The 81,246-nt window shown below is 71.6% G+C and carries 79 protein-coding genes and 2 pseudogenes; 47 read left to right on the top strand and 34 right to left on the bottom strand.

Features of this window, described 5'->3' with window-relative positions; translation table 11 throughout:
• Positions 1–384: 384 nt before the first annotated feature.
• Positions 385–972, bottom strand: coding sequence for a TIGR03086 family metal-binding protein (locus tag I4J89_RS43990; protein ID WP_196420175.1), 588 nt, complete (start codon positions 970–972; stop codon positions 385–387).
• 63 nt (positions 973–1,035) lie between these two features.
• Positions 1,036–1,965 carry a polysaccharide deacetylase family protein gene (locus I4J89_RS43985; protein WP_196420174.1) on the bottom strand — a complete coding sequence of 310 codons (930 nt, stop codon included), beginning with the start codon at positions 1,963–1,965 and terminating at the stop codon, positions 1,036–1,038.
• A 1,273-nt stretch (positions 1,966–3,238) separates the two neighbouring features.
• On the opposite strand from I4J89_RS43985, the gene I4J89_RS43980 reads away from it, so the two are divergent.
• Complete coding sequence (locus I4J89_RS43980; RefSeq protein ID WP_196420173.1) at positions 3,239–3,391, top strand: hypothetical protein; 153 nt, start codon at positions 3,239–3,241, stop codon at positions 3,389–3,391.
• Positions 3,392–3,491: 100 nt separating this feature from the next.
• The gene (locus I4J89_RS43975; RefSeq protein WP_196420172.1) at positions 3,492–3,776 is read left to right on the top strand and encodes a putative quinol monooxygenase; all 285 of its coding nucleotides are present in this window, start codon (positions 3,492–3,494) and stop codon (positions 3,774–3,776) included.
• A gap of 113 nt (positions 3,777–3,889) precedes the next feature.
• Here I4J89_RS43975 and I4J89_RS43970 read toward each other — a convergent pair whose 3' ends face one another.
• Complete coding sequence (locus tag I4J89_RS43970) at positions 3,890–4,633, bottom strand: MBL fold metallo-hydrolase (protein WP_196420171.1); 744 nt, start codon at positions 4,631–4,633, stop codon at positions 3,890–3,892.
• Between the two features lie 84 nt (positions 4,634–4,717).
• Here I4J89_RS43970 and I4J89_RS43965 point away from each other — a divergent pair, with 84 nt between their 5' ends.
• Positions 4,718–5,296, top strand: coding sequence for a CGNR zinc finger domain-containing protein (locus tag I4J89_RS43965; protein WP_196420170.1), 579 nt, complete (start codon positions 4,718–4,720; stop codon positions 5,294–5,296).
• A gap of 33 nt (positions 5,297–5,329) precedes the next feature.
• The gene (locus tag I4J89_RS43960) at positions 5,330–6,307 is read left to right on the top strand and encodes a hypothetical protein (RefSeq protein ID WP_196420169.1); all 978 of its coding nucleotides are present in this window, start codon (positions 5,330–5,332) and stop codon (positions 6,305–6,307) included.
• A gap of 461 nt (positions 6,308–6,768) precedes the next feature.
• On the opposite strand, the gene I4J89_RS43955 is transcribed toward I4J89_RS43960, so the two are convergent.
• Entirely contained in the window at positions 6,769–7,527 is a 759-nt protein-coding gene (locus tag I4J89_RS43955; protein ID WP_196420168.1) for a S1 family peptidase, read from the bottom strand.
• 107 nt (positions 7,528–7,634) lie between these two features.
• Here I4J89_RS43955 and I4J89_RS43950 point away from each other — a divergent pair, with 107 nt between their 5' ends.
• A complete protein-coding gene (locus tag I4J89_RS43950) occupies positions 7,635–8,873 on the top strand; it encodes a hypothetical protein (protein WP_196420167.1) in 1,239 nt (412 codons plus the stop codon).
• On the opposite strand, the gene I4J89_RS43945 is transcribed toward I4J89_RS43950, so the two are convergent.
• The 3 genes from I4J89_RS43945 to I4J89_RS43935 form a co-directional block, all read right to left on the bottom strand.
• Positions 8,867–9,373 (bottom strand): hypothetical protein, encoded by a 507-nt coding sequence (locus I4J89_RS43945; RefSeq protein ID WP_309238750.1) that lies wholly within the window; start codon positions 9,371–9,373, stop codon positions 8,867–8,869. The genes I4J89_RS43950 and I4J89_RS43945 overlap by 7 nt on opposite strands.
• A 2-nt stretch (positions 9,374–9,375) precedes the next feature.
• Positions 9,376–9,939 (bottom strand): DUF1697 domain-containing protein, encoded by a 564-nt coding sequence (locus tag I4J89_RS43940; protein ID WP_309238749.1) that lies wholly within the window; start codon positions 9,937–9,939, stop codon positions 9,376–9,378.
• A gap of 200 nt (positions 9,940–10,139) precedes the next feature.
• On the bottom strand, positions 10,140–10,862 hold the full coding sequence (locus I4J89_RS43935) for an ATP-binding protein (protein WP_196420166.1): 723 nt from the start codon (positions 10,860–10,862) through the stop codon (positions 10,140–10,142).
• Positions 10,863–10,945: 83 nt separating this feature from the next.
• On the opposite strand from I4J89_RS43935, the gene I4J89_RS43930 reads away from it, so the two are divergent.
• Positions 10,946–12,133, top strand: coding sequence for an MFS transporter (locus I4J89_RS43930; protein WP_309238748.1), 1,188 nt, complete (start codon positions 10,946–10,948; stop codon positions 12,131–12,133).
• A gap of 3 nt (positions 12,134–12,136) precedes the next feature.
• Here the strand turns inward: I4J89_RS43930 and I4J89_RS43925 are convergent.
• The 3 genes and pseudogenes from I4J89_RS43925 to I4J89_RS43915 form a co-directional block, all read right to left on the bottom strand.
• A pseudogene (locus tag I4J89_RS43925) lies at positions 12,137–12,385 on the bottom strand (YbjN domain-containing protein); the annotation flags it as partial.
• A 321-nt stretch (positions 12,386–12,706) separates the two neighbouring features.
• Complete coding sequence (locus tag I4J89_RS43920) at positions 12,707–14,101, bottom strand: RICIN domain-containing protein (protein WP_196420165.1); 1,395 nt, start codon at positions 14,099–14,101, stop codon at positions 12,707–12,709.
• A complete protein-coding gene (locus I4J89_RS43915) occupies positions 14,098–15,516 on the bottom strand; it encodes a ricin-type beta-trefoil lectin domain protein (protein WP_196420164.1) in 1,419 nt (472 codons plus the stop codon). The genes I4J89_RS43920 and I4J89_RS43915 overlap by 4 nt, the downstream gene beginning before the upstream one ends.
• A gap of 111 nt (positions 15,517–15,627) precedes the next feature.
• Between I4J89_RS43915 and I4J89_RS43910 the strand changes: the two genes are divergently transcribed.
• Positions 15,628–17,487 carry a discoidin domain-containing protein gene (locus tag I4J89_RS43910; protein WP_196420163.1) on the top strand — a complete coding sequence of 620 codons (1,860 nt, stop codon included), beginning with the start codon at positions 15,628–15,630 and terminating at the stop codon, positions 17,485–17,487.
• Entirely contained in the window at positions 17,484–18,407 is a 924-nt protein-coding gene (locus tag I4J89_RS43905; protein ID WP_309238747.1) for a LacI family DNA-binding transcriptional regulator, read from the top strand. The genes I4J89_RS43910 and I4J89_RS43905 overlap by 4 nt, the downstream gene beginning before the upstream one ends.
• Before the next feature lie 138 nt (positions 18,408–18,545).
• Here I4J89_RS43905 and mraY read toward each other — a convergent pair whose 3' ends face one another.
• The gene (gene mraY / locus I4J89_RS43900) at positions 18,546–19,649 is read right to left on the bottom strand and encodes a phospho-N-acetylmuramoyl-pentapeptide-transferase (protein ID WP_196420161.1); all 1,104 of its coding nucleotides are present in this window, start codon (positions 19,647–19,649) and stop codon (positions 18,546–18,548) included.
• A 259-nt stretch (positions 19,650–19,908) separates the two neighbouring features.
• Here mraY and I4J89_RS43895 point away from each other — a divergent pair, with 259 nt between their 5' ends.
• The gene (locus I4J89_RS43895; RefSeq protein WP_196420160.1) at positions 19,909–20,811 is read left to right on the top strand and encodes a hypothetical protein; all 903 of its coding nucleotides are present in this window, start codon (positions 19,909–19,911) and stop codon (positions 20,809–20,811) included.
• Between the two features lie 130 nt (positions 20,812–20,941).
• Here the strand turns inward: I4J89_RS43895 and I4J89_RS43890 are convergent, their stop codons facing one another.
• The 5 genes and pseudogenes from I4J89_RS43890 to I4J89_RS43870 all read right to left on the bottom strand — a co-directional run bounded on the left by I4J89_RS43890 (position 20,942) and on the right by I4J89_RS43870 (position 24,611).
• A complete protein-coding gene (locus I4J89_RS43890) occupies positions 20,942–22,063 on the bottom strand; it encodes a 5-methyltetrahydropteroyltriglutamate--homocysteine S-methyltransferase (protein ID WP_196420159.1) in 1,122 nt (373 codons plus the stop codon).
• 71 nt (positions 22,064–22,134) lie between these two features.
• Positions 22,135–22,401, bottom strand: a complete 267-nt coding sequence (locus I4J89_RS43885; RefSeq protein WP_196420158.1) for a hypothetical protein — start codon at positions 22,399–22,401, stop codon at positions 22,135–22,137.
• A 23-nt stretch (positions 22,402–22,424) separates the two neighbouring features.
• On the bottom strand, positions 22,425–23,945 hold the full coding sequence (locus I4J89_RS43880; protein ID WP_309238746.1) for a serine/threonine-protein kinase: 1,521 nt from the start codon (positions 23,943–23,945) through the stop codon (positions 22,425–22,427).
• 63 nt (positions 23,946–24,008) lie between these two features.
• Positions 24,009–24,173 carry a hypothetical protein gene (locus I4J89_RS43875; RefSeq protein WP_196420157.1) on the bottom strand — a complete coding sequence of 55 codons (165 nt, stop codon included), beginning with the start codon at positions 24,171–24,173 and terminating at the stop codon, positions 24,009–24,011.
• A 29-nt stretch (positions 24,174–24,202) separates the two neighbouring features.
• Positions 24,203–24,611: pseudogene (locus I4J89_RS43870) on the bottom strand (RidA family protein).
• A 35-nt stretch (positions 24,612–24,646) separates the two neighbouring features.
• On the opposite strand from I4J89_RS43870, the gene I4J89_RS43865 reads away from it, so the two are divergent.
• The 3 genes from I4J89_RS43865 (at position 24,647) to I4J89_RS43855 (ending at position 26,212) form a co-directional block, all read left to right on the top strand.
• On the top strand, positions 24,647–25,255 hold the full coding sequence (locus tag I4J89_RS43865) for a TetR/AcrR family transcriptional regulator (protein ID WP_196420156.1): 609 nt from the start codon (positions 24,647–24,649) through the stop codon (positions 25,253–25,255).
• Between the two features lie 134 nt (positions 25,256–25,389).
• A complete protein-coding gene (locus I4J89_RS43860) occupies positions 25,390–25,800 on the top strand; it encodes a spore-associated protein A (RefSeq protein WP_196420155.1) in 411 nt (136 codons plus the stop codon).
• A 13-nt stretch (positions 25,801–25,813) separates the two neighbouring features.
• Entirely contained in the window at positions 25,814–26,212 is a 399-nt protein-coding gene (locus I4J89_RS43855; protein ID WP_196420154.1) for a spore-associated protein A, read from the top strand.
• Positions 26,213–26,242: 30 nt separating this feature from the next.
• Here I4J89_RS43855 and I4J89_RS43850 read toward each other — a convergent pair whose 3' ends face one another.
• Positions 26,243–27,130, bottom strand: coding sequence for an NBR1-Ig-like domain-containing protein (locus tag I4J89_RS43850; protein ID WP_196420153.1), 888 nt, complete (start codon positions 27,128–27,130; stop codon positions 26,243–26,245).
• Between the two features lie 68 nt (positions 27,131–27,198).
• Here I4J89_RS43850 and I4J89_RS43845 point away from each other — a divergent pair, with 68 nt between their 5' ends.
• From I4J89_RS43845 to I4J89_RS43835, 3 genes are read left to right on the top strand one after another with little or no spacing between them, the layout of a single operon-like run.
• A complete protein-coding gene (locus I4J89_RS43845; RefSeq protein ID WP_196420152.1) occupies positions 27,199–27,552 on the top strand; it encodes a GntR family transcriptional regulator in 354 nt (117 codons plus the stop codon).
• On the top strand, positions 27,549–28,487 hold the full coding sequence (locus I4J89_RS43840) for a DUF1648 domain-containing protein (RefSeq protein WP_196420151.1): 939 nt from the start codon (positions 27,549–27,551) through the stop codon (positions 28,485–28,487). Before I4J89_RS43845 ends, I4J89_RS43840 begins: the two co-directional genes overlap by 4 nt.
• A 52-nt stretch (positions 28,488–28,539) precedes the next feature.
• Entirely contained in the window at positions 28,540–28,713 is a 174-nt protein-coding gene (locus tag I4J89_RS43835) for a hypothetical protein (RefSeq protein ID WP_196420150.1), read from the top strand.
• Between the two features lie 24 nt (positions 28,714–28,737).
• Here the strand turns inward: I4J89_RS43835 and I4J89_RS51840 are convergent, their stop codons facing one another.
• Positions 28,738–31,791, bottom strand: a complete 3,054-nt coding sequence (locus I4J89_RS51840; protein ID WP_196420149.1) for a BTAD domain-containing putative transcriptional regulator — start codon at positions 31,789–31,791, stop codon at positions 28,738–28,740.
• A gap of 144 nt (positions 31,792–31,935) precedes the next feature.
• On the opposite strand from I4J89_RS51840, the gene I4J89_RS43825 reads away from it, so the two are divergent.
• Entirely contained in the window at positions 31,936–32,625 is a 690-nt protein-coding gene (locus I4J89_RS43825) for a hypothetical protein (RefSeq protein WP_196420148.1), read from the top strand.
• A 247-nt stretch (positions 32,626–32,872) separates the two neighbouring features.
• On the opposite strand, the gene I4J89_RS43820 is transcribed toward I4J89_RS43825, so the two are convergent.
• Positions 32,873–33,799, bottom strand: coding sequence for an N-acetylglucosamine kinase (locus I4J89_RS43820; protein WP_196420147.1), 927 nt, complete (start codon positions 33,797–33,799; stop codon positions 32,873–32,875).
• A gap of 163 nt (positions 33,800–33,962) precedes the next feature.
• Between I4J89_RS43820 and I4J89_RS43815 the strand changes: the two genes are divergently transcribed.
• From I4J89_RS43815 to I4J89_RS43790, 6 genes are all read left to right on the top strand, one after another.
• Positions 33,963–34,706 carry a sugar isomerase domain-containing protein gene (locus tag I4J89_RS43815; protein WP_196420146.1) on the top strand — a complete coding sequence of 248 codons (744 nt, stop codon included), beginning with the start codon at positions 33,963–33,965 and terminating at the stop codon, positions 34,704–34,706.
• A gap of 95 nt (positions 34,707–34,801) precedes the next feature.
• Positions 34,802–36,142: an N-acetylglucosamine/diacetylchitobiose ABC transporter substrate-binding protein gene (gene ngcE, locus I4J89_RS43810; protein ID WP_309238745.1), complete on the top strand. Its 1,341-nt coding sequence runs from the start codon at positions 34,802–34,804 to the stop codon at positions 36,140–36,142.
• Complete coding sequence (locus I4J89_RS43805) at positions 36,142–37,035, top strand: carbohydrate ABC transporter permease (protein ID WP_196420144.1); 894 nt, start codon at positions 36,142–36,144, stop codon at positions 37,033–37,035. The genes ngcE and I4J89_RS43805 overlap by 1 nt, the downstream gene beginning before the upstream one ends.
• 8 nt (positions 37,036–37,043) lie before the next feature.
• Positions 37,044–37,907 (top strand): carbohydrate ABC transporter permease, encoded by an 864-nt coding sequence (locus I4J89_RS43800; RefSeq protein WP_373688206.1) that lies wholly within the window; start codon positions 37,044–37,046, stop codon positions 37,905–37,907.
• A gap of 37 nt (positions 37,908–37,944) precedes the next feature.
• Complete coding sequence (locus I4J89_RS43795) at positions 37,945–39,108, top strand: glycosyl hydrolase (protein ID WP_309238744.1); 1,164 nt, start codon at positions 37,945–37,947, stop codon at positions 39,106–39,108.
• A 145-nt stretch (positions 39,109–39,253) separates the two neighbouring features.
• On the top strand, positions 39,254–39,526 hold the full coding sequence (locus tag I4J89_RS43790) for a SemiSWEET family sugar transporter (protein WP_196420142.1): 273 nt from the start codon (positions 39,254–39,256) through the stop codon (positions 39,524–39,526).
• Positions 39,527–39,530: 4 nt separating this feature from the next.
• Here the strand turns inward: I4J89_RS43790 and I4J89_RS43785 are convergent, their stop codons facing one another.
• Together I4J89_RS43785 and I4J89_RS43780 are read right to left on the bottom strand one after the other, a co-directional pair.
• Positions 39,531–40,715: a cytochrome P450 gene (locus tag I4J89_RS43785; protein ID WP_196420141.1), complete on the bottom strand. Its 1,185-nt coding sequence runs from the start codon at positions 40,713–40,715 to the stop codon at positions 39,531–39,533.
• A 47-nt stretch (positions 40,716–40,762) separates the two neighbouring features.
• Complete coding sequence (locus I4J89_RS43780; protein WP_196420140.1) at positions 40,763–41,524, bottom strand: class I SAM-dependent methyltransferase; 762 nt, start codon at positions 41,522–41,524, stop codon at positions 40,763–40,765.
• Between the two features lie 24 nt (positions 41,525–41,548).
• On the opposite strand from I4J89_RS43780, the gene I4J89_RS51835 reads away from it, so the two are divergent.
• Positions 41,549–42,499 (top strand): tetratricopeptide repeat protein, encoded by a 951-nt coding sequence (locus I4J89_RS51835; RefSeq protein ID WP_309238743.1) that lies wholly within the window; start codon positions 41,549–41,551, stop codon positions 42,497–42,499.
• Between the two features lie 923 nt (positions 42,500–43,422).
• Here the strand turns inward: I4J89_RS51835 and I4J89_RS43770 are convergent.
• Positions 43,423–44,217 carry a L,D-transpeptidase family protein gene (locus I4J89_RS43770; RefSeq protein WP_309238742.1) on the bottom strand — a complete coding sequence of 265 codons (795 nt, stop codon included), beginning with the start codon at positions 44,215–44,217 and terminating at the stop codon, positions 43,423–43,425.
• 144 nt (positions 44,218–44,361) lie between these two features.
• Between I4J89_RS43770 and I4J89_RS51830 the strand changes: the two genes are divergently transcribed.
• Positions 44,362–45,267, top strand: coding sequence for a helix-turn-helix transcriptional regulator (locus I4J89_RS51830; RefSeq protein WP_196420138.1), 906 nt, complete (start codon positions 44,362–44,364; stop codon positions 45,265–45,267).
• The gene (locus tag I4J89_RS43760; protein WP_196420137.1) at positions 45,264–46,013 is read left to right on the top strand and encodes an SDR family oxidoreductase; all 750 of its coding nucleotides are present in this window, start codon (positions 45,264–45,266) and stop codon (positions 46,011–46,013) included. Before I4J89_RS51830 ends, I4J89_RS43760 begins: the two co-directional genes overlap by 4 nt.
• Here the strand turns inward: I4J89_RS43760 and I4J89_RS43755 are convergent.
• From I4J89_RS43755 to I4J89_RS43735, 5 genes are all read right to left on the bottom strand, one after another.
• The gene (locus I4J89_RS43755) at positions 46,010–46,216 is read right to left on the bottom strand and encodes a hypothetical protein (protein WP_230860612.1); all 207 of its coding nucleotides are present in this window, start codon (positions 46,214–46,216) and stop codon (positions 46,010–46,012) included. The two genes, I4J89_RS43760 and I4J89_RS43755, sit on opposite strands and share 4 nt — an antisense overlap.
• Before the next feature lie 83 nt (positions 46,217–46,299).
• Positions 46,300–49,581 carry a TIM-barrel domain-containing protein gene (locus I4J89_RS43750; protein ID WP_309238741.1) on the bottom strand — a complete coding sequence of 1,094 codons (3,282 nt, stop codon included), beginning with the start codon at positions 49,579–49,581 and terminating at the stop codon, positions 46,300–46,302.
• 59 nt (positions 49,582–49,640) lie between these two features.
• Positions 49,641–50,987 (bottom strand): MFS transporter, encoded by a 1,347-nt coding sequence (locus I4J89_RS43745; protein ID WP_196420136.1) that lies wholly within the window; start codon positions 50,985–50,987, stop codon positions 49,641–49,643.
• Between the two features lie 101 nt (positions 50,988–51,088).
• Entirely contained in the window at positions 51,089–53,008 is a 1,920-nt protein-coding gene (locus I4J89_RS43740; RefSeq protein ID WP_196420135.1) for a helix-turn-helix domain-containing protein, read from the bottom strand.
• Between the two features lie 80 nt (positions 53,009–53,088).
• Positions 53,089–53,523 (bottom strand): MarR family winged helix-turn-helix transcriptional regulator, encoded by a 435-nt coding sequence (locus I4J89_RS43735; RefSeq protein ID WP_196420134.1) that lies wholly within the window; start codon positions 53,521–53,523, stop codon positions 53,089–53,091.
• A gap of 90 nt (positions 53,524–53,613) precedes the next feature.
• Here I4J89_RS43735 and I4J89_RS43730 point away from each other — a divergent pair, with 90 nt between their 5' ends.
• Entirely contained in the window at positions 53,614–54,246 is a 633-nt protein-coding gene (locus I4J89_RS43730; protein ID WP_196420133.1) for an FMN-dependent NADH-azoreductase, read from the top strand.
• A 53-nt stretch (positions 54,247–54,299) separates the two neighbouring features.
• Positions 54,300–54,962, top strand: coding sequence for a hypothetical protein (locus I4J89_RS43725; protein WP_196420132.1), 663 nt, complete (start codon positions 54,300–54,302; stop codon positions 54,960–54,962).
• 139 nt (positions 54,963–55,101) lie between these two features.
• On the opposite strand, the gene I4J89_RS43720 is transcribed toward I4J89_RS43725, so the two are convergent.
• Positions 55,102–55,593, bottom strand: coding sequence for a DUF3307 domain-containing protein (locus tag I4J89_RS43720; protein WP_196420131.1), 492 nt, complete (start codon positions 55,591–55,593; stop codon positions 55,102–55,104).
• A gap of 291 nt (positions 55,594–55,884) precedes the next feature.
• Positions 55,885–56,520, bottom strand: a complete 636-nt coding sequence (locus I4J89_RS43715; protein WP_196420130.1) for an FMN-dependent NADH-azoreductase — start codon at positions 56,518–56,520, stop codon at positions 55,885–55,887.
• Positions 56,521–56,617: 97 nt separating this feature from the next.
• Here I4J89_RS43715 and I4J89_RS43710 point away from each other — a divergent pair, with 97 nt between their 5' ends.
• The 3 genes from I4J89_RS43710 (at position 56,618) to I4J89_RS43700 (ending at position 58,996) form a co-directional block, all read left to right on the top strand.
• Positions 56,618–57,106 carry a MarR family winged helix-turn-helix transcriptional regulator gene (locus tag I4J89_RS43710; protein WP_309238740.1) on the top strand — a complete coding sequence of 163 codons (489 nt, stop codon included), beginning with the start codon at positions 56,618–56,620 and terminating at the stop codon, positions 57,104–57,106.
• A gap of 106 nt (positions 57,107–57,212) precedes the next feature.
• Positions 57,213–58,064, top strand: a complete 852-nt coding sequence (locus tag I4J89_RS43705; protein WP_196420128.1) for a hypothetical protein — start codon at positions 57,213–57,215, stop codon at positions 58,062–58,064.
• Complete coding sequence (locus tag I4J89_RS43700) at positions 58,061–58,996, top strand: hypothetical protein (protein WP_196420127.1); 936 nt, start codon at positions 58,061–58,063, stop codon at positions 58,994–58,996. Before I4J89_RS43705 ends, I4J89_RS43700 begins: the two co-directional genes overlap by 4 nt.
• 61 nt (positions 58,997–59,057) lie before the next feature.
• Here I4J89_RS43700 and I4J89_RS50500 read toward each other — a convergent pair whose 3' ends face one another.
• Complete coding sequence (locus I4J89_RS50500) at positions 59,058–59,336, bottom strand: hypothetical protein (RefSeq protein WP_230860611.1); 279 nt, start codon at positions 59,334–59,336, stop codon at positions 59,058–59,060.
• Between I4J89_RS50500 and I4J89_RS43695 the strand changes: the two genes are divergently transcribed.
• A complete protein-coding gene (locus I4J89_RS43695; protein WP_309238739.1) occupies positions 59,290–60,465 on the top strand; it encodes an MFS transporter in 1,176 nt (391 codons plus the stop codon). The two genes, I4J89_RS50500 and I4J89_RS43695, sit on opposite strands and share 47 nt — an antisense overlap.
• 71 nt (positions 60,466–60,536) lie before the next feature.
• Here I4J89_RS43695 and I4J89_RS43690 read toward each other — a convergent pair whose 3' ends face one another.
• Both I4J89_RS43690 and I4J89_RS43685 read right to left on the bottom strand, forming a co-directional pair.
• A complete protein-coding gene (locus I4J89_RS43690) occupies positions 60,537–61,520 on the bottom strand; it encodes an ornithine cyclodeaminase family protein (protein ID WP_196420126.1) in 984 nt (327 codons plus the stop codon).
• Positions 61,521–61,609: 89 nt separating this feature from the next.
• Entirely contained in the window at positions 61,610–62,836 is a 1,227-nt protein-coding gene (locus tag I4J89_RS43685) for an FAD-dependent oxidoreductase (RefSeq protein ID WP_196420125.1), read from the bottom strand.
• A 109-nt stretch (positions 62,837–62,945) separates the two neighbouring features.
• On the opposite strand from I4J89_RS43685, the gene I4J89_RS43680 reads away from it, so the two are divergent.
• From I4J89_RS43680 to I4J89_RS43670, 3 genes are all read left to right on the top strand, one after another.
• Entirely contained in the window at positions 62,946–63,593 is a 648-nt protein-coding gene (locus I4J89_RS43680; RefSeq protein ID WP_230860610.1) for a TetR/AcrR family transcriptional regulator, read from the top strand.
• Between the two features lie 67 nt (positions 63,594–63,660).
• On the top strand, positions 63,661–64,206 hold the full coding sequence (locus I4J89_RS43675; protein WP_196420123.1) for a hypothetical protein: 546 nt from the start codon (positions 63,661–63,663) through the stop codon (positions 64,204–64,206).
• A 58-nt stretch (positions 64,207–64,264) separates the two neighbouring features.
• On the top strand, positions 64,265–65,536 hold the full coding sequence (locus tag I4J89_RS43670) for a vanadium-dependent haloperoxidase (RefSeq protein WP_196420122.1): 1,272 nt from the start codon (positions 64,265–64,267) through the stop codon (positions 65,534–65,536).
• Positions 65,537–66,450: 914 nt separating this feature from the next.
• On the opposite strand, the gene I4J89_RS43665 is transcribed toward I4J89_RS43670, so the two are convergent.
• On the bottom strand, positions 66,451–67,080 hold the full coding sequence (locus I4J89_RS43665) for a LysE family translocator (protein ID WP_196420121.1): 630 nt from the start codon (positions 67,078–67,080) through the stop codon (positions 66,451–66,453).
• Between the two features lie 69 nt (positions 67,081–67,149).
• On the opposite strand from I4J89_RS43665, the gene I4J89_RS43660 reads away from it, so the two are divergent.
• From I4J89_RS43660 to I4J89_RS43620, 10 genes are all read left to right on the top strand, one after another.
• The gene (locus I4J89_RS43660) at positions 67,150–68,055 is read left to right on the top strand and encodes a LysR family transcriptional regulator (RefSeq protein ID WP_196420120.1); all 906 of its coding nucleotides are present in this window, start codon (positions 67,150–67,152) and stop codon (positions 68,053–68,055) included.
• Positions 68,056–68,117: 62 nt separating this feature from the next.
• Entirely contained in the window at positions 68,118–69,536 is a 1,419-nt protein-coding gene (locus I4J89_RS43655) for a GGDEF domain-containing protein (protein WP_196420119.1), read from the top strand.
• Between the two features lie 74 nt (positions 69,537–69,610).
• The gene (locus I4J89_RS43650) at positions 69,611–71,833 is read left to right on the top strand and encodes a putative bifunctional diguanylate cyclase/phosphodiesterase (RefSeq protein ID WP_196420118.1); all 2,223 of its coding nucleotides are present in this window, start codon (positions 69,611–69,613) and stop codon (positions 71,831–71,833) included.
• A gap of 61 nt (positions 71,834–71,894) precedes the next feature.
• Positions 71,895–71,987, top strand: a complete 93-nt coding sequence (locus tag I4J89_RS50495) for a DUF4175 domain-containing protein (protein ID WP_230860609.1) — start codon at positions 71,895–71,897, stop codon at positions 71,985–71,987.
• Between the two features lie 77 nt (positions 71,988–72,064).
• Positions 72,065–73,285: an acyl-CoA dehydrogenase family protein gene (locus I4J89_RS43645; RefSeq protein WP_196420117.1), complete on the top strand. Its 1,221-nt coding sequence runs from the start codon at positions 72,065–72,067 to the stop codon at positions 73,283–73,285.
• Positions 73,282–74,061 (top strand): SDR family NAD(P)-dependent oxidoreductase, encoded by a 780-nt coding sequence (locus I4J89_RS43640; RefSeq protein ID WP_196420116.1) that lies wholly within the window; start codon positions 73,282–73,284, stop codon positions 74,059–74,061. Before I4J89_RS43645 ends, I4J89_RS43640 begins: the two co-directional genes overlap by 4 nt.
• Positions 74,054–74,791: an SDR family oxidoreductase gene (locus I4J89_RS43635; protein WP_196420115.1), complete on the top strand. Its 738-nt coding sequence runs from the start codon at positions 74,054–74,056 to the stop codon at positions 74,789–74,791. The genes I4J89_RS43640 and I4J89_RS43635 overlap by 8 nt, the downstream gene beginning before the upstream one ends.
• On the top strand, positions 74,788–75,807 hold the full coding sequence (locus tag I4J89_RS43630) for a phosphotransferase family protein (RefSeq protein WP_196420114.1): 1,020 nt from the start codon (positions 74,788–74,790) through the stop codon (positions 75,805–75,807). Before I4J89_RS43635 ends, I4J89_RS43630 begins: the two co-directional genes overlap by 4 nt.
• A 3-nt stretch (positions 75,808–75,810) precedes the next feature.
• Positions 75,811–76,515 carry a histidine phosphatase family protein gene (locus I4J89_RS43625; protein ID WP_196420113.1) on the top strand — a complete coding sequence of 235 codons (705 nt, stop codon included), beginning with the start codon at positions 75,811–75,813 and terminating at the stop codon, positions 76,513–76,515.
• Positions 76,516–76,531: 16 nt separating this feature from the next.
• Positions 76,532–77,494, top strand: a complete 963-nt coding sequence (locus I4J89_RS43620; protein WP_196420112.1) for an SMP-30/gluconolactonase/LRE family protein — start codon at positions 76,532–76,534, stop codon at positions 77,492–77,494.
• Here the strand turns inward: I4J89_RS43620 and I4J89_RS43615 are convergent.
• Positions 77,489–79,654 carry a TerD family protein gene (locus I4J89_RS43615; RefSeq protein ID WP_196420111.1) on the bottom strand — a complete coding sequence of 722 codons (2,166 nt, stop codon included), beginning with the start codon at positions 79,652–79,654 and terminating at the stop codon, positions 77,489–77,491. The genes I4J89_RS43620 and I4J89_RS43615 overlap by 6 nt on opposite strands.
• Positions 79,655–79,889: 235 nt before the next feature.
• Here I4J89_RS43615 and I4J89_RS51825 point away from each other — a divergent pair, with 235 nt between their 5' ends.
• The 3 genes from I4J89_RS51825 to I4J89_RS52255 all read left to right on the top strand — a co-directional run.
• The gene (locus tag I4J89_RS51825; RefSeq protein ID WP_196420110.1) at positions 79,890–80,504 is read left to right on the top strand and encodes a permease-like cell division protein FtsX; all 615 of its coding nucleotides are present in this window, start codon (positions 79,890–79,892) and stop codon (positions 80,502–80,504) included.
• Positions 80,501–81,067, top strand: coding sequence for a SigE family RNA polymerase sigma factor (locus tag I4J89_RS43605; protein WP_196420109.1), 567 nt, complete (start codon positions 80,501–80,503; stop codon positions 81,065–81,067). Before I4J89_RS51825 ends, I4J89_RS43605 begins: the two co-directional genes overlap by 4 nt.
• 105 nt (positions 81,068–81,172) lie before the next feature.
• Positions 81,173–81,246 (top strand): leucine zipper domain-containing protein (locus I4J89_RS52255; protein ID WP_196417566.1); only part of this gene is annotated, 74 nt, incomplete at its 3' end.

Raw genomic sequence — 81,246 nt, 5'->3', positions numbered from 1 at the left:
CTCACCCCATGGCTGCTACTGCAACGCTGTTGGACAGCCTGGACCAACAAACCGCCACCCCGTGAACTCCAGCAACTCCTCAACGCCGTCGGAAACGGCCGCGCCCTCAACCTCTATCTACCACCATAAAGGCGACAAACTACCGCTAGAGGGCTTCCGTGGTCAGGGTCCCCAAGCGGTGATCTTGCTTGGCCCAACCTCAACGCTGTCTCAACGGCCGCCAGACAGCACCCACGTTGGCCCGGACAAGACCCTGACCACGAAGGGTCTCTAGTCCGGGCGGGGCTTCTGCTCCCGGTCTGAGCAGGGCTTCAGCTTCGGGCCTGGGCCGGGCTTCCCCTCGGGTCTGAGCTGGGCTTCTGCTCCGGAGGTCTGAGCTGGGCCTCACTCCGGGGCTGAGCCGGGCTGCCACTCGGGGTCGCGACCGATGAAGCCGAGCATGCGGGTCTGAGCGTCGGCGTCGGCGGGGACGGGCACCGCCGGACCGTACTGCCCGGAGCCGCGCATCGCCTCCTCGATCGGCTCCATCCCGGCCAGCAACACCGCGCACTCCTCCGGATCGAGCCGGTCGTCCTGACCGGTGGCGCGGGCCAGATCCCAGGTGTGCATGAACACGTCGGACGTGTAGAAGCGGTCGATGGCCTGGTCCAGCGGCACCTCGCCGAAGTGCCGGTTGGAGAGGGTCCGCCGCGCGGTCTCCGGGTCGTCCAGCAGTGCTTGCACCGCGGTCGACTGCACCCGCCAGGCCGCGGCCGGGTCCTCGTCCGCGCTCGGCCCCTTCGGCAGGTCACCGCCACCACCGGCGGCAAGGAAACCGGGCAGCCACTCGACGAGGTGGCGCACCACGTCACGGGCGGTCCACCCGGCCACCGGCGCCGGCACGTCCCACTTCTCGGTGCCGTCAACGCGGTCGGTGAACTTCGCGGCGATCTGCCGGTGCCGCTCGGCGGGAGACAGGTCGGACAGTTTCATGACTAGACATCCTTTCAACCGTACGGTTGAAAGCAACGTAGCACGCCAGCCGGCCTTCCGCACTCACGCCAGCACGAAGGTGTATCCCTTCCCCTTGAGCCTGCGGATGGTGTCGCCGAGAGAGGCGACCGTGTGACTACGGTCGCCGCCGCCATCGTGCATCAGAATGACCGCGCCCGGATGCGCGTTCCGCACGGCACGCCGGGTGATCGTCGACGCCGGCGGCCCCTGCCAGTCGCGGGTGTCGACCGTCCAGCCGAGGATGCGCAAGCCCTCACCACGCACGACAGCCCGGGTCGCGGCATTGCTCGCGCCGTACGGGAAACGAAACGCCCGCGGGCCCCGCCCGGCCACATTGCGAATCCTCGCCTGAGCCTGCCGCACGTTGGCCCGCGCAGCAGACCGCGACAGGCTGGTGAAATCGGCGTGGTCACGGCTGTGGTTGCAGAGGCGGTGACCTTCACGAACGATCCGCCTGGCGGTCTTGCGATACCCGCCGACGTTATTGCCGAGCAGGCAGAACGTGGCCTTGACGCGGTGGCGGCGCAAAATGTCAAGAATCCGCGGCGTGTACGGGGACGGGCCATCGTCGAAGGTGAGCGCGACGGTTTTGGAACGGCCCGGCTTCTTCGCCGCGACCTGCTTCCCGCCGGCCACCGGCTTGGTCTTCACCGCTGCCTTCCGGCCACTCGCCGGCTCGGTCTTCACGGCCGACTTTCTCCTCGCCGCCGGCTTCCTATCACCCGCCGGCTTCTTGTCGCCCGCCTGGTTCCCCTCGGCTGGCTGCTTCGGATCCACCCCACGCTTGCTGCCTACACGGGCCGATGCGCTCCTCCCCTCCTGCGGTTGGGCGCTGTCGTGATCCACCGTGGACGACGGCCGCGAGGCGGCGGCCGGCGGTTCGGCGGCCGTCCGATCCTCATGCCGGTTCGCCGCCACGACGATCAGCGATCCAACGAGCAGGGCGGTAACGAACTTGGCAGGGCCACGCATCGGCGATCAGCTCCTCAATCAGGCGTTGCGCCGGCATCCGCACTTCGCAGGGCGGGCACTGGGCGACAGCCTCAAGCGGCGTATACCGTTCTCACGGCCCGCCCTCTGGCCGTTAGCCCGGCCTCACGGCGGCCCTCCGGCAGTTGCTCTGGTCTCCCGACGGCCCCAGCCGTTCGCCCGGCCTCGCGGCGGCCCCTCCGGCAGTTGCTCTGGTCTCCCGACGGCCCCAGCCGTTCGCCCGGCCTCGCGGCGGCCCCTCCGGCAGTTACCCCGGTCTCTCGAGACGGCCCCCGGACCTTCGTTCCGCGTCCCGGCGGCCCCTCCGACAGTTGCCCGGGTCTCCCGAAACTGCCCCGGACCTTCGTTCCGCCTCCCGGCGGTCTCCGGCCACTCTTCCGGCCTCCGACGACCCTCCGGCCATCCCTCTGGTCTCCCGACGGCCCCCGCCGTTCGTTCGGCCCCGCCAGCCCTCTCCGGCCATTGCTCCGGCCTCCCAACGGCCCCTCCGGCCGTTGCTCCGGCCTCCGACAACCCTCCGACTGTCCTATGCCAACCCGCGCACTGGCCGGAGCAAAAACCAGCTGGCGGCGCGGCGACGTACCGGCGGAGGCCAGCAGCCCTGCGCGCGTGCCCCGTCCAGGCCTTCCTGCGAAGCCGCCGGTGATGGCGCGGCGAGAGCCAGGTCCGACACGGCTCGCGGCATGGCATGGCGAGTCAGGCGGCACGGCGAGCTGTTTGAACAGAGCCGTCGCCATCGCGAAGAACCCCCGTATGTTCGCCGAAAGGCCATCGTCACGAACGACCGTTTCATCGGTCAATACCAAAGGTGACAACGAAATCACCAGCACGTGATGTATCGCGCCAATATGGACGCGAGCCGACGCCAACATCGACGGGCGTTCCCGGCGCAACCCGGCCCGGCCACCAGCAGCAGCACACAGCCAACTGGGCACCCCGACACCAGCAACGCACAGCGAAACCCGGGGCATCCAGTCACAGCAGCGACGCCGACGTCCAGCCAGCGGCGACGCGCAGTCGCAAGGGGTCGCGATGGCCCAGGAGGGTTGGCGGCCCCGTCGAGCGTCGTCGCGGCGGCCGGCACGCAAGGAAGGTCAGCCGCAGGGGCCGGCACGCAAGGAAGGTCAGCCGCAGTGGCCGGCACGCGAGGAGGTCATCGCTAGCCTTTCGGAACCAGCCCCCGCGGAGCCAGCCTGGAAACGACACGCCGGGATCTCGCAGTGCCTGGTCGCACTAATCGGTCTAGCGTGGCGGTGTGGATCTCGTGAGTCCGACCAACCCCATATTCGGAACGGCTGGCATTCCGATCCTTAACGGTCCGCCGCCGGCCGAGTCGTTGACGCTGGCGGCCGAAGATGGGCTGCGGCTGACCTTCGGTGACTGCCCGCTCAGGGTGGGATTCGCCTAGATGGCGGTGCGCTGAGCAGCATGACCGGGCAGGGGACGGCATCCTGTTCAGGCCGCCTTGGGCGCATGTTCAATTCCTGTCAGAGCCTCCAGGAGGTTAAGTGATCATCATCGCGGGGATGTTGCAGGTCGATCCGGCTGAACGGGACCGTTATCTGACCGCGGTGGCCGACGTGTCTCGGCTGGCACGGCAGGCACCCGGCTGTTTCGACTTCTCGCAGGCGCCGGACGAGCTCGATGCCGGGCGGATCAACGTCTTCGAACGGTGGGAGTCCGACGAGCACCTGCACGCCTTCCGCGATTCCGGCGGCCCGGACATGGAACTTCCCCCGATCCTCGCGGCCGAGGTCCGTAAATACCGGATCGCAGCGGTGGAGGAGCCGTAGGTCTCAGGCCGGCAATCAGCCGCAGCCGGCTAGGACCCGCCCCGCCACCGCATGCGTGCACTGCCGCAACCGCCGGGCCGTGACCAGCACACGCGGGTGAGGGCGACTGTTGGTCACGGCCATTGCACCCGGCCGGCGAGGCCGGCGGCCGAGAATGCTTCCTCCAGCCTGTCCCGGCCCTCGGTGAAGTGCGCCCAGCTGTTGTAGTGCACCGGCACGATGTGCCGGGCTCCGAGGATGACCGCCGCCTCGGCGGCTTGGGCGCTGTCGAGAGTGAGCAGCGCATTCCCGACGAAGTCGCCGCGGACGGCGCCGGCGAACAGGATCGCCGTGTCGATCGGGCCGAAACGGTCGGCGATCTGCTTGACGCGGTCGAGTGAGGCGTTGTCGCCGCTGACGTAGACGGTGGGCAAGCCGTCGCCGGTCAGGACGAATCCGACGACCTCGCCCACGATGGGCTCCGAGCCCTCGGGACCGTGCAGCGCGGGCACCGCCGTCACAGTGACCGTGCCGCCGCCGGGACGCTCCAGCTCGGTGGAAGCCCAGGGCGCGAGACCCCGCGCGTTGCCGGCGAGTCGGCCCGCCCCGCTCTCGGTCGTCAGGGTCAGCGGCACACGGGACAGCAGCTCCCGCCCGGAGTCGTCGAGATTGTCGGGGTGCTGGTCGTGCGAGAGCAGCACCACGTCGACCGGGCCGAGCTCGGCGGGCGTGATCGCGGACGGCGCGGTCTTGGTCAGCACGCTGCCGCGCGGCAACGGATAGTCGCCGGGCTCGTCGAAGGTCGGATCGGTCAGGAAGCGCAGGCCACCGAACTCGAAGAGTGCTGTCGGGCCACCGTAGACACGAACATCCACCATCACGGACTCCTCACGGAAAAATCGGCTGTCATCCGTGACGTTATCCGCTTGTCACGGATGACGGCAAGCCCTAACGTGAGAAGCATGACCGAGGTCGTTCATCCGCCAGCCGCTCCGGGCGCCGAGCTCCACCCCGCTCTGGATCTGGCCGACAGCGTGCTGACCGGCACCGGCGGCCAGGTGCTGGATCTGATCGACACCCCGGCAGACGCCACCCGCTGGCTCGTGGACCGGGGTCTCGTTCCACCCGATGCGCGGCTGCACGAGATCTGCGCGACCCGGGTGCGCGCCCTGCGGCAGCACGTCCGGGCCTTGTTGACCGCCCGCATCGACCGCACCCTGCCACCCGCTGAGGCGGTGACCGCGGTCAACGACGCGCTCACCCGGGTGCCCACCGCAGCCCCGCTACGGTGGGTCAGCTCCGCCGGGCCCTACCGGGTGGCGCCGCACCCGACCGACCAGGTCGTCGACCATGCCCTCGGCGTTCTGGCCGCTGACGCCGCTGACCTGCTGACCGGCCCTGACGCCGACCGGCTGGCCGCCTGCGACTCGCCACCGTGCACCCGGTTCCTGTTGCGCAACGGCCGCCGGCACTGGTGTTCCATTCGCTGTGGCGACCGCGCACGGGCGGCCCGCGCCTACGCTCGCCGGACCCAGAGTTGATCACGCAGCGGCCTGATCCGTATTCTGCGGGTCATGGTCCAGCCCCGCCGCGTGAAAAAGATCGTCGGCCTCACGCTCGGCGCAGCGGTGCTCGGTGGCGCCGCCGTCACCGTGGCGACCCTCGCGTCCGGGGAGGCGGCACCGGACGGGCCGTACCGGCTGACCAGTTACAGCATCTGGGCGGGCCAGTCGACCACACTCCTGCGCTCGTCGGCTTCCGGCGACAGCACGCAGGTCATCGACTGGGGCGACGGGACGACCGAGACGGTTCCGGGCAGCACCACGCAGGTGCCGCACACCTATCAGAGCGTCGGCACGTTCACACCGACGGTGACCGTCTCCGGCGGGACCCGCGAGTCGGCCGGGCGTGTCACGGTGTCCACGGTCATCGGCGGCTATCAGGTCAAGCAGTCCACGACCTGGATCGGCGACGCGGTGACACTGGCCTACCAGACATATGAGGAGGCCGACAACATCAAAATCTCGTGGGGTGACGGCCAGACCAGCGTCGTCGAGGCCAGCGTGGCCGAGGCGACCACCACACATGCGTACGCTGCTCCGGGCACGTTCGAGGTCACGGTCGCGCCGGTCAATGAGAACGGCGCAGCCACGCCGCGCGCCGCCGGCACGGTCACCGCGAAGAAGGACGCCACCGGGCCGATCGTCACCCTGACCACACCGGCGAACCCGGCGAGCGGCAGGTCCTGGGCGACGCTGACGGGCAAGGCGTCCGACGACGGTGTCGGCGTGCGCAGTGTGACGCTGACCGCCGTGGTGAAGCGTGGCCAGACCTGGTTCGCCTACACCGGCGCCGGGTGGCGGAAGGTCGCGTCCAGGGCAGCCGCCACGCGAAGGACGAGGGCCATCACCGTGGCGCCGGATGCCTCCGGCGCGTGGCGCGCCCCGTTCCAGGCTCCGGCCAAGGGCACGATGCGCTTCACCTACACCGCGATCGACAAGGCGGGCAACCGCTCCGTCGCGAAGGCGGCGGTCCAGCGGATCACCGCGTGACGCCCGACGTTCAGCAAATCACCCGCTGACGCCCGTCGGCCCAGCGAACCACCCGGTGACGCCCGGCGTCCAGCAAATCACCCGCTGACGCCCGTCGGCCCAGCGAACCGCCCGGTGACGCCCGGCGTCCAGCAAATCACCCGCTGACGCCCGACGGCCCAGCGAACCACCCGGTGACGCCCGGCGGCCGAGCAAATCACCCACTGACGCCCCACGGCCCCAGCGAACCACCGCGCGACGCCCCACGACCCAGCAAATCACCGGGCGACGCCCAACGACCCAGCAAATCACCGGGCGACGCCCAACGACCCACCGGACGACACCCCCGGCTCAGCGGGCCCCTTAGTGACGCCCGACGGCCCCAGCAACCCACCGGGCGACGCCCGACGGCAGCGTCGCCCGGCTCGCCGTTGCGAGACCGCCGGCAGCGGCATCGGGCCCTAGTCCGGTCCTGCATGCCGTCATCCGGCGCGGATTGCGGCCCGGATCCAGTCGGCGATGTTGTCGGTCCGGGCGGCGCTCTCCACCCCGGTGTGCGGACAGCTCGGCCCGCCGCTCACCAGCGCGACGAGCGCCGGGCGGGCACGCTTTGACTCGGTGAAGAACGGGCCGCCCGAGTCGTACGGGCACGGCGTCGTGTCCGGCTGCGGCGCGAACCCGCTCAAGCCGACCACCGAGGAGGCTACCGACACCACGACCATCTGGCCGGTGCGCAGCCGCGTTACCGGTGCCGGGTTGACGCTGGTCGTCGACCCGTACCCGGTCACCCGCAGCACATCGCCGGGTTCCGGCGCGCGCTTGCCTAGCCTGATCGGGCGCACGTCGCGCACCGGCGTCGCCAGCCGGGCCAGGGCCACGTCCGCGGTCGGTGACTGCCGCACCGCGACCACCTCGACCTCGTGCCCGCCGGTCCCGGCCAGGTCGGTGCGCCCGACGGTAGCCGTCGTCAGGTCCGCCACCGGGTATTCGACCCGCACACCGTTCGCGTCACGGAAGCAGTGCCCCGCGGTGATCACCCATTCGGCGGCGACGAGAGCTCCTGAGCAGGCGCTGTTGCGGCGCCCGCCGGTGGCGGTCGGAATTCCGGTCATCGTCAGCTTCACCGAGAAGCGGTATCTGCCGTCCGGCACCGGCTCGCCGTTGGCGATCGCCGACGCCGAGCCCGGCACGCCAAGCACCACGCCGAGGACCAGGGACAAAAACGTGATCAAACGTCGCATCACGAGCACGTTAGTCGTATGTGGACATCGAAGCACGCCCCTGAATGCCATATGCGCACGTATGTCACTCTTGGACGGCCATGCGGCCACACGATCGGAGCGCGGACATGGGCAGGTTCGCCGCAATGCCGATGCTCGCCGGGCTGCTGGACCAATCGATCACCAGCATCGCGCAGCTCGCCGCGGACGGCCGCCACTTCGACCGCCGTGAGGTCGCGCGGATCGCCGACGTCTGGGACAACAACACGCGACCGCTGTTCCGCGCGGCGCTCACCCGCCCCGACTGGCTACGTGAACGACGCGCGCGAGCCGCCCTCGCCTGGATGGCGGACCTGGCACTGTCCCGCCGCGAATGGATGATCGAGATCGCCGGCCCGGAAATGCGGTCGCTGCTCGGCAAAGCGGCCGAGGAACCGGCGCACCACCGCGACTACCTCGGCCTGGTCATGCCCGCCCTGACCCCGCTCGACGAGATCGACCTGGGCCGTGACTACGACCTGGACCGCGCCGAGGTCGGCATGCTTCGGGTCGAGCGGGCCGGCAGCGACCTGTCCGGCTTCGTCGAGCTCTCCGCACCACGCCGGTACGCCGCCCCGGACAGCCCGCAGACCCCGGCCGTCCACCTGTACCTCGACGGCGTCGACCTGGTCCGGTTCGACAGTGACGATCGCTCCGGCGTACCCCTGATGACCGGCCCGGACATCCGCATCGGCGCCCGAGGCCGGCTGCGCGCGAAGGCCGCGACCGTCTACATCGAGGACTGGTCGTGGCACTTCTCGCACGCCGGCCGGGCCGCCGACGCCACCACTGCCCGGACGCGCCGGCGTGGACCGCGGCAGCCGACCCGCCCGCCGCTGGGCGTCGCCCGTCAGGCGGCCTTCGCCGTCTACCGGGCGATGGTGGCGATCCGCGCCGTCCGGTTCCCGCACGTCGTCGGCCGGATACCGGTACGCGAGTTGTGCGCCGCCCTCGCCGGAGCGGGCAGTGACGTGCTCGCCGCCGCAGGCGCCCCGGAGCGCGATGCGGCGTTCCGGGGCCTGGTCGAGAAGTGGACCGCCCGAAGCCCGTACCTCGCTGCCGAGCTGAACGACAGCCGGCCGAGGGTCAGACCCGCCTTCACCGGTCCGCCTGACCTCGCCCAGCTGACCCTGGTCAGCTGGCACACCGCCGCGACGATCAACCTCGCCGCCCCGTCCGATGACAGCACCTGGCGGCTACGCTCCGAGCAGTTCCCCGAGGTGGCCCGCCTGACGCTGGACACCACCGCGTTCGCCGCCCCGCACACCTTCGCCCGCACGCCACCGGGCACGCTCACCGTCGCCGACGGCGCCCTGACCATTCACTGACCGGAACGGGCACGCCCGCCATACAAATGGACCCGGTGGTCGACGGCGAAGTGCGGCTTGCCGTGCACGAACCGATCAGGTCGCGGCGACCCGTTGCTGACATGCACCAGCCAGTCCTCGTAGTACCAGCTGGGGTTGCAGCAACACCGGGTGATGAGAAAGCGGAAGTTCGCCCGATAACGACCGACCTGCCCCGGACCCAGCGTGAACAGCTTGGCCGGCCACTCCCGGCGCGGATAGACCGCCCACGGCAGCAGGGCCACGGTCAGCGCCGCCTCGTCCCCGCCGAACTGAAGGCCGAGCCCGGTGCTCTCACCGGTCAGCACCTCGCCCCGGCGGACATACCCGTTCGCCTCGTCGGCCAGGACCTCATGGACCACCACGTCGCCGTCGGGCAGCGCGTCAGGCAGCAGAACCGGCTTGCTCAGACCACGGCGAGCATCGGCGTGCCGCGCGCCCCGGCCGGCCGCGCTCCACCGGACCCGAACCCGTTGAACCACGATCACGCTCCAGGACGATCCAGCATCGCCAGGAGTTTCTCCACCGTATTCCAGTTCCGTACGGTCGCCGAAGGCCCGTTTTTGATCTTGCCAAGCGCCTTCATGAGCGGGCTGTTCTGTTGCCCGGCCGGCAGCCACAGATACATCTCCGAACCGGAGATCACATAGCGCTCGTCGCCGGCGTCGACACCCGCCAGCGGATCATCTCCGGTCGCCGGTGAGGCCAGAAACGCCACCACATACCGGGAGCCGTCGTCCGCCACGTTCCCGAGCGGGTTGCGCCGCACCACGGCCGCCAGCTCGTCACGGCTGCGCAGGATCACCTCGATCGGCATCCCGAACCGCTCCTGCAGAGTGCCTTCCAGCGCCTTTCGCAGCGTGGCGGGCGACATGTCCGACTCGAGGACGACGTTGCCACTCTGGAGCAGGGTCGCGACTCCCTCGTACCCCTCCTCGACGAGCAGCGCCCGAAGGTCGGCCATGCCGACCCGCCTGGATCGACCGAGATTGATGCCGCGCAGCAGGACCGCGTAGCGGGCCATCGCCTCCCCTTCCGGCGGAAACACGCACTTCAGGATGCACATTATCGGGGAGAAGAGATCGAGGGCGTCTCCGCGTCGCACGGCGACCGGGTGATGACGGCGCGTGCGCTGAATCCCGCCAACCGCAGCGGCCTGCCCGGCTTCGAGCGCCTCCGGTGGCGGCCTTGCCGCCGCCGCGCCGGCCTGCCCGTGTCTGACGAGGTGCCGCGCGGCTGCTCGGTGGCTCAGGTCCTGGCCAGCGTCGCCCAGACCACCTTCCCGCCCTCGGCGGGCATCGAGCCCCAGTGCATGGTCAGCGCGTCGACGAGGTGCAACCCGTGCGCCGACGCCGGGCCGTCCGGCGATCCGGGTGGCAGGCGCGGCGGAGCGCTCGACCCGTCCCGTACCGCGATCATGAGATAGCGGCGGCCCAGGTTCACGCGCAGGTCGATCATCGTCTCGGCGTGCATCACGGCGTTCGCCACCAGCTCGCTCACCACCAGGCTGGCCGGTGCGGCCAGTTCCGGCAGTTCCCAGCGGATGCACGCCTCGACGGTGACGTGCCGGGCCCGCTGGGCCGACCCGGCGAGCGGAAGCAGGAGGTCACTGACCGACGTGGTCAGACGGCGCGACTCGGCCGCCAGGGCGTCGTCGGCGGAGGGGAACGCCGCCAGCCGGCTGTGCCCGGCGACCAGCCACTCGGCGGTCTGGCGATCGGTCCCGGAGATCAGCAGCGGGGTGCCCGGCCAGAGAGCGGCCTGCCGGGCGACCGCGGCGAACACCGACAAGGCCGTCCGTTCGATCACCACCGTCCCGGCCAGGTCGGCGATCACCGCGTCCGGCTGCTCGACCAGGCACTTGATGAGCGCGGCCCGGACCTGCGGGACCGTCGCGACGCAGAGTTCGCCTCCGCACCTGACGAGCAGGCGCGTGCCGATCCGCTCCACGGAGCATCGAAGGTGATGCACCTACGCATTGTCCTGCGCGGGAGGGCTCCGTCGCCATCCCGCCCGGCTCATATCAATATGCGCCACCGGGTACGGTCGGTGACGTGGTGACCTTGAGCCGTGCCGGACGACGGCGTTCGATCATCACGCTGGTGGTCGTCTGCCAGAGCACTCAGGGGCTCATCTTCGGCGGGCTGGCCCTGTTCCTGCCGCTCATCCGCTCCGACCTGGGGCTCAGCTTCACCCAGGCGGGCACGCTCGCCGCGGTCACCAACCTGGTGTACGCCCTGATGCAGGTCCCCTCCGGTTACCTGGCCGACCGGTTCACCCCGCGCCGCCTGTTCCTGACCGGACTGCTCGGCACCAATCTGCTGGCCGCGCTGTTCACCGTGCTCACCTCCTACGAGGCGTTGCTGCTCAACCAGGCGCTGTCCGGGTTCTTCCGGGCGCTGGTGTTCGCGCCCGGGCTGCTGCTGATGACCCAGCAGTTCCCGTCCGGCCGGCGGGCCACCGCGATGGGCCTGTACGTGGTCGGCGGCTTCTCGTCGAACATCCTGCTCAGCTCGCTGGGCCCGCTGCTGGTCCGCCCGCTCGGCTGGCAACCGTTGTTCGTGCTGTTCGCCGCCGGCGGCCTGCTGGCGTGCGCGCTCTACTGGTGGGCCGGTGCCGGCGACAGCCCCGCCGCCCAGGGCGGGGTACGCGTCCGCGACCTGCCCGCCCTGCTCCGGCATCCGATCATGTGGCTGACCGGTGTCATCCAGTTCGCCCGGCTCGCCGTAGCGCAGGGCTTCACCTTCTGGCTCCCCACCTACCTGGTGGTCGACCGCGGCCAGTCGCTCGCCGCGGCCGGGCTGGTGGCCGCGCTCGGCTCGGCGGTCACCGCCCCGGCCAACTTCCTCGGCGGGTACGTGTCCGACCGGGTCGGCCGGCCGTTGCTGATCATCGGCGGCTCCCTGGCCGGCCTCACCGCCGGCCTGACCCTGCTCACGTACGTGCCCGGCATGCTCGGCGTGCTGCTCGTGGTCGCGCTCGTGTCGGTCTTCGTCCAGGTCTACTTCGGCCCGCTGTTCGCCGTACCCCTGGAGGTGCTCGGCGCGCAACGCGCCGGCCTGATCAGCGGTTTCGGCAATTTCTGCGCGAACCTGGGCAGCTTCGCGTTCGTGTACGCCCTGGGCGCGGTCAAGGACGCCACCGGCTCGTTCCGCATCGGCTTCCTGAGCCTGGCCGCCCTCTGCCTGGTGGCGCTGGCCGCGACCTGGCTCGCGCGCCCGCTGTTGCGCCACCCGGCCTGAGGGCTACAGCAGTCCCCCCTCCTCGTGCAGCCAGTCGACGAAGGACGTCGCCACCGCGGCCCCGCAGTCGATGAGCTCGACGAGATCCTCGTCATGGACCCGCATGACGAGGATCTCGTCGTCCGGGCCTTCCAGAGTGAGCAGCGTCGCGTGCCGCTCCCACATCGCCAGCAGGCTACCGCCGCCGTCGTTGAGGAACCGGATGTCCAGCACGTCGAGCGCCCGGCCGATCCGCGTCAGCGTGAGCGGCGAATGGGATCAGACGCCCTCGGCTTCCGGCTCCGGCGGCGAAGACTCCGGCTGAGACCCGCGGGTCCACCAGCCCTTCCGAGGGCGGACTTCGGTCGCCGGAATCGCGGGTCCGCCCGGCGCGGCCTCGTCTCGCATGTCAAGGGCCCCCGAGGACCGCCGCCAGTGTGGTCACCTCGAGGGAATCGGTGGCCAGGAAGACGGCGGTTACCCCCGGGAAGCGAGGTACTCAGGATCGAGAGCGGCGTGGAGTTCGGCTCGTTCGTCATGCCGATATGAGTGGCGGCACTGCCGATCCGTGCGAACGGCCGGCAGTGCCGCAGGTCACACCGCGGTGCGGGACCACTGCTGGTTGGTGCCGGAGTTGCAGGCGTACTGGCTGATGTCGGCGCCGTCGCCGGTGCCCCCGCTGACCACGTCCAGGCACTTGCCGCTGTGCCGGGCGACCAGCCGGAAGTAGCCACTGAACGACTGCCACTGCCACTGCTGATTGCTGCCGCCGCCGCACGCGTACTGGATCACGTTCGCGCCGTCGGCCGTGGACGACGAGGCGACGTCCAGACACTTGCCGCTGTTCTGGTTGACGACATTGAAATAGCCGCCGCCCACGTCGCGGAACTCCCAGCGCTGGTTGGCGCCGCCGTTCCAGCCCCACTGTTTGATCTCGGCGTTGTCGGCGACCGAGGAGCTGATCACGTCCATCACCCGGCCGCTGTTGCGGTTGGTCACCCGGTAGTAGGTGACCGGGGTGCCGGTGACCGTGCCGGCCGCCGTGTCGATCGTGATGGTCGGGTACCAGGTCAGGCTCATGCTGGTCGCCGACGGGAAGGTGATCGGCAGCCAGACGTACTGGGAGTCGTTGACCGGGCCGCTCCACGCTCCGGCCCAGCGGTCACCCATGTACAGGAAGCTGTTGCCGACCGGGAGCACGTAGGTGGGCTGGGAGCGGAAGGTGGTGCCGTCACCGACGTTGGTCCAGCCGGTCCACGGGCCGGTGATCGAGGACGCGGTCGCGTACTTGGCCTGGTTGGGGTTCCAGCCGGTGGCACCGGAGGTGAGCAGGAAGTACGTGCTGCCCCGCTTGAACATGGCCGGTGCTTCCCGGTGTGCGTCGTTCCAGAAGTTGCCGACCAGCGTGGCCACGTTCAGATAGTCGGCGGTGAGCCGGTAGATGTGCAGGTCGTAGTTCTCGTCCGCGGCGGAGATCATGTACGCGGTCCCACCGTCGTTGTAGAGCGTGATGTCCCGCGACATGTGGCCGAGCGGCCGGAAGCTGCCGTGATAGGTGTACGTGCCGTCGATCGTGGCCGACGAGGCCACCGCGGCCCGGGCCTCGCTGTAGTTCTGCCCGTTCTCCTTGTGCATCCACATCACGTACCGGCCGGTGGACGCGTTGTAGATGACCTTCGGCCGTTCGATGTTGGCGCCCTGCAGCTCGCCGGCGGCGGCCGGGGTCAGCACGTTGTTGCGGAACTCCCAGGTGCGCAGGTCGGTGGACCGGTAGACGGAGACGGCCCGGAACGTGTTGTCCGCGTTGCGGTTCTCCCCGAACCAGTAGTAGTAGTTGCCGTCCTTGAGGATGCCGCCGCCGTGGGCGTGCACCACGTTGCCGCCGGTGTCGATGAACTGCACGCCGTTGGTGACGGTGACCGGCGCAGCGTGTGCCGCCCCCGGGGTCACCAGCAGAAACACGGTCAAGAAGGCCAGGAGTCGCTTCATGACGCCACCAGCGTCCACTGCTGGTTGGTCCCGGAATGGCACGCATAGACGCTGACGTCCACCCCGTCGCCGGTTCCCGATCCCACTACATCAAGACATTTCCCGCTGTGCCGCGCGACGAGACGAGAGCCCTGCCACTGCCACTGCTGGTTGGTCCCGCCGCCGCAGGTGTACTGAACGACATTGGCTCCGTCGGCGGTGGAGGCCGACGCCACGTCCAGGCATTTCCCACTGAACCGGTTGACGATCCGCAGATACCCCGTACCGAGATCCTCAAGGGACCACTGCTGGTTCTGGCCTCCGTTCCACCCGTACTGCTTGACCTCGGCGCTGTTGGCGATCGACGAGCTGACCACGTCGAGGACCCGGTTGCTGTTGCGGTTCACCAGCCGGTAGTGCGGGAGCGCCACGTTGCCCCCGCCGTCCAGACCCCACGAGTACCGGAGCTGGTCACGACCCGAGGCGCTGGTCGTGGAGAGCGTCAGGTTCGTACCGCTGCCGTTGATCTGCTGGAGGCGGTACCAGTCGTTCGGGCGTACCCCCGGCCAGTAGACCGTGCCCAGCCCGAGCGATCGGGCCTCCGCGGCGGTGCCGCGGATGAAAGCCACGAAGCTGTCGGTCGCGGTAGGCGCGTTGTAGTTGCGGCCGTCGGTCATCGGCGCGCCGAACTCGGTGATCAGAACCCGACTCGCGTACGCGCCGACGCTGGTCCGCAGCGACTCCCGCCACGCGTCCTCGGTGAGCCGCCCGGTGTCGAAGAACTGGTAGGTGTGCCGGGAGATCAGCGTGCCGTCGAACCGGCTGTCGCTGCCGATCGTGGTGAGCCGCTGGTTGTACCCGGCGCCGCTGATGATGACCCGACCGCGGGGAACGCTCGGGTACCGGCTGAGCCACTCGGCTGCCAGGTTCTTCCAGTCGGCGTCGCTGTAGGCGTAGGGCTCGTTGAACGGCTCGAAGTGGATGTTCGCGTTCCCGGCGTACCGGTTCACGATGGTCTGCCACATCGACCAGAACTGGGGAAGATCGTCAACCGATCCGTCCCGGTCGGCGGAGCTCTCCCAGTAGCTGAGGATGACCTTCATGCCTTTGCTGCTCGCCATGTCGATGGCGCCGATGTACGAGTTCCAGTAGGCACCCGAGACCGTCGGATGGTTGACCGGCATCCGGACGGTGTTGGCACCCAGGTTGTTCTGGAAGCCGGTGAGGATGTCGTCCGCCTTGGCCTGCGTCGTGGCGTAGCTGTCCGAGGTGCTCAGCCCACCCAGGACCAGGATGTCGTTCACGAAGTTGTCACGTTCGTCGGCCCAGTTCACACCGCGGAACCCGTTCGTCGCCGCCTGCGCTGCCGGCGCGCCCGGTGCCACCAGGAGAGCGGCGACCAATAAGCCGCCGGCCCACAACCGCCCAAATTTCATGGCGCGGCCTTTCCGTTGGGGGATTTTGCGGCGATGTTAACGTAACCATCCATCCTTGACTATGTGTTACAGAAATGTTTCGCTCGTTACATCCGATAGTCAGGAGTGGCGATGCGTTTCTTGGCCCTGCTTCTGGTCGCCGCCGGCCTTCCCGCCGGGGCAGTCCCCTCAGCACCGGCACCCACCGCGCGAGTGTGGGTGACCACCGTGGATCGCGCCGAGTCGCTGCACGAACGAGAGCCGGTCTCGTGGCAGCGCGGTGAGAGCACGCATCCGACGATCACGGTCGATCCGAACCGGACCTATCAGAGCATGGACGGCTTCGGCGCCTCCATCACCGACTCCGCGGCGGCCGTGCTGTACCGGCTCGCCCCCGCCGAGCGGGACCGGGCGATGCGCTCGCTGTTCGACCCGCGCACCGGCATCGGCGTCAGCTTCCTGCGCCAGCCGATCGGCTCGTCGGACTTCACCGCCGCCGCCGAGCACTACACCTACGACGACGTGCCGGGCGATTTCGCCCTGCGGCACTTCAGCATCCGGCACGACGAGGCCCAGATCCTGCCGCTGCTGCGGCAGGCCAAACGCCTCAACCCCAACCTCAAGATCCTGGGTACGCCGTGGAGCCCACCGGCCTGGATGAAGACCAGCGACTCCCTGGTCGGCGGACGGCTGAAGGACGACCCGCGGGTGTACGACGCGTACGCCCGCTACCTGGTCAAGTTCGTCCAGGCGTACACCGCCGCCGGAGTCCCGATCGACTACCTGACCGTGCAGAACGAGCCGCAGAACCGGCGCCCGAGCGGCTACCCCGGCACCGACCTGCCGGTCCGCCAGGCGGCCGCGGTGATCTCCGCGCTCGGGCCGAAGCTGGCGAGAGCCGGCCTGCGCACCAAGATCCTCGGCTACGACCACAACTGGGCCACCCACCCCGGTGACATCGAGTCGACACCGCCGGGCGAGGACCCGGAGACCGACTACCCGTACCGTCTGCTCGACAGCCCGGCGGCCAAGTGGCTCGCCGGCACCGCCTTCCACTGCTACTACGGCGACCCGGCCGCCCAGAGCGCGCTGCACGAGGCGTACCCGGACAAGGGGATCTGGTTCACCGAGTGCTCCGGCTCGCACGGCCCGGACGACACGCCCGAGCAGATCTTCCGCGGCACGCTCACCTGGCACGCCCGCAACCTGGTCATCGGCACCACCCGCAACTGGGCCAAGTCGGTGGTCAACTGGAACATCGCCCTGGATCAGAACGGCGGCCCGCACCTGGGCGGCTGCGACACCTGCACCGGCCTGCTGACCGTGCTGCCCGGCGGCACGTTCCGGGCCGACGCGGAGTACTTCACCATCGGGCACCTGGCCAAGTTCGTGAAGCCCGGCGCGGTACGTATCGGCAGCACGTCGTTCGGCACCACCGGCTGGAACGGCCAGATCATGGACGTGGCGTTCCGCAACCCGGACGGTTCGACGGCCCTGATCGTGCACAACCAGAACGACGACCCGCGCACGTTCGCCGTCGCGCTCGGCTCGCGGATCTTCGAGTACACGCTGCCCGGCGGTGCCCTCGCCACCTTCACCTGGCCCCGGCTCCGCGGCCCGTCCCTGCGGCAACTCGATCTGGACGGCGCCACCGCCACCGGTGCGGGCGCGATCGACGACGACGCCTCCACCCGCTGGTCCAGCGGCGCCGCCCAGGCACCCGGCCAGTTCCTCCAGGTCGACCTCGGACGGGTCCGCGAGTTCCGCCGGGTGGCGATCGACAGCGGCGGCAACCTCGGCGACTACGCCCGCGGCTGGGAACTGTCCGTCAGCGTCGACGGCGTCCGATGGCGGACCGTCGCCGCCGGGCAGGGTAGCGGGCAGCTGACGAACGTCGACCTGCCCCTGACCCGGGCCCGCCATCTGCGGATCACCACGACCGCGGCGAGCGAGAACTGGTGGAGCGTCGCCGACCTGCGGCTCTACCGGTGAGCACGGTACGTGAGCTGGCCGCCGAGACCGGACTGTCGATCGCGACGATCTCCCGGGTGCTCAACGGTCACGCCAACGTCGCCCCGCACACCCGTGACCTGGTCCTGCGCGCGGCCGGCCGGCAGCCGCGCGCGGGCTCGGTCCACGTCCACTGCCCGTACCCGCTCGACGAGTACTTCGGCCCGATGGTTTCCTCGATCGTCGACACACTCGAACTGCACGGCCTGACCACCGTCCTCGGCGGCCGACCGGGCCGGTCAGGCATCGACGGTGGCATCCTGATCCTCCCGCCGGAGTCCGCGGCCGACCTGAGCCGGCTGCGTGACCAGGGCTTTCCGTTCGTGGTACTCGACCCGCGCACTCCCCCGCCGCCCGACATAGCGGCCGTCTCGGCCGCCCACCTCACCGGCGCCCGAGCCCTCATGACCCATCTCGTGCAGCACGGCCACCGGCGAGTCGGCATCATCGCCGGCCCCCGCGAATGGCTGGTCACCGACGCCCGGATGGCCGGCTACGCCGCCGCACTCGCCGAGGTCGGCGTCCTGCCCGCCCCGGACCTGCTGCGTTTCATCGAACCGACGGTCCAGCTCGGCTACCGCGCCGCCGCCGAACTCCTCGACCACCCGGCCCGGCCCACCGCGCTGGCCTGCTTCAACGACAAGATCGCGGTGGGCGCGTTGCGCGCCGCCCGGGAACGCGGCCTTCGCGTGCCGGCCGACCTCTCCATCGCGGGCTTCGACGACGCCGAGATAAGCCGGGCCACCGACCCGATGCTCACCACCGTGCGCCAGCCGCTCGCCGAACTCGGCCGAATGGCCGTCACGCTCCTGCTCCGCATGATCAACCTCCACGATCTCGACGCCCGGCACGTCGAGCTCGCCACCGACCTGATCATCCGCGATTCCACCGGCCCGGCATGAAACACCCTGTTACAACCATGCGAGGTACGAGTCCACGAACAGTCCCGCCGCTCCCCCGCGACCGGCTGCCCGGTCCCGGCCCCAGCGCGACCGCCGGGCCCGGGCAGCGGGGCACGCTCACCCCGCGACGCCGTGGCCCTATCCGACGGCCGCCAAGAAGTCCGAGTAGAACAGGCCCAGGCCGACCGCCACGCAGACACCGGCCACGGTCCAGAACCGGACCACGATGTTGACCTCGCTCCACCCGGCCAGCTCGAAGTGGTGGTGCAGCGGCACCATCCGGAAGACACGCCTGCCGGTGGTCCGGAACGACACGATCTGGATCACCCAGGTGACCGTGATGATGAAGAAGAGACCGCCGATCAGGATCGACAGCAGCGTGGTACGGGTTGCCACCGCGAGCCCGCCGATCAGGGCGCCGAGCCCGAGCGAGCCCACGTCGCCCATGAAGATCCGCGCCGGGGACGTGTTCCACCACAGGAAGCCCACGCAGGCGCCGGCGGCCGCCGCCGCGATCATGGCGATCTCGAGCGGATCACGGACCTGGTAGCAGTAGTCGCTGGCGCGGGCGTACGTGTCGTCGGCGCACCAGTGCCGGTATTGCCAGTACCCGATCAGCGCGTACGCGCCGAGCACCAGGGTCGACGCGCCGGTGGCCAGGCCGTCGAGGCCGTCGGTGAGGTTCACGCCGTTCGACATCGCCGTGATCACGAAGACGAACACGATCACCGAGCCGACCTTGCCGACGTTCAGCCAGCTGATGTCCTGGATGAACGAGATGTGCTCGCTGGCCACGGTCTGGCCGTTGGTGCTCGCCACATAGAGCGCGGCGATGCCGAACCCGGTGCCGATGATCGCCTGGCCGAGCAGCTTGCCCTTGGCGGACAGGCCGTCGGAGTTGCGCTTGCGGACCTTGAGGAAGTCGTCGACGAAGCCGACCGCGCCGCAGAAGACCAGGAGACCGAGCAGGACGAGGGCCGTCATGGTCGGCTGTTCCTGGGCGATCTGCCGCTCGGGCAGCGTGGTCAGCGCCACGTGCCCGGCGACGTAGGCGAAGAGGGTCGCCACGATGAACACGACGCCACCCATCGCGGGGGTGCCCCTCTTGCCCTCGTTCGAGGCGAGCCCGAGGGAACGGATCGGCTGCCCGGCCTTGAGCGCGGTGAAGACCCGGATCGCCACCGGCGTGCCGAACAGGGAGATGACGAACGCGACCGCCGCCGCGACGATGACCGCCCTCACGGACGAGCCTCCACGAGATCCGGACTACTCACGGCGTACCCACCACGCCATGCGTGCCGGACAATTCAAGATCAACGATCACGGGACCCGATCTTGCCATCCGACAGCACCGGAACAGCCCTGGACCCCACAGCTCGTGCACAATCCGTGTCCAAGCCGCGGACGGAGGCATTTCGCCGTCGCCCAGGAACCGGCGCGGCGGGGACGGCGTCCTACCGGCATCGGCTGAACGGCGGCCGAGCCGGACGGAGGTCTTCTCATGCGGTTGCGGGTGGTCGGCTTGGTACTGGCAGGGGCGTTCCTGGCCGGGTGCGGCGGTCAATCACCCGCCGTGCCACGGGCCGAGACGCCGCTTCCGCCGGGTGCGTCCGCGGTGGGGCCGTCGGCCTCGGTGCGGGCCGATCCGGTCGCCCTGGTCGGGCTCTGGAAACTGGCGGTCGACGGCGAGCCGGAGGACACCGTGCTGCGCGTCAGCGGCGAAGGCGACCTCGCGGTGTTCGGGCGGTGCACGTCGCTCACCGGTTCCTGGCAGGCGAACACGGAGGGCCAGTTCCTCGGAAATCTCAACGGGTTCAGCGTCAACGCCCGGATCCGCGAGTGCCCGCTCGCCGGGAAGCAGCCCACCGATGCCGACTTCATGCCCGCCTGGCTGGGACGCGTCGCCGGTTTCCGGGTCGACGGCAAGGAGCGCCTCCTGCTGGACCAGAGCGGTGCGACGGTCGCGCGGCTGATGCCGGGCGCTGTGCCGACGCCGCGGTCGGACCTGCTGCCCGAGATGACCGGGGTGCCGGTCGTCACCGACGAGATCCGCGAGCAGCTCCGCGCCGTCGCCGTACCACTGCCGTCGCCGCTGCAGCCGGCCACCACGGGGACGCTGCTGGGCCGGTGGCAGCCGGCGGGCAAGGACGTGGGCGCCTACGTCGAGTTCAAGGCGAACGGACAGTGGACCGGCAGCGACGGCTGCAACGGCGAAGGCGGCCGCTGGACCGCCGGCGCGGCCGGTTCGTTTCTCGCCCTCGCGGGCCCGACCACACTGATCGGGTGCGCCAACGTACCGGTCGGCGCCTGGCTGAGCGAGGCGAGCCGGGCCGGTCTCGACGGCGCGGAGCTGGTGCTGGTGGACGGCGGCGGCAAGGAACTCGGGCGGCTGAGCCGCCGGTGAGAGATCTCCCGGCACCCGGGCCCGGCGGCCGCGCTGGGGCCCCGGGTGCTGCCCGGTCGCGCGGCTCCCGGGGACGGTCCGGGTTTCTGGGGACGGCCGGTCACCCGTACGCCCGAAAGAGCGTTCGCGGTCAGCCCCAGATCTCCTCCGCGGTTTCGGCGATCAGCCGGAGTTTGGCGACCTCCTCCTCGTAGGTGAGGACGTTGCCCTCGACCGTCGAGGAGAAGCCGCACTGCGGGGAGAGGCAGATCTGGTCGAGCGGTACGTACTCGGCGGCCTCGTCGATGCGGCGCTTGAGGGTGTCCTTGGACTCCAGGGCGCCCTTCTTCGTGGTGACCAGGCCGAGGACGACCATCTTGCCGGGTGGCACGAACCGCAGCGGTGCGAAGCCGCCGGAACGCTCGTCGTCGTACTCGAGGAAGAAGCCGTCCACGGCGAGCTCGCTGAACAGTGCCTCGGCGACGAAGTCGTAGCCGCCCTCGGCGGCCCAGGACGAGCGGAAGTTGCCGCGGCACATGTGCGTGGTGACGGACAGGCCGGCTGGGCGGCCGGCTATCGCGGCGTTGATCTGCCGGATGTAACGCAGGTGCTGGTGCTCGGCGTCGTCGCCGCGCTCGTCGAGCAGGCGGCGCTGGGCGGGATCGTTCAGGTAGGCGAGGCTGGTGTCGTCGAGCTGGAGGTAACGGCAGCCGAGGTCGGCGACCCGGCGCACCTGCTCGGCGTAGGCGGCGCTGAGATCGGCCCAGAACTGCTCCTCGTCCGGGTAGACCCCGGGATCGATGGCCGCCCGGCCGCCCCGGTAGTGGACCATGCTGGGCGACGGGATGGTGAGTTTCGCGGTGACACCGTCGTCCACCTGGTCCGCCAGGAAGGCGAAGTCGTCGCCGAAGATCGTCTCCCGGAGCCGGATCGGCTCGTCGATGGCGAGGGCCGCCGCTTCGAAGTCGAGCTCGCCGTCGGCGTTGCGGAAGTGGACCTGGATCTTCTCGTCGGTGGGGTGCACACCACCGAGGCGGTAGATGAAGTCCATGTGCCACGAGGTGCGGCGGAACTCGCCGTCGGTGGCCGAGCGCAGGCCCACGTCACGCTGCATCCGGACCACCTCGCGGATGGCGTCGTCCTCGATCGCGCGCAGCTCGTCCGCGCTGATCTCGCCGGTGGCCTTCTGCTCACGCGCCTTGAGCAGGCGCGGCGGGCGGAGCAGGCTGCCGACGTGGTCGGCCCGGAACGGCGGGGTGTCACGAAGCGTCATCGTCGATCCTTCCGTGGGGATTCACCCTGCTGGATACGCTATCGCTTTTCGCCGGGATCGGGCGGCCGCCGTCAGGTGACGGCGGCTCGCAGGCCGTAGAGGGCGGCGTCGCCGAGCAGGATCAGCGCGGCGGCGAGCAGGAGGCGCCGTGCCGAGGTGTCCGGGTCGCGGGATCCCATGCCGACGGCGGCGAGGGCGGCACCGGCCGTGTTGATCGGGACGGCGACCAGTACCGGGAGCCAGGCGTCGTACACCATGGCGCTGCCGAGCACCGGAACGACGGCCAGGAAGATCAGGAAGAGTCCGACCGACCAGCGCAGTTCGCGCGTGGAGTCCACGTCGCCTCCCCCGGGCCGTGATGTCAGCTCAGCGCCGGCTCTCCGCCGGTGCAGGTCACCGTCATAGTGATCAGCGTCTTGCTGCGCTTGAACGTCACAGCCGGCGCCTCGGCCGGGCCCGGGACGGCCGACTGCACCTTGTACGGCTTGGTGGCCGTCCAGGAGAGGATCTCCGCCGTACCCGGGGAAGGGCACGTCGCCTCGACGGTGCCACCGGTGGAGGTGAAGGTCCGCCGTACCGGCTCGCCCGGGCCGGTCGTGGGTGCCGGCGTGGGTGTCGGTGTGGGCGTAGGTGTGGGTGTGGGCTCGCCGGCCGGGCTGGCCGTCGCCGGTACCGGCCCGGCGGTGCCGGGCTGGGTCTTCGGGGAGCCGGACGCGGCCGGCCGGGTGCCGGTCGGCGCCGGGCCCTCGCCGGGCTCGCCGGCCTGGGACCGGCTGAACGGCAGCGGCTCCCCGGGTGAGAGCGGCGGCGCCGGAGGGACCGCGGACGCGGCCGCGACGACCGCGTCCGCCGGCCCGCCGGTGCCCCGGTCGTCGTCGAGCAGCAGCCACCCGCCGGCGCCCGCGGCCAGCACCGCGGCGGCAGCGGCACCCACCCACAGCATCCGGCCGGCCGTCCGCCGCGGCTCGGGCGGTGCGGTGCGCTGCGGCTGCCGTACCAGGACGGTGGGCTCGTCCGGGACCGCCCCGGCCGGCGCCGGCTCGTCGTCCACCACGCGCAGCCCGGCACCGTGGGCCAGGACGGCGGCGGTCTCCTGGGCGCTCGGCCGCTGCACGGGGTCCTTGGCCAGGCACCGGTTGCACAGGCCGATCACGTAGTCCGGCACGCGCGGTATGGCGGGCAGCGGCGCCGGGTCGATGTAGACGTGCGCGTCCAGCATCTGCCGGGTGTTCTCGGCGGTCCACGGGGAACGGCCGGTGAGCAGCAGGTAGAGGACCACGCCGAGCGCGTACACGTCGGAGGCCGGCACGATCGGGTCACCGGCGAGCCGCTCGGGCGCCACGTACGCGGGAGTGCCGAGCACCTCGTCCTCCGGCTCGGCGCTGACCGCCGCGGCGATGCCGAAGTCGACCACCTTGGCGCCGGTGGGTGCGAGCATGACGTTGGCCGGCTTGATGTCGCGGTGGACGAGGCCAACGGCGTGGGCGGCGGCGAGCGCGGCGGCGATCTCCGCGGCCACCCGCATCGCGTACTGCGGAGCCAGCGGACCCGCGGCGAGGCGTTGCAGCAGGGTGCCGCCGGGGACGAGTTCCATCACAACGTACGGGAAGATCTGGCCGCCGGCGTCCATCTCACCGTAGTCGTGCACCTGAGCGATGTTCGGGTGCGACAGTGCCGCCGCGGCGCGGGCCTCGTGCCGGATCCGCTCGCGGGCCTGGTCGTCACCGGCCTGCTGCGGCGCCACCACCTTCACCGCGACGGTACGGGCGAGCACGTGGTCATGGGCCTGCCAGACGACCGCCATGCCGCCCTCGCCGAGAGGCGTGAGCAGCCGGTAGCGCTCGCCGAGCAGCAGGCCGGTGTGAGACCTCGCGAAATTCACTCACGGCAGTCTGCCGCGATTGTTGACATTCCGCATCCCCGGGATCTCACACCATGAACGAAATCAGGTCCGCGGCGGCGTGTCCGGCCCAGTGACGCGGCCGGGTATGTCGTTGTCGTCCGGATGGTGCTCCGGAATCGGTGCCGGCCGGCTCTTTCCGTCCGGCGTGTCGGTCAGATCGATCGGCCGCTCGTAGTCGGGCGGCTCCTTGGGCTGGTTAGCAGTCATGTAACGACGCGTACCCCCGGTGCAGCCGCCTATGCGAGGACGGCGACCGCTTCCACCTCGACGAGCAGGTCGGGCTCGCCGAGCGCGGCCACGCCGAGCAGCGTGATGGGCTTGACCGGGTCGACGCCCAGTCTCTCGGCGGCCCGGGCCACGCCCGCACCGAGCAGCGGGTATTTCTCCGGCGACCAGTCGACGACGTAGATCGTCAGCTTCGCCACGTCGTCGAACGATCCACCGGCGGCGGCCATCGCCGTCCCGATGTTGAGGTAGGCCTGCTCGACCTGCGCGGCCAGGTCTCCGGGGCCGACCGGCTTGCCGTCGGCGTCGCGGGCCACCTGGCCCCGCGAGGAACACCATCCGGGATCCGGTGGCGATCGACATCTGCCGGTACACATCCGGCTTGGGCAGTCCGTCCGGGTTCATCAGGGTCACAGCCATGGCCTATGTATAGCACTGCTATGTATAGTTGCGCCATGGCCAGAACGAAGGACCCGGCTGTTCGCACCCTGCTGATCGAGCGGGCCGCGCAGATGCTGCGGGCCCGGGAGCCGGTCACGCTGCGCGCCGTCGTGGCCGGCACCGGCGTGTCGACGATGGCGGTGTACACGTACTTCGGTGGCATGGACGGGCTGTGGCGGGCCATGCGCCAGGAGGGTTTCAGCCGCCTGGCGGCCCAGCTCGCCACCGTCCCGCTGTCCGCCGATCCGGTCCGCGACCTGGCCGCCCTCGGATCCGCCTACCTGGCCAACGCGGTGGCCAACCCGGACCTCTACCGGGTCATGTTCGACGCCGGCTTCGACCTGGAGGACCCGGCCGCCGCCGACGAGTCCCTGCACACGCTGGTCCGGGCGGCCGAGCGGGCGAAGGAGCGGGGCCGGTTCCGCGCCGACGTCGACCCGCTGACCCTGGCCACCCAGAGCTGGGCCATCGGTCACGGGCTCGCCTCGCTGGTCACCACCGGACCGCTGCCCCGCGCCGCGCTCGGCCACGGCGCGCCCATCCTCACCGCTCTGTACGTGAGCTGCGGGGACGACCCGTCCAGCTGCCGGCGCTCGGTCGAGTCCGGCTGGCGGCTCGCCTGACCAGCACCGGAGCGACCGGGATTTCTCCGAATTCTCCAGCGGACTTTCCATGGACGGCGATCTTCTGTCGCCGCGGGCCGGAGCGTGCCAGCGTCATCGCGGCAACGACCTCCGACAGAAAGGGAACTTCGCTCGTGCGAGTTTCACAGAAGATCGCCGCACTCGGGCTCACCGCCGCCGCCACCGCGGCCGGCGTGACCATGGGGGCGGCTCCCGCACAGGCCGCGCTCTACGGCGGGCAGTGCGGCTCCGGTTACGGCGTCGTCAACCTGATCGACCTTCCCGACCTGCGGGGCACGGTGTACCTCACCTACAACGCGTCCACCGGGAAGAACTGCGTCGTGACCCTCCGGGAGCGGCCGGGCACCGCGACCCTCATGGAGGCGTACCTGCGCCGCTCTGGTGCCTCGTCGTACGTGAAGGACAGCGGCAACTTCACCACGTACGCCGGTCCGGTCTACGTGTCGGCGGCCGGATCGTGCGTCGACTGGGGCGGCACGATCGGCACCGCGTCGAAGACCCGTTACAGCACCAACTGCGGCTGAGAGGAACCCGATCATGAAGAAGATCGCAGCAACGACCTTCGCGGTGACGGCGGCCGCGGTTCTCGCCTCCGCCACCCCGGCGCAGGCGGCCAGCTACGGCGGTGAGTGCGGGTCCGGCTACGGCGTCGTGAACTCGGCGGCCATCGGATCCAAGGGGACGGTGTTCCTGACGTACAACGCGTCGAACGGCTACAACTGCGTGGTGGCGAAGCGCAACAGCACCGGCTCGGCGGTCCTGGTCGAGGCCGGCCTGGCGATCCACCCGGTCGGCACTCACTGGCCCAAGTTCGACGGTGGCTACTACACCTCGTACGCCGGACCGCTCTACCTGTCCGCGGCCGACAAGTGCGTGGACTGGATGGGCCGGATCAGCGGCACCGAGGGCGGCAAGCGCGGCACCAACTGCGGCTGACCCCGGACTGAACGGTGGGGCCCGCGGGCCTCACCGTTCGCTCACCCGCACGTCGAGGAAGATCGGCCGCTTGGCCGGGAAGAACGTCCGCCCCTGCTCGTCGGCCATCTTCCAGTAGATCTTGCAGGCCGCCGGGCCGTCCGGCGTGCGCACCGGCACCGAGATGTCCACGCTCTCCCCCGGCCTGGTCTGCGGGATCGCGACCAGGACCGGCGCCTCGCAGGGTTGCTCGTTCGCCCGGGCCAGGAACCGGTTGGCCCAGACCACCGTGCCGGTGTTCCGCAGCCGCCAGGTCTTGGTGAACGACGAGTTCGGCGGCACGATCGTCCCGTCCGGGTAGGTGATGTCCCCTTCGAACAGCGAGTCGTCGTGCTCCGCCACCGGCCCGGCCGCCGGTTGCTCCGCGTCCCGGCCGTCGCGCGACCCGACCACCACCAGCCCGAGAGTCACGCCGACGACCGCGGCCGCCACCGCCACCACGATGGCGGTCAGCCGCCCGCGTGCCGCCTTCACCTGGTCGGCGCCCGCCGTGCCGGGCTCGGTCTCCGGTTCGTCCGCCGCTCCGGCCCGCGACCAGTGCTCCCGCCACTCCTGTTCAGTCTCCCGGGCGTCGCGCCCCAGCCGGTCCACGGCGAGCACCCGTACGAACTCCCAGGTGGTCTCCCAGCTGGGCAGGACACGTCCTTGCGCCGCCGCGGCCAGCGACGACTTCGAGGCGGCCGCGCCGAGCTTGGCCGCCATCTCCTCGTACGACGGATCGCCCGCCTCCTGCTTCAACCGCCACAGCCGGTCCGCGAAGGCACCCAGCGGCCCCGACTCGGGGTTCGGCCGCGCGGGCCGCCGCCCCCGCCGCGGGACCCGTACCTGGCCTGGGCTTTCCTTCTGCACCTGCGTCACCTCGCCGAGAGCCGTCCACATTGTCCGTGAATGCGACGGCCACCCTATCGGTCTGCGCGGGCTGGACATTGTTATAGTAGAATGCAAACATGTTGTTCCGGGTAGACGTGGCGGCGGCCGAGCCGCTCGCCGATCAGATCGCCGCACAGGTGCGCGGCGGCATCATGCGCGGTGACGTGACGCCGGGCGAGCGCCTGCCCTCGGCCCGGGAGCTGGCCGAGGTGCTCGACGTCAACCTGCACACCGTGCTGCGCGCGTACGCCCAGCTTCGTGACGAAGAGCTGATCGAGCTGCGCCGGGGCCGCGGCGCCGTGGTGCGCGGCGACGCCGACGCGACGCGGCTGCGGCTCGTCGAGCTGGCCCGGCAGTTCGTCCGCGAGGCCAGGCGGCAGGGCCTGGCCGAGGCGGAGATGATCGCGATCATGAAGGAGGCACAACCGTGAGAAGACTTCTGGCAGCCGCAGCCCTGGTCTGGCTGCCCGTGGCCGTCATCGCGGCCACCTGGGCGATGTGGTCCGGCGAGTTGCCGACCCGGGTGGCCACGCACTGGGGCACGTCGGGCGCACCCGACCGGTTCAGCTCCACCACCGGCTTCTGGGTGACCCTGCTGGCGATCGGGATCGTGGCCGGGTTGACCGCCCTCACCGCGGCCGTCGCCACGCTGCGCGCCGGCGCCCCGGCCGAAGCAGACGTGGCCAGGTTCCTGCTGATCGGGGCAGGCGCCGCCGCCGGCGCCGTGGCCGGGATGTGGGTGGCCACCGCGACCGCGGCCCTCGCGAACCCGGCCGATCCACGGCTGGGCTGGCGTTTCCTCTGGTTCGTGGCCGGCCTCGCCTGGGGCCTGGTGGTGCGCGCCGCAGCCGGCCGCTTCTCCCGGCCGGTGCTACCCGCCGCACCCGGTGTCGATCCGCTCGACCTGGGCCCGACGGAGCGCGCGGCCTACAGCACAACCTTGCGTTCCCCTCTCATCACCGGCGTGACGCTGGCCTCCGCCGCACTTGTCGCGGTGCTCGCCGCAACAGTCCAGCCCGGCCTGTGGCTGGTGGCCGCGATCCCCTTGCTGGCGGGCCTGACGTTCGGGCGGATCCGGGTCACCGCCGACCGGCGCGGCCTGCGGCTGGTGGCGGGACTGGTCGGCGTACCGCTGAAGCACATCCCGCTGACCGACATCGCCACCGCCGAAGCCGCCGACATCAACCCCCTGGAGTGGGGCGGCTGGGGCTACCGGGTGCTCCCCGGCCGCGCCGCCCTGGTGCTGCGCGGCGGCCCGGCTCTGGTCCTGCACCTGCGCGACGGCCACCGGTTCGCCGTGACCCTCGACCACCCACGAACCCCGGCCGCGCTGCTCACCGCCTTGCAGTCACGCATCCCCGACTGACCCACATCCCGAATCCACGTCGCATCGCGGCGGGCTGGACGACGATGGGGAGATGGCAGAACAACACATCCCAGCAGAGTCGAAGAAGATCCACGGCGACAAACTGGCCGAGGCGTTCGCGCACGCGGACCAGGGCCGGGACGAGGAGCCGGAGTCCGAGAGCCCCGACGTCCGCCTGCTGTCCCGCCACCCCGGCGCGAAGACCAGCCATGTAGTCCGCCGCTGAACGGTCGTCGCGGGCGGTACGGGTTCAGATGAACGAGCTCGCTGCGACGCGAACGCGTGTCAGATGGGCCTGCCGCAGCACGATCGCGGTGGCCGGCTCGGGCTTGGCGCCGAGCGCGGTCAGCGCCTCCCGGACCCGGCGGACCGCGCGTTCCAGGCCGCTCGGGTCCCGGCGCTGGGTCTCCACCGCCAGCAGCAGTCGCATGCCGCGCTCGGCGTACGGCTCGGCGGTGAGCGCCCGCCGGGCCAGTTCCCCGGCGGCCGCGGTGTCCCCCTGTGCCAGCCGGCGCTCGCCGAGCGTCAGGGCCGCCTCGGTGAGTTCCGCGCGCAACGCCGCCGCCGCGTTCTCCCGGTCCGGCAGGTCGGCGAGCGGTTCGCCGCGCCACAACCGGACCGCCCCGGCCAGGGCGGCATCGGCCGCCGCCGGGTCGCCCCGGGTGCGTGCCCGCCGCGCCTCGTCGAGCTGTTCGCGCAGCTCGGTGACGTCGACGGTGAGGCCCTTCGACCGGACCAGCCGCACCCGGCCACGGTCACTGCGCACGTGCCCGTCGAGGATCCGGCGCAGATAGGTGAGCGTGACCCGCAGGTTGCGTGCGGCGGCGTCCGGGTCGAGTTCTGGCCAGAGCAGGTCCATGAGCCGGGAACGGTCCATCTCGCCGTGCACCGCGAGCACGGTGAGCAGCTGGCGGACCCGGCGGCGGCGCAGGCCGGCCGGATGGGTCTCGGTGCCGTCGGCGAGCACCCGCAGCGGTCCGAGAACCTCGACGCGGATCCGGCCCTCCGGGGTGGCCGGTACCGCGCCGAGCAGGCGGCGCGCGCCGGCGGCCAGGGCGGCACGAGGATCCTTGGCCAGCCGGTGCAGCGCGTCGTGGGCGCGCCGGCCCAGCTGGTCGGCGAGCCATTGCAGCAGCTCGCGGCCGAACGGCAGGCCGGCGGCCTCGGCGTACGCCGCGAGCTCGACCGACCACGGCAGCGGGAAGGAGATCAGCACGGTTTCCGGGGTGACCTGGCCGGTGCCGGACAGGCGTCCCGCGCGGGCGGCCAGCAGCAGCCGGGCGGCCTCGCGGACCCGGTGCTGGGACGGGCCGAGCGGCTGGGTGTCCCAGAGTTCCCGCGCCTCGGGTGAGAGCACGTACCCGTACGCGAGGAACCGCCGCAGGTGGACGGCCGCGACCGGATCGCTCAGCGGATTCTCGGCCACGAACTCGCCGATCGCCGCCCGGGCGGCGCCCTCGTCGCCCAGCAGGACGGCTTTGGCGGCCGCCGCGACCACCAGCATGGCGGCGTCGCGGGTGTCGGCGCCCAGACCGCTGGCCTCCAGCTGCCCGGACACGTGACGCAGGGCCGCGTGGTCGCCCACGGAGGCGGCGACCACCGCGGCGAACGCCAGGAAGTTGAACCGGTAGCGGTCGTTGGCGTCGGATTCCGGCAGGTAGGGCGGTTTGTCAGCGTCGCGGGCATCAGGCAGGAAGTCGGCGGGGTGGCCGGCCATCCAGCGGGCGAACTGCGGCATCCGGCGCACGTGCGCGTACGGCGAGGAGTCCAGGTGCGCCCCGGCGACCGCGGCCGCCTCGTCCGCGCGGCCCGCCAGGAGCAGCAGATAGACGTGGAACCGGACGATGATCTTGCCCGGTTGCTGCTCGATGTCCTCCGGGGACAACGACTCCACGACCGCGAGGGCGTCCTCGATCGAGCCCATCAGCTCGAAGATGGCTCCGCGGACCCCGGCGAGCAACAGCCGCAGGGTCGGCTCCCGCTCGGCGCCGGGCAGCTCGAGCACCTGCTGGAACAGCTCGGCCAGGCGGCTCTCGTCGCCGCGGGCGTGCGCCGCGATGGTGGCCAGGCTGGCCGCCGTGCTCTCGGCCCGCAGATCACCGGCCTCGCGCGCGGCCCGCGCGGCGGTGTCCAGCATGGCGTCCACGCCGGGGTCGCCGGCGCGGTTCGCGTACCGGGTGGCGGCGGTGAGCAGCGACAGGCCGGGCCGGACGTGCTCGACCTCCGGCACGGCGGCCAGCCAGCGCACCCCGGTGTCGTGCGGGAACGTGGCCAGGGTCGAGGCGACCAGTTCCGTCGCGGCCCGGTCGAGCAGGGCCACGTCGCCGGCGGTGATCGCGATGGAGCCGGCTCGCAGCGGGTCGCCCCGGTCCAGCAGCAGGTCGGCAGCCCGGGCGCGTACGGCCGCGACCCGGTCGGCGGGCAGCAGCCGGACCAGCGCGTCGATCCACAACGGGTGTGCCCGGATCCCACCGTCGCCGAACCGCGCCACCAGCGGCACCCGCTGGGCGAGCCGGCCGACGTCGGCCGTCACCCCGGCCAGGGCCTGCAGGGTGGCGGCGTCCGCCGAGCCGAGGACGGCCAGGTGCAGCAGCACGTCCCGGTCGGCCTCGGGCAGCCGGGAGACGACCTCGTCCCACAGATAGTCGCGGGCGATGCCGTGCGGTGCGGCCAGGGTCAGCCGGACCAGGGCGGGCCAGCCGCCCAGGCCGGTCACGTCGGCGACCGGGCGGTCCGCGTTCGCCGCGGCCCGGTCCAGCTCACCACGGCCGAAGGCGAGGTCGCACTCGCCGAGGCAGCGGATCCGCTCGGCGGCGTGCAGCCGGGCCAGCGGCAACGGCGGCAGGGTACGGCCGGCCAGCACCAGGTGGGCACCGGCCGGCAGCCGCGGCACGAGCTCCGCGATCAGCCGGTGTCCCGAGGAGCCGCGGGCCACCTCGTGCACGTCGTCGAGGATCAGGCAGGACTCGATCGGTGAGCCGGCCCGCAACGCCTCCAGGACCGTGTCCAGCGGGGCGACCGCGGCGGGTTCGACGCCGAACGCCCGGCAGATCGCCTCGGCCAGGCGCTGGGCGTCCTCGTCACCGGGTTCGCAGGTCACCCACGCCTCCAGGCCCCGCGGGTCGGCGGCGTGCAGCCGGGTGGCCTGGGCCAGGGCGGTCGACTTACCGAAGCCCGCACCGGCCACCACGGTGATCACCGGCACGTCCCAGCGCGCCGCCAGACGGTCGATCAGGGAGGTCCGCAGGATCTCGCCGCCGATCGGCCGGGGTGGCCCGTCGAGCCGGCGGGCAAATGCTCGCACTCCCCCATCTGGGGCCTGGACGGGACCGGGAACAACCGCGCAGTCGCGTAGCGGACTGACGGCTTCGTGGCTAGCGGACGGCTAACGGCGGCTCACGAAGCTGGGCCCCAGCGGAACAATCCGCCGAACAGGGGGGAAAGAAACATGCCCGAGTCACGAGTCGCCAAGCACACCTTCGTCTACGGCGGCGAGCGGTACTTCCGGGACAAGGCCGAGGACGTACTGATGTGCTCGTACGGCGAGAAGGAGGACCCGCTGGGCACGAAGGCCAGCCTCAACGTCTTCCACCACGTCGACCGGTCGGACCTGAAGGGCCGGGTCCGCTACGTCACCACCGCGGACATCGACTGGTCCCGGCAGGCCAAGGCGGACGTCGAGGTCAACGGCGGGCTGAAGTACTTCGTGGCGAGCGCCGAGACGGCCGCGACCTTCTCGTACGAGAGGGCGAAGACCGCGAAGCTGAAGCTGGCCAAGTTCATGATCGACGAGGGTCCGCTGTTGAACATGGTGAACAACGAGGCCACCGCGGCCCGCAAGTTCCTCGCACAGGAGGGTCGCGACGGCCGGATCGTCTCGACGATCTGGGTCGTGGTGGAGGCCAAGGTCGCCGAGTCGTTCGCCGCGTCCGGCACCAAGGCCTCCGACATCGAGGCCGAGGTGCTCGGCGCCAAGCTGCGGATCAGCACGAAGGCGTCGGGCGGGGCGAAGGGGCGGACCACGATCGTGTGGGAGCCGGGTACCACCTTCGCGTACCTCATGCACCGGGTGGCCAAGTGGAACAAGGACAAGTCCCAGGTCGTGGAGTTCGACATCGACGCCAAGGGGCTCAACTGAGCGGTCCCGCGTCCGATTGACGCGGTAGGTCAGGTCAGCGGACACACACCGGGATGGTCATGCGCACTGTCCCGGTGTGCGTTCTGCTCGCGGACGGGGTACTGGCATGGGAACCGGCGGTTGCCTGGTTCGCCGTCGCCTCGTTCGCCTCCGCGATGACGTACTACTCGTTCCGGGCCGTCCGGCTGATGAGCCGCGACGACCCGGAACGCCGTGAGGCGCGGCAGCCGGATACGACGCGCTGCGGTCACCCGCCCGGGGCGCCGAGCAGAGCGCGGTGCAGGTCGGCCGGTGACGGGACTCCGGGCCGGGTGCGTGCGGCCAGCCAGGCGGCGGCCGCGGCCGGGTCACGGCTGATCAGGACCGTGGTGCCACGGGCGTCGAGGACCGCGAGCAGACCGTCGCGGACCGGGGAGTCCGAAGAAGTGAGCAGGCCACCGGCCAGGACCACCGGGCCGTCCGCGCCGAGGCTGTCCAGGGTGGCGGTGAGCTTGCGGACGGCGTCGGCGACGATCGCGGCGGCTTCCGGGTCGCCGGTCCGGGCCTGGGCGCAGACGATCGGGGCGAGCGCGGCGATGCGGGCGTGCGGCAGCCGCTGCGCCCAATGGATCAGCTGGTCGCGGCCGCCGACGCCGGCGTGGGCGGCGACCACCGCGGCGAACGGTGACGGCCAGGAGCGGACGGCCGCGCGCAGAGCACTGATGCCGAACCAGTGGCCGGATCCTTCGTCACCGAGTAGCCAGCCGAGACCGTCGGCCACCCGTACGATCTCATGATCCTTGATGGCCGCGGCGACCGCGCCGGTGCCCGCGATGAGGACCGCGCCGGTCGGTGCGCAGGTGCCGGCGGCGAAGGCGGTCACCGCGTCGCCGACGACGGTCCAGCCGCAGGTCAGGCCGGCCGCGGTCCATGCGGCGCCGAGCGACGCGCGGATCGCCGGATCGGCGCAGGCGGAATCCCCGGCCAGGCCGAGCACCCCGGCCTCGACGGCTTCCGGGCGCACTCCGGACAGCGCCTGCCGAAGGGCGGAACCGATGGCCTGAGCAGCGGCCGGTCCCGCCGCGAGTGGATTGCCGGGGCCGGCCCGCCCGCGACCCACGACGGTGCCGTCCACTGTGGCGACCACCGCCCGGGAGGCGGTGCCGCCGGCGTCGACGCCTACCACGAGGTTCATGGCGAGGATCGAAACACAGAAATTCATTGTTGACTAGCTCACTCGATGGTCGTAATTTTCATCGACAACAGCGTTTGATGAAAAGGATGACCACGCGCCGTGGCACACACCGATTGCCGGAAGAGGTGCCGACCCGCAAGCGGCGGCCGGAGAAAGGAACACCGTGACCGGGGACTACCTATCCAAGATCGAAGAGTTGGTGGCCCGGGTGGGCCGGGGCCAGCAGGAGGCGAAGTCCCGGGCGGCCGAGCTGCTGTTCGCCTCGATCAAGAACAGCGGCGTCATCCAGGCGTTCGGCTGCGGGCACTCCGAGGCGCTGGCCATGGAGATCGCCGGCCGGGCCGGCGGCCTGGTCCCGACCAACCGGATCGCCCTGCGCGACATCGTCCTCTACGGCGGCGAGCCCCTGGACGTGCTCGCCGACCCGGCCGTCGAACGCAACCCGGAGATCGCCCACCGGCTCTACCAGCTCGCCCCGGTCAAACCCGACGACGCCTTCGTGATCGCCTCCAACTCCGGCATCAACGGGGCGGTCGTGGAGATGGCCCTGCTGGTCAAGGAGCGCGGTCACCCGCTGGTCGCGGTCACCTCGGCGGAGCACTCGGCGGGCGTCGCCTCGCGCCACCCGAGCGGGCGCAAGCTCGGCGACATCGCCGACGTGGTGCTGGACAACGGAGCTCCGTACGGGGACGCGACGATCCCCCTGCCCGGTGGTGGCGCGGTCGGGGCCGTCTCCTCGATCACCGCCGCGCTGCTGGCTCAGCAGATCGTCACCGAGGTGGTCGCCCGTCTGCTCGCGGCCGGGATCACCCCGCCGGTCTATCTGTCGGACAACGTGCCCGGCGGCAAGGAACACAACGCGGAACTCGAGGCGCGGTACGCCGGGCGCATCCGGCGTACCGCATAGGAAGCGAGCCCACTGACATGAACCCGGAGAACCCGCACAGACCGTACCCCACCAGGCGAAGCCTGCTGAAAACGGCCGGAGCCGCGGCTGCCGGCGTGCCCCTGCTCGCAGCGTGCGTCACCAACTCCGGCGACGGTGACGAGCCGGCTGACACCGGCGGCGCCAAGAGCACCGAGAACCCCCTGGGCGTCAGGGCCGACGCACCCCTCGAGGTGGTCGTCTTCAAAGGGGGGTACGGCGACGAGTACGCGATCAAGGCCGAGGCGAAGTACACCGAGAAGTACCCGCAAGCCAAGATCGACCACAAGGGACTGCAGAAGGTCGGCGAGGCGATGCAGCCCCGCTTCGTCGCCGGGAACCCACCGGACGTCGTCGACAACACCGGTGCCGGACGCCTGGACATGGCCACCCTGGTCAGCGCGAAGCAGGTCACCGATCTCGCCGAGCTGCTCGACGCACCGGCCTTCGACCAGCCCGGCAAGAAGGTCCGCGACACCCTGCTGCCCGGCGTCGTCGACGACGGCACGTTCGGCGGCAGCCCGGTCGCGCTGAACTTCACCTACACGGTCTGGGGCGTCTGGTACTCGAAGTCCCTGTTCGCCGAGCGCGGCTGGATCTACCCGACGACGTGGGCCGACATGCTCGCCCTCTGCGAGACGATCAAGAAGGCCGGCATCGCGCCCTGGACCTACCAGGGCAAATACCCGGAGTACATCAACGACCCGCTGCTCACCATGGCCGCCAAGGCCGGCGGCCTGGACCTGGTCAAGGCGGTCGACAACCTGCAGCCGGACGCCTGGAAGCAGCCGGGCCTCACCCAGGCCGCCGAGGCGTTCGCCGAACTGGCCGGCAAGGGTTACCTGATGTCCGGCTCGGAGGCGCTGTCGCACACCGAGGCGCAGGCCGCCTGGTGCCAGAAGAAGGCCGCGTTCATCCCGTGCGGGTCGTGGCTGGAGAGCGAGCAGAAGGACGTCACCCCGGCCGGTTTCGACATGGTCCTGGGCACGGTGCCCGCACTTCCCGCCGCCAAGATGCCGGTCACCGCGGTGCAGGCGGCCAGCAGCGAGTCGTACCTGGTCCCGGCGAAGGCGAAGAACGTCGCCGGCGGCCAGGAGTACCTGCGGATCCTCTTCTCGCTCGCCTCCGCGAAGGACTTCGCCCAGGCCAACAGCACCCTGCCGGCGGTGGCCGGCGCCACCGAAGGGCTCACGCTCTCCAGTGGGCTGGGCTCGGTCCGCGACGCGGTCACGGCCGCCGGTCCGGACGCCTTCAACTACCGATTCCGTACGTGGTACGCGCCCCTCGCGAAGGCGATCGACGACGCCACGGGTGAACTGGTGAACCGGCGGATCAGCGTCGCCGACTGGTCCACCCGGATCCAGAAGGCGTCCGACGCCCTCGCGAAGGACTCCACCGTCGTCAAGTACACCCGCTGATGAAACACGGCCGGTGGCGGTTCCTGCTCGCCGCGCTCGTGCCGGCGCTGGTGCTGCACGTCGTCTTCGTGCTCTCGCCGTACGCCCAGGCGTTCTATCTGTCGCTGACGGACTGGACCGGGGTGGCCGGCGAGGCGCACTTCGTCGGGACGGACAACTTCGCCCGCCTCGGCGGCGACTCGCTGTTCCTCGACGCCGTACGCAACAACGCCGTGATGCTGGTGGTCGTACCGGTCGTGACGATCGCGATCGCGCTGTTCCTGGCGAGCATGCTGAACGGCCGCCGGCCGGTACGCGGCGCGTCGGCGTACCAGATCGTCTATTTCTTCCCGCAGATGCTCTCGCTGGTGATCATCGGGGTGCTCTGGGCGTTCGTCTACAGCCCCAACAACGGGCTGCTCAACTCCGGGCTGCGGGCGGCCGGGCTGTCGTCGCTGACGCAGAGCTGGCTCGGCGAGCCGTCATGGGCGCTGATCGCGGTGATGGCGGTGGTCATCTGGTCGTCGGTCGGGTTCTACGTGGTGCTGTTCAGCGCGGCGATCGACGGGATCCCTCGCGAACTCTTCGAAGCGGCGACGCTGGACGGTGCCGGACGGTGGGCGACGTTTCGGGGGGTGACGCTGCCGCTCGTGCGGGAGAGCGTGCAGGTCGCCTTCGTCTACCTGGGCATCGTGGCGCTCGACGGGTTCGTGCTGGTGCAGGTCATGACGGTCGGGCCGGGCGGGCCGGACGGGGCGACCGAGGTGGTCGGGTTGTCGCTCTATCGGACCGCGTTCACGTACGGGAAGTTCGGTTACGCCACGGCGATGGGGGTGGCGCTGTTCTTCGCCACGCTCACCCTCGCGGTGTTCGCCCTGCGATGGGGCCGGCGCAACCAGGTGGAGATGGCATGACGGCTCTCATGCAACGTCCCCCGGTTCGTGTCTCCGACGCGGCTCCGCCGGTCTCCCGGCCCAATCCGCTGCCGCACCTCGCGATGCTCGCGTGGGCCGTGGTGACGGCGTTGCCGCTGATCTGGGCGGTGATGAGCTCACTGAAGACGGACGAGGAGATCCTCAACCATCCGTGGTCGCCGCCGGCTTCGCCGCAGTTCGAGAACTGGGCGCGGGCTTGGACGACGGCCAGCATCGGGCGGTACTTCTTCAACAGCCTGATCGTGGTCGGCGGGGCGCTGCTGCTGACCATGCTGCTCGGGTCACTGGTGGCCTACGCCGTAGCGCGGTACCAGTTCCGGGGCAACCGGCTCGTCTACTACACCTTCGTCGCGGCCATGTTCTTCCCGGTGTTCCTGGCGCTCGTACCGCTGTTCTTCGTGGTGCGGCAACTCGGGCTGCTCGGCACGTACCCCGGGCTGATCCTGGTTTACACGGCTTACGCCGTACCCTTCACGGTCTTTTTCCTGCATTCCTTCTTCCGCACGCTGCCCACCGAGGTCGCGGAAGCGGCCTTCCTCGATGGGTGCTCGCACGGCGCGGTGTTCTTCCGCGTGATGCTGCCGCTCGCCCGGCCAGGGCTGGTCGCGGTCGGCGTCTTCAATTTTCTGGGGCTGTGGAACCAGTACCTGCTGCCGCTGGTGCTGAACCCCGACCCGGACCGATATGTCCTGGCGCAGGGATTGGCCGCCCTGTCGGTCAGCCAGGGCTACGACAGTGACTGGAGCGGCCTGTTCGCCGGCTTGACCATCGCCATGCTGCCGGTGCTCGTCGCCTACGTCGCGTTCCAGAGGCACATCCGCGCCGGGATGACCGCCGGCGCGGTCCGGTAACACCCCTATGTCCCCTTCCCCCGGGAGGAGTCCGTCCGTGAGACATCGATTTGCTTGGATCGGCGCGGCCATACTGGCCGTCGCCACCGGGACCGTTGCCCTGACATCGGGCCCAGCCTCGGCCGCCGACTGCGGCTACCTCTTCGACGACTTCCACTACACCTCGTCGTCGGACCCGTCCCTGAACGCCAACGGCTGGACCCCGCGCAGCTACCAGGGCGGACCCGGCGTGCCGGGTGCCAACTGGTCGCCGTCGGCCATCACGTTCCCCACCTCCGGCGGCCAGAAGGTCATGCAGCTGACCGCCTCCACCGACGGCACCGCCGCCGGGACCAGCCACGCCGAGCTCTACTCCACCCAGAAGCGCTACCTGGAAGGCACCTACGCCAGCCGGGTCCGGTTCACCGACGCACCGGTCAGCGGCAACGACGGCGACCACATCAACCAGACGTTCTTCACGATCAGCCCGCTCAACGGGGACATGGACCCCACCTACAGCGAGCTGGACATCTCCGAGTACCTGCCGAACGGCGGCTGGGGCGAGACCGGGCCGATCAACTACCAGACCACCTGGTACACGTACCGCGCCGACCCCTGGTACGCCGACAACCTGCACTCGTCGCAGCGGTCCAGCCTGGACGGCTGGCACGACCTGGTGGCCCAGGTCGCCAACGGGCACGTCGTCTACTACATCGACGGCGTGCAGGTGGGTGACCACGGCGGCAAGTACTTCCCGCGGCAGACAATGACCATCAACTGGAACCTCTGGTTCATCGACACCGCGACGCACACCGGCGGGCTGTCCACCTACATCGAGCAGGTCGACTGGGTGCTGTTCGCCAAGAACCAGGTGCTGTCGCCGGGACAGGTCTCGTCCCAGGCGGGTTCCTACCGGTCGTCGGGCACCGCGTTCCACGACTCGGTCGCCTCGTCGGGACCGTGCACGAACCCGACGCCGTCCTCGCCGTCACCGTCGGCGTCCTCCACCCCGCCACCGGCTGGTGACTGTTCCAGCGCGCCGGCCTGGCAGTTCGGGAGCGTCTACACCGGCGGCAGCGTCGTGAAGCACGAGAAGAGCAAGTACGGCGACCCGTCCGGGCCGAAGTCCGGCGACGGCGTCCGTCTGTGGAAGGCCAGGTACTGGACACAGGGTTCGGAACCCGGCTGGACCGAGCAGTGGCAGGACCTCGGCCGCTGCTGATCCTCGGGCGGCGGCGGGGCGTTCGCGTCCCGCCGCCGCGGGTTCACCGGATCCGCCGTAGAATCGCCAGTGGTCGCGTTCGCGCTCCCGACCTCAGGTCGACGCGGCCCGCCCGGCCGAGCGCCTCAATCTCGCGAGGTGATCGATGCTCGGTGTGGTGGCTTCCCTCTGGGGTGTGGTGATGGCACTCGCCCCGGTCCTCCAGATCCACCGGATGATCAAGAAGCGGTCCTCCGCCGATGTCTCCCTCGGCTACTTCGGCCTGCTGCTGCCCGGATTCGCGCTCTGGATCGCCTACGGCTGGACCCGCTCCGACTGGCCGCTGGTCGTCCCCAACATCCTGGCCTTCACGGTCAGCACCGTCACCCTCACGATCGGCCTGGTACTGCGTAAGCGCGACCGGGTCAAGGACTCGTGACCGGTCATCCGGTGGACACCGGCAGGCTGGCGTAACCGCGCAGCACCAGGCGGTCCCGCAGCACCGGCGGGCCGTCCAGCGCGAGCCGCGGCAACATGCTCAGCAGCAGCGGGAACGCGACCTGCGCCTCGAGCCGGGCCAGCGGGGCGCCGAGGCAGTAGTGCGCGCCGCCGCCGAACGACACCGGCTGGATGTTCGGCCGGTCCGGGTCGAATCGGTGCGGGTCCGGATAGCGTTCCGGGTCCCGGTTGGCGGAGCCGAGCAGCAGGTTCAGCGAGGCGCCGCCGGCCAGCCGTCGCCCGTCGCCGAGATCCAGCGGGACGCTGGTGTACCGGCTGGTCAGCTGCACCGGCGAGTCGTACCGCAGGATCTCCTCGACGAACGCCGGCGCGAGCTCCGGGGCGGCGCGAAGCCGGTCCGCCAGTTCCGGCCGGTCCAGCAGGATCCGCAGGCCGGTGCCGAGCAGGTTGGTGGTGGTCTCGAACCCGGCGACCAGCAGCAGCACCAGGTTGGCCAGCAGCTCGGCACCGGTGAGCCCGGAGTCGCCGGCAAGCGCGCTGGTCAGATCCTCCCGCGGCTCCCGCCGGCGCTCGGCCACCAGGCCGATGAAGTAGTCCTCCAGCTCGCGGCCGGCCACGTCGGCGCGCCCCATCTCCTCCTCGGTGCTGATCGGCTCCAGCACCACGGTCAGGTCCGCGGCCCGCTGCCGGAACCAGGGCCGGTCCGCGTCCGGCACGCCGAGCAGCGCGCAGATCACGGCGATCGGCAACGGGTACGCGAACGCGCTCACGAAGTCGGTGCGCTCCGGCATCGCCTTGATCAGTTCGGCGGACTGCTCGGCGATGACATCGCGCAGCGCGGCGACCCGGCGGGCGGTGAAGGTGGCCGCGGCCGCGCGGCGTACCCGGGTGTGGTCCGGCGCGTTGTTCTGCAACATGGACTGCACGATCGACGCGACCCCGCGGTTCTCCCGCCAGTCCGGCCAGAAGCCGTCGTAGTCGCCGGCGTCGGCGACGCGCAGGGTCGAGTCGCGCAGCAGCCGGTTGGTGAGCGCGTGGGTCGTGACGAACCAGCGGCCGTCGATCGCCTGGAAGATCGGCGCGTGCGCGCGGAGCACGTCATAGGCGGGGTACGGATCGAGGCGCCCCTCCGGCGAGAAGAGCGAACCCAGCGCAGTCTCGAAGTCCATCCCCGTGCCTCCCCATCGACGGCCGCGAAGCCTCCATCATGCCCGCCTCATCCCACGTGCGCGGGCCGGGAGGCGAGCAGGGCGTACGCGTTCGGCAGGCGGCCGTTCCAGGCCGCGGCGGTCACGCCGCCCATCCGCCAGAACGGTTCGGCGTACTCGTGCAGCTGGTGGATCCGCAGACCGGCCGCCGTCAGAGCGGTGACGATCCCGCCGAGGGTGTGCTGCACCTGGACCGCCCCGCCGGCCGGGAACGAGTCGTTGACGTGGCTCGCCGCGAAGTAGCTGCGATCGGCGCGGATCCGCGGCTCGTCCTCGTCCCACGTCCACAGTGGCGCCGCCGGGTGCTCCTCGTGGATGAACAGATGCCCGCCCGGGCGCAGCAACCGGACGACGTCGCGGGCCCAGGCCGGCAGATCGGGGATCCAGATCAGGGCGCCCTTGCCGGTGTAGACCAGATCAGCGCAGCCGTCGGCCAGCGGCGCGCCGGGCAGAGCACCGACGACGTAGCGGCAGGCCACCCCGATCGCGTCGGCACGGCGCTGCGCCGCGCGTACGGTCACCGCGCTGTAATCGACACCCACCACCGAGCGCGCACCGGCGCGCACGAGCGCGACATCGTCCGTGCCGTTGCCACTCTGCAGGTGCACCACCCGCGGTGACGTGCGCAGCACGGCGCCGAGGAGGTCGCGTTCGGTCGGCAGCAGCGACGCGCCGGAGGTCGCGACCGCCAGCATCTCCGCGTCCTCACGGACGTACTTCCGCGAGGCGCTCTCCCACGCGTCGCGGTTCACCCGGGTCGTCGGATCCATGGCCCGGACGGTACGGTGCCGGACGTGTCGAAGTCAGCCGATATCGCCCTGGCCCGGGTTCTGGCGCACTGCGGCGGCGCCCCCGAGGAGGCGATGCGGTACATCGCCAGAGCCGTCGCCGACGATCCCGCCGCCACCGAGCCGTACCAGCTGATCGAGCAACTCCGGCCGGACGTCACCGAGCCGGACTCGCCGTGGGCGTACATCATCGCGTCCTACGTCCGCTTCCTGGACGGTGACATGGACCGGGCCGCGACCGCCCTCGGAATGCTCACCGGATACCAGCCGGACGTCGCCTGGACGGCGGCACCCTGGTTCACCGATCCGCGGTTCCGGGCCGGCGTGACGCCGCAGGGCCTGGCCGGCGCGACCGCGAACATCGGCATGTACGGCCACGTCCACGACGACGACATCACCCGGGAACGGCTGCGCCCGTGGTTCGAGCTCATCGACGTGGTCTGTGCCCGCCAGCCGGACCCGCAGGCCATGGCCCACATGGCGATCCTGCTGCGAGCCTGTGGGCGCACGGCGGAATCGCTCACCCTGTGCGACCGCGCCGACGAGGTGGAGCGGGTCATGCTGACCGAGGTGGTGCGCGGCGGAACGTGGCGCAAGCTCGGTGACCGGTCGCAGGCCCGGGCCGCGTTCGAGCGGGCCCTCGCGCTCGACCCGGCGAACTGGTCGCTCTTCCTAGACCTGGCCGACCAGTCCGCCGAGGACGGAGAATTCGCGGAAGCGGCCGCCCTGGTCAGCCGGGGCCTGGAGCACGAGCCGCACGAGGCGAGCCTGCGGGCGGCCGGGGCCGCCTACCGAGCCCGGGCGACCGGTGCGGCCGAGGACCTCGATCTGCTGGTGTCGCTGGCGCCGGACCTGGACCCGGGATACCGCGACCACCTCATCGAGTGCGCCGTCGCCGGCCCGGGCCTGCCGGCCGAGTTGATCGCGGGGGCCCGCGCCTCCCAGAACAAGATCTAACCCTGCCGGTTCCGCTTCTTCGGGGTACGCGTAACCGGCGTCCCGCCGAAGCCGACCCTGTCCCCGCTCCCCCGGCGCGAGCCAGGCCTTCCCTCACGGCCCCAGTGCGACCGCCGGGAAACAGCGTCACCTGACGGTTACGGCGACGAACGCGAGCATTGGCGGCCTGCGGCGCGCCGTCTTCGGCCCGGCAGTCCGCGGCCCGGCCGTCCGCGGCCCGGCCGCGCGGCTCAGCAGTCCGCGGCTCAGCAGTCCGCGGCTCAGCAGTCCGCGGCTCAGCAGTCCGCGGCCCGGGACCCGAGGCGCTGGCAAGCAACCGCGACGAACCGCGCCCGACCCCGCAAACCCCTGGGCAGGTAGCCCGGCCGCGTGGCGAGCAGCTGCGGCCGAGCGTGGCGGGTGTGGTGTTGATCAGCGGAACAGCCGCTGCTGCTAGCTCGGTGATCGACAAGGCGGGGTTCTGCGGGCCGGCTGTGCGCTAGGGCTGCTTGGACGGCCTTGGGGGCAGCCCTGGTGCACAGCCGAGCGATCAAATAGGCCGAAAAAGGCGGGCCGGGCTGTGCCTGATGGCTGTCACCGCCTCCCGGGGCCGCCCCGAGCCGCGCCGCCCCGAGCCGCGCCCGGCCGTGTGACCAGCGACCACGACGAAACCGCACCCGGGCCCGCAACCCCCGCGCAGGCACGCCGGCCGCGTGACGAGCAACCACAACGAAACCGCCCCCGGCCCCGCAACCCCGAGCAAGCAGCCCAGCCGCGTGGCGAGCACCCACACCCGGTCAGCCCCGCAGCGCGACGGACTGGTGTTTCCCGGCGGTCGCGCGGGGGCGGTGACGGACAGCCGGGCTCGCGCCGGGAGAGCGGGCACGCGTCGGCTTCGGCGGGACGCCGGTCACGCGTACCTCGAAGAAGCCGGACCGGCTACTCTAGGTGCCGGGCCGGCGGCCGAAGGTGTGGACCTCGGTGCCGGTCTCCAGCTGGTCCCACATCGCGGCCGCGTCCGCGGGCAGCAGGTTCACGCAGCCATGCGAGCCGCGGGCCTTGTCGTGCAAATAGGTGGTCGTCTCGTGGAAGCCGATCCCACCGACGAAGCGCTGCCAGAACGGGAGCCAGACCTCGTACGGATTCGACCACTCCCGCTTCGCGCGCTTGTTGATCGTGTAGGTGCCGGCGGGTGTGGCGTGGCCGCGGTAACCCGTGCGGACCACGGTCGGGCCGAAGACGACGGCGCCGTCGCGTACTACCCAGGTGGTCTGCGTGGTGAGGTCTACACAGGCGGTCACGCCGTCCGAGATCTGGCACCGCGCGAGGTTCGCCGGGGCTGAGGCGGTCGCGATGCGGCGGGCGACGTCCGCGGTGGTCGCGTCGGCCTGGCCGCGCGCCGGACGGACGCCGTAGCGCTGCTGGAAGGCGCGGATGGCGGCACAGTCGGCGGCCGAGGACTCGCCGTCCACGGTGACGTCACGGTAGGCGCCCAGCGTGGCGAGGTTCCGCTCGATCTCGCGCTGGTGGCGGCCGCCGCCACAGCCGGCCGAACCTGACCGCACCGCGGCGGGTTCGGCGGCCTTGACCACCTTGACGAAGGGCGGCGCGCTCGTCGCCGCGGGCGCCGGCGCGGCCACGGGAGCCGGCGCGGCGGGCCGGAGCATCCCGCTCACGTCGACCAATCCGGCGGACACCACGACGCCCGCCACCGCCGCGGCTCCCACCAGCCACGCCACCGCATCCGATCCAGACCTCACCGCCATGTGCCGCAGATCGGCCGCCCAGCGGCGGCACGGCAGCACTCGGCGGGAGCAAACGCGGTGCACCGGCTGGCGCGAGCGTTCAAGACCGCGCTGCGGCGGCACGCCTACCGTGGGCGCGTGGTGGACGATTTCGCGAGCGGGGCGCTGGTCGCGGCGGTGCGGCGGGCCCTGGCCGACGACGGCGTGGCGGTGGAAGCGACGCCCCGCACCGCGCTGGTGCCGCTGACGGTCAAGCGCACCCTGCTGGCCGGTGTCGCTCTGCTCCCGCTGCTCCGGGCCGGGGCAGCCGTGCTGCGGGAACGATCCGATCCGATGCTGGCGGCCCTGTGTGCCGCGAGCGGCCCGGCCGACCTGTTCGACCGGTGGGGCCGGCTGGAACGCTTCACGCACTCCCGGCACCGGGTCGTCGTGTCCGAGATCGGTTCTGATCGTCTGGTCGCCGAGCATGCCGGACCGCCCGGCGAGCCACCGTGGCCGGCCGAGGACGCGGTGATCCTCGGCCTGCTCACCGGCCTGATGGGTGCCGCCGGTGCCCGCGGCCTCACGGTCACGGCGGGCGCCGAGGTCGTCTACGCCGACGGCACCTTCCGCAGCCCGGGCACCGACACCGCACGCTGGTGTTTCACCTGGTCGTCGCTGGAACCGCGGGCTGCGGAGCCGGCCGCCGGCACCGGCCTGGCGGCCCGGGCCCGGCAGATGCTCGCGAGCGATCTCGCCCGCCACTGGGCCCTGAGTCAGCTCGCCGGTGACCTGGCCGTGTCGTCCCGCAGCCTGCAACGCGCACTGCACGGCGTGGGCGGCTTCACCTGGCTGCTCGCCACCGTCCGCGCTGAGGCTGCCGCCGAGCTGCTGCGCGCCGGCGTGCATCCGCTCAGCGTCATCGGGTTCACCTGCGGTTACGCCGACCAGCCGCATTTCACCCGGGAATTCCGACGGCGCACCGCCATGACACCCGGCCAGTACCGGTCGGCCTTCGCACCGGAGAGGCCGGAGAAGCCCGAGAAACCGGAGAGGCACCCATGAACATCGAGAAGCAGACCGCGCTGATCACCGGTGCGACGCGCGGCATCGGCCGGGCCCTGACCGATCAGCTCATCGCCGACGGCGCGCGGGTCCTAGCCGTCGGCCGCGATCGAGACCGGCTCGCCGCGCTGACCGCCGGCCACGGGGACCGGGTCGTCCCGTACCACGCCGATCTGGCCGACCCGGCCGCCGTCGACGCTCTGCTCGACGCGGTGGTCGAGCGGCACCCGGAGCTCACCATCGTGATCAACAACGCGGCGACGCAGGCGCACACCGACTTTCTGGCCGGTGACGCGTACCGGATCCGCCCGGCTCTGCGCCGCGAGATCGCGGTCAACCTGGACGCGGTCGTCGCGATCTCCACCGGCCTGCTGCCGCTTCTGCGGCAGCGTCCCGCTGCCGCGATCATCAATCTCACGACCGGGCTCGCCATGGCGCCCAAGCGCGCGGCCCCGGTCTACTGCGCCACCAAAGCCGGAGTACGCACATTCACCCGCGCCCTGCGCTACCAGTGCGAGCGGGGCGCACCGCACGTGCGGGTGTCCGAGGCGATGATGCCGCTGGTCGACACCGACATGACCCGCGGCCGGGGCACCGGCAAGATCACCGCCTCGGCGGCCGCCCGGGCGGTGCTCGACGGGCTGCGCCGCGACTCCCCGGAGATCTACGTCGGCAAGGCCCGGCTGCTGCCCGCCCTCATGCGGGTGACCCCGGCCCTCGGCTACCGGATGCTCCGCGACGGCTAGCCGGTCAGCTCACGCAGCCCGTGCTCCCATCGCTCGCGCCGCTGGTCGAGGGTCTGCTCCCACCAGGGAACGCCGCGTTCGCCGAGTGCCACCTTGGCCACCTGCACCCGGGCGCGTGCGGATGCCGGGTCACGGCCCGCGCGCAGGGCGGTCCCGAGGTCGCGCCGTGCGGCCATCAGGGCACGGCGCAGGGTCGCCGCCACGTCCTCCGCCGATGGCCGGGTCGGTCGCCCGCCAGCGGCGGCCGGAGATGACGACGAAATGCCCGTCCTCGGTCAACGCTTCATCATGACGGCACGGTGAAGGTGGACGTGTACGGCGTACGAATCGGCACGCCGGCCGGTCCCGTGCTGCTCACCCCCGCCACCGTCAACGTGTACGACCCAGCACCGAGCGGGGCCGCCGGTGTCCACACCAGCGTTCCCGGTGCGGGTTCGGCGACCGTGCCCGGCACCGCGCCGCCCGGACCGGTGACGGTCACCGAGCCGGTGTAGTCCGCGCCGGTGGGCTGGATGTCGCGCTGGAACGTCACGGTCACCGCGCTCGCCGTCGCGACGGTGGCGACGACCAGCGGGTCACGCCAGTACCGGACGGCCAGGTGGGTGTCCGGCACACCGGGCGTGTCCCATGCCGTGGAGGTGTCGTCGACCAGCATGGTGCGGGTGATGCCGCCGTCCACCGTGACGTTGCGGTTGTTGGTGCCGGTGATCGAGCCCCACTCCTCGACCGTCTCCCACGTGCCGCGGGTGTACTTGTACTGGATGTCGGTACCGTCCAGCACGGTGATCGTGGCCTCCCAGACGCCGCCGCCCCGGTGCGTCATGGCCAGCTTGCCGGGGTCCCACGGCCCCAGCTCGGTGATGTTGCCGGGCACGTACAGCGTCGCGTCGGGTGGCATGCCCGGCGGGGCGAGCACCCGGAACGTGACCTCGACCGGGCGGACCGGGACGGTGAGGGCGGCCGGCAGGCTCACCCGGCTGCCGTCGGGATCGCGGTACGCGAGCCGGCCCACCACGTTCGCGGTGCGCGGCGACGCCCCGGCCGGTGTCACGTCGTACGTGACCGTGAAGGTCTCGCCGGGCGCGAGCGACGCCGAGGTGACCGGAGTCCGCGGGGTGATCACCCAGCCGTCCGGCGCGGTCACACTCGCCGCCAGCTCGGTGATCGTGCCCGGTCCGAGGTTGCGGGCGGTGCTGACCAGGCGGCTGGTCGCACCTGACTGCAGGCCGTCGGGTGCCGTCAGGGTCAGCTCGACAGCCGGCTGCTGCGCCACGGTGAGCGGCCGTCCGTCGTGGCTGACGGCCACCCGGCGGCCGGCCGCGTTCGCCGGCACCTCCACGGTGAGCAGGCGTTTCGCGCTGTCATAGGAGAACGGCGCGGTCCGGCCGGCGACGGTGACGAGGTTCGGGCGGGAGACGCCGGCGAACTCGGCGGTGTAGCGGCGGGTGGCGGGCGCACCCGGATAGCCGCCGGCGACCGGGCCGACGGTCAGCGTCGAGCGGCGGCCCTCGTCGTAGCGGACCGGGATCCGCTGGTACTGGCCGTCGCGGTAGCCGAGCCCGTCGCCCGCGTCGTCGTAGACGGTGGTACCACCTGAGGCGTGCGGGTAGACGGTCAGCCGGAGCCGGTCGCGCGGCTGCGCGGCGATGTTGGCGGCCGGGTGCGCTCCGGCCACGATGCCGCCCGCGCGGGCGTAGACGGGCATGTGGTCCGGTGTCGCGGCGACGGTACGCGTGGCCGGGCCGCGGAACGTCGTGCCGGTGAAGATGTCGGTCCAGATGCCCGGCGGGAACCAGACCGGGACGGCTGCGCTGAGCCCGGGCGTGGTCACCGGCGCGACCAGCAACGAGTCGCCGAGCAGGTACTGGGTGTCGTGCCGGTACGCCTCGTCCAGCTCCGGCCAGCTCAGGTACAGCGGCCGGGCCATCGGCAGCCCGGTGTCGTACGTCTGCCGTGCCGCCGTGTACAGGTAGGGCACCAGCGACTCGCGCAGCCGCAGGAAGTCCTCGGCCGGCTCGCCGACGGTGTCCGCGTACTCCCAGGGCAGCCGGTCGCCGTGGTCGGAGTGCAGCCGCAGGATCGGCTGGAACGCGCCGAGCTGCACCCATCGCAGGTAGAGGTCGTCGGGCAGGTGCTTGCCGGCGAAGCTGCCGATGTCGTGGCTGACGTAGGACATGCCGATGGCCGCCTCGGCCGGGGTCATCTTCGCGGCGAACGCCAGGCTCGCCCAGTCCGGCCGGGTGTCGCCGGTGAAGTGCACCGTGCTGCGGTGCTCACCCCACGGCCCGGACGGCCCGATGGTGGTGTAGGCCGGGAACGACGCGCCGATCCGGGACAGCGAGAACCCGCGCTGCCCGCGAGCCTCCCCGTTTCGCCGGTACAGCTCGTTGACCCAGCTGTCGGCGGTGAGGCCGGGTGTGCCCACGAAGCTGTCGTCGCAGCAGTAGTCGAGCCACCACTGCCGTACCCCCTGGTTTTCGAACGGTTTGTGCAGTTGGTCGTAGGCTCGGGCCTGGTCCGGGTCGGCCCAGTCGAAGCGGTACGGGTTCGGCGCGAAGCTGCTGGTCGCCGGTGTGAGCTTGCCCTTCGCGACCCCCTGCGCCTCGGCGAAGCGGGGATCGTCGCCGGAGATCGCGGCGTGGATGTTGAGGACCGAGGCGATGCCCCGCCGGCTCAGGTCGTCGAGGAACTCGTCCGGTTTAGGGAACAGGCCGGTGTTCCAGTTCCAGCCGGCCCACTGGTTGGGCGCCTTCCAGTCGGTGTCGATCACCAGCGAGTCGAGCGGGACGTCGTGCTCGCGGAAGGCCGGCAGGATCTCTGTCTCGTAGTCCTCGGCGCTGTACGCCTGATACTTGGAGAACCAGGTGCCGAACGCCCACTTCGGCGGCAGCAGCGACGGGCCGGTCAGGGTCCGCAGGTCGGCCAGGCCGCGCGGGTAGTCGTGGCCGTACCCGAAGAGGTATCCGTCCTGGTAGGCCCCCGTGCGGGCGGGACGCGCGGTGACCCAGCCGGTGCTCGTACGGATCGCGGTGTTCGTGTCGTCGAGCAGGTACCAGCCGCCGCGGTTGAGCATGCCGGGGTGCAGGGTGAGCTGATCGACGGGTCCGGCCTGGCCCTCGTAGAAGTCCATGCCGCGGTACCAGCCGCCCAGCGTGTCGTCGCGGGCCGGCGAGCCGAACGCCGGGTGCGCGGTGCCGGCACTCGTCCGGAGGGTGGTGTTCACGGGGGTGACCGGTCCGCTGTCCAGCCGGTACCGCAGGGTCACGGCACTCGTGCGGACGCGCAGTTCACCGTTGCCGGTCGAGGCGGTGAACCAGGTACGCCGGGGATGGCGGGCGACGGCGTTGAAGGTCGGCCGGTCCTCGAAGGAGTCGTCGGCCGCGTACTCCAGCCGCAACAGGGTGGGACTGAGCACCTGCACCCGCAGGTGTCCGGCCCGGACGGTCTGCCCGTGGATCCGCGGCGCGGGCGGCGCGGCGAGCGCCGCGCCCGGCGTGGCGAACAGCAGGAGCAGCAGAACCAGCAGACCTCGGCCACTGACACGTGTCCACACGAGGACGAGCGTCACGCCGTGCGGGACACCGTGTCAATGGACCGAGGTCTATATCCGGTTCCGGAACCGTGATCTCAGTCGGCGGCCTGGTCCAGGGTGCGGTCGTGGCGCAGCGAGGTGCGCGCGGTCTCCTTCGCCAGCAGGACCGCGGCGATGGTGATGACCGAGGCGAGCGTCATGTAGATCGCCACGGCGGTGGTGTTGGGGTTGTCGACGTCGCCGAGCAGCTTCAACGCGATGATCGGGGCGAGCGCCCCGGCGAAGATCGAGGCGAGCTGGTAGCCGACGGACGCGCCGGTGTAGCGGACCGACGTGCCGAAGAGCTCGGAGAAGAAGGCGGCCTGCGGGGCGTACATGAGGGCGTGCAGGAACAGGCCGACCACCACCGCGAGGATGATCTTCGGCTCGGAGCGGCTGCCGACCAGGTCGAAGAAGACGAACGACCAGACCGCGATGCCGGCGGCGCCGACCAGGTAGATCGGCCGGCGGCCGACCCGGTCGGAGAGCGCGCCGATCAGCGGGATGAGCACGAACTGTGCGGCCGAGCCGATCAGCAGCGCGGTGAGGATCAGGCTCTTGTCGGCGGCGGTGCCGGCGAACGTGGTCAGGTAGGTGATCGAGATGACCGTGACGATGTAGTAGCCGATGTTCTCGGCCAGCCGCATGCCCATCGCGAGCAGCACCTCGCGCGGGTAGAGGCGGAGCACCTCGAGCAGCGGCTGGTGGTTACGCTCGCCGAGCCGCTCCCGCGCCTGCTTGAAGACCGGTGACTCCTCGACGCTGAGCCGCACCCAGAGGCCGACCAGCACGAGGACGGCGCTCAGCAGGAACGGGATGCGCCAGCCCCACGCCTCGAACTGCTCGTCCGGCTGCACCAGCGCGAGCAGCCACAGCACACCGGTGGCGAGCAGGTTGCCCAGGGCGACGCCGGCCTGCGGCCAGGAGGACCAGAAACCGCGCCGGGCGTCGTCGCCGTGTTCGGCGGCCATCAGCACCGCACCGCCCCATTCGCCGCCGACCGCGAAGCCCTGGAGCAGCCGGCAGGTGAGCAGCAGGATCGGGGCGGCGAGGCCGATGGTCGCGTACGTCGGCAGCAGGCCGATCGCGATGGTCGCCCCGCCCATCAGCATGAGGGAGACGACGAGCATCTTCTTGCGGCCCACCCGGTCACCGAAGTGGCCGAACACGATGCCGCCGAGCGGGCGGGCGACGAAGCCGAGGGCGTACGTGCCGAACGCCAGGAGGGTGCCGGTCACCGGGTCTGAGCTGGGGAAGAACAGGGTGCCGAAGACGAGGGCAGCCGCGGAGCCGTAGAGGAAGAAGTCGTACCACTCCACGGCGGTGCCGACCAGGGAGGCGAAAACGACCTTGACGACGGAGGCACGTTCGGTGCCCGCGGCCGGCGTGGAGGTTATGGACATGCTGATCCTTCCTGGATCGCAGGGGGATGCGGTGGTGAACGGGACGTTACGGCCGTGGGTGGGCCGGATCCCATGGATCGGATCCACACATTGACGCCGGCCTAGGTGTGGTCGGCGTCCAGTGGTCCGCGCAGCCGGTGCAGCCGCAGGGCGAGCTGGAGATCGAGTACGCGCCGCGGGTGCTGCCAGTCGTCGCCGAGCAGCTGCGCCACCCGGTCCAGGCGCTGGGTGACCGTGTTGACGTGCACGTGCAGGGCTTCGGCCGCCTTGGCGAGACCGCAACCGGCGTCGAAGTAGACCTCGAGCGTCCGGATCAGCGCGGTGCCCCGGCGCTCGTCGTACGCGATCACCGGTCCGATCACGCCGTGCACGAATCCGGCGACGTCGCGCCGCTCGCCGAGCAGCAGGCCGACGTAGCCGAGTTCGGCGGTCCCCGCACCGCACCCGGCGCGGCCCAGCGTGATCAGGGCGCTGAGGCACTGGTCCGCTTCCCGGTACGCGGGCGCCACGCCCTCGGCACCGCGAGCCGGCCCGGCCCCGCCGGCGGTCACCGGCCGCCCGAGGCTGCGGCTCAGCTCCTTCGCGACGATCCGCGCGGTCTCCGCCGGATCCTCGCCCGGCAGCAGCAGCGCGACCCGGCTGTCCCGGCTCATCGCCAGCCCGCGCCGGCTCGCGGCGAACGTGCGGGCCCACGAGACGGCCCGCTGCCCGAGCCCGTCCCCGCTCTCGTCACCGGCGGCCACCACGACATAGGACGCGTCCACGTCGAGCCCGAGGCGCCCGGCCCGGGAGCGGACCGCGTCCGGGTCGCGTACCGGGCGGCTGATCAGGTCGTCGAGCAGGTCGCCGCGGACCTGCGCCTCGGCTTCGGCGACGGTACGCCGGAACAGCAGCAGCAGCGCGGTGACCTGTGCGGCGCGTTCGAGGATGCGCTGGTCCACGTCTTCCAGGGGCCGGGCCGGGCGGAAGACCAGGGCACCGAGGTTGTCGGCGCCGGCGACCACGGCCGCGATGATCAGGTCGCCCCGGCGTACGCTGCGGCCCTCCCCGCGCGAGGCCGCGACCGCCTCGCCCACCGTGGCACCGGCCGGTTCGGGCAGTTCCGCGTCGCAGTCCGGCGTCCGTGCCGTGGCCAGCGTGCGGCCCTGCGCGTCGATGACCAGCAGCGAGCCGTGCAGGACGCCGACCAGGTCGGCGGCGACGTCGTCCACGCCGCCGCCGCGCAGCACCACCGCGGTCATCCGGTCGTGGGCCGCGGCGGCACGTTCCACCGACTCGCTGTGTGCCTGGATGACCGAGTTGGCCGTGGACAGCTCGGCGAGGGCGGTCTGCATCTCGCTGAGCAGCCGGGCCGTGTCCAGCGCTACCGCGGCGTGCGCCGCCAGCGACAACAGCAGCGCGACCTCTTCGCGGGCGAACGGCCGTTCGGCGCGGTTCGCCGCGAACAGCACGCCGATCACGGCGGATCCCAACCGCATGGGTACGCCCAGAATCGCGACCAGACCCTCGTCACCGACCCCCTGGTCGATGTCGGTGGTGTGCTGGAACCGGCTGTCGGTCGGATAGTTCGCGGTCGCGTACGGGGTCCCGGTGAGCGCGACCAGCCCGCCCAGCCCGGCACCGGGCGGCAGCCGCAGTTTCTGAAAACTGGCCGCCACCGACCCGTCGGTGACCCGCATGTACGTGTCCCCGCGTTCCGGGTCGTTCAGGGTCATGTACGAGACGTCCACGTTGAGCAGCGTCCGTACCCGGTGCACGATGGCCCGCAGCACGGCGTCCACGTCACGCAGCCCGGCCAGGTCGCCGGCCGTGTCGTACAGCGCGGACAGCTCCTCCTCCCGCCGGCGCCGGCGTTCCAGCAGCGTGCGCACCCGCAGGGCGAGCAGTTTGGCCTGTTCGAGTTCGTCGAGTTCGGCGCCGGTCGCCCCGGCCGTGCGGGCGGCCACGAGCGGGCGCTCGAACTCGACGAGCGCGGCTTCGCGGGCGAGCAGGTCCAGATACTCCAATCCCCGCGACGTCATGGCGACACCCTAGAGCGAATCGGCCGTTCGCCATATGTGCGGTTCCGCCATCTAGCGGCTACCAGATGTAGCGATCGCCTCTACAACTGACGCTTCAGGACCTTCTCCAGCGCGCCGGCCACGACGCGGGACTCCTCGGCGGTCATCTGCGAGGTGAAGTGCTTCCGGATCCCCTCCAGATAGACCGGTGCGGCACCACGCAGCCGCTCCCGGCCGGCCTCGGTGATCGTCGCGTACGCGGACCGCCGGTCGTCCGGGTTGCTCTCCCGGGTGGCCAGGCCGGCGTCGGCGAGGGCGTCGACGACCCGGCTGACCCGGGTCCGGCTGACCACCGCCTTCTGGCCCAGCTCACCCATGCTCAGCCGCCGGTCCGGGGCGTAGTTCAGTTCCAGCAGTACGTCGTACCAGGTCAGCGGCAACCCGCAGGCGGACTGCAGCTCCCGGTCCAGCAGCGGGACCAGCGCGGCGTGGACCCGCAGCAGGGCCGCCCACGCGGCCACGTCGGTGTCACTCATCACGTCAGCCTAGCCAATTCTTGTGCGTGCGCACGCACTGGCGTAGAAATGTGCGTGCGCACGCATTCGACTTCTAGCGACGGAGTTCCCATGAGCAAGCTGCTGCACATCTCGGCCTCGCCCCGCGGCCCGAAGTCCGAGTCCCTGGCGATCGCCGGCACCTTCCTCGACACGGCGCGCGAGCTGGATCCCGGCCTGCCGATCGAGGAGTACGACCTGTGGGACGGCACCCTGCCGCCGTTCGGGCCGGACGCCGCGACGGCCAAGATGGCGATCTTCGCCGGTGAGGAGCCGCAGGGCGCGGCCGCTGACGCGTGGGCCGCGGCCATCGCCACGTTCCACCGCTTCGACGCCGCCGACCGCTACCTGTTCAGCGTCCCGATGTGGAACGCCGGGGTGCCGTACATCCTCAAGCAGTTCATCGATGTGATCAGCCAGCCCGGCCTGATCTTCGGGTTCGACCCGGAGAGCGGCTACCGCGGCCTGCTGCGCGGCAAGCGTGCCGCCGTCATCTACACCAGCGCGGTGTACGGCCCGGACCGCGGTCCCGCCTTCGGCGCCGACTTCCAGGCACCGTACTTCGAGGGATGGCTGCGCTGGGCCGGCGTCGAAGAGATCGAGGCGATCCACTTCCGCCCCAATCTGGCGACCGGCGACGCGGAGACCGGTCGTCGCCTGGCGCACGAACGGGCACGCGACGTCGCCAAGCAGTTCATCGCATAGTCGGTTCGTCACCCACTCACCGAGGACGCCCGGCGCCGGGGAGGAAGACCACCATGTCAACGACGACGCGAGCCGCGAGGGCCGGCCTGTGGGCACTGCCCGCCTACGGCCTCCTGCTGGGCCTGAGCACCGTCACGCATCAGCCGTCCACCGACGACTTCGACGCCTACGCCCGCTACGTCACCACCGACATCTTCCTGGTCAGCCACCTCGGCGCCAGCGTCCTCGGCGCCGCACTGGCGATCCTCGGCGCCGTCGCCGTCACCACGTTCCTCACCGCCGGCCGCGCCGCGGGCAGCGCGATCACCGGCCTGGCGCTCACCACGATCTCCAACGTCTTCCTGGCCGCGGCGTTCGGCAGCGCCGCCTTCGTCCAGCCCGGCATCGGCCGCGCCCACCTCGCCGGAACCCCCGGGATGCCCGCGCTCAACGACGACACCGCCTACGGGCCGGCCCTGTTCGCCACCGCACTGTCCGCGGCGTTCCTGCTGATCGTGGCCGCGATCGTGCTCGGCACGGCCATCGCCCGCACCAGTCGCGGGCTGCGCTGGCACGGGATCGCCTACGCCGTACTGATCCCGATCTTCGTGCTCGCCGGCTTCACCCTGCAGCTCGCCCAGCCGATCGCCGGCTTCCTGCTGGCCGTCGCAACGGCCGCCCTCGCCGTCCGGCTCCCGCAGGCAATGCCCGCACGCTCCGCATCGGTCCCGCTTTAATCCTTTCGGGCTTTGGGGTACGGGTTCCGGCCGTCCCGCCGGAACGAGACCGTCCCCGCTCTCCCCCGCGAGCAGCAGCCGCACCGGGCCCCAGCGCGACCGCCGGGCCCATGAGCCGGGTCAAGCCCGGTCGCGGATGTCAGGCGGGCGGGCCGGCGATCAGCAGGGCGGAGACGGCGAGCCAGCCGATGTGCCAGGCCTGGTCGAGTTCGAAGAGGGCGGTGCCCGGGCCGGTGCTGGCCGCGCCGGCCGGGCGGACCACGCCGACGTTCTCGATGTAGCCGGCACGGCCCAGCAGCCGGCCGAGACGGATCAGCGGGACGCGCAGGTCGGCGATGTAGTGGGTGAGCGCGTTGAGAAGGATCCCGGCCACGAGCCAGCCCGGTTGCAGCGGCAGACGCAGCCACCAGCACGCGGCGAGCAGGAAGATCGTGGTGGTGGCGGTCCACGAGGCCACGTGCTTGGCGCAGTGCCACAGGGCCGCCCGGCGGACGCAACCGGCCACGTCGAGGGACTTGCCGTTCGCCTGGTCGCTGGTCTGCACCCAGTGGTCACCGATGTAGTGCCCGGCGAGCATGACCCCGAACGCCACCGCCGCCGTGACCGCCCGGATCAGGTCGTCCTCGTGCACGGTGTGGTCCTCTCGACAAGGAAGCGCGGGGACTTCCACTCCAGCACCGAAACCGAGTCACAGGCGGGAAACGTGTCGGCCTACATCCGTCACGTCCGTCACACACGTCAGCGCTTCGACGATTGCTCCCGGCTCCGGACGGCTGTGCCGATGATGAAGCGAGGACGTTTCCTGGTGGCCTTGGCCGTCGGCGCGCAGAACCGGGAGGCGGCCGGTCTGGCGGCGATCTCGGCGGAGTTCCGCGAGCTGGTCGGCCGGTTCCGCTACTGACCAGCGGAACCGGCCGTGACCTCAGCCGCGGAGGGCCAGGGTGCGCCCGGCGACGGCGGCCGCCTCGTGCGCGGTCTTGCGCATCAGCTCGGCGTGCTCGGCGAAGGCGTCCAGCGCCGGATTCACGCCGACCAGCGTGAACTCCCGCTCGATCAGGGTCAGCTCGGCGCCCCAGATGTCGGCGACGACGCGGCGCAGGTAGTCGGTGTTGTGGTCCCAGCCCTCGCGGGGCGTGCCGGGTCCGTACGCGCCGCCGCGGGTGGTGAGCACCACCGCCGGCTTGCCGTCGAGCAGGCGCTCGCCGTGCTCGCCGCCGGCGAGCACCAGGTCGATCCAGGCCTTGGCGTGCTGTGAGATGCCGTAGTTGTAGAGCGGCAGCGCGAGGATCACCGCGTCGGCGGAGCGCAGCTCACCGGCCAGTTCACCGGCGAGGGTGAGAGCGCCGTGGTGGGCGCCGGTGCGCTGCTCGGCCGGGAGGAACCCGGCGTGGACCGCGTTCGCCCAGGCGTCGGCGGGCAACGGGTCGGTGCCGAGGTGACGGCGCACGATCTCGGTGCCGGGGCGGGCGGCGACCCACTCGCGTTCGACCAGATCGGCGAGCTCGGTGCTCGCGGAGCGCGGTCCCTGAATGCTGGCGTCGATACGCAGGACGGCCATGATTCTCCCTGTCAGGCTGCGAACTTGAATGTTCAACACGAGAGTGGCACCTTCTTGTTGAATGTTCAAGTGCGCTGGTCAGGTATCGTGCTCAGTCGTGAGCGACAGCACAGACGTCCCATGGCTCTCCGACGACGAACGGCACGCCTGGATGGCGCTCACCGCGATGCTGATGAGCTTGCCGCCGGCCATCGACGCCCAGCTCAAGCGGGACGCCGGGATCAACTTCTTCGAGTACCAGATCCTTTCCTCGCTGTCCGACGCGCCCGGCCACACGGTCCGGATGAGCCAGCTCGCCCACCTGGCCGCCGGGTCGCTCTCCCGGCTCTCACACGCGGTCAGCCGGCTGGAGCGCCAGGGGTGGGTGCAGCGCCGCAACGTGGACACCACCGAGGCCCGCTGCGTCGTCGCGGTCCTCACCGACGCCGGGACGGCGATGATCGAGGCCACCGCTCCGGGCCACGTCCGTGAGGCCCGGCGCCTGGTCTTCGACGCGCTCACCCCGGAGCAGGTCGCGCAGCTCGAGAAGATCGGCCGCCAGCTGGTCATGTCCGCGGCGCCGCACCTGAGCAACTGCCTCAAATAGCTGTCGAACAGCCGATGTGAGGTGCGCCGAAAACCGGTTGGGGCGCGGGTGACGCGCGTGCTACTCAAGGTGACAGGACGCCCGTGCTTGACGAGAGGGGGCGGCCATGTTTGCCAACCGTCGGGTTCTGGTCGCCGTCGTGGCGGTGTTCGCCCTGGTCTTCGCTCTCGGCGTGGGATGGCTCGTGCGTACCGCGGCCACCACCGGCGACACCACACCGACAAGCGGCGACACGTCCACGTCGGAGCCCACCGACGGCGGTGTCCCGCAGGACGACGTCGCCCTACCGGGTGATTCCGACCCGGGGTCCGGGTCTGCGTCCGACTCCGACTCGGGCTCCGCAACTGACGCCGGGCAGCAGCCGGGCAGCGGTGAAGGCGAGGAGGAAACCCGGACCGAGAGCGAGGCCACGAAGAAGAAAGACAACAAGGCTCCGCGCCCGGCGAAGACGGTCAACGTCAACGGGCCGCAGGGTGGCGGCGCGATGGAGGACTCCTGCCGGTTCTTCGTCAACCAGTTCGGCATCACCATGAAGGTGAAGAGGGTCTTCCTGATCTCCGCCGATGCCGGGTTGTACCGGGCCACCGGACATTGCCCGCTGGACACGAACGAGGACCTCCCTCCGGGTGCGAAGCCGTGCGTGCCCGGTGTGAGACTCGCAACCGGCCAGGCCTGTTACACCGGTGTGCAGCTCGAGAAGGAGTTGCGGCCGGGCGACGACGGAGGCGAGACCCAGACCTACAGCGCGCGGGTGGGACTGGTGTTCGCCGGCAGCTGCGAGTCGGCGGACGTGGCGCCCTGTTCGGAGGAGAAGGTCGCCCGTGAGGAGCCGTCCGAGAGCCGGCCCGTGCCCGTCGAATGGAAAACGGCGACCAGCGAGCTCAAGGTGCAGGGCAAGAAGGACGAGCCGAAACCGGAGGAGTCCTCCCCCTCCGCGTCCGCGTCGCCCTCGTCATGACCGCGGCGCCGGACGAGGCGGCCGCACCGCAGCGCACCCTCGGCGCCCGTCTCGCCGAGATCGCCAACTTCCTGGCCCCAACCACGGTGATCACCGCGCTGCTGATCTACTTCGGCGCGGTGTACACCGACGGCCGGCTCGCCTACTACGGCATCCAGCTCGGCCTGGCGGATCTCTCCACTCAGGACCTGGTGATCTACGGCACCGAGGCGATCTTCGGCCCGCTCGCCCTGCTGCTGATCGCGGTCGTGCTAGCCCTGGCCGGCCACGCGGTCGTCACCTGGGTGCTCTCTGACGAGTCCCGGACCACGGCCGGACTGCTGACCGCCGCTGGCGTGGCGCTGATCGGCCTGCTCCTGACGGCACGCGCGGTCCTCGGGTTGCTGGTCCCGGCCGTCTACCGCAACGAGTCCACGGCTCTGACTCCACTCACCCTGAGCGTGGGGCCGGCGATGCTCGCTTACGCCGGCTGGATCGCCGGGCAGATCCTCACCCGTGACCCGCACGGCCGGATGCACCGGTGGTACATGGCCGACCAGGCCGGGCGGGTACGGCGTGCGGCGGTCGTGTCGATCGTCGTGCTCGCGCTGGCCGGGCTGTTCTGGGCGACCAACCGGGTGGCGTTCACCCTCGGGCTGAACCGCAGCTACGACGAGGCGGTCGACCCGCGCCGGGCCTACCAGGTGGTGCTGGACACCCGGGAGCCGCTGCCGGCACTGCCCGAAGGCGTCGTCGAGCAGCGGCTGACCGGCGCGGGCGAGGACGGCTTCGGCTACCGCTATCGCGGCTTCCGGCTGATCCTCGAGTCCGGCGGCCGGCTGTTCCTGGCCCCGGTGACGTGGACCCGCGACAGCCGTACCTGGGTGATCGGCTACGACAACTCGGTCCGGCTGCAGGTGATCCCGCCGCCGGCCAATCTCGTCCCGGGCTGAGGGGGCCGCGCCGTCGTACGCGAGGCCTTCGTCGTCATAACCGGAGTGATCGGCACCCGGGTCACGATAGAAGGGCGCCGATCATCTTGCGCAACGGCTCGGCCAGCTGGGTGGGTTCGGCAGCGGCGAGCGGCTGGAGTCCGGAAGCGCGCAGCAGCACGATGCCGAGGGCGGCCGAGAGGACGACCTGGGCCGCCTCGGCGACATGGTCGGCAAACGCCGCGTCCTGATCGGCGTGCTGGCGGCGCTGGCGGCCCGGCCCGGTCCTGGCCGCGGTCGCCCCGAACCTGTCGGTGCTGATCGTCGCCCGGGTCCTGCAGGGCGCGGCCGGCGCGATCATGCCGCTGTCGATCGGTATCGTCCGCGACGAACTGCCCCGCGAGCGGGTCGGTGTCATCGTCGGCCTGCTGTCGGCCATCTTCGGCGTCGGCGCGGGCGTCGGCATCGTGGCGGCCGGCCCGATCGTCGAGCACCTGTCCTGGCACTGGCTGTTCTGGCTGCCGCTGGTCTTCGTGATCATCGCGCTGGCCGGTGCGATCTTCGGGATGAAGGAGTCGCCGGTGCGTACGCCCGGCAGGCTCGACGTCCTCGGCACCGTCCTGCTGTCGACCTCGCTGGTCGCGCTCCTGCTGGCGATCAGCAAGGGCCAGGCCTGGGGCTGGATCGACGTCAAGACCATCGGCCTGCTCGCCGCCGGCGCGGTGCTGATGGCCGTCTTCGTCGTGGTGGAGCTGCGGACCGCCGAGCCGCTGGTGGACATGCGCCTGATGCGGATCCGTGGCGTCTGGGCCACCGACCTGGTGGCGCTGATGCTCGGCTTCGCGATGTTCGGCACCTTCCTCCTGGTACCGATGCTGCTCCAACTGCCCGCCGCCACCGGCTACGGGTTCGGCAAGTCGGTGTCCCAGTCCGGCCTGTTCCTGCTGCCCACCGTCGTGATGATGGTGATCTTCGGTCCGCTGGCCGGCCTGCTCACCCGCAAGTACGGCCCGAAGCTGTTCCTCGGCACCCTCGCGGTCGTCGTCGCGTTCGCGGTCCCCGCCGTCACCCACGACGAGGTCGGGAAGGTGCTGCTCTCCGGCATCTTCACCGGCACCGGCATCGGCCTGGCCTTCGCGGTCATGTCGAACGCCATCATCGAGAGCGTCCCGGCCGCCCAGACCGGCGAGGCCACCAGCGTCAACACGATCGCCCGGACCATCGGCAGCAGCATCGGCACCGCTGTCGTCGCGGCGGTGCTCTCCTCGCACAGCACCCCGCAGGGCCTGCCCACCGACGACGCGTTCACCGCCGGCTTCTGGGTCTGCGCGGGCGTCGGCGTGCTGGCCGCGGTCGCCGCGCTCGCGTTGCCGTCCGCGCACCGCCGCCACGAGGATGCGGTCGCCACGGGTGTCGACGACCTGCCGCCGGAGCCCGGGGAACCGCACCTGCCGCGCCTGCACCGGCAGGAGACCTCGGCCCGAGGCTGATCCCGTCGCGCCCCGTGACCGCCGGTGCGGCGGTCACGGGGCGCGCGTCGCCGGTACCGCGCCGCAGACAGTCAGCCGGCGCGCATCGGCACGTGGTTGCCGATGCCGGTCCCGGCGGCCCGGCGCACCGCGGCCCGGGCGGCGAACAGGTCCTGCACCGCCAGGCCGACCGACTTGAACAGGGTGATCTCCTCCGGGCCGGTCCGGCCGGCAGCCCGGCCGAGCAGCACCTCGCCGAGTTCCGCGGCCACCGGCGCCCGGCGGGGCGGGTCCGCCGACAGGATCAGGTCGTCGGCCTCGGCACCGGCGGACTCGCGCCGGTCCACCACCACCCGGCACCGCGCCACCAGGTCCGGCGCCAGCTCGCGGGAGCCCGGCTGGCTGGCGCCGACCGCGTTCACGTGCGCGCCGGGGGCGACGTCCGCCGCCGACAACAGCGGTTCCGGGGACGCCGTCACGGTGCAGACGACGTCGGCACCGGCGGCCGCGTCGCGCGGCGAGACGGCCTCGGTCACCGGCAGGCCGAACCGGGTGCGCGCCCACCCGGCGAACTCGGTGACCCGCTCCGGCGTACGCCCCCAGACCCGTACCGAGCCGATCTCCCGTACCTCAAGCATCGCCTCCAGATGCGTGCGTGCCTGCGCGCCGGTGCCGATGATGCTGAGCCGGGCCGCGTCGGCGCGCGCAAGCGCGCCGGTAGCTACGGCCGAGACCGCCGCCGTACGGATCTCGGTGATGACCGCGGCGTCGACCGCGGCGGTAGGCAGCCCGGTGTCACCGTCGAACAGCACGACAAGGCCGTTGTGCGAGGGCAGGCCGCGGGCCGCGTTGCCGGGCTTCACCACGATCGTCTTGATCCCGAACAGGGTCTCCGCCGGATCGGCCACGCAGACCGGCATGGCGGCGAGGAAGCCGGCCGGGCCGGCGTTGATCACCGTCCGCAGCGGCTGGCGCAGATGTTCACCGGCGGTGGCGCGCATGGCTTCGCGCGCGCACTCGACCGCGTCGGCCATCGGCAGCGCGGCCCGGGTGTCCGGCCCGTCCAACACGATCATGCTTCGCCCGCCCTCCCGTCAGCTCGCGCGCCGCACGCGGCGGCGCACGAGAAAGACCAACCCCGAGCACGGTACGGCGAACCGCACGGTCACGCCGTGATCGCGCGGAACCGCGCCTCCGTCTCGTCGATGGCCGCGATCTGCGCGACGATCTCACCGGGTGACGAGTCACCGACAACCTTCTGCAGAAACGGGGTGCGGTCCAGCAACGCGTCGCGCAGCGGTCGCAGCGGGGCGGGCGCGTGGTGGAAAATCTTGCCGAGGGCGTACGCCTGCTGCACTTGCCGAGCGGTGTGCGGCTTGCGTGGGCCCTCGAACGCTTCCAGCGCCGCTCGCACCGCCGAGTGGTCGGAGAGGTCGACGCCGGCCAGCCGCCGGCCGAGGAAGTAGCCGTCCTCGGTGGCCATGCCCGCGCCGTAAGCGGCGTACGGGCTGGTCGGGTGCGCAGCGTCGCCGACCAGCGTGGCCCGGCCCTTGGACCACCGCTTCAGCGGCTTGCGGTCGCGCAGCACCCACCGCTGCACGTGGGCCGGGTCGGTGGCGGCGATCAGCTGCGGCAGCGGGGCGGCGAACCCGGCGCCCATCCGGGCGGCGGTGGCGTGCGGATCCCCGGTGAACTCGGTGCGCGCGTCGTGGGCGCCGAGAACCCACCATTGGAAGCCGTCCCGGCCCTTGTCCCGGATCGCGGTCCAGCTGCCCTGCACGGTCCGGCTGTGCGACAGCAGGCACAGGCCGCGCTCGGCGGTGACCGTGTCGTCGAACGTGTAGCCGCCGAAGATGTGCAGGTGGTGCTCGCGTTTCGGGGTGTCACCCCAGAGCGTGCGGCGGACCAGGGAGTCGATGCCGTCGGCGCCGACGACCACGTCCACCTCGATCGTCTCGCCGCCGACCATCCGCAGCCGTACCCCGGTCTCGTCCTGGTCGAAGCTGTCGACCGTGCGGTTGACCTGGAGGACACCCGGCGGCAGGGCGGCGAGCAGCCGCGCGTACAGGTCGGGGCGGAGCAGGCCGATGAAGCCGCCGCCGTAGTCGCGCACGACGTCGCCGGGCAGGTTGACCCGGACGCGGGTGCGGCCGGCGGCGCTGCGGAACTCGGTGTAGCAGGGCGCGCCGAGGTCGGTGGTGTCGACGCCGAGCAGGCCGAGCGCCTTGATCGGCGGTGGCCACAGATTGAGGATGTTGCCCGCCGGGCGGGCCCGGGGGTAGCGCTCCAGCAACAGGACCTCGTGGCCGGCCTGGTGGACGGAGAGTGCGGTGGCCATCCCGGCGGGCCCGGCACCGATGACGGCGACGCGGCCACGGCGAACAGCGGACATGGGTACTCCTTGGGAAAGACCGTAGTGGGCGCTACGGTTTCGGTGCAGATGAGGATGTGGTCCGGGTCACCCGGCTGTCAACCCCCGCGGATCAGCGAGGATGGAGCGCATGACGACGCCCGCCGAGTCCCTGGAGATCCGGCCGCCGCTCCAGCAGCGCAGCCGGGAGGCCTGGCAGCGGGTCCTCGACGCCGGGGTGACGATCTTGGAGGAGGGTGGGTACGAGGCGTTCACCATCGCCGCCGTCTGCGAGCGCGCCCAGGTGCCGCCGCGCGCCCTCTACGCCCGCGTCGACAACAAGGACGCCCTGTTCCTCGCCGTCTACGAGCACGGTCTCGCCCGGGTCCGCGCGGACCAGGCCGTGCTCGACGAGCGTGACCGGTGGCGGGGTGTGCCAGCCGAGCGGATCGTCGCGGAGGCGGTCCGGCTGGTCGCCGGGGTCTTCGACCGGCACGCCGCCCTGCTCCGAGCGGTGATCCTGATCTCCGGCGTGCATCCGGAGGTCCACCGCCGGGGCCGGCGGTACAGCCGGGAGCTGGGCGACCAGTTCACCGCCCTGATTCTGGAAACCGGCGTCGAGATCGATCAGCCCGATCCGGGGGGCGCGATTCGAGCAGCCTTCGACACAGTGTTCTCCACCCTGGTGCTGCGTACCGCGTACGGGCCGGGCTTCGCCGCGGCCACCGGGACCGACGAGGACTTCCTGCGCGACCTGACCATCATGGTCACCCGGTACCTGCTGCGCCCCGGCGGGTGACAGGCTGTCGGCGACGCGACAGAGACCCGGCGGCGGCCGGCGTAGCGTCCTGGTCGAGGAGACGACGATGGCGGAACCGGTGACCCTGGCGGTGCTCGGCGCGGCCGTCCTGACCGAGGGCATCACGTTCCTCTACGGCCAGGCCACGGAGCTGCTCAAACGACGCCGCGAACGCAAGGATCAGGCCGCGCTGGTGACGCCGGCGGCGGACGATCCGGTGCTGGCCGGCCGCCTCGAGCCGGTGCCGGTGGACGAGCGGGTCCTCGAGGAGCGCGACGAGGAGCTGATCACGCTGACCGAGCGGCTCGGGTCGTACGTGCACGGGATCCGCCCGGTCGACCCGGCGAACACCGAGCTGATCGCCCAGGTGGAGGCGTTGCGTTCGCTGCTGGAGCTGGCGTACCGGCAGCGGATCACGTTCCGCGGCGAGGAGCGCGAGCCGGCCGGCAGCCAGGTGGACGTGGTCGCCACCGCGAAGCGGGTGGACGGGCTACTCGTCGCGGCCCGGATCGACAGTGTCCGCGGCGGCCGGGTGAACGTCGACGTCGACGTCGAGGAGGTCGGCGAGACCGGCACCGTGTACGGCTTCCAGGGCAGGACGCTCGGCGGCTGAGGCGTCCGATCGAGGACGCATTGACGACTTCCGATGCGATGCGGTGCAGGGTGGTGCCGTGAGCAAGCTTCTGTTCGTCGCCGTTCTGAGCCTGGCCGGCGTGAGCGTTCCGGTTACCGAGCACGCCCACACCGACATCGACGCCGTACGGGTGTGGAACGGGTTCGCGCTCGACGCCGTACGCGCCACCCGCGCCACCGATGCCGACGCCGCCCGCCTCTACGCGATGGTCAACGTCGCGATCTACGACGCGGTCAACGGCCTAGCCGGCAGCCGGGACCGCCGCACCCACGCCCTGGTGCCGGGCCCGGGACCACGCGACGGCGACCCACAGGCGGCCGCCGCCGCCGCGGCGCACGCGGTGCTGGTCCGCCTGGACCCGGCTCGCACCGCCACCTACGACACCCGCCTCGACGCCGACCTGGCCCGCCTCCCCGGCGGCGAGACCGGCGCCCGGTGGGGCCGCGAGGTCGGCCAGGCTGTGGTCACCGCCCGCGCCGGCGACGGCTCCACCCCGGTGGAGACCCAAGGGGCCGGCACCGGACCCGGCGTCTTCCGCGCGGCGTGGGCGGGCGTGCAGTACCGCAACGTGCGCCCGTTCGCCGTCGCCGACCCCGCGCGGCACGTCCCCGGCCCTCCCCCGGCGCTGACCAGCCTCCAGTACGCCGCCGCCTTCGCCGAGGTCGCGATCCTCGGCGATGCCGCGCTGCCCGAACCGGACCTGCTAGCCACCTACCAGTTCTGGTCACTGCCCGCCGGCTCCGGCCAGCCGCCCGGCGAGTGGCTGCGGATCGGCCTCACCGTCGCCGCCGACCGGCACCTGCCACTGGCCGATCAGGCCCGGCTGGCCGCGCTGCTCACGATGGCGCTCGCCGACACGACGGTGGCCACGGTCCGCACCAAGTACACGTACCGGCACTGGCGGCCGACCACCGCGATCCGCGAGGCCGACACCGACGGAAACCCGGCCACCGCGCCGAACCCGGCCTGGTCCGCCCGGGCCGGCAGCGTCGGCGGCACACCGGAGTACGTGTCGGGGCACAGCTCGTACAGCGGTGCCGGCGCGGCCGTACTGGCCGGCTTCTTCTGCAGCGACGCCATCCCCTTCCACCACGCCACCGACTCGGCCCCGGGCGGCGCGGCGCGCGGCTATCCGGGCTTCGCGGCCGCCGCCGCGGAGGCGGGACGGTCCCGGGTCTACGGCGGCCAGCACTTCGAGTTCAGCAACCAGGCCGGTCTCGGCGTCGGCCACGGCGTCGCCGGCGAGGTCCTCAGCACCGAGCTGCTCCGCCGCACCGGCCCCACCCACTTCGGCGCCTGCCCCCGCTGAACGCCCGGAGGTCGCCGCCGCCCACGCACGCAATCCCGGTCACTCTCCGCCTCCCACGCACGCAATCCCGGGGCCGCTCTCCGCCTCCCACGCACGCAATCCCGTGGTCGCTCTCCGCCTTCCACGCACGCAATCCAGTGGTCGCTCTCCGCCTCCCACGCACGCTCTTTCGAGGTACGCGTGACCGGTCGCCCCGCCGGAGCCACCCGTCCCCGCTCTCCCCACGCGATCGGACCGCCACGCGCGGCCCCACCGCGACCGCCGGGAAACGGCACGCCGGCAGGGCAGCGAGGAGAGCCCGGGTCGTCGGGCGGCTAACCGCCCACCGCGACCGGCCCGGCGAACCGCGATGCGCGCTTTGGCAGCCCGCGTGACCACTGCCTGGTCCCGGCGGTCGCGGTGCGGCCGGGACCAGGCAGGGGGTCGCGCGGGACCGCGGGGACGGTCTCTTTTCCGGAGACTGCCAACCCCGTACTTAAAAGGAAGCGAAACGCGGTGAGACAGCCGTGAGCGAGGGCCAAGCAAGATCACCGCTTAGGGACCCTGACTACGGAAGCCCTCTAGCGCCGTTCGCCGCATCCGACTGCAGGCCCTGCCCTCGGCGGTGGTGAGCTGGATCGTGCTGGCGCGGCGCTGGCGGCGGGCGCCGGCTCCGCAACCGTCGTGGGCGTCGGCGCGGCGGCCGGCGGGCTGGCCGTGCCGGTCGGGATCGCCGCCGTGAACGCGCTGGTCAGCGAGCAGACGACGGGCACCGAACGGCGGACCGCGTTCGCCGTTCGAGGGCATCGTGCACGAGAGGGCGGCCATGCTCGCCGGCCGCGCGGTGAGGGGCCTGGCTGAAGCGGTGGCGACCCTGTTGGCCGCCGGCGCGCTTCGGGTGGTGGGCGTGCTTTGCCCGCGAACGCTCGAAAGGCTCACTGCTCCACGGCGAGGCGGAAGCCGAGGGCGATGAGGATGCCGCCGGTGGCGGCGTCGACGCGACGGCTGAGGGTGCGGCGGTGCCGCAGCCATCCGCCGATCCGGCCGGCGAACACACCTACCGCGCCGTCGATCAGGAACTCCAGGACGATCAGGATCACGCCGAGCACGGCGAACTGCACCCATACCGCGCCGAGGGCCGGGTCTACGAACTGCGGCAGGAACGCCACCGAGAAGGCGATCATCTTCGGGTTGGACAGGTTGGTCAGAAATCCGGTGAGGTAGGCGCGGCGGTCGGAGAGCGCCGGGCCGCCGGGGTTTCCCAGCGACAGGTCGCCACGCCGGCGGATCATCTGCACGCCCAGGTAGGCGAGGTAGACCGCGCCGGCGACGCGCAGCGCGGTGAAGGCCTCGGGCACCGCGGTGAACAGCGCGCTGAGCCCGGCGGCGGCGAGCAGGACGTGGACCGCCTCGCCGGTGGCGATCCCGGCCGTGGCTAGCAGCCCGGCGCGGGGGCCGCCGCGCATCCCGCAGCTCAGCACGAACAGCATGTCCGGGCCGGGCGCGAGGGTGGCGACGATCGTGGCGACGGTGAAGGCGGCGAGCAACCGCGGATCGAGTGGCACGCTGCCAGGCTGCCCGAGTCCCAGCCTGGCATCAATGCGTGTCTCAACGGCTCAGCGTAAGTTCTCCTTATGCTGGATTCCCGTCGCTTGAGCCTGCTGCGCGACGTGGCGGTCACCGGCACCATCGCGGCCGCCGCCGTCCGGGCCGGTTGCACCGCGGCCGCGGCCTCGCAGCAGCTCTCGGCGCTCGAACGCGATCTCGGTACGGCGCTGCTGGAACGCTCGGCGCGCAGTGTCCGGCTCACCGAGGCCGGCCGCGTCCTGGCCGAGCACGCCGAACCGCTGCTGGCCTCGCTCGCCGAGGCGGAGCGGGCGGTCCGCGACGTGGCCGGGCTGCGCGGCGGGACGCTGCGTGTGGCGGCGTTCGCCACGGCCGGCACCAGCTTCGTCATCCCGGCGCTCACCGGGTTCCGCCGCCGGCATCCGGACGTCGAGTTGCACTTCACCGAGCTGGAGTCGGACGAGGCGCTGCCCCGGGTGCGGGCCGGCGAGATCGACCTCGCCGTCACCCACGAGTACGCGCCGCTGTCCCGCCCCGATCTGCGGGGTCTCACCCAGCGGCCGCTCTACCGCGAGCCGCTGCTGCTGGCCGTGCCGCGGCGGCTGCGCCCGGCTGAGCCGGCTCCGGCCGTGCTGGCCGACTTCGCCGGCACCGACTGGGTGGCGGCGCTCACCAGCACCGGCTTCCAGGCGGTCACCGAGATGGCCTGCCGTGCCGCCGGGTTCGAGCCCCGGATCAGCATCCGGGTGCACAGCTACCCGATGGTGCTCGCCATGGTGGCCGCCGGGTTCGGGGTGGCCCTCGTGCCGCAGCTCGCGGCCACCGCCCAGCGTGGTGTCGGTTACCTGCCGATCGCCCGGCCCAGCGGGCTGGCCCGGCAGATCTGGGCGACCACCCGGACCGGCGGCCGCTCCCCCGCGGTCCAGCATCTGCTGCGTCATCTGACCGAGGCGCTGGCCCGGAAGACCGGCTGATCCTCAACTCCGGCCGCCAGCCGCCGATGGGACCTCGTCGGAGCCGCCGGAGAGGAGAACGCATGCGCTGGCCACGAGCCACTGCACCGGCCTGGCCCGTGCACGTCCTCTGCCTGGCCGTCTCGGTCGTCGCCATGGTCGCGTACCACCTCGCCGGCCACGCCGGGCGCCCCTTCGTGCAGACGGTGGTCGCCGCGATCCCGGCCGCCGCGTTCGCGCTGGCGCTGGCCACCGGGCATCTGGCGCACCGGCGGCCGTGGCTGGCCGCGGTGGGCGGTCTGGTCCTGCTGCTGGTCGCGCAGGCGCTCTGGCCGGCCTGGATCCGCGACGGGCACCTGGGCCGGGGCGCGGGCGGGATCACCGACCTCACGCTCTCCGCCGCACACGGCCTGTTCCTGGTCGGTACCGCCATGGCGCTGCGCCGGCGGCTGGCGCAGGACATCGCCGGGATCGTCGACGCGGCCCTGCTCGGCCTCTGCGCCGGCGGACCGGTGTGGGTGTGGCTGATCCAGCCGCACCTGGCCGCGGACGTCTCCGCCTTCGGCGAGATCATGCTGTTGATCGACGTGCTCACGCTGTCCGGGGTGATCGGCTGCTTCCTGCGCATGGCCACCGCCGGCGGTCCCGGTCGCGGACCGATCCTCTACCTGGCGCTCACCGCGATCCTGACGCTGGCGGCGATCAGCAGCAGCACCCAGGGCCGCGACGCGACCGCCTACCTGTGGCTGCTCGCCTTCCTGTTCCTGGCCACCGCCCCGCTGCACCCGGGCGCGTTCGCGGTGACCGAACCGCACGGCGCCGCCGGTTCCGGCCGCGACCGCGCCCACCTCGGCTGGCTGGCCGCCGCGCTCAGCGCGAACCCGCTGCTCGCCGCGGTGCAGACACTGCGCGGCAGCGAGTCCGCCAACCTGCTGCTGCCGATCGGCACCCTGCTGGTCATCCCGCTCGTGGTGGTCCGGATCCGCCGGCTCACCACCCAGCGGGAGCGCGCCGAGCAGACGCTGGCGTACCAGGCGTCCCACGACGAACTGACCGGCCTGCACAACCGGCGGCACGCCCTGGCCGAGATCGACCACGCGCTGGACCGGCTCGCCGGCGGTGATCTGACCGGGTTGAGCGTCCTGCTCTGCGACCTGGACGGGTTCAAGCCGATCAACGACCGCTTCGGGCACCTCGTCGGCGACGAGGCCCTCCAGGTGGTGGCCCAGCGGCTGACCGCCGTCACCTCGCCGGACGACCTGGTGGCGCGGCTCGGCGGCGACGAGTTCCTCGTGGTCCGCCGCAACGCGAGCGCCGGTGACCTGGTGGGGCGCATCCACGACGCGCTGCACGAGCCGATGATCCTGTCGGCCGGGCCGGTCTCGGTCGGCGTGACCGTCGGCACCGCGCACGCCCGGCCGGGCGACGCCGCCGACCGGGCCACGTTGATCGCCCGCGCCGACACGGCCATGTACGCCGGAAAGAGCGCCCGCGCCGCCTGACCTTTCCTCAACCGGAAAGTCCGTTGGCCGATATTCCGATCGCATGATTCGGTACGAGTGAACCAGGAGAAGGCATGAGGGTCGGTGCGGCTGCCGTGGCCGCCGCAGCGTCGATGCTGGCGGAGCTCGGCCTGATCGCCCTCGGCACCCAGGTTGGGCTTCCGAAGGTGCTGGTGTGGATCCCGGCCGCGGTCGGTCTGGTCGTCGCCCTGCTCATCTGCCGCCACACCGCCCGTACCGTCGACGGCCCGCTGAGCGCCTTCTGGCGGCGGCTGTCGCTCGCGGTGACCGGCATGCTGACCGCCGCGATCAGCCAGGCCATCGACGTCCTGACCCTCCCGAACACCGGCGTGCCGCCGGTCAGCTACCGCACGATGCTGATCTACATCATCGCCTCGGCCGTCGCCGCCACCGCCACGGTCCGTCTGCCGGCCGGCCGGCGCACGTGGCGGCAGCGGGCCACCGCGGTCCTGGACGTCGCCGTCGTCGCCCTGGCGGCCGGCATGGCCGGCTCGGAGTACCTGGGCTGGTTCGGCCGTCACCTGGCCGGCGAGCCGGCGGCGGAACGCCTGAACATCGCGGTGCTGGCGATCACCACCGCGGGCGTCGTCATCGTGCTCAAGGCCATGATGACGCGGACCAACCCGATGCCGTGGCCGGCTCTGTGGTTCCTCAGCCCGATCGCCCTGGCGGCGCCGCTGTCGGTGCTCCTGATCGAGGTGTTGCGGCCGTGGCCGTACCTCAACGGCAGCGCCGCCGTGCTGCCGGCCGCCGGCCTGATGTGCTCGCTCTCGGCCCGCCTGACCAGCCGTTCGCCGCTGCCGGCGGACCCGCAGCTGTCGTACCGGCGGGGCACCGTCGTGCCGCTGCTGGCCAGTGCCCTCGCCGGCGCGCTGATCGTGACGGTGTACGCCAAGACCGGTCACGTCGGCGGCATGCTGGTGTCCGGTGCGGCGACGATGCTGGTGCTGGTCGCCGTCCGGCAGGCGTTCGCGCTGGCGGACAACACCATCCTGCTCAACGCGGTCACCCACCACGCCGAGCACGACGAGCTGACCGGCCTGTACAACCGCCGCCACCTGGCCGCCGCCATCACCGACCGCACGGGTCCGCGCACCGTGGCGCAGATCGACCTGATCGGTTTCCGGTCGGTCAACGAGAGCCTCGGCACCACCGCCGGCGACAAGCTGCTGACCGCCTTCGCCGCGCGGATCACCGAGGTCGCCGGCAGCGCGGCCGTGGTCGCCCGGGTCGGCGGCGACGAGTTCGGGCTGCTGCTGCCCGGCCCGGCCGGCCTGGCCCCGCTCGACCGGCTGCTCGCCCTCGGGCGGGAGCCGCTGCACGTCGACGGCCAGGAGGTGCTGATCGACGTGGCGGTCGGTGTCGCCGACGGTGGCGACGCCGAGGCCGGCGACCTGTACCGGCGGGCCGGCATCGCGCTGCGTGCCGCCATGGCCGGGGTCGGACCCACCGTCGTCCGCTACGACGCCGCGCTGGAGCAGCAGGTGACCCGGCGCAGCCAGATGGCCGCCGACCTGCGCCGCGCACTGGCCGAGGGCGAGTTCCACCTGCTGTACCAGCCGATCGTCGCGCTGCCGGACGGTCGCATCTCCAGCGTGGAGGCCCTGATCCGGTGGACCCGGGCGGACGGCCGGGTGGTCTCCCCGGCCGAGTTCATCCCGGTCGCCGAGGACACCGGCGCCATCACCGATCTCGGCGCGTGGGTCCTGGAGACGGCCTGCGCGCAGGCCGCCGCCTGGCAGCGGCGGCACGGCGGTGCGGCTCCCCGGGTCGGCGTGAACGTGTCCGCCCGGCAGCTGCTCGACCCGCGCCTGCCGGCCACCGTCGCCGCCGTCCTGGACCGGTACGGCCTGCGTCCCGACGGCCTCACCGTCGAGGTCACCGAGACCGCCGTCTTCGGTGGCGGGCACGCGCTGGCCACGGTGGCCGCCCTGTCGGCGCAGGGCATCACCATCGCCCTCGACGACTTCGGCACCGGCCACTCGTCGCTGGGCCTGCTGCGCACCTGCCCGGTGGACATCATCAAGGTCGACAAATCGTTCGTCGACGGGCTGGGCGGCAGCCCGCAGCAGGAGGCCATCGTCACCGCGCTGGCCGGTATCGCCGCGACCATGCGGCTGGACCTGGTGGCCGAGGGCGTGGAGACCGAGGCGCAGGCCCGGCGCCTGGTGGAGCTCGGCTACCGGCTGGCCCAGGGCTTCTACTTCGCCCGGCCGATGCCGGCCACCGAGATCGACGCCATGATCGAGCAGGCGGACAGCCGCCAGGCGGCTTGATCGATTCGTACCGCGTGCCGCGGGCGCCAACCGGCGCCGGGAGCGGCTACAGTGCGCCGTCATGGTGGCATTGAAGCTTTGGCATCTGTTCGTCTGTCTCGGCGTCGTCGGCGCGTTCCTCGCGGCCGCGTGGTTCGGCGTTCGCCGGATGTGAGACATCTTGTCGCGTACGATCAAATGCTTGTCGCCGATGATCAAGCGCAACCCATCGCCACCCCCTAGCGTGTCCGCATGGACTTCACCCCTTCCGAGCGGGCGGCCGAGCTGACCGAGGCGGTCCGGGCCTTCGTCCGCGACGAGATCGAGCCGGTCGAGCAGCGGCTGCGGCGCGCCGGCGGCGACGACCGCTGGCAGGTACCCGAAGAGGTACGCGAGTTGCGGCACAAGGCCCGCGCCCAGGGTCTGTGGAACCTGTTCCTGCCGGCCGGGCACGACGACGACCGGTACGGCACCGGCCTGTCGAACGTCGACTACGCGCCGGTGGCCGAGGCGACCGGCTGGTCACACCTGGCGCCCTACGTCTTCAACTGCAACGCCCCGGACACCGGCAACGCCGAGGTGCTGCTCCGCTACGGCTCGCCGGAGCAGCGGGACCGCTGGCTCGACCCGCTGCTCGACGGGCGGATCCGCAGCGGGTTCGCGATGACCGAGCCGGAGGTGGCCTCCTCGGACGCCACCAACATGCAGCTCACCGCGGTCGTCGACGGCGACCGGATGGTGCTCAACGGCCGCAAGTGGTGGACCACCGGCGTCGGCCATCCGGACTGCGCGGTGCTGATCGTGATGGGCCTGACCGACCCGGACGCGGACAAGCACGCCCGGCACTCGATGGTCCTCGTCCCGCTCGACACCCCGGGCGTGCGGGTGGAACGGATGCTGGACACGATGGGGTTCTTCGACGAGCCGTTCGGGCACGGCGAGGTGTCCTTCACCGACGTACGCGTGCCGCTGTCGAACGTCATCGCCGGCCCCGGCCGCGCCTTCGAGATCGCGCAGGGCCGTCTCGGCCCGGGCCGCGTGCATCACGCCATGCGCCTGGTCGGGCTCGCCGAACGCGCCCTGTACCTGGCCTGCGAGCGCGGCCTGTCCCGGATCGCGTTCGGCAAGCCGCTGGTCAATCTGGGCGGCAACCGGGAGCGCATCGCCGAGGCCCGGATCGCCATCAACTCGCTGCGGCTGCTGATCATGCACGCGGCGTGGAAGCTCGACACCGAGGGACCGCTCGCGTCGATGTCGGAGGTGAGCCAGATCAAGGTGGCCGCGCCCAACGTGGCCCAGCAGGTCATCGACTTCGCCATGCAGATCCACGGCGGCGCCGGGCTGTCCAGCGACTTCCCCCTCGCCAGCGCCTGGACCGCGGCCCGGGCGATCCGCCTCGCCGACGGCCCGGACGAGGTGCACCGCGGCGTCATCGCCCGTATCGAACTCGCCCAGCACGGAGCGTCCCGATGAGCCGGGTACTGATCACCGGCGGCGCCTCCGGCCTGGGCGCCGCCCTCGCCGCCCGCTGCGCGGCCCGCGGCGACCAGGTGCTGGTCACCGACGTGACCGAGCCGGCCGCCCTGCCGGACGGCGCCGCCTTCCAGAAGCTGGACATCACCTCCGAGGACGACTGGGCGGCGGCGCTGGACCGGGTACGCGCGGACTACGACGGCCTGGACGTGCTGGTCAACAACGCGGGCATCGCCGCCGGGGGCCGCATCGACCGGCTCGGCGCCGACCACTGGCAGCGGGTGCTGACCGTCAACGTGCTCGGCGCGGTCAACGGCTGCCGCGTCTTCACCCCGCTGTTCAAGGAGCAGCGCGGCGGCCGGCTGGTGAACGTGGCCTCGGCCGCCGGGCTGGTGCACGCGCCCGCGATGAGCTCGTACAACGCTTCGAAGGCGGCCGTCGTGGCCCTGTCCGAGACGCTGCGTCACGAGCTGGGGCCGTGGGGCGTACACGTCTCGGTCGTCTGCCCCACGTTCTTCCGCACCAACCTGGCGGCGTCGATGTCCGGTGACGACCCGATGATGGTGCAGGTCGCCACCAAGCTCATCAACCGCGCACCGCTCGGCGCCGACGAGATCGCCGCCCGGGTGCTGCGCGACGTCGACGCGCGCAAGTTCCTGATCATGCCGGACCGCCCGGCCCGGATCGCCTTCTGGACCAAGCGGCTCGCGCGTGTCCTGTACGACCGCCGGATGATCGCCACCGGCCGGAAGATCATGGAGTCCTCTGATGGGTAAGGGCGTCGTCCTCATCACCGGTGCGAGCGCCGGACTGGGTGAGGAGATGGCGCGGCAGTTCGCCGCGCTCGGTTACGACCTGGCGCTCTGCGCACGCCGCACCGACCGGCTCCTGGCCCTGAAGGACGAGCTCAGCGGCAGCCGGGTGAGCGTACGCCAGCTCGACGTCACCGACGACGAGGCCGTGTTCACCGTGTTCCGCGAGTTCGCGGCGGAGTTCGGCACCATCGACCGGGTGGTCGTGAACGCCGGCCTCGGCAAGGGCGCGCCGCTGGGCAGCGGCCGGTGGGACGCCAACCGGGCCACCGCGATGGTCAACTTCGTGGGTGCGCTCGCACAGACCGAGGCGGCGCTCGAGATCTTCCGGGCCCAGCAGCGCGGCCACCTCGTGCTGATCTCGTCGATGTCCGCGCTGCGCGGCATGCGTAAGTCGATGACCACCTACGCGGCCACCAAGGCCGGGGTGGCCGCGATCGCCGAGGGCGTCCGGTCCGAGCGGATCCGCGGCGTCGACGTGTCGGTGATCTTCCCGGGCTACATCCGCTCCGAGATGAACGCGCACGTCCAGCAGAAGACCCGGTTCATGGTGGACACCCCGACCGGCGTACGCGCGATGGTCGCCGCGATCGAGAAGCGCAAGACGAAGGCGTACGTCCCGGCCTGGCCGTGGGTGCCGATCGGCGTCGCGATGCGCACCCTGCCGATGTCCGTGGTCCGGAGAATGGTTTGACCGCGCCGGTACGCGCCGAGGACGCCTTCGACGTCGCCGCGGTCGCCGCCTGGCTGGGTATCGACGTCCCGGAGGTCCGGCAGTTCTCCGGCGGCGCCTCGAACCTGACCTACCTGCTCGGCGACGACCTCATCCTGCGCCGCCCGCCGGCCGGGACGAAGGCGAAGAGCGCCCACGACATGGGCCGCGAGTACCGCATCCAGTCGGGGCTCGCGCCGGTCTTCCGGTACGTGCCGGAGATGGTCGCCTACTGCGACGACGAGTCGGTGATCGGCTCGGAGTTCTACGTGATGAAGCGGGTCGACGGGCACATCCCGCGCAAGGAACTCGGTCTCGATCTCCCGCCGGACAAGGTCCGGCAGCTCTGCACCGGCGTGCTCGACCTGCTAGTGGACCTGCACTCGGTCGACCCGGCCGCCGCCGGCCTCGCCGACCTGGGCAAGGGCGCCGGATACGTGTCCCGCCAGGTCGACGGCTGGAGCCGCCGCTACCGGGCGGCACGCACCCGGAACGTGGGCTCGTTCGAGACCGTGATGGCGTGGCTGCGCGACAATCAGCCCGCCGATCGGGGCACCTGCCTGATCCACAACGACTTCCGCTTCGACAACATCGTCCTCGACCCGGGCGAAGCGCGGCCGGTGGCGCTGCTCGACTGGGAGATGGCCACCCTCGGCGATCCGCTGATGGATCTCGGCGGCGCCCTCGCCTACTGGGTGCAGGCCGACGACGGGCGGCTGTTCCGCGCGTTCCGCCGGCAGCCCACGCACACACCCGGGATGTTGACGCGGCGGGAGGTCGTCGACTACTACTGCACGCGCAGGGGCATCGATCTCTCCGACCGGCAGTGGGCGTTCTACGAGGTTTTCGGGCTGTTCCGGCTGGCGGTGATCGTGCAGCAGATCTACTACCGCTACCACCACCGGCAGACCCGCAACCCGGCGTTCCGGCACTTCTGGGTGGCGAGCCTGATGCTGGAGGCGCGGTGCCGGCGCATCATCCGCCGGGCGGGGAGGTAGGGCGTGGGGCGGCTGTTGCTGGTCCGGCACGGTCAGGCGTCGTTCGGCGCGGACGACTACGACGCGCTGTCCGAGCTGGGCGCGGAACAGGCCCGGGTGCTCGGCAAATCGTTGGCGGGACGGGGGTTGCGGCCGGATCTGGTGCTGTGCGGGTCGCTGCGCCGTCAGGAGGCGACGGCCGCCGGGATCCTCGAAGGACTCGGCGACCAGACCGTCCCGGTGAGTGCCGACCCGGGCTGGGACGAGTTCGACTTCCAGCACGTCGTCGAGGTCCATCAGCCGGCGTACCGCGATCGGGCGTACCTCACGGCGGAGCTGGCGCGCAGTGACCAGCCGGCGCGCGCCTTCCAGGAGATCTTCGAGGCGGCCACCGGCCGCTGGTGTTCCGGTGACTTCGACACCGAGTACACCGAGTCGTTCCCGGCCTTCCGCGAGCGCGTCGCGGACGCCCTTGAACGCGGCGGCGAGCTGCTGCGGCAGCAGCACCGAGACGTGGTGGTGGTCAGCTCGGGCGGGCCGATCGCGATGGCCGTGGCGCAGCTGACCGCCGGCCGCGACGCAAACCCGGCGATCTGGGCCGCGCTCAACCGGGTCACCGTCAACACCGGCGTCACCAAGCTCGTCTCCGGGCGGCGCGGGCTGTGGATGTCCACCTTCAACGAGCACACCCACCTGGAATCCGATCCGCGCCTGCTGACCTACCGCTGACCCCCTGGAGGACCGGATGGCTCGTCGCCTGATCAAGCCGCGCCGGTGGACGCCGCCGGCACTCTCCGACAGCGGGCCGACCGGCCCGTTGCGCGTGTCGCGCCGGCTGCCCACCGGCGGGCACGGACCCGAGGACGTGGTCTTCGACCACGCCGGGCGGATCATCGCCGGCACCGCTGACGGGCGCATCGTGCGCATCGATCCGGCCACCGGCGAGCGCACGGTGCTGGCCGAGACCGGCGGGCGCCCGCTGGGCCTGCACGCCCGCGCCGACGGCGGCGTGCTGGTCTGCGACCACGACAAGGGCCTTCTTGAGGTACGCCCGGACGGCACCGTCGAGGTGCTGGTGGCGACCCCCTTCCCGAGCAACGTCGTGCAGGGCGCCGACGACACCATCTGGTTCACCTCGTCGTCGCTGCGCTGGGACCTCGACAACCACCTGGGGGACGTCTTCGAGCACTCCTGCACCGGCCGGCTGCTGCGCCGCGACCCCGACGGCACCGTCACCACGCTGCTGGACGACCTGAAGTTCGGCAACGGGCTGGTCCTGGCGCCGGACGAGTCGTACCTGCTGTTCGCGGAGACCGCCGGCTACCGGATCCGGCGGCACTGGCTGAGCGGGCCGGACGCCGGCCGTACCGAGGTGCTGATCGAGAACCTGGCCGGCTTCCCCGACAACATGTACCTGGGAACCGACGGCCTGCTCTGGGTCGGCATCGTGGCGCCGCGCAACCCGCTGCTCGACCGCCTGCTCCCGCTACCCGGCTTCCTGCGGGTGCTGGTGTGGAACCTGCCCGAGGCGGTACGCCCGAAGGCCACCATCCTCGCCTGGGTGATGGCCTTCGACCTCGACGGCAAGCTCGTTCACGACCTGCGCACCACGGACGGCTCCTACGGGTTCGTCACCTCGGTCGCCGAGCACAACGGGACGATCGCCCTGGGCAGCCTGATCGAGGACGACGTGGCCGTCCTCTCATAGGAGGTCGGCCAGGAGCTTCTCCGGGCGCAGGACGTCGTACGTGCAGCCTCCGCCCGTACCGAAGGTGATCGTCGCCCGCGACCGGTCGTCGACGAGCGTCGCACCGCGGGCCCGGACATGACGCATGGCCAGGTCCGCGACGCTGACCTTGGTGTCGCGGCGGCCGGCCACCGCGGACACCAGCGTCGCGATGTCGTTCCCGTCCTGCTCGACCCGCGCCCGCGGCCGCCCGTTCAGGTAGACGTCCACGTACAGGATCTCGTGGGTGTCCAGGTCCAGGAGCATCGGTACGGCGTAGCGCTTGCGGCCGGTCAGCGGGAACGCGTTCGCCACCGTGGCCGGGTCGAACACGCGTACCCGGCTGGTCGCGTCGTTGCGCGACATCCACCCCGTGTACGCCTCGGCGAGCGCCTCGAACGCCGGCCCGGCATAGCGGAAGATCACCGGCACCAGGTAGCGCCAGCCCTTCCGGCGCGCCATCCGGGCCGCCTTCGCCAGGTTGATGTCGAGGAACTCCTCGGCGCCGTCCGGCGCGGAGGTGAGGTCACCGGAGTGCGTCATCACCCCGTTGCCGAGATTGGTCCAGGACACCTGGTCGGCGATGCGGAACCCGGCGTCCAGCGCGATGCAGGACAGATCGAGGTCGCTGGTCCGGTCGGCCTCCCGCCAGTGGACGAACAGCCGCACCACCTCGGCCTCCCCGACCGGCAGCCGGCTGCCCCGCTCCACCTGGACCAGGCCGGCGGCCGTGGCGCGGAGCTGGTCGGGCAGCAGCAGGCGGTCCAGGCCCGGCTCCACCCACACGGACTCGCCGTGCCAATCGCCCTTGGCCGCGATCCGCGCGTCCACCGCCGCGTCGACCGCGCCGAGCAGGTCCTCGCGGAACTCCTTCGGCACGGCGAGGTGGCCGCGCTCGCGCACGATCGGCAGCGCCGATCCGTCCTTGCCGAAAACCACCCGGGGGTACGTGCGACCGTTGTCGGCCAGCTGTGCCCCGGCGGCCAGCAGCACCCGCAGCGGAATCCGCTCCCGGCTGTCGGTGAGCGCGCCGACCAGCGCGGCCCGCTGCTCCGGCCCGGTGGCCAGGGCGGCGAGCCGGCGCAGGCCACGGCCGAGCAGCCCGGGTGCCTCGGCGGCGGCCAGGCGTACCGCCGCGGTGTGGTCCTGGGCCAGGGCACGCTCGAACCGGGACGGGAACGAGGTGTAGTCGTGGCGGCTCTCCCGCAACACGGCGAGCGTCTCCCGCACCCGGGGCGCGCGGAACTCGCCGACGTGCAGGCCACGGTCGATCGCCAGCCACAGCCCGCGCCGGCGGAAGACGTCGCCGAGCCGGTCGCTCGCCTCCAGGGTGTTCACCACGACGCGGCGGTCGGCGCGGGACAGACGCGGGAACGTCACCGGCGCGGTGAGGCTGACGTCGCCGCCGGCCAGCTTCGCGAACAGGCGCAGCAGGTCGTCCGGGGTGGCCCCGGTGTACGGCAGACGCTTGCGATCGAACGCCCAGATCAGCTCGAACAGCAGGGTGCGGTTCTCCCGGAAGCGGACGTCGCCGACCTCGACGCCGTCCAGCCCGAGCCGGTTCACCAGCACGCCGAGGTCGTTCTGCACGTCCTCGCGCAGCGACGCGGCGCTCGTGAAGCAGTCCCGCATCCAGTCGCGCAGCCGAGTCTCGAGCTCGCCGGCCTCCACCAGCCGCACGGTGATCCACTCGATCCGGCTGTCGCGCGGGAGCAGCCGCTGCGCGCGCCGGTCGGCTTCCGCGCGGTCCCGGTCCTGCGGGATCGAGGACGCCGGCCACCAGCCGATCCGGCTGAAGTCCAGCGCGTCCCGCCAGGCCCGCTCCGACCAGTCGTTGCCGGCCATCCGCGCGCGGGCGACGACGAACCGGAACACCGCGTCGTCGAACCACGGCAGCCGCTCCGGGAATCCCGGGAACAGCGGCGCGTACGTACCCGACCCGCCGCGCCCGGCCCGCACGTGCGCGATCAGCTCGCGGTGCGGCCCGGCCAGGCCGTCGGTGATCGCCTCCGGGTTGGCGAACCGCACGCCCACGTGCGCGAACTCGGCGAGCAGCGGCGCGGACACCCCGGGGGTGGTGACGCTCCCCGGCGTCACGACCAGTCCCAGGCGGTCGAATCCGATGCGCTCCAGCGCGTCCACGTGCACCCCCGCTCGAAATGGGAATCGGCGCCGCGATGCGGCGCCGATGTGAGGAGAGTGCCCGGGCGAGTTCACCAAGAAAGAGTCGAAGTATGCCCGGGCTAGGCCTCTGTGCGGGAGCGTACGGGAGCCGGCCGGAGCCCCGCACTCCAATATCGTTCGCGGGTGTGACCGGATCGGGTGTCCACCGAGTCATTACCGGCAGAGACCCGGACCGGACAACGAGGAGAGCCTGGTGGAACGGAATCTGAGGGAGCACTTCGAACAGGCGGTGAGCGACGATCCCGGCTTCGCGCTCGGTGATCTGGCGCAGGCCGCCATGGTCGAGGGTGGGCAGATTCGCCGGAACCGGCGCACCCGGCTGGCCGTGCCGGCCGTGGCCGCCGGGGTGGTCGCGGTGATCGGCGCGGTGGCCGGCCTGAACCTGTTGCCGGAACCGGCGGAGCCCCAGGCGACGATCGCGGCGGCGATGATGCCGGTGTCGGCTCCGTCGTGCCAGGAGAAGCCGGTGGAGACCGGCGCCACCGACGCGGCCGTCTTCCTCGGCCATGGCACGACCGACCGGCAGCGGACCAGGCTCCTGGCGACGCTGGAGGACGATCCGCGCATCGCGGCTGTGGCCTTCGAGAGTCGCGAGGAGGCGTACCAGAAGTTCCGGATCCGGTGGGCGAAGGACCCCGACTTCCTCGCGGCGGTCGACGTCGGCTCGTTCCCCGAGTCGATCCGGCTGCGCCTGAAGACGCCCGAGCAGTACACCGCCTTCCGCTCGGAGTACGTGACGGCGGACGGCGTCAACAGCATCGTGGGCCGCCGGTGCAGTGCGGATGCCCCGGTCGGAGGGACCCTGTGACCGAAACCGGCATCGCGACCCCGGCCGGCGTGCTCACCGGCTGGAGTGCGTCCCGCAGGCGCGCCAAGGCCGCCCGCGACGAGGAGTTCACCGCGTTCGTGGAGTCCGCCGGCACCCGGTTGCGCCGTACCGCGTACCTGATGTGCCGGGACTGGCACCTCGCCCAGGACCTGACCCAGCACACGTTCGCCAAGATGTACGCGGTCTGGGGCCGGATCCGTACCGGTACGAACCTGGAGGCGTACAGCAGGCGGGTGCTGATGAACGCGGTGTTCGACCAGAACCGGCGGCGCAGCGGATCCGAGATCGTGCTGGGTGAGCTGCCGGACCGGCCGGACGGGACTCCGCCCGCGACGCCGGAGCTGCGCGTGGACCTGGCCGAGGCGCTGGCCCGCCTGACGGTCGAGGACCGGGCGGTCCTGGTGCTGCGCCACGCCGAGGACCACAGCGTGGAGAGCGCGGCGGCGATCCTCGGTCTGTCCACCTCGGCGGTGAAGATGCGCAACGCCCGCGCGCTGAGCCGCTTGCGGGCACTGCTCGGCGACGACTTCACCGGCCCCTAGCTGTAATGACCATGAGCGTTGTTGACTGCGGCGTGGCTGCTTGAGATGTGAGGAGACCTCCGGCGAGGTGGAAGTTGCGACGCTTTCACCGGAACCGGAGGTCTCATGGCCCACCGTAACGCCCGACTGACCGTGCACGGCCGACGGCTGCTCATCACGCGTGTCGTGCACGACGAGCG

The organism is Actinoplanes aureus (assembly GCF_015704865.1).
GTDB lineage: Bacteria > Actinomycetota > Actinomycetes > Mycobacteriales > Micromonosporaceae > Actinoplanes > Actinoplanes aureus.
This window is presented reverse-complemented; position numbering and strand designations above follow the sequence as displayed.

Coding starts and splice junctions, on each gene's coding strand:
- I4J89_RS43835 (WP_196420150.1), top strand. CDS start 28,540: ATGGCAGAACAACACATCCCAGCAGAGTCGAAGAAGATCCACGGCGAC.
- I4J89_RS43730 (WP_196420133.1), top strand. CDS start 53,614: ATGAGCAAGCTGCTGCACATCTCGGCCTCGCCCCGCGGCCCGAAGTCC.
- I4J89_RS43780 (WP_196420140.1), bottom strand. CDS start 41,524: ATGGATCCGACGACCCGGGTGAACCGCGACGCGTGGGAGAGCGCCTCG.
- I4J89_RS43915 (WP_196420164.1), bottom strand. CDS start 15,516: ATGAAATTTGGGCGGTTGTGGGCCGGCGGCTTATTGGTCGCCGCTCTC.
- I4J89_RS43890 (WP_196420159.1), bottom strand. CDS start 22,063: ATGACGCTTCGTGACACCCCGCCGTTCCGGGCCGACCACGTCGGCAGC.
- I4J89_RS43700 (WP_196420127.1), top strand. CDS start 58,061: ATGACCGCGGCGCCGGACGAGGCGGCCGCACCGCAGCGCACCCTCGGC.
- I4J89_RS43760 (WP_196420137.1), top strand. CDS start 45,264: ATGAACATCGAGAAGCAGACCGCGCTGATCACCGGTGCGACGCGCGGC.
- I4J89_RS43690 (WP_196420126.1), bottom strand. CDS start 61,520: ATGATCGTGTTGGACGGGCCGGACACCCGGGCCGCGCTGCCGATGGCC.
- I4J89_RS43865 (WP_196420156.1), top strand. CDS start 24,647: ATGGCCAGAACGAAGGACCCGGCTGTTCGCACCCTGCTGATCGAGCGG.
- I4J89_RS43725 (WP_196420132.1), top strand. CDS start 54,300: ATGTCAACGACGACGCGAGCCGCGAGGGCCGGCCTGTGGGCACTGCCC.
- I4J89_RS43685 (WP_196420125.1), bottom strand. CDS start 62,836: ATGTCCGCTGTTCGCCGTGGCCGCGTCGCCGTCATCGGTGCCGGGCCC.
- I4J89_RS43910 (WP_196420163.1), top strand. CDS start 15,628: ATGCGTTTCTTGGCCCTGCTTCTGGTCGCCGCCGGCCTTCCCGCCGGG.
- I4J89_RS43850 (WP_196420153.1), bottom strand. CDS start 27,130: ATGTGGACGGCTCTCGGCGAGGTGACGCAGGTGCAGAAGGAAAGCCCA.
- I4J89_RS43745 (WP_196420136.1), bottom strand. CDS start 50,987: ATGTCCATAACCTCCACGCCGGCCGCGGGCACCGAACGTGCCTCCGTC.
- I4J89_RS43955 (WP_196420168.1), bottom strand. CDS start 7,527: ATGCGACGTTTGATCACGTTTTTGTCCCTGGTCCTCGGCGTGGTGCTT.
- I4J89_RS43960 (WP_196420169.1), top strand. CDS start 5,330: ATGGTCCAGCCCCGCCGCGTGAAAAAGATCGTCGGCCTCACGCTCGGC.
- I4J89_RS43820 (WP_196420147.1), bottom strand. CDS start 33,799: ATGAACCTCGTGGTAGGCGTCGACGCCGGCGGCACCGCCTCCCGGGCG.
- I4J89_RS43800 (WP_373688206.1), top strand. CDS start 37,044: ATGCAACGTCCCCCGGTTCGTGTCTCCGACGCGGCTCCGCCGGTCTCC.
- I4J89_RS43705 (WP_196420128.1), top strand. CDS start 57,213: ATGTTTGCCAACCGTCGGGTTCTGGTCGCCGTCGTGGCGGTGTTCGCC.
- I4J89_RS50495 (WP_230860609.1), top strand. CDS start 71,895: ATGGTGGCATTGAAGCTTTGGCATCTGTTCGTCTGTCTCGGCGTCGTC.
- I4J89_RS43970 (WP_196420171.1), bottom strand. CDS start 4,633: ATGGTGGATGTTCGTGTCTACGGTGGCCCGACAGCACTCTTCGAGTTC.
- I4J89_RS43895 (WP_196420160.1), top strand. CDS start 19,909: ATGCGGTTGCGGGTGGTCGGCTTGGTACTGGCAGGGGCGTTCCTGGCC.
- I4J89_RS43635 (WP_196420115.1), top strand. CDS start 74,054: ATGGGTAAGGGCGTCGTCCTCATCACCGGTGCGAGCGCCGGACTGGGT.
- I4J89_RS43650 (WP_196420118.1), top strand. CDS start 69,611: ATGAGGGTCGGTGCGGCTGCCGTGGCCGCCGCAGCGTCGATGCTGGCG.
- I4J89_RS43620 (WP_196420112.1), top strand. CDS start 76,532: ATGGCTCGTCGCCTGATCAAGCCGCGCCGGTGGACGCCGCCGGCACTC.
- I4J89_RS43875 (WP_196420157.1), bottom strand. CDS start 24,173: ATGACTGCTAACCAGCCCAAGGAGCCGCCCGACTACGAGCGGCCGATC.
- I4J89_RS43950 (WP_196420167.1), top strand. CDS start 7,635: ATGGGCAGGTTCGCCGCAATGCCGATGCTCGCCGGGCTGCTGGACCAA.
- I4J89_RS43845 (WP_196420152.1), top strand. CDS start 27,199: ATGTTGTTCCGGGTAGACGTGGCGGCGGCCGAGCCGCTCGCCGATCAG.
- I4J89_RS43740 (WP_196420135.1), bottom strand. CDS start 53,008: ATGACGTCGCGGGGATTGGAGTATCTGGACCTGCTCGCCCGCGAAGCC.
- I4J89_RS43990 (WP_196420175.1), bottom strand. CDS start 972: ATGAAACTGTCCGACCTGTCTCCCGCCGAGCGGCACCGGCAGATCGCC.
- I4J89_RS43785 (WP_196420141.1), bottom strand. CDS start 40,715: ATGGACTTCGAGACTGCGCTGGGTTCGCTCTTCTCGCCGGAGGGGCGC.
- I4J89_RS43825 (WP_196420148.1), top strand. CDS start 31,936: ATGCCCGAGTCACGAGTCGCCAAGCACACCTTCGTCTACGGCGGCGAG.
- I4J89_RS43655 (WP_196420119.1), top strand. CDS start 68,118: ATGCGCTGGCCACGAGCCACTGCACCGGCCTGGCCCGTGCACGTCCTC.
- I4J89_RS43920 (WP_196420165.1), bottom strand. CDS start 14,101: ATGAAGCGACTCCTGGCCTTCTTGACCGTGTTTCTGCTGGTGACCCCG.
- I4J89_RS43805 (WP_196420144.1), top strand. CDS start 36,142: ATGAAACACGGCCGGTGGCGGTTCCTGCTCGCCGCGCTCGTGCCGGCG.
- I4J89_RS43735 (WP_196420134.1), bottom strand. CDS start 53,523: ATGAGTGACACCGACGTGGCCGCGTGGGCGGCCCTGCTGCGGGTCCAC.
- I4J89_RS43855 (WP_196420154.1), top strand. CDS start 25,814: ATGAAGAAGATCGCAGCAACGACCTTCGCGGTGACGGCGGCCGCGGTT.
- I4J89_RS43790 (WP_196420142.1), top strand. CDS start 39,254: ATGCTCGGTGTGGTGGCTTCCCTCTGGGGTGTGGTGATGGCACTCGCC.
- I4J89_RS43640 (WP_196420116.1), top strand. CDS start 73,282: ATGAGCCGGGTACTGATCACCGGCGGCGCCTCCGGCCTGGGCGCCGCC.
- I4J89_RS43985 (WP_196420174.1), bottom strand. CDS start 1,965: ATGCGTGGCCCTGCCAAGTTCGTTACCGCCCTGCTCGTTGGATCGCTG.
- I4J89_RS43675 (WP_196420123.1), top strand. CDS start 63,661: ATGGCGGAACCGGTGACCCTGGCGGTGCTCGGCGCGGCCGTCCTGACC.
- I4J89_RS50500 (WP_230860611.1), bottom strand. CDS start 59,336: ATGATCGCGCCGGCCGCGCCCTGCAGGACCCGGGCGACGATCAGCACC.
- I4J89_RS43645 (WP_196420117.1), top strand. CDS start 72,065: ATGGACTTCACCCCTTCCGAGCGGGCGGCCGAGCTGACCGAGGCGGTC.
- I4J89_RS43965 (WP_196420170.1), top strand. CDS start 4,718: ATGACCGAGGTCGTTCATCCGCCAGCCGCTCCGGGCGCCGAGCTCCAC.
- I4J89_RS43660 (WP_196420120.1), top strand. CDS start 67,150: ATGCTGGATTCCCGTCGCTTGAGCCTGCTGCGCGACGTGGCGGTCACC.
- I4J89_RS43715 (WP_196420130.1), bottom strand. CDS start 56,520: ATGGCCGTCCTGCGTATCGACGCCAGCATTCAGGGACCGCGCTCCGCG.
- I4J89_RS43680 (WP_230860610.1), top strand. CDS start 62,946: ATGACGACGCCCGCCGAGTCCCTGGAGATCCGGCCGCCGCTCCAGCAG.